Source organism: Nocardia sp. CA-135398, assembly GCF_050955845.1.
Taxonomy (GTDB): Bacteria; Actinomycetota; Actinomycetes; order Mycobacteriales; family Mycobacteriaceae; genus Nocardia.
This window is the reverse complement of record NZ_CP192084.1, coordinates 2,125,762-2,241,104: the sequence shown is the minus strand read 5'-3', so window position 1 is coordinate 2,241,104 and position 115,343 is coordinate 2,125,762. Positions and strand designations below refer to the sequence as shown.

At 66.9% G+C, this 115,343-nt stretch carries 98 protein-coding genes and 1 pseudogene (2 of these 99 only partly in view); 37 read left to right on the top strand and 62 right to left on the bottom strand.

Going from position 1 to position 115,343, the window contains the following annotated elements:
- On the bottom strand, positions 1 to 432 hold the 5' portion of the coding sequence (locus ACQP1T_RS10020) for a sigma-70 family RNA polymerase sigma factor (protein WP_433759669.1). Its footprint begins 144 nt before the window's first position; only the first 432 of its 576 coding nucleotides appear in the window; it begins with the start codon at positions 430 to 432; the stop codon falls past the left edge of the window.
- Positions 433 to 600: 168 nt separating this feature from the next.
- Here ACQP1T_RS10020 and ACQP1T_RS10015 point away from each other — a divergent pair, with 168 nt between their 5' ends.
- From ACQP1T_RS10015 to ACQP1T_RS10000, 4 genes are all read left to right on the top strand, one after another.
- Positions 601 to 966 carry a hypothetical protein gene (locus ACQP1T_RS10015; RefSeq protein WP_433759668.1) on the top strand — a complete coding sequence of 122 codons (366 nt, stop codon included), beginning with the start codon at positions 601 to 603 and terminating at the stop codon, positions 964 to 966.
- Between the two features lie 54 nt (positions 967 to 1,020).
- A complete protein-coding gene (locus ACQP1T_RS10010) occupies positions 1,021 to 1,770 on the top strand; it encodes an SDR family oxidoreductase (protein WP_433759667.1) in 750 nt (249 codons plus the stop codon).
- A gap of 61 nt (positions 1,771 to 1,831) precedes the next feature.
- The gene (locus ACQP1T_RS10005) at positions 1,832 to 3,034 is read left to right on the top strand and encodes an MFS transporter (protein ID WP_433759666.1); all 1,203 of its coding nucleotides are present in this window, start codon (positions 1,832 to 1,834) and stop codon (positions 3,032 to 3,034) included.
- Positions 3,035 to 3,038: 4 nt separating this feature from the next.
- A complete protein-coding gene (locus tag ACQP1T_RS10000) occupies positions 3,039 to 3,440 on the top strand; it encodes a PaaI family thioesterase (RefSeq protein ID WP_433759665.1) in 402 nt (133 codons plus the stop codon).
- Positions 3,441 to 3,450: 10 nt separating this feature from the next.
- Here the strand turns inward: ACQP1T_RS10000 and ACQP1T_RS09995 are convergent, their stop codons facing one another.
- On the bottom strand, positions 3,451 to 4,308 hold the full coding sequence (locus ACQP1T_RS09995) for a cyclopropane mycolic acid synthase family methyltransferase (RefSeq protein WP_433759664.1): 858 nt from the start codon (positions 4,306 to 4,308) through the stop codon (positions 3,451 to 3,453).
- A gap of 347 nt (positions 4,309 to 4,655) precedes the next feature.
- On the opposite strand from ACQP1T_RS09995, the gene ACQP1T_RS09990 reads away from it, so the two are divergent.
- A complete protein-coding gene (locus ACQP1T_RS09990; protein ID WP_433759663.1) occupies positions 4,656 to 5,828 on the top strand; it encodes a transcription termination factor Rho, short form in 1,173 nt (390 codons plus the stop codon).
- A gap of 137 nt (positions 5,829 to 5,965) precedes the next feature.
- Here ACQP1T_RS09990 and ACQP1T_RS09985 read toward each other — a convergent pair whose 3' ends face one another.
- Positions 5,966 to 6,724, bottom strand: a complete 759-nt coding sequence (locus ACQP1T_RS09985) for a dienelactone hydrolase family protein (RefSeq protein ID WP_433759662.1) — start codon at positions 6,722 to 6,724, stop codon at positions 5,966 to 5,968.
- Positions 6,725 to 6,845: 121 nt separating this feature from the next.
- Entirely contained in the window at positions 6,846 to 7,283 is a 438-nt protein-coding gene (locus ACQP1T_RS09980) for a DoxX family protein (RefSeq protein WP_433759661.1), read from the bottom strand.
- Between the two features lie 98 nt (positions 7,284 to 7,381).
- Between ACQP1T_RS09980 and ACQP1T_RS09975 the strand changes: the two genes are divergently transcribed.
- Complete coding sequence (locus ACQP1T_RS09975; RefSeq protein ID WP_433759660.1) at positions 7,382 to 7,945, top strand: TetR/AcrR family transcriptional regulator; 564 nt, start codon at positions 7,382 to 7,384, stop codon at positions 7,943 to 7,945.
- Positions 7,946 to 7,982: 37 nt separating this feature from the next.
- Entirely contained in the window at positions 7,983 to 8,348 is a 366-nt protein-coding gene (locus ACQP1T_RS09970; protein WP_433759659.1) for a hypothetical protein, read from the top strand.
- A 32-nt stretch (positions 8,349 to 8,380) separates the two neighbouring features.
- Here ACQP1T_RS09970 and idi read toward each other — a convergent pair whose 3' ends face one another.
- From idi to ACQP1T_RS09930, 8 genes are read right to left on the bottom strand one after another with little or no spacing between them, the layout of a single operon-like run.
- Positions 8,381 to 8,938 carry an isopentenyl-diphosphate Delta-isomerase gene (idi, locus tag ACQP1T_RS09965; RefSeq protein ID WP_433759658.1) on the bottom strand — a complete coding sequence of 186 codons (558 nt, stop codon included), beginning with the start codon at positions 8,936 to 8,938 and terminating at the stop codon, positions 8,381 to 8,383.
- Positions 8,935 to 9,954: a UbiA family prenyltransferase gene (locus ACQP1T_RS09960; RefSeq protein WP_433759657.1), complete on the bottom strand. Its 1,020-nt coding sequence runs from the start codon at positions 9,952 to 9,954 to the stop codon at positions 8,935 to 8,937. Before ACQP1T_RS09960 ends, idi begins: the two co-directional genes overlap by 4 nt.
- Complete coding sequence (locus ACQP1T_RS09955) at positions 9,954 to 10,766, bottom strand: SDR family oxidoreductase (protein ID WP_433759656.1); 813 nt, start codon at positions 10,764 to 10,766, stop codon at positions 9,954 to 9,956. The genes ACQP1T_RS09960 and ACQP1T_RS09955 overlap by 1 nt, the downstream gene beginning before the upstream one ends.
- Before the next feature lie 2 nt (positions 10,767 to 10,768).
- On the bottom strand, positions 10,769 to 11,734 hold the full coding sequence (locus ACQP1T_RS09950; RefSeq protein WP_433759655.1) for a DUF1702 family protein: 966 nt from the start codon (positions 11,732 to 11,734) through the stop codon (positions 10,769 to 10,771).
- A 40-nt stretch (positions 11,735 to 11,774) separates the two neighbouring features.
- Positions 11,775 to 12,902 (bottom strand): enediyne biosynthesis protein, encoded by a 1,128-nt coding sequence (locus ACQP1T_RS09945; RefSeq protein WP_433759654.1) that lies wholly within the window; start codon positions 12,900 to 12,902, stop codon positions 11,775 to 11,777.
- Positions 12,899 to 14,866: a CRTAC1 family protein gene (locus ACQP1T_RS09940; protein WP_433759653.1), complete on the bottom strand. Its 1,968-nt coding sequence runs from the start codon at positions 14,864 to 14,866 to the stop codon at positions 12,899 to 12,901. The genes ACQP1T_RS09945 and ACQP1T_RS09940 overlap by 4 nt, the downstream gene beginning before the upstream one ends.
- A gap of 38 nt (positions 14,867 to 14,904) precedes the next feature.
- Positions 14,905 to 16,284 carry an aminotransferase class I/II-fold pyridoxal phosphate-dependent enzyme gene (locus ACQP1T_RS09935; protein ID WP_433759652.1) on the bottom strand — a complete coding sequence of 460 codons (1,380 nt, stop codon included), beginning with the start codon at positions 16,282 to 16,284 and terminating at the stop codon, positions 14,905 to 14,907.
- The gene (locus ACQP1T_RS09930) at positions 16,281 to 22,616 is read right to left on the bottom strand and encodes a type I polyketide synthase (protein WP_433759651.1); all 6,336 of its coding nucleotides are present in this window, start codon (positions 22,614 to 22,616) and stop codon (positions 16,281 to 16,283) included. The genes ACQP1T_RS09935 and ACQP1T_RS09930 overlap by 4 nt, the downstream gene beginning before the upstream one ends.
- 271 nt (positions 22,617 to 22,887) lie before the next feature.
- On the opposite strand from ACQP1T_RS09930, the gene ACQP1T_RS09925 reads away from it, so the two are divergent.
- Positions 22,888 to 23,427 carry an ester cyclase gene (locus tag ACQP1T_RS09925; RefSeq protein WP_433759650.1) on the top strand — a complete coding sequence of 180 codons (540 nt, stop codon included), beginning with the start codon at positions 22,888 to 22,890 and terminating at the stop codon, positions 23,425 to 23,427.
- Here the strand turns inward: ACQP1T_RS09925 and ACQP1T_RS09920 are convergent.
- The 4 genes from ACQP1T_RS09920 to ACQP1T_RS09905 all read right to left on the bottom strand — a co-directional run bounded on the left by ACQP1T_RS09920 (position 23,411) and on the right by ACQP1T_RS09905 (position 27,761).
- The gene (locus tag ACQP1T_RS09920; RefSeq protein WP_433759649.1) at positions 23,411 to 24,133 is read right to left on the bottom strand and encodes a TetR/AcrR family transcriptional regulator; all 723 of its coding nucleotides are present in this window, start codon (positions 24,131 to 24,133) and stop codon (positions 23,411 to 23,413) included. The genes ACQP1T_RS09925 and ACQP1T_RS09920 overlap by 17 nt on opposite strands.
- A gap of 27 nt (positions 24,134 to 24,160) precedes the next feature.
- Entirely contained in the window at positions 24,161 to 25,795 is a 1,635-nt protein-coding gene (locus tag ACQP1T_RS09915; RefSeq protein WP_433762119.1) for an MFS transporter, read from the bottom strand.
- A 214-nt stretch (positions 25,796 to 26,009) separates the two neighbouring features.
- On the bottom strand, positions 26,010 to 26,360 hold the full coding sequence (locus tag ACQP1T_RS09910; protein WP_433759648.1) for an HPF/RaiA family ribosome-associated protein: 351 nt from the start codon (positions 26,358 to 26,360) through the stop codon (positions 26,010 to 26,012).
- 132 nt (positions 26,361 to 26,492) lie between these two features.
- Positions 26,493 to 27,761: an MFS transporter gene (locus tag ACQP1T_RS09905; protein ID WP_433762117.1), complete on the bottom strand. Its 1,269-nt coding sequence runs from the start codon at positions 27,759 to 27,761 to the stop codon at positions 26,493 to 26,495.
- A gap of 358 nt (positions 27,762 to 28,119) precedes the next feature.
- Between ACQP1T_RS09905 and ACQP1T_RS09900 the strand changes: the two genes are divergently transcribed.
- Positions 28,120 to 28,551 (top strand): nitroreductase family deazaflavin-dependent oxidoreductase, encoded by a 432-nt coding sequence (locus ACQP1T_RS09900; RefSeq protein WP_433759647.1) that lies wholly within the window; start codon positions 28,120 to 28,122, stop codon positions 28,549 to 28,551.
- A gap of 66 nt (positions 28,552 to 28,617) precedes the next feature.
- Here ACQP1T_RS09900 and ACQP1T_RS09895 read toward each other — a convergent pair whose 3' ends face one another.
- Together ACQP1T_RS09895 and ACQP1T_RS09890 are read right to left on the bottom strand one after the other, a co-directional pair.
- On the bottom strand, positions 28,618 to 28,995 hold the full coding sequence (locus ACQP1T_RS09895; protein WP_433759646.1) for a hypothetical protein: 378 nt from the start codon (positions 28,993 to 28,995) through the stop codon (positions 28,618 to 28,620).
- Between the two features lie 328 nt (positions 28,996 to 29,323).
- The gene (locus tag ACQP1T_RS09890; RefSeq protein ID WP_433759645.1) at positions 29,324 to 29,908 is read right to left on the bottom strand and encodes a TetR/AcrR family transcriptional regulator; all 585 of its coding nucleotides are present in this window, start codon (positions 29,906 to 29,908) and stop codon (positions 29,324 to 29,326) included.
- Between the two features lie 91 nt (positions 29,909 to 29,999).
- On the opposite strand from ACQP1T_RS09890, the gene ACQP1T_RS09885 reads away from it, so the two are divergent.
- Complete coding sequence (locus tag ACQP1T_RS09885) at positions 30,000 to 30,719, top strand: SDR family oxidoreductase (protein ID WP_433759644.1); 720 nt, start codon at positions 30,000 to 30,002, stop codon at positions 30,717 to 30,719.
- A 61-nt stretch (positions 30,720 to 30,780) separates the two neighbouring features.
- Here ACQP1T_RS09885 and ACQP1T_RS09880 read toward each other — a convergent pair whose 3' ends face one another.
- Positions 30,781 to 30,927 carry a DUF1059 domain-containing protein gene (locus tag ACQP1T_RS09880; RefSeq protein ID WP_063813334.1) on the bottom strand — a complete coding sequence of 49 codons (147 nt, stop codon included), beginning with the start codon at positions 30,925 to 30,927 and terminating at the stop codon, positions 30,781 to 30,783.
- Between the two features lie 198 nt (positions 30,928 to 31,125).
- Between ACQP1T_RS09880 and ACQP1T_RS09875 the strand changes: the two genes are divergently transcribed.
- Positions 31,126 to 31,332, top strand: coding sequence for a hypothetical protein (locus ACQP1T_RS09875; RefSeq protein WP_433762116.1), 207 nt, complete (start codon positions 31,126 to 31,128; stop codon positions 31,330 to 31,332).
- Between the two features lie 183 nt (positions 31,333 to 31,515).
- Here the strand turns inward: ACQP1T_RS09875 and ACQP1T_RS09870 are convergent, their stop codons facing one another.
- The 6 genes from ACQP1T_RS09870 to ACQP1T_RS09845 form a co-directional block, all read right to left on the bottom strand.
- Positions 31,516 to 32,172 carry a TMEM175 family protein gene (locus ACQP1T_RS09870; protein WP_433759643.1) on the bottom strand — a complete coding sequence of 219 codons (657 nt, stop codon included), beginning with the start codon at positions 32,170 to 32,172 and terminating at the stop codon, positions 31,516 to 31,518.
- An 86-nt stretch (positions 32,173 to 32,258) separates the two neighbouring features.
- On the bottom strand, positions 32,259 to 32,423 hold the full coding sequence (locus tag ACQP1T_RS09865) for a hypothetical protein (RefSeq protein WP_433759642.1): 165 nt from the start codon (positions 32,421 to 32,423) through the stop codon (positions 32,259 to 32,261).
- An 80-nt stretch (positions 32,424 to 32,503) separates the two neighbouring features.
- Complete coding sequence (locus tag ACQP1T_RS09860; protein ID WP_433759641.1) at positions 32,504 to 33,331, bottom strand: 3-oxoacyl-ACP reductase; 828 nt, start codon at positions 33,329 to 33,331, stop codon at positions 32,504 to 32,506.
- Positions 33,282 to 34,640, bottom strand: coding sequence for an aldehyde dehydrogenase family protein (locus tag ACQP1T_RS09855; RefSeq protein ID WP_433759640.1), 1,359 nt, complete (start codon positions 34,638 to 34,640; stop codon positions 33,282 to 33,284). The genes ACQP1T_RS09860 and ACQP1T_RS09855 overlap by 50 nt, the downstream gene beginning before the upstream one ends.
- Positions 34,637 to 35,377, bottom strand: coding sequence for a gamma-glutamyl-gamma-aminobutyrate hydrolase family protein (locus tag ACQP1T_RS09850; RefSeq protein ID WP_433759639.1), 741 nt, complete (start codon positions 35,375 to 35,377; stop codon positions 34,637 to 34,639). The genes ACQP1T_RS09855 and ACQP1T_RS09850 overlap by 4 nt, the downstream gene beginning before the upstream one ends.
- Positions 35,358 to 36,722 carry a glutamine synthetase family protein gene (locus tag ACQP1T_RS09845; RefSeq protein ID WP_433759638.1) on the bottom strand — a complete coding sequence of 455 codons (1,365 nt, stop codon included), beginning with the start codon at positions 36,720 to 36,722 and terminating at the stop codon, positions 35,358 to 35,360. The genes ACQP1T_RS09850 and ACQP1T_RS09845 overlap by 20 nt, the downstream gene beginning before the upstream one ends.
- Positions 36,723 to 37,098: 376 nt before the next feature.
- Here ACQP1T_RS09845 and ACQP1T_RS09840 point away from each other — a divergent pair, with 376 nt between their 5' ends.
- The 5 genes from ACQP1T_RS09840 (at position 37,099) to ACQP1T_RS09820 (ending at position 43,396) form a co-directional block, all read left to right on the top strand.
- The gene (locus ACQP1T_RS09840) at positions 37,099 to 37,935 is read left to right on the top strand and encodes an SDR family oxidoreductase (protein ID WP_433759637.1); all 837 of its coding nucleotides are present in this window, start codon (positions 37,099 to 37,101) and stop codon (positions 37,933 to 37,935) included.
- A 70-nt stretch (positions 37,936 to 38,005) separates the two neighbouring features.
- Entirely contained in the window at positions 38,006 to 39,055 is a 1,050-nt protein-coding gene (locus ACQP1T_RS09835) for a 3-oxoacyl-ACP synthase III family protein (RefSeq protein ID WP_433759636.1), read from the top strand.
- A gap of 3 nt (positions 39,056 to 39,058) precedes the next feature.
- Positions 39,059 to 39,970 (top strand): hypothetical protein, encoded by a 912-nt coding sequence (locus ACQP1T_RS09830; RefSeq protein ID WP_433759635.1) that lies wholly within the window; start codon positions 39,059 to 39,061, stop codon positions 39,968 to 39,970.
- A gap of 220 nt (positions 39,971 to 40,190) precedes the next feature.
- A complete protein-coding gene (locus ACQP1T_RS09825; protein ID WP_433759634.1) occupies positions 40,191 to 42,230 on the top strand; it encodes a LuxR C-terminal-related transcriptional regulator in 2,040 nt (679 codons plus the stop codon).
- 131 nt (positions 42,231 to 42,361) lie between these two features.
- Positions 42,362 to 43,396: a DUF4389 domain-containing protein gene (locus tag ACQP1T_RS09820; protein ID WP_433759633.1), complete on the top strand. Its 1,035-nt coding sequence runs from the start codon at positions 42,362 to 42,364 to the stop codon at positions 43,394 to 43,396.
- A 3-nt stretch (positions 43,397 to 43,399) separates the two neighbouring features.
- Here ACQP1T_RS09820 and ligD read toward each other — a convergent pair whose 3' ends face one another.
- Together ligD and ACQP1T_RS09810 are read right to left on the bottom strand one after the other, a co-directional pair.
- Positions 43,400 to 44,353: a non-homologous end-joining DNA ligase gene (gene ligD, locus ACQP1T_RS09815; RefSeq protein ID WP_433759632.1), complete on the bottom strand. Its 954-nt coding sequence runs from the start codon at positions 44,351 to 44,353 to the stop codon at positions 43,400 to 43,402.
- Between the two features lie 175 nt (positions 44,354 to 44,528).
- Positions 44,529 to 45,872: an MFS transporter gene (locus tag ACQP1T_RS09810; protein ID WP_433759631.1), complete on the bottom strand. Its 1,344-nt coding sequence runs from the start codon at positions 45,870 to 45,872 to the stop codon at positions 44,529 to 44,531.
- Positions 45,873 to 46,000: 128 nt separating this feature from the next.
- Here ACQP1T_RS09810 and ACQP1T_RS09805 point away from each other — a divergent pair, with 128 nt between their 5' ends.
- Together ACQP1T_RS09805 and ACQP1T_RS09800 are read left to right on the top strand one after the other, a co-directional pair.
- Positions 46,001 to 46,882, top strand: a complete 882-nt coding sequence (locus ACQP1T_RS09805; protein ID WP_433759630.1) for a LysR family transcriptional regulator — start codon at positions 46,001 to 46,003, stop codon at positions 46,880 to 46,882.
- Positions 46,883 to 46,985: 103 nt separating this feature from the next.
- Positions 46,986 to 47,516: a phenolic acid decarboxylase gene (locus ACQP1T_RS09800; protein WP_433759629.1), complete on the top strand. Its 531-nt coding sequence runs from the start codon at positions 46,986 to 46,988 to the stop codon at positions 47,514 to 47,516.
- Between the two features lie 5 nt (positions 47,517 to 47,521).
- Here ACQP1T_RS09800 and ACQP1T_RS09795 read toward each other — a convergent pair whose 3' ends face one another.
- A complete protein-coding gene (locus tag ACQP1T_RS09795; protein ID WP_433759628.1) occupies positions 47,522 to 48,754 on the bottom strand; it encodes a cytochrome P450 family protein in 1,233 nt (410 codons plus the stop codon).
- Positions 48,755 to 48,945: 191 nt separating this feature from the next.
- Between ACQP1T_RS09795 and ACQP1T_RS09790 the strand changes: the two genes are divergently transcribed.
- Positions 48,946 to 49,446 (top strand): hypothetical protein, encoded by a 501-nt coding sequence (locus ACQP1T_RS09790; RefSeq protein WP_433759627.1) that lies wholly within the window; start codon positions 48,946 to 48,948, stop codon positions 49,444 to 49,446.
- Positions 49,447 to 49,734: 288 nt separating this feature from the next.
- Here the strand turns inward: ACQP1T_RS09790 and ACQP1T_RS09785 are convergent, their stop codons facing one another.
- On the bottom strand, positions 49,735 to 50,343 hold the full coding sequence (locus tag ACQP1T_RS09785; RefSeq protein WP_433759626.1) for a SanA/YdcF family protein: 609 nt from the start codon (positions 50,341 to 50,343) through the stop codon (positions 49,735 to 49,737).
- Positions 50,344 to 50,367: 24 nt separating this feature from the next.
- Positions 50,368 to 51,387, bottom strand: coding sequence for an ArsR/SmtB family transcription factor (locus ACQP1T_RS09780; RefSeq protein WP_433759625.1), 1,020 nt, complete (start codon positions 51,385 to 51,387; stop codon positions 50,368 to 50,370).
- Between the two features lie 486 nt (positions 51,388 to 51,873).
- Here ACQP1T_RS09780 and ACQP1T_RS09775 point away from each other — a divergent pair, with 486 nt between their 5' ends.
- Positions 51,874 to 52,266, top strand: a complete 393-nt coding sequence (locus ACQP1T_RS09775) for a cupredoxin domain-containing protein (RefSeq protein ID WP_433759624.1) — start codon at positions 51,874 to 51,876, stop codon at positions 52,264 to 52,266.
- 3 nt (positions 52,267 to 52,269) lie between these two features.
- Here the strand turns inward: ACQP1T_RS09775 and ACQP1T_RS09770 are convergent, their stop codons facing one another.
- On the bottom strand, positions 52,270 to 52,857 hold the full coding sequence (locus tag ACQP1T_RS09770; RefSeq protein ID WP_433759623.1) for a hypothetical protein: 588 nt from the start codon (positions 52,855 to 52,857) through the stop codon (positions 52,270 to 52,272).
- Positions 52,858 to 52,973: 116 nt separating this feature from the next.
- Between ACQP1T_RS09770 and ACQP1T_RS09765 the strand changes: the two genes are divergently transcribed.
- The 3 genes from ACQP1T_RS09765 to ACQP1T_RS09755 are packed head-to-tail and all read left to right on the top strand — an operon-like array spanning position 52,974 to position 54,349.
- Complete coding sequence (locus ACQP1T_RS09765; protein WP_433759622.1) at positions 52,974 to 53,132, top strand: ribbon-helix-helix protein, CopG family; 159 nt, start codon at positions 52,974 to 52,976, stop codon at positions 53,130 to 53,132.
- 20 nt (positions 53,133 to 53,152) lie between these two features.
- Positions 53,153 to 53,497 (top strand): VOC family protein, encoded by a 345-nt coding sequence (locus tag ACQP1T_RS09760; RefSeq protein ID WP_433759621.1) that lies wholly within the window; start codon positions 53,153 to 53,155, stop codon positions 53,495 to 53,497.
- A gap of 3 nt (positions 53,498 to 53,500) precedes the next feature.
- Positions 53,501 to 54,349 carry a class I SAM-dependent methyltransferase gene (locus ACQP1T_RS09755; RefSeq protein WP_433759620.1) on the top strand — a complete coding sequence of 283 codons (849 nt, stop codon included), beginning with the start codon at positions 53,501 to 53,503 and terminating at the stop codon, positions 54,347 to 54,349.
- Between the two features lie 101 nt (positions 54,350 to 54,450).
- Here ACQP1T_RS09755 and ACQP1T_RS09750 read toward each other — a convergent pair whose 3' ends face one another.
- The 12 genes from ACQP1T_RS09750 to ACQP1T_RS09695 form a co-directional block, all read right to left on the bottom strand.
- A complete protein-coding gene (locus ACQP1T_RS09750) occupies positions 54,451 to 55,023 on the bottom strand; it encodes a hemerythrin domain-containing protein (protein ID WP_433759619.1) in 573 nt (190 codons plus the stop codon).
- Positions 55,024 to 55,185: 162 nt separating this feature from the next.
- Positions 55,186 to 55,518, bottom strand: a complete 333-nt coding sequence (locus ACQP1T_RS09745; RefSeq protein WP_433762115.1) for an Rv2640c family ArsR-like transcriptional regulator — start codon at positions 55,516 to 55,518, stop codon at positions 55,186 to 55,188.
- Positions 55,519 to 55,597: 79 nt separating this feature from the next.
- Complete coding sequence (locus ACQP1T_RS09740) at positions 55,598 to 56,320, bottom strand: cation transporter (RefSeq protein WP_433759618.1); 723 nt, start codon at positions 56,318 to 56,320, stop codon at positions 55,598 to 55,600.
- A complete protein-coding gene (locus ACQP1T_RS09735) occupies positions 56,320 to 56,649 on the bottom strand; it encodes an ArsR/SmtB family transcription factor (protein ID WP_433759617.1) in 330 nt (109 codons plus the stop codon). The genes ACQP1T_RS09740 and ACQP1T_RS09735 overlap by 1 nt, the downstream gene beginning before the upstream one ends.
- A gap of 43 nt (positions 56,650 to 56,692) precedes the next feature.
- On the bottom strand, positions 56,693 to 57,676 hold the full coding sequence (locus ACQP1T_RS09730) for a fused (3R)-hydroxyacyl-ACP dehydratase subunits HadA/HadB (protein WP_433759616.1): 984 nt from the start codon (positions 57,674 to 57,676) through the stop codon (positions 56,693 to 56,695).
- Entirely contained in the window at positions 57,673 to 60,147 is a 2,475-nt protein-coding gene (locus ACQP1T_RS09725; protein WP_433759615.1) for an FAD-binding protein, read from the bottom strand. The genes ACQP1T_RS09730 and ACQP1T_RS09725 overlap by 4 nt, the downstream gene beginning before the upstream one ends.
- A complete protein-coding gene (locus ACQP1T_RS09720) occupies positions 60,144 to 61,487 on the bottom strand; it encodes a class I SAM-dependent methyltransferase (protein WP_433759614.1) in 1,344 nt (447 codons plus the stop codon). The genes ACQP1T_RS09725 and ACQP1T_RS09720 overlap by 4 nt, the downstream gene beginning before the upstream one ends.
- Positions 61,484 to 62,878 carry a 3-hydroxy-9,10-secoandrosta-1,3,5(10)-triene-9,17-dione monooxygenase oxygenase subunit gene (gene hsaA / locus ACQP1T_RS09715; protein ID WP_433759613.1) on the bottom strand — a complete coding sequence of 465 codons (1,395 nt, stop codon included), beginning with the start codon at positions 62,876 to 62,878 and terminating at the stop codon, positions 61,484 to 61,486. The genes ACQP1T_RS09720 and hsaA overlap by 4 nt, the downstream gene beginning before the upstream one ends.
- A gap of 17 nt (positions 62,879 to 62,895) precedes the next feature.
- A complete protein-coding gene (locus tag ACQP1T_RS09710) occupies positions 62,896 to 63,624 on the bottom strand; it encodes a class I SAM-dependent methyltransferase (RefSeq protein ID WP_433759612.1) in 729 nt (242 codons plus the stop codon).
- On the bottom strand, positions 63,621 to 71,147 hold the full coding sequence (locus ACQP1T_RS09705; protein ID WP_433759611.1) for a condensation domain-containing protein: 7,527 nt from the start codon (positions 71,145 to 71,147) through the stop codon (positions 63,621 to 63,623). Before ACQP1T_RS09705 ends, ACQP1T_RS09710 begins: the two co-directional genes overlap by 4 nt.
- On the bottom strand, positions 71,144 to 71,641 hold the full coding sequence (locus ACQP1T_RS09700; protein WP_433759610.1) for an OsmC family protein: 498 nt from the start codon (positions 71,639 to 71,641) through the stop codon (positions 71,144 to 71,146). Before ACQP1T_RS09700 ends, ACQP1T_RS09705 begins: the two co-directional genes overlap by 4 nt.
- Positions 71,628 to 75,422, bottom strand: a complete 3,795-nt coding sequence (locus ACQP1T_RS09695; RefSeq protein WP_433759609.1) for an amino acid adenylation domain-containing protein — start codon at positions 75,420 to 75,422, stop codon at positions 71,628 to 71,630. The genes ACQP1T_RS09700 and ACQP1T_RS09695 overlap by 14 nt, the downstream gene beginning before the upstream one ends.
- Before the next feature lie 114 nt (positions 75,423 to 75,536).
- Between ACQP1T_RS09695 and ACQP1T_RS09690 the strand changes: the two genes are divergently transcribed.
- Both ACQP1T_RS09690 and ACQP1T_RS09685 read left to right on the top strand, forming a co-directional pair.
- A complete protein-coding gene (locus ACQP1T_RS09690; RefSeq protein WP_433759608.1) occupies positions 75,537 to 76,658 on the top strand; it encodes an aldo/keto reductase in 1,122 nt (373 codons plus the stop codon).
- A 43-nt stretch (positions 76,659 to 76,701) separates the two neighbouring features.
- Entirely contained in the window at positions 76,702 to 77,376 is a 675-nt protein-coding gene (locus ACQP1T_RS09685; RefSeq protein ID WP_433759607.1) for a class I SAM-dependent methyltransferase, read from the top strand.
- Positions 77,377 to 77,593: 217 nt separating this feature from the next.
- On the opposite strand, the gene ACQP1T_RS09680 is transcribed toward ACQP1T_RS09685, so the two are convergent.
- Together ACQP1T_RS09680 and ACQP1T_RS09675 are read right to left on the bottom strand one after the other, a co-directional pair.
- Positions 77,594 to 77,995: a hypothetical protein gene (locus tag ACQP1T_RS09680; RefSeq protein ID WP_433759606.1), complete on the bottom strand. Its 402-nt coding sequence runs from the start codon at positions 77,993 to 77,995 to the stop codon at positions 77,594 to 77,596.
- A gap of 265 nt (positions 77,996 to 78,260) precedes the next feature.
- A complete protein-coding gene (locus tag ACQP1T_RS09675) occupies positions 78,261 to 78,848 on the bottom strand; it encodes a helix-turn-helix domain-containing protein (protein ID WP_433759605.1) in 588 nt (195 codons plus the stop codon).
- A gap of 87 nt (positions 78,849 to 78,935) precedes the next feature.
- On the opposite strand from ACQP1T_RS09675, the gene ACQP1T_RS09670 reads away from it, so the two are divergent.
- The 3 genes from ACQP1T_RS09670 to ACQP1T_RS09660 all read left to right on the top strand — a co-directional run bounded on the left by ACQP1T_RS09670 (position 78,936) and on the right by ACQP1T_RS09660 (position 81,140).
- Positions 78,936 to 79,433 carry a DinB family protein gene (locus ACQP1T_RS09670; RefSeq protein ID WP_433759604.1) on the top strand — a complete coding sequence of 166 codons (498 nt, stop codon included), beginning with the start codon at positions 78,936 to 78,938 and terminating at the stop codon, positions 79,431 to 79,433.
- Positions 79,434 to 79,454: 21 nt separating this feature from the next.
- Positions 79,455 to 80,468, top strand: a complete 1,014-nt coding sequence (locus ACQP1T_RS09665; RefSeq protein ID WP_433759603.1) for an alpha/beta fold hydrolase — start codon at positions 79,455 to 79,457, stop codon at positions 80,466 to 80,468.
- 237 nt (positions 80,469 to 80,705) lie between these two features.
- Positions 80,706 to 81,140 carry a hypothetical protein gene (locus tag ACQP1T_RS09660; protein ID WP_433762585.1) on the top strand — a complete coding sequence of 145 codons (435 nt, stop codon included), beginning with the start codon at positions 80,706 to 80,708 and terminating at the stop codon, positions 81,138 to 81,140.
- Positions 81,141 to 81,441: 301 nt separating this feature from the next.
- On the opposite strand, the pseudogene ACQP1T_RS09655 reads toward ACQP1T_RS09660, so the two are convergent.
- The 3 genes and pseudogenes from ACQP1T_RS09655 to ACQP1T_RS09645 form a co-directional block, all read right to left on the bottom strand.
- Positions 81,442 to 81,699: pseudogene (locus tag ACQP1T_RS09655) on the bottom strand (IS3-like element ISMyma3 family transposase); the annotation flags it as partial.
- A 170-nt stretch (positions 81,700 to 81,869) separates the two neighbouring features.
- Positions 81,870 to 83,162 carry a hypothetical protein gene (locus ACQP1T_RS09650; protein ID WP_433759602.1) on the bottom strand — a complete coding sequence of 431 codons (1,293 nt, stop codon included), beginning with the start codon at positions 83,160 to 83,162 and terminating at the stop codon, positions 81,870 to 81,872.
- Between the two features lie 228 nt (positions 83,163 to 83,390).
- The gene (locus ACQP1T_RS09645; RefSeq protein ID WP_433759601.1) at positions 83,391 to 86,597 is read right to left on the bottom strand and encodes a LysM peptidoglycan-binding domain-containing protein; all 3,207 of its coding nucleotides are present in this window, start codon (positions 86,595 to 86,597) and stop codon (positions 83,391 to 83,393) included.
- Between the two features lie 129 nt (positions 86,598 to 86,726).
- On the opposite strand from ACQP1T_RS09645, the gene ACQP1T_RS09640 reads away from it, so the two are divergent.
- From ACQP1T_RS09640 to ACQP1T_RS09630, 3 genes are all read left to right on the top strand, one after another.
- Positions 86,727 to 87,158, top strand: a complete 432-nt coding sequence (locus tag ACQP1T_RS09640; protein ID WP_433759600.1) for a hypothetical protein — start codon at positions 86,727 to 86,729, stop codon at positions 87,156 to 87,158.
- Positions 87,159 to 88,808: 1,650 nt separating this feature from the next.
- Complete coding sequence (locus tag ACQP1T_RS09635; RefSeq protein ID WP_433759599.1) at positions 88,809 to 89,084, top strand: hypothetical protein; 276 nt, start codon at positions 88,809 to 88,811, stop codon at positions 89,082 to 89,084.
- Between the two features lie 284 nt (positions 89,085 to 89,368).
- Positions 89,369 to 89,701, top strand: coding sequence for a tyrosine-type recombinase/integrase (locus ACQP1T_RS09630; RefSeq protein WP_433759598.1), 333 nt, complete (start codon positions 89,369 to 89,371; stop codon positions 89,699 to 89,701).
- 261 nt (positions 89,702 to 89,962) lie between these two features.
- Here ACQP1T_RS09630 and ACQP1T_RS09625 read toward each other — a convergent pair whose 3' ends face one another.
- From ACQP1T_RS09625 to ACQP1T_RS09600, 6 genes are all read right to left on the bottom strand, one after another.
- The gene (locus ACQP1T_RS09625; RefSeq protein WP_433759597.1) at positions 89,963 to 91,222 is read right to left on the bottom strand and encodes a tyrosine-type recombinase/integrase; all 1,260 of its coding nucleotides are present in this window, start codon (positions 91,220 to 91,222) and stop codon (positions 89,963 to 89,965) included.
- A gap of 53 nt (positions 91,223 to 91,275) precedes the next feature.
- Positions 91,276 to 91,518 carry a helix-turn-helix domain-containing protein gene (locus ACQP1T_RS09620; protein WP_433762113.1) on the bottom strand — a complete coding sequence of 81 codons (243 nt, stop codon included), beginning with the start codon at positions 91,516 to 91,518 and terminating at the stop codon, positions 91,276 to 91,278.
- A 387-nt stretch (positions 91,519 to 91,905) separates the two neighbouring features.
- Complete coding sequence (locus ACQP1T_RS09615; RefSeq protein WP_433759596.1) at positions 91,906 to 94,896, bottom strand: PrgI family mobile element protein; 2,991 nt, start codon at positions 94,894 to 94,896, stop codon at positions 91,906 to 91,908.
- On the bottom strand, positions 94,893 to 96,773 hold the full coding sequence (locus ACQP1T_RS09610; RefSeq protein WP_433759595.1) for a hypothetical protein: 1,881 nt from the start codon (positions 96,771 to 96,773) through the stop codon (positions 94,893 to 94,895). The genes ACQP1T_RS09615 and ACQP1T_RS09610 overlap by 4 nt, the downstream gene beginning before the upstream one ends.
- 2 nt (positions 96,774 to 96,775) lie before the next feature.
- Entirely contained in the window at positions 96,776 to 97,180 is a 405-nt protein-coding gene (locus ACQP1T_RS09605) for a pilin (protein ID WP_433759594.1), read from the bottom strand.
- Positions 97,171 to 98,040, bottom strand: a complete 870-nt coding sequence (locus ACQP1T_RS09600; RefSeq protein WP_433759593.1) for a hypothetical protein — start codon at positions 98,038 to 98,040, stop codon at positions 97,171 to 97,173. Before ACQP1T_RS09600 ends, ACQP1T_RS09605 begins: the two co-directional genes overlap by 10 nt.
- A gap of 528 nt (positions 98,041 to 98,568) precedes the next feature.
- On the opposite strand from ACQP1T_RS09600, the gene ACQP1T_RS09595 reads away from it, so the two are divergent.
- Together ACQP1T_RS09595 and ACQP1T_RS09590 are read left to right on the top strand one after the other, a co-directional pair.
- The gene (locus ACQP1T_RS09595; protein ID WP_433759592.1) at positions 98,569 to 99,264 is read left to right on the top strand and encodes a hypothetical protein; all 696 of its coding nucleotides are present in this window, start codon (positions 98,569 to 98,571) and stop codon (positions 99,262 to 99,264) included.
- A gap of 101 nt (positions 99,265 to 99,365) precedes the next feature.
- Complete coding sequence (locus tag ACQP1T_RS09590; RefSeq protein ID WP_433759591.1) at positions 99,366 to 100,412, top strand: TRM11 family SAM-dependent methyltransferase; 1,047 nt, start codon at positions 99,366 to 99,368, stop codon at positions 100,410 to 100,412.
- On the opposite strand, the gene ACQP1T_RS09585 is transcribed toward ACQP1T_RS09590, so the two are convergent.
- The 3 genes from ACQP1T_RS09585 to ACQP1T_RS09575 are packed head-to-tail and all read right to left on the bottom strand — an operon-like array spanning position 100,328 to position 103,411.
- The gene (locus ACQP1T_RS09585) at positions 100,328 to 101,968 is read right to left on the bottom strand and encodes a tyrosine-type recombinase/integrase (protein ID WP_433754713.1); all 1,641 of its coding nucleotides are present in this window, start codon (positions 101,966 to 101,968) and stop codon (positions 100,328 to 100,330) included. The two genes, ACQP1T_RS09590 and ACQP1T_RS09585, sit on opposite strands and share 85 nt — an antisense overlap.
- Before the next feature lie 45 nt (positions 101,969 to 102,013).
- Positions 102,014 to 102,337, bottom strand: coding sequence for a helix-turn-helix domain-containing protein (locus ACQP1T_RS09580; RefSeq protein ID WP_433754712.1), 324 nt, complete (start codon positions 102,335 to 102,337; stop codon positions 102,014 to 102,016).
- On the bottom strand, positions 102,338 to 103,411 hold the full coding sequence (locus tag ACQP1T_RS09575) for a tyrosine-type recombinase/integrase (RefSeq protein ID WP_433754711.1): 1,074 nt from the start codon (positions 103,409 to 103,411) through the stop codon (positions 102,338 to 102,340). It lies immediately after the preceding gene.
- A gap of 275 nt (positions 103,412 to 103,686) precedes the next feature.
- Between ACQP1T_RS09575 and ACQP1T_RS09570 the strand changes: the two genes are divergently transcribed.
- From ACQP1T_RS09570 to ACQP1T_RS09555, 4 genes are all read left to right on the top strand, one after another.
- Positions 103,687 to 106,212, top strand: coding sequence for a type IV secretory system conjugative DNA transfer family protein (locus tag ACQP1T_RS09570; RefSeq protein ID WP_433759590.1), 2,526 nt, complete (start codon positions 103,687 to 103,689; stop codon positions 106,210 to 106,212).
- An 85-nt stretch (positions 106,213 to 106,297) separates the two neighbouring features.
- A complete protein-coding gene (locus tag ACQP1T_RS09565; protein ID WP_433759589.1) occupies positions 106,298 to 107,314 on the top strand; it encodes a replication-relaxation family protein in 1,017 nt (338 codons plus the stop codon).
- 7 nt (positions 107,315 to 107,321) lie between these two features.
- Positions 107,322 to 108,341, top strand: coding sequence for an NlpC/P60 family protein (locus tag ACQP1T_RS09560; protein WP_433759588.1), 1,020 nt, complete (start codon positions 107,322 to 107,324; stop codon positions 108,339 to 108,341).
- Positions 108,342 to 108,468: 127 nt separating this feature from the next.
- The gene (locus ACQP1T_RS09555; protein WP_433759587.1) at positions 108,469 to 109,983 is read left to right on the top strand and encodes a cutinase family protein; all 1,515 of its coding nucleotides are present in this window, start codon (positions 108,469 to 108,471) and stop codon (positions 109,981 to 109,983) included.
- A gap of 96 nt (positions 109,984 to 110,079) precedes the next feature.
- Here ACQP1T_RS09555 and ACQP1T_RS09550 read toward each other — a convergent pair whose 3' ends face one another.
- From ACQP1T_RS09550 to ACQP1T_RS09530, 5 genes are all read right to left on the bottom strand, one after another.
- The gene (locus ACQP1T_RS09550; RefSeq protein WP_433759586.1) at positions 110,080 to 110,490 is read right to left on the bottom strand and encodes a hypothetical protein; all 411 of its coding nucleotides are present in this window, start codon (positions 110,488 to 110,490) and stop codon (positions 110,080 to 110,082) included.
- A gap of 218 nt (positions 110,491 to 110,708) precedes the next feature.
- Positions 110,709 to 112,046, bottom strand: a complete 1,338-nt coding sequence (locus tag ACQP1T_RS09545; RefSeq protein ID WP_433759585.1) for a hypothetical protein — start codon at positions 112,044 to 112,046, stop codon at positions 110,709 to 110,711.
- Positions 112,047 to 112,160: 114 nt separating this feature from the next.
- On the bottom strand, positions 112,161 to 112,982 hold the full coding sequence (locus ACQP1T_RS09540) for a hypothetical protein (protein WP_433759584.1): 822 nt from the start codon (positions 112,980 to 112,982) through the stop codon (positions 112,161 to 112,163).
- 329 nt (positions 112,983 to 113,311) lie between these two features.
- On the bottom strand, positions 113,312 to 113,818 hold the full coding sequence (locus tag ACQP1T_RS09535; RefSeq protein ID WP_433759583.1) for a hypothetical protein: 507 nt from the start codon (positions 113,816 to 113,818) through the stop codon (positions 113,312 to 113,314).
- Between the two features lie 131 nt (positions 113,819 to 113,949).
- On the bottom strand, positions 113,950 to 115,343 hold the 3' portion of the coding sequence (locus ACQP1T_RS09530; RefSeq protein WP_433759582.1) for a VWA domain-containing protein. The gene runs 307 nt beyond the window's last position; 1,394 of the gene's 1,701 nt are visible here — the last part of the coding sequence; its start codon lies beyond the right edge, outside the window — the gene reads right to left on this strand; it ends in the stop codon at positions 113,950 to 113,952.

Genomic DNA, 115,343 nt, shown 5'->3' with positions numbered 1-115,343 from the left:
CGATTCGGGCAGCCGGGCCAGTAGATCGGCGACGAGCAGACCGTCGACGAGGCGCTCGGCGAAGTCCGGATTCGCGAAGCGGACGTCGCTGAGCTCGGTGATCTCATCCCATCCGGTATCCGCGGGGCGGGCCGCGCGGGCGCGAGCGATATCGATCACGACGTTGCGTTCGATGGCGAGCAGCCAGGTGCGCACTGTGCCCTTGCGCTCGTCGAACCCCGCGCACGAGCGCCAGGCTCGCAGCAACGTCTCCTGGACCGCGTGTTCGGCGAGGCCAGAGTCGCCGAGTCCGCGCATGGCGCGCCAATGCAATAGCGCCCGGTCCGCGGCCAGCACGGCGGCGAGCCCATCGTCGGTACAAAGCCCAGCACACGCCACCCCGCAAGTCGACCGCCTGCCCGCGACATCGACCACCGGACAAATACCACTCATATAACAGATATCGCGGGAATACCGGCGAGTGGAATCACGGCCGACCGGAATCTGGCGATTCCACCGAAATCGACCGCCGAGTCTGGTAGACCTTGGCCCCGGAGATTCGGGGATCTCCGCAGGTCAGCCGCCAGTGGCGGCCAGAGCACAATTCGAGGAGACAGCAGTATGCGTGCAAGCACGCTCGTGATCGCGGGGGCAATGGCGTCCACCGTGACACTGCTGGGCACCGGCACCGCGGCCGCCCAGCCCCGCAACACCATCACCGAGGATGGTGTCTATCTGGTCGGCGTCGATATCTTCCCCGGTGTCTGGGAGGGCCAGGGCACTCCCGACCCGGCTGTCGGCTGCGACTGGCGACGGCTGCGCAAGGTCGAGGGCGATAACACCGATCAGCACTACATCATCAATAACGACTTCACCAGGAACCGTCCGGTCCGCGCCGAGATCGCGCCGACCGACGTGGCCTTCAAGACGGTGAACTGCGGCGCTTGGCACATGCTGCCACCGAGCACAGGTTCATTCGGGGGCTGAGTCGACCCCACAGGGATATTGACTCGCGTTCAGTAACCGCTATGGTTCGCAACCATGACGCGGAGCAAGATCCTGATCACCGGCGCCAGCGCCGGACTCGGTGCGGCGATGGCGCGGGATTTCGCCGCGAAGGGCCGGAACTTGGCCCTGTGCGCCCGCCGTCTGGACGCGCTCGAGGCCCTGCGTGACGAACTCACCGCCGCGCACCCGGGCACAACCGTCGCGGTCCGCGCGCTCGATGTCGATGACCATGCGGCCGTCCCACGGGTTTTCGCGGAACTGCGCGATGAACTCGGCGGATTGGATCGGGTGATCGTCAATGCGGGCATCGGCAAGGGCGCGCGGATCGGCACCGGACGTGCGGATGCCAATATCGCCACGGCCACCACCAATTTCGTCAGTGCCCTCGCCCAGACCGAGGCGGCCCTGGAGATCTTCCGCGCCCAGGAGTCGGGGCACCTGGTGCTGGTGTCCTCGATGAGCGCGGTGCGCGGCTTGCCGGGGAAGAAGGCCGCGTATTCCGCGAGCAAGGCCGGACTGGCCGCGCTCGGTGAGGCGCTCACGGTCGAATTCGCCAACTCGCCGATCGCGGTAACCACATTGCTTCCCGGATTCATCGCCACCGATATGGCGGCGAAGGCCGGTGACGCACGCATGGTCACGCCATTGACGAAGGGCGTCGCGGCGATGGTGCGGGCGATCGAGCACGAGAAAATTCGCGCGTGCGTTCCCGGTTGGCCGTGGCGGCTCATCGATGTGGTGCTGCCACATCTGCCCGGCTCGGTCATTGCCCGGATGAGCTGAGCGCACTATGGCGGCCTGAACCCGCCAGAACTCGACGGGCGGGATTGTTGGACTGGAGCGCATGTCCACAGTTCTCGCGCCCTCCCCCAGCGCCGTCGCCCGGCCACCGCTGATCCGGTGGCTCGCCGTCGTCGCGGTGATGCTCGGCATCTTCTCGATCGTGACGACCGAGATTCTGCCGATCGGCCTGCTGACCGCGATCGGAGCCGATTTCACGATCTCCGACGGCATGGCGGGGCTGATGATGACCCTGCCCGGTCTGCTGGCCGCGATAGCCGCGCCCCTGGTGACCGTCGCTGCCGCGCGGATCGATCGCCGACTGTTGCTGTGCGCCTGCACGTTATTGCTGGTGATCGCCGATGCGGTGGCCGCGTTCGCACCGGAGTTCTGGGTGGTGCTGGCCTCCCGCGTGCTGATCGGGATCACCATCGGCGGCTACTGGTCGATCGCGGCCGGACTGGCCGGCCGATTGGTGCCGCCGGAGTCGGTGCACCGGGCGACCGCGGTGATCTTCTCCTCCGTTCCGCTCGGCTCGGTGCTTGGCGTGCCCATGGGCACATTCGTCGGCAACGTCGCGGGCTGGCGGGCCGCGTTCGTGGTCTTGGGCCTGCTGTCCGCCGTGGTGCTGGTGCTGCTCGCGGTCGCAGTGCCCGCGCTGCCCGCCGAGCAGGCCCTTCGCCTGACCACGCTGCGCATCGGTCTGCGCGGTGCGGGCATCCGAATCGCTTTGCTGGCAACGTTTTTCGTGGTGATCGCACAGTTCGGCAGCTACACCTACGTCACACCGTTCCTGGAGCAGGTCACCGAGGTGAGTGGGGGCACGATCACGGTGCTGCTGCTGATCTACGGTGTGGCGGGTATTGCCGGGAACTTTCTCGGCGGCACTCTGCTCGGCCGTCCCCGTCGCGCGCTCGGCTTCGCGGCGAGTGCGATGGCGGCCGCGATGCTGCTGCTGCCGTTGCTGGGGCGCTGGGACTTCGGTGCGATCGCGCTGCTCATCGTGTGGGGTATCGGATACGGCGGTGTGCCGGTGGTGCTGCAGACCTGGTTCGCCGATGCGCTGCCCGATGCGCCCGAGGTGGCGTCGGTGCTGTTCACCGCGTCGTTCCAGGCGACTTTCTGCGTCGGTGCGCTGGCCGGCGGGGTGATCGTGGATCGGACCTCGCCCGGGACGGTGCTGGTCTGCGGCGGTGCGACCGCGCTGCTCGTACTTCTCATTACCTCCGAGGTAATCGACGCGCGCCGGGTGCATCGGGCAGGCTGACTTCATGATCGATGAGGTGGGCACCAAGCTCTTTCACCAGTCCATGCCCTTCACCGAGCGCCTCGGAGTCGAGGTGCTCGAACACGGCACCGCATTGGTGCGCAGTCGGATCGCGTGGGACGAATCGCTGTGCACGCTGGGCGGGGTAATGCACGGTGGGGTGCTGATGTCGCTCGCTGATGGGACCGCGGCGGTGTGTGCATTCCTGAATCTGCCCGAGGGTAAGCAGGGCACCACGACGGTCGAGTCCAAGACGAACTTCCTGCGGGCCGTGCGTTCCGGCTATGCGACCGCGACGGCGCGACCACTGCACGCGGGACGGTCGTTCATCGTGGTGGAAACCGAAATCCGCGATGACGCGGACAAACTCGTCGCCAAGGTGACGCAGACCCAGGCCGTACTCTGAGGCCCCTGGCTCACTTCGCCATTGTGAACTGCATGACATCGATGTGCCCGCTGCGGAAGTACCCGGCACATCCGGTGAGATATTTCAGGTATCTGGCGTAGACCTCCTCCGAGGCGATCCGCACCGCCTCGTTGTGATGGTTCACCAGCGCATGGGCCCATTGGTCCAGCGTGCGTGCGTAATGCAGGCGCAGCGGCTGGATCTGCTCGGTGCCGAATCCGGCCTGCCCGGCCAGGCGGGTGATCTCGGCGGGCTGGGGCAGCTGTCCGCCGGGGAAGATCTCGCGCTTGATGAAAATGTGGAAAAGCGCCGCCTCCCTGGTTACCGGAATATTCATGCGACGCAGGTCGTTGAGCCTATGGCCGATGATCGTATGCAGCAGCATCCGGCCTTCAGGCGGGAGCATGTTGTAGCAGCGCTCGAAAAATGCCGGGTACCGCTCGCGGCGGAAATGTTCGAAGGCGCCGATACTGACGATCCGATCGGCACTCCCGTCGAACTCCTCCCACCCCTGCAGCCGAATCTCGACGCCCGCCACACCGCGACGATCGATCTCCGAGCGGACGTGCTCGTACTGATTGCGGCTCAAAGTGAGACCGACAACCTTCACGCCATAACGCTCGACCGCACGGAACATCGTTGCGCCCCAACCGCATCCGATATCGAGCAGGGTCATTCCGGGCCGCAGATCCAATTTGCCGAGCGAAAGATCGATCTTGGCGAGTTGGGCCTGTTCGAGGGTCATGTCGTCGCGCTCGAAATAGGCGCAACTGTAGGTCATCGAAGGGTCGAGGAATAGCCGGTAGAAGTCGTCGGAAACGTCGTAGTGCGATTGCACTTGCCGGTAGAACGGTGCCAGCTCGTCCATTGCAGCTCCTGCCTTCCGTCGGTCTTGGCCGGATATGGACTGATACGAGACAGACCGCCGATCCGTTCTGCCGGATCGGCCACCGATACGAAAAAGTGGCCTGCGCCGCTCGCCGTGGCCGGGCTGTGACCATTGCGCGACAGCCGTTCGACGAGGTATCCTCGCCCCTGTCCTTGTGGATGTTGGCATCCGGTCGATCAGAGCCGGACTCCCGCAAGATCTCTCAATTCCCGACCGCAATGGTGGTCCACCTCGTTCCCGGAGCCCACAGGGCCATTCACCGCAGCGAGCCTCAGTCGCCGCTGCCTCACACGGCCGTTCGCCGTACCCCACGCAAAGGAAAGACCATGAAAGACAACACATTTCCCGTACCACAAGACGGGGATGCGGCGGCCGATGCCGCTCAGCACCCCGTACGATCCGTCAGCGGCATCATCGATATCGCCGACAACCGCGCCGCCACCCTCCGTGCCGACGGCTACCTCCCTGGTCCGCATGACGTGCACGTGCCGCCTCGGCTAATCCGCGAATTCGGTTTGCGCCGTGGCGATTTCATCATCGGGTCCGCCGAACCGGGACGCAGCGGCAAGCTCGACCCGCTGATCCGCATCGAATCGATCAACGGACAGGATCCGAAACGCGCCGCGCCCCGGCCGACCTTCGAGGACCTCGTCCCCATCTACCCCAACCAGCGGTTGCGCCTGGAGACCGAACCGCATGCCATGACCACCCGGGTCACCGATCTGGTCATGCCCATCGGCAAGGGGCAGCGCGCACTCGTCGTCGCGCCGCCCAAGGCGGGCAAAACCTCTGTGCTGCAGGCGATTGCGCACGGCGTCGCGAAGAACCACCCGGAGTGCGAACTGATGCTCGTCCTGGTCGGCGAGCGTCCCGAGGAGGTTACCGATCTGGCCAGGTCGGTGCCCGCCGATGTCGCTGCCGCCACCTTCGACCAGACCCCGCGCGAGCAGATCGCATTGGCCGAACTCGCCATCGAACATGCCAAGCGCCTGGCCGAAATGGGCCGGGATGTCGTCGTACTGCTCGACTCGCTGACCCGCCTGGCCCGCGCCTACAACAACGCCGCCCCGTCCTCTGGACGCGTACTCTCCGGCGGCGTCGATGCCGCCGCGCTCGCGCCGCCGAAGAAATTCCTCGGCGCCGCACGCAATTTCGAGAACGGCGGCTCGCTCACCATAATCGCCACCGCACTGGTGGAGACCGGTTCGCTGGCCGACACCGTGATCTTCGAGGAGTACAAGGGCACCGGAAATGCCGAGCTGAAACTGGATCGCGCGACCGCGAGCCGCCGGATCTTCCCGGCCATCGATATCGCACAGTCCAGCACCCGCAAGGACGAATTGCTGCTCACCCCGGACGAATTGGCGGCGACGCACCTGTTGCGCCGCACCCTCGCCGCGGTGGACGGTCAACAGAGCATCGACCTCCTGCTGGAGGGACTGCGTCAGACTCCGACCAACGCCGAATTCCTGGCCCAACTCGGCCCCAATCGGCACTGATCCGCTTGACACGTCTCTATTAAGGCTCCTTTAAGGCCCTGTCAAGTCCTCCGAGGCATATTTATTACAGCCCGATCGGGCCTGTCTTCGGAGGGGGAGACAGGGCCGGTCGGGCTCTCGTCGTATTCGGTTCGGGGTCAACCCAATTCGGTGGCGAAAAGCGCCGATGTCCGCCGCCACGAATCCTCAGCGGCGGCTTCGTCGTACGGTTCCCGGCCGGGGAAGAAGAAGGCGTGTTTCGCGCCCTGGTAGACCACCGATTCGTGCCGCACACCCGCCTGATTCAAGGTCGCCTCGAGCTGTTCGCGCTGTTCGGCATCGATGACGTGATCGAGTTCGGCGAAGAACAGCAGCAGCCGCACATCACCCTTCGCGATGTTCTCGGTCGCGGCCAGCAGCGGCTCCGGCCTGCTCAGCGCGGTGCCCGCGGTGGTCAGCCAGCCAGGATAGAAGATGGCCGCCGCATCCAGGTCCAGTCGGGTGGCCGCGAAGTAGGCCAGGTGGCCGCCGAGGCTGAAGCCGAGTACGCCGGTCTTATCGGTGGCGCCGCCGTGCTCGCGGGCATAGGCGATGGCGGCCCGGAAGTCGGCCTCGACACCGTCGCGGGTGAGTTCGCCGAGCAGGCCGAAGGCACGCGTCCGGTTTTCATCGGTTTCGGTCAGGCCCGCAGCCGTTTCCGGACCGGAGCGGTGGTAGACGTTCACCACGAAGGCCACATAGCCGAGCTCGGCGACCCGATCGACGATCCGACGTGCGTCCTCGGTGAGTCCCCATAGCTCTGCGCCGACCAGGACGGCCGGAAATGTGCCCTCACCTTCGGGGCGGGCCAGATAGCCGTTCAGCGATGAGCCGTCCACATCGAGGTCGAACTGCCGAGAAACGATCCTGTAGGTCATGGCTACAGCCTATGGCCGTGGGCCGCTGATATCCGGCTGAGCCGAGCCCGCCAATCCCCCCGCGGACGCATACGACTATGTCGGCACACCGAATTCGGTATGCCGACATCGATTTCGGGGATCAGCCGAACAGGACGAGTCCTGCCGCACCGAGGAAGATCACCTGTATGACGGTGCGTAGCGGCAGGGGCATGGTCTTGATGCCGATACCCGCACGCGCCGCACGAATATTCGCGGGGAACATCACGATCAGCAGCAGGATCAGGCCCGCGGCGGCCAGTTTGGCGACGGGTGGGATCAAAAGCCCGATGGCGCCGCCGATTTCGAGCAAGCCGGTCAGGGTGACCCAGCCGGCGGCGTTCGGCAGCTGCGGCGGAACCATGCCGACCAGTGCGCCGCGCTTCGGTTCGATGAAGTGCGCGCTCGAGGTGAGGGCGAACATCGCGGCCAGCCCGAGTGCGGCGGCGTGCGGCCAGGAGTCGAGCCAACCGATGTCGCCGAGCCAGCCGATGAACCGAGCCAGTCCGGCGATGACGATGAGTACAACCAGCGGTGCCATCAGATTCTCCTGGGGTCGAACACCTAATCTTGACAGTGGCTAGATTAAGCCGAAGCAGGGAACTTGTCAATGACTAGATTTTGGGCGACCATCGAGACATGGCGAAGAGCGGCTATCACCACGGCGATCTGCGGGCCACCATCCTGGCCGCGGCCGCCGATCAGATCGCGACCGACGGCGTCGACGCGGTATCCCTGCGCGGGTTGGCCCGCCGGGCCGATGTTTCGCATGCGGCCCCCGCGCACCACTTCGGTGATCGTGCTGGGCTACTGACCGCACTTGCCATCGAAGGTTTCGACCTGCTCGCCGAGCAGTTGGCCGCGGCCGGTCCGGAATTTCGCGAGGTCGCGCTCGCCTATACCCGCTTCGCTCGCGACCATCCTGGCCATTTCGATGTGATGTTCCGGCGTGAACTCCTGCACGCCGACGACGAGCGCCTGGTCGCCGCCCGCACCGCCGCCGGAGCGGCGCTGCGTTCCGGAGTCTCGATCATGCAGCCCGACAACACCGCTGAGCAGCAACGAGCCACCCGCCTCGCCGCCTGGTCGCTGGTCCACGGCTTCGCGGCACTGTGGCGCGAAGGGGCACTGCAGGATTCGACGGACGGCTCCGATCCGGAAGCCCTGGCCCGCCGGATGATCGCCACCGTCCACTTCGAATGACCACGGCCCTTTGGGCTTTCGCCGTAAGTTCTCTGGCATGGATATCCACGCCTACCCCACCGAGGCGAGCACCCCGGTGGATCTACCCGAGGCACAACGCCTCGCCGACCACTACCTGTCCACCGATGACGGCATCAGCAACCTGCTCACCGAATTCGAGACCGGCTTCACCGTCGTCGCCATCTGCCCGCCGCCACCGGGCATCGACCCGCACAAACCCCCACTGCCCCCGACCATCGGCGGTTCGGTCTGCGTCATCGACAAACCCACCGGCGCAATCTCCTACTGGCCCACCTACCCCACCCCCGTGGTCGCCGAACAGTACACGCGGGCAATGCAATCCGGCCGCCTGATCATCGAAGACAGTTGGCCGGACGAGGACGACGCCGCCGCGGGCGACTGAGGTGTACGGACCACCCGCTCGGTTGGCGCGGGTCAGGTGAGGTAGGTGGCGTGCGTGGCAATTTCGAGGACACCGTGCAGCCACGGGGTGTAGGAGTCGGGTGCCGTCGAGATACGTCCGAGCAGCTCGGCGGGGTCGGCCCAGGCGCATTCGGAGACCTCGGCCGGATTGGGGCGGGGTAGATCGGCGGGGATGACGCCGACCAGCACGTGGTCCCATTCGTGCTCCACCTGAGCGCCGCGTGGGTCGGCGGCTCGATAGTGGTAGATGCCCGCCTCGGTCAATTCCGTGGCGGTCAGGTTCAGCTCCTCCATCAGTCGAATCGTTGCGGCGGTGATCACGTCCTGGCCGGGTGCGGGATGACCGCAGCAGGTATTCGAAAGGCGTTGTGGGAAGCGCGTTTTGACCGCTGCGCGACGTTGTAGCAGGATCCGCCCGGACGCGTCGTACAGCAGCACCGAGAAGGCGCGGTGCAGCTGCCCGGGCGGGCGGTGTGCCTCGGCCACCGAACGTGCTCCGATCGCGCGGCCGTGCTCATCGACCAGTTCGACGAGCAGGGACTCACGATCGGAGCGAATCTCGGTGGTCATGATGATTGTTGGCAGAACACGGCGGCCGCGGGCACGACGGCTGCCCAGGCAACGAGCGCGACCATGTATACGAACAGTTTCGCCTGCGATCGGACGAGCGGCATGGCGTCGTCCAGTGGCTTGCCCCAGGTGCCGAGCTGGGTCCGGCCAAGGTAACCGATAACGACCGACACGCCGACGGCGTACACGAGCAATGTCCAGGTAAATCCCACCATGGCGACGACGGAACCCGCCACGAGTGCGGCGCCGACGGTGACCCGCGTCATCGACTCGAACAGCGAGACGCGCAGACCGAGCGCCACCACCGAGGTCCGGAATCCGTGCTCGGTGTCTTCCGGAATGTCCTCGGCGGTGTTCGCGACGAAAACTCCGGTGGTCGTCAGCCCCAAGCCGAGAATGGCGATGAGCGCGGGTATTTCGATCGGCCGGTCGTAGAGCCGGAGTACGACCACGCCAGGAAAGACCATGGTCATGAGGTAGGTCCAGGGGATCTGCCAGAATCCGGCGGCCTTGAAATGCCATGGCGGCAGCGAATATTCGAGCAGCAACAGCGTTCCGACCGGAATGATCAGCAGCAGATCGAGATGCCCGGTCGCCACGGCGAGGTAGACGGCCGCCACACCGATGCCCGCGGTGGTGAGGTAGATCTGCCAGGCCACGAATCGCACACCGAGATCTCGAACCATGCGGGAGAACTTGGATTTGTATTCGACGTCCACCCAGCGATCGGCCAGGCAATTGGCGACGTGCAACAGTTGTATGGCGGCGGCCAGCATCACCGCCGCCACGATCATCGGCACCGACCAGATCTCGGCTCCGGTGTGCGCACTGAACAGCACATCGGCCACCATGACCGCACCGGACATCGGCGCGATTTCGGGCCGGGTCAGCCACAGCGCGTAGTTGACCTTCGTGCGCAGCGGCAGCGGACGACCCTGCTCACCCGGACCCGCGGTGAAAATGCGGCGCAACCGTGCCCGCAACGCGGCATCCCCGCCGCTGACTGTGGTGGACATCAGGTGTGCTCCTGGCGTGCTCGTTGCCGTGCGCGGGCAATACTGCGGCGGAAAAACGGCCGGGACAGATCCTCCGGAAGATTGGCCCACCGCATGAAGAAGGTGGTCAGCGGATCCACCGTGATGTGATGGCGGCCCCGCTCCAGCCCACGTACCGCCGCTTCGCCGACCTTGTCGGCGGGCATCGGCTTGATCGAACCGGTAATGGCCTTGGTCTCGGCCGGTTTGCGCAGGTTCTCCCTGGCGAGTCCGGGAGTGTCGGTATCGGCCGGGTAGAGCACCGATACCGTCACCCCGTCGGGCTCTACCTCGTAGCGCAGGCACAGCCCGAGCTGACGGACGCTCGCCTTGGTCGGCCCGTAGCTCGAATATCCGGGGATGCCGAGGAAAGCAGCCGTCGAACTGGTAAGCAGGACATGGCCTTCGCCACGTTCGACCATGCCGGTCAGCACACACCGAATGGCATTGACCGAGCCGAGATAGTTGGCATCGCTCTGGATACCGAACTCATCGCTGTCGATATCGAGGAAGAGACCGGGCAGGGTGAGGCCCGCGCAGCAGGCGATCACCGCGCAGGCTCCGTTGCGTTCCTCCAGTTCTTTCACGGCGATCGCCAGCCCGGCTCGGTCGGTGACATCGGCGGTGCGCCAGTCGGCCCCGATCCGCTCGGCGGTGGCACGCAGCGGCGCCTCCCGCCGGGCGATGACCGAGACGCGCGCGCCGCGCAGTGCGAACGCGGTGGCCACGGCGGCTCCGATACCGTCGGAGCCGCCGGTGACGATCACATGCTTATCCGTCCAGCGCACAGTCATCTTCAACTCCCGCCGGGTACCGCGAGTTCACCGAGACGGTCGCGCCAGGCGTGATAACTGGCGGCCGTGCCGTCCTCCGGAATGCCGACGAAGGCCTTATCGATCAAGGCCGCGGCCTCGTCGATGGTGCGACCGGTGTAGGTCCGCACGGCGACCTCGGTATGCGGGGTAACGCTATCGGCCTGCTGCCGGATCTTCGCGACCATGGTCGACCCGGCCGCCAACTGCTGGTGGAACTGCGGCACCAGGGACCGAATCGCTTCCAGGTCGGCGACTTCCACGCCACCGGCGAAGGTGGTCGCGATGCCGATGCCGTTCCACAGGTCGGCGTGCCTGCTCGGGTCGAATTCGGCGATTCGCGAGGCGACGCCGTCGACCGAGCCGCCGCTGACGAACCAGAGTGCGCGCCCGATGCCTTGATCGGCGGCCCGTTTCAGCGGTGCGGTATCCCCCATCCAAGCCGGGTACCGCTCGTCGACGTGCTGGCGGTCGATGTATTTCTCGGTGCGGAAAAAGGCGTTGTAGAAGCCGTATCCGTCGACCGCGAGCCAGCGGTACACCGGATGCTTCGGAAAGACCTTCTTCCAAATCGGTTTCGGAATCTTGCCCATCGCCAGGCCGACGCCGACATACATGGTGAGGTCGTGTTTGGCCGCGGGCCCGGTGAACAGGTCCGCGGCGCGGTGGCCGAACGGGGTGATCGAGTCGACGGCGGCCAGACCCGTCGCGGCGCCTTCGAATGCGAAGCCCTGGTACTGCTCGGGCAGCTGTTGAATCTGCTCGATCAACTCCGCGTTGTTCTTACTGCAGACCGCGAGATGGATGCTGGTGGACAGGTGGGTGGCGACCCGCTCCAGTTCGGCGGCTGTTGCGGGGCTCGGCGTCGCGAAGCCCGGCCGTTTCATCGGTTCCTGCTGGATGCGTGTGCCGAGCAGGGTGGAGCGAAGTGGTCCGATCAGTGATGGCATATGACCCTCGATTCTGTTGCGGCAGTGTCGGTTCCGGTTGTCAGGACCGTGCCGGTTCCTTCTCCGGTTCGACTTCCGCTGATTCGTCCGGCTCCGCTGCCGTCGCAGACTCGTCCGCTTCCGCTACCGCTGCGGGTTCGTCCGGCTCCGCTGCCGTCTCGTGCACGTCCACCACCGCGACGGTCGGGCGATCGGCCAGCCATTCCCGAATATTTCGGGACCACCAGAACAGTCCCCGACTCGCGCACACGATCACCAGCGCGAAGAACAAGCCGAACGAGACGTGCAGTGCCATCAGTACGCCGTACATCAGGCCGACCGAGCCGCCGAAGATGATCTGGTCGCGCTTGGCGAACGGTGTCGTCGCCGGGTCGGTGATCATGTAGTTGGTGTAGAGCACGAAGGCGATACCGGTCATCGGCAGCAGCGCCGCGATGATCGAGATGTTGCTATCCAGCAGACCGCGCACCACCGCCTGCAGCACATACGCACCCAGCCAGGCCATGATCAGCGGTGTCTTCTTGGTCAGCTTGGCGTTGAGCATGGTGCCCGCGCCGAGCAGCCCGAGCACGATCAGCGCGTCGGCCGGACCCGAGACGTTTTCGACGAAGTGATACGGACCGACCACGGCGATCGTCGGGAAGACCAGCAGCGCGACCACGATCCCGAAGTTCGACGGGTTCATGAAGTGCTTGACCTTGCCGTTGACCTTGGCCCGCAGCACCCATTTCGTGCCGACCGCGACCGTGATGCCGAACATGATCGGCAGGAACTGGTCCGCCGCGTACATCAGGAAGTTGAAGGCGACGCCGGTGATGTGCGCGGGCAGCAGGAAGACGATCAGCCCGCGGAGTCCGTTGCCCCGGTAACCGGCCGGGCGGCGATAGGCCCATGCCGCAAGCGTTTCCAGGATCATCTCGACCGCATACGCGGTGCCCGCGCTGAGGAACGGCCACAGCCACGGCTGCTCGAATCCGAGCCACAGGAAGCCCAGAATATTGAAGATCGTCAGCGAGGCCGCGAAGTTGCGCAGCGCGAGATAGCGCGGATCACGTCCTTCGATATTGACGCCCAACCACTTTCGCCGCCGAGCTTGCGCCGAGGTGGGTGCGGAGCCGTTGGTGTTTTCGACCACCGCTGTTCCGTTCGAATGTGCTTGAACACTCACTGGTGCACCTCCCGGGCATCGGAGTCGAGAACGAGGGTGTGTTGCCCCGGTCGCAGCTGCAGCTGCTGGGTGTGCACGGCGCCGTGGTTATCGCGCCACGCGAGTTGTACCGACAGCGCGGTAGTCGGATCGATACCGCCGAGTCCGACGTGGATATCGGTGGACCGCTTGCCCGCGTGCCCACTGCCGCCATCGACTTGGGCCACATGGGTTTTGCCGTCCGGCATGGTCACGGTGATTTCGGCGCCGAGAGCCGGAGAACCGAGCACGGGCTTGCCCGCGACCGTCGTCTCGCCGGCGGCAGCGGTGGTCGGCGGGGTCAGCAACCGCAAGCCCAAGTACTGCCCGGGATGCGGTGCGTCGTTGCGGTAATAGACCGGCGCTTCCCACTGCCTGGCGACCGCGAAGCTGAGGTTGCCGGTGCCGGTCGAGTCACCGACCGCGATGCCACGGGTGGGTGTCGCCGCGAAGGTGTCGAGGGCGGGCGAGATATTGGCGAACTTGCCGCTGTCGTCCTGGGCGAAGAAGCCGATGCGGTTATTGCCCGCCAGGTCCGATTCCTCGGTGAACTTCGGCCAGGCCCACGGGTACTTGGTGAAATCGTCGTTCATCGTGGCCATTTCCTGTACCTGCGGCCACCGAGTGCTCGAACCCTTGAACATCCCGTTGGTCTGCACGATCTGCGGTCGGCCGCTGTTGTCGAAGTCGGCGACCTTGGTATCCCAGCACCAGCCGTCCCAGGCGACGCCCTTTTCCACGGCCCGGTTCTCGAACGGTGCGACGCCCGACGCCAATTGCGCCGCGGCTTGTTTCGGATCGGTGGCGGTGTTGTAGAAGGCGAGGTTGGCCTCGACGATCCCCCACCGCTGCGCGATATTGCTGACGAACAGATCGGGCATACCGTCGCCGTCGAGATCGGCGAAGTCCGCGCCCATGCCCTTGAACGAATCATGGCCGAGCACAAAGGACTTCGGATCCGTCGGGCCGCGTTCACCTTCGGCGAGGCCGAAGCCGATGTGTCCCGGTGTCGACTTGTTCACGAACAGGCGATCCGGGCCCATGTCGTTGGCGACATACAGTTCGGGTAGTTGGTCGCCGGTGAGGTCCTGGGTGGCGGAAGCCAGTGTCCAGCCGTTCGCCTTCCCCTCCGGGAGCGCGTTGACGACCTCGCGGTACACCGCGGTCGGCTCGGCGCCGCCGGTGCTCTGCTGGAAGGTGAGGATGCGGTCGGTACCGGCATTGGTCGCGGTGGAGAACGATTCGTTCAGCGTCAGACTGTGCTGACCGTCCGGACCGATGAAATCACTATCCGGGAAGTAGTTTCCGAGGTAGACATCCGGGTTGCCGTCACCGTCGAAGTCGGCGACCGAAGCGGCCAGGGTGAACCAGCGCGCGCCCTGATAGCCGCCGTCCTCGGTGGCCGGTGGCTCCACCATTTCCACCGGCCGGAAGGCCTTGTTGTCCAGGTGCTTGGCACCCGCGCGCGGCAGGTACAGGATCGGGGTTCGCCCGCCGTAGTACACCATCAGACCGATGCGGCCCGAGTGGTCGAAATCGCCTGGAACACAGCCGGTCGGGGCCATTCGGTCGTCGGTCGGCAGCGGCGCAGGATCGAGTGCGAAGGGTGCGTAGCGGCTGGTGTCGCTATCCGGCGTCGGCGTGACGATCACCGTATCGGATCGGGAATCGACCAGGCATAGGTCATCGGCCCGGCCGTTGCCGTCGATATCGTTGATCGCCGTCGCGGCGTTGACCGAGGACATCCACGCCACGACATGCTCATACCGTGGCTCGATATGCCGGATCTTGTGCTCGGGCAAGCCGGGTGGCAGCGCGATCGGCATCTCGGTGAAATGGAACCGGCTCGCCAGCGGACTGCTCGGATCGGTCTCGACCGGGGCGATCATGGCCGAGTGGGCCGGTACGAACAGCACCGCCATCAGCGTTACCGATGCCAATGGCACCAACGCTTTTCGCAACAGAGAAGAACTGACCGGTAATTTCACGAGTGATGACTCTCTTCCATGGTGAGGCCGTCGAACACCGACCGCAGGGTGTTCAACGCATGATCGAGCTGCGCCTCGGTATGACGGCAGTTGATGAAGAACCGCAGGCGCGCCTCGCCCTCGGGCACCACCGGATGCCCGATGGCATTGGCCATCACATTGCGCTGCAGCAGTTCCATCGAGGCGCGCACCGCGGGTTCGTTCGCGCCGGTGATGATCGGGGTAATCGGTGTGGCCTGGCCGTTGCCGGTGTCGAAGCCGAGTTCGCGGGCCCGGCGGTGGAAGTATTCGGCGTTGTGTCGCAGTGTCGCGACGCGTTGCGGCTCGTCGTGCAGGACGGCTAGGCCCTCCAGTGCGGCCGCCGCCGCGGACGGTGCCGGTGAGGCGGTGTACATGCTGAGACCGGCGGCGGAGTACTTGAACCCTTCGACGAGTTCGCGGCTGGCCGCCAGATATCCGCCGACGCTGCCGAGCGCCTTCGACAGTGTGCCCATCCAGACATCGACGGCATCGCCGGGCAGGTCGAACAGTTCACGCGCGCCGAGCCCGCGCTCGCCGAGTACACCGAACGAATGCGCTTCGTCGATCATGATCGAGCAGTCGTATTTCCGTGCCACCTCGATGATTTCGGGCAGCCGGACCACATCGCCGTCCATGCTGTACACGCCCTCGATCAGCACCAGGGCCCGATCGAAGCTGCGCCGCGACATCGCCAGGATCGCGTCCAGCGATTCTGGATCGTTGTGCCGGAAGGTGACTCGTTTGCAGCCCGCCCATTCGGTGCCGGAGACGATGCTGTTGTGGATCAGTGAGTCGCAGACCGCGATATCGCGCTTGCCGAGCAGGAAGGCGACCGCGGCCGCATTGGTGAGGAAGCCGCTGGCCGTCACGATGGCGGCCTCGGTGTCATAGATCCGCGCGAGCTCGCGCTCCAACTCCCCGTAGAGCGGTAGCTCCCCCGCGACCATCCGAACCGCGGCCGCGGATGTCCCGTAGCGACCGATCGCGGCAATGGCGGCGGCGTGGACGCGTGGCTCGGCGGCCAGATCCAGGTAGCCGAAACTGCTGAAGTTCAGCATGTCCCGGTTGGCGAAGCTGGTCACCGCCCCGCTGACGCCGTCGTGCGGCAGGTAGTAGGGATTGAGCACACCCGCCTCGCGCGTCCAGGCGTCGAAGGCGGCGAACTTCGCGTTGGCCTCGAGCACACCCGGATGGTCGCGGAAGGAGGTCTGCGGGCTCGGGCGGCGGGCGGTCCGCACATCGGCCGAACCGTGGTCGGCTCCCGGCGCGGTCGCCGTGGCCGCACCATTGCCCGCATCGTGCTTGGCCATCAGGGCACGGGCGAGCGCACGGGGATCTATGCTCTCAGTTGTCATGCGGTAGTCCTCACGCTGCTGTCGGTGGCGGTACTTGCTTCTTCGTGCGCGATTTGAGCGGCGATCTTGACGCCGAGGCCCGCCAGCGAAAGTCCGGCCCCGATCGAGAGGACCGACATCTTGACGCCGAGGCTTTTCACCACGCGCGCACCGAATTCCATGGCCATCAGCGAATCCAGCCCCAACTCCATGGTCGGAGTGGCCAGATCTACGGTGTCCGGGTCGACGCCGAGGACCACCGCGAGTTGTTCGGCGAGCAGACAGGCGACCACCTCGCCGCGGAATTCCGGGTCGAGCGTGAGGATTTCGGCGCGCAGCGCGCTGGTGCCCGCCGCGCCACCGCCCGCGGCGGTGACCAGCTCGACGAACCGTGGCGCGCGAGCCGACGAGCGGTGCGCGAGGGCCCATTGCGCCCAGTCGATATCGAGCAGGGCGAGCTGGGTGATGTCGAAACGCAGACATTCCCGCAGCAGCACGGTCGCGAAATCCATATCCAGCGAGCCGTATCCGGTCATCTCGGCATAGCGGGATACCGCGCGGGAATCGGCCATTCCGCCGTCGCCGCGCATGAATCCCCAGTCCACCGACAGCGCTGGCTTCCCCTGTGCGTGCCGGGCCCATGCGAGTGCGTCGAGCGCGGAATTGGCTGACGCATAACCCAATTGGGGCGAAAGTCCGGCAATGCCGCTGGCCGAGGAGTACAGCACGAACAGGTCGAGCTCGACGCCCGCGGCGGTGGTGGCCCGATCGAGATTGGTCGCGCCGAGCACCTTCGGATCGAAGATCTCGCGCAGGGAGTCGGCGGTGACCTCCGGAATCTCGGTGTTGTTGACCACGCCCGCGGCATGGATCACACCGCGCAGCGGTGCACCGCTCGCCTGAATGCGCGCGACGAGCTCGGCGACCGCGTCGTAGTCGGCGACATCGACGCGTTCCTCGCGCACGTCGACACCGTCGTTCGCGAACCGCGCCAACTGTTCGCGCGCCGCCTCGGTGCTGGCGCCACCGCGGCCGACGAGCACCAGGTGACGCACTCCGGCGCGCACCAGCTGACGTGCGGTGGCCAGGCCGAAGGCACCGAAGCCGCCGGTCACCAGATAGCTTGCGGCGGGGTCGAATTCGAATTCGCCCGGAATGTGACGCACCGCCGGTCGCTCTTCGCGCAGATCGAGCACCACCCGGCCGATCTGGGCGGAGCGTGCCACCGTTTCGAAGGCCGCGGTCAGCTCGTCGAGTGCGAACGGTGTGTTCGGCAATGGGGTGTAGTGGCCATGGAACAGCGCGTCCACCACGCGCCGGGCCGCCCGCCGAACCTGCTCGGGTCGCCGGGCCAGGATGCGGTCGATGTCGACGGCGAAGAATGCCAGATTCCGGTCGAAGGGCCGCAGATCGATGGTGCCCGAGCCGTAGATGTCGGCCTTGCCGATATCAACGATGCGGCCGAATTCGCCCGCGACCCGGAAGTTCTGCTGCAGGATCTCGCCGGGCGCCGAACTGTAGACGACGTCGACGCCCGCACCGTCGGTCAAGCGCAGCACCTCGTCCACGAAGCCGATCGACCGCGAACCGAGCACCTCGTGCGCGCCGAGCGCCCGCACCTGGGCGCGGCGCTCCTCGGTACCGGCGGTGGCGATCACCCGTGCCCCCATCCGCAGCGCGACTTGGACGGCGGCCATACCCATCCCACCCGCCGCGCCGTGGATCAGCACCGTTTCGCCGGGCTGCACCCGAGCCAGCTCGCCGAGCCCGATTTCGGCGGTGAACAGCGGCATTACCGAGGTGCAATGCAGCGGGTCGAAGGTGCCGGGCGGGAAGATATCCATCCGGGTGGTCGCCCCGGTGTCCGGCCGAATCGTGACGTAGCGCTGGACGATTCCCGGCGCCACCACCGAAATCTCGTCTCCCGGTGCGATATCGGTGATATTGCCGCCGACCCGGGTCACGACGCCGTAGCCGTCCATGCCGATTTCGGTGCCGAAAAATGTTCCGTCCAGCTCCTTTTCGGTGAGCACGCCCAGCACCTTCAGGGTGTCCTTGTAGTTCAGGCCGACCGCTTGCATCCGGATCTCGACCTCGTCCGGTCCGGGAGCGACCCAGTCGCAGGTGCGCAGTGCGAGTTCCGGCAGCAGCCGCGAGCGTGGGATATCGAGTCGGAACGACTGTTCGGGATCGGTCAGCGGCCGGGGCACATCCCATCCCGCCAGCCGGTCGGTGAGGGTCTGTCGCCAGCGGATCGTCCAGCGCGCACCCGCGCGCAGCGCCACCTCGTCGAGCGCGGTGTCGGTGTAGATCTGCTCCAGGATGTCGGCCGCCGCGGAGCTGGGTTCGGTATCGACCAGCCGCCACTGCCCGGCCGGAAGTTCGTTGAGCAGTTCGCGGCGCGCGCCGGTCAGGGCGGAATGCTCGAGTCGGGCAAACCGGTCGATCGGCAGGCACAGCGCATGTTCGGTGACCACGACGGCGTGGACCACCAGGGGCAGCTCGTCGGAGAGCAGCCCCTTGAGCGCCTGCGCGACCTGCGCGAGTCCATACACGTTGCGCATTCCGTCGAGTTCGGATCCGGCGACGACAACGAGCCGCAGGCGCTCGACTTCGGGCCGGGCGTGCGCGGCGCGCAGTAGTTCGAGCAACTGTTCGCTGTCCGCCGCCGAGGCATGCTCGCCCACCGTCACCACCTCGGCCCGGATCCGCACATTGGCGATCTCCTTGGACCGCTGGGAGATTTCCGCACCGAGGTTGACCACGAGCAGGAACTCCTCGTCGCCGGGCAGGTCCTGCACCGCCGGTTCCGCGGTGTCGGTCACGATCTCCCACACCGGTTCGTAGAACAGGCGGTCGAGCTGCTCGGAGAGCGCCGACCGCGGTGTGAGTGCACGGAATCGCACCCCCGACATGGTCAGTGCGACATCGCCGCTCGCGGATGCGATGCGGATATCGGCGCGCAGCGGATCTCCCGGCAGGCGAGTGAGAACCACGACCGGATCGGGCGGAATCGGTCCGGTCCAACGAATCCCGTTGATCGCGGACGGCACAACCACCTCGGCGTCATCTCCGAAATTCGACTGTGTCGCAGCGGCTCTCGCGAACAAGGCGGCGAAGCACTGTAGTGCCGAATCGACTACGGCCGGATGGGCGAGATGCCGATGCCCGGCGGTTGCCGACGAATCGAGATGTGCGACAACGCTATCCGTGCCGACCCAGACCCGGCTCAGCAAGCGGAATGCCGGGCCGTAGCGGAGTCCGTGCTCGGCCATGCTCTCGTAGAGCTCGTCGACGGCGACTTCGACAGCGTCCGCCGCGGGCGCGACGGCGACGGTGCTGGCGTCGGTGTCCGCCTCGACGAGACGTCCGTGCGCATTGAGAGTCCATCCCCCGCCACCCGCGGGCCGAGACTGGATGGTGAACCGGCGAGTGCTTTCCTCCACGCCGATCCGCACTACCGGCACATCGTGCTCGTCGATGACCAGCGGGCTGACGAATTCGACGGATTCGAGTCCGAACGAATCCCGGCCGGTGCGCGACGCGATGGCGCTCATGGCGGCGTCCAGGTATGCCGCCCCCGGCAGCACGACGGCACCCGCCACGACGTGATCATGCAGCCACGGCAGGTTCGAAACCGACAGTTGGACTTCCCATTCCGTGGCCACAGCCCCGGTGCGATCACCGAGCAACGCGAATCCGTTCGGGGTGCCGATCCGATCCAGCTCCGTTTCCGGCTCCTGGGTCCACACGAACCGGCGCTGCCAGGGATAGTGCGGCAGGTCGACATGTCCGGCACCCGGATTGATCGCGCCCGGCAGGCGGTCGCCGTCCAGCGCACCCGCCCGGTACAACTCGCCGATCGCGGTCAGGATGTTCGCGCCGTCGTCGCCGCCGCGCGTCAGCGTGCTGATGGCCGCACCGGTAATGCCTTGCTGCACAAGGATTTCTCGAATGCTGCCGCTCAGCACGGGGTGCGGGCCGACTTCCAGGAAGACGCGGTGTCCGGCATCGACCAGCGCACCGATCGCGTCCGCGAACCGGACCTGGTCTCGGACATTGCGGGCCCAGTATTCCGGACCCCAATCCTGTTGCGTCGCTTGCGTACCGGTGACCGTCGAGTAGACGGGTACGGTGGTTTCGCCCGGTGCGAGCGTCGCCAGTGCGGTGCGCAGATCATCCAGGATCGGATCCATCAGATGGCTGTGGTACGGAACTTCGACCCGCAGCGCCTTAGCGAATACGCCGTCGGAGGTGAGACGTTCGCCGAGGGCCGCCAGCGCCCCGCTGTCCCCGGCCAAGGTGACCGCCGACGGGCTGTTCACGGCGGCGATGCACACGCCATCGACATCGGTCAGCAGTTCGCGTGCCTCGGCCTCGGCCAGACCGACCGCCAGCATGCCGCCGGTCCCCGCCGTGCTGGCCTGCAGTCGGGATCGGTGGTAGCTGACGGTGACCGCCTCGGTCAACGACAGCGCACCGGATACGTAGGCCGCGGTCACCTCGCCGACGCTGTGGCCCACCGTGACGGCGGGTCGAATGCCGAGCTCCGCGAGTTCGGCCGTCAGCACGGCCTGGAGCAGGAAGTTGGCCGGTTGCGCGATCTCGGTGCGCGAGATCCTGGACTCCGCTTCGTCGCGGCCCATCTCCTCGAGGATCGACCAGCCCGCGAGTTCGGTGAATTCTCGGTCGATTTCGCGCGCCAGCTCGGCTGCCGGACCTTCGCCCACGAGTAGGCCACGACCCATGGCCCACCATTGCGGTCCCATACCGCTGTAGACGAATACCGGGTCGGTGTGTCCTTCCGCGATGGCACGAGCGGGCGGTTGGCCGCCGCCAGCGGCGAATTCGGCCAGCAGGGAACGCAGTTCGCCGATGTCGCGGTAGCGGAAGGCGGTTCGCAACGGGTGGTGCGCGCGGCGTACCCAGGCTGCCTCGGTCAGTGTGTCGAGCGGTTCGGTGTCAGCCGCAGCCAACAGCCCCGCGGCGAGCGAGCGCAGCGCCGGTTCGCTGCGCGCCGATAACGGCAGGACCGGCAGGATGTTCTGCCGCATTGCCGTTGCACCGGACCGGGTTTCGATGGGCGCAGGGCCGATGAGCGCGTGCGCGTTGGTGCCGCCATAGCCGAAGCTGTTGACCGCGACCAATGGCCGGAGCAGCGGTTCGGCCACCATCGGCACCCGCAGCCGCAACTCGTCGAACGGGATCTCGGGATTGAGCTTATCCAGCCGGGCCTGCGGTGCGATCGTCCGATGGTGAACGGTCAACGCGGCCTTGATGACTCCGGCCACGCCCGCCGCCGCCTCGGTGTGGCCGATATTGTTCTTGACCGACCCGACCGGCAGCGGCTCGGTCCGGCCATCGATGGCGCCGTACACCTTGCCCAGGGCCGTCATCTCCGCCGGGTCGCCGACCGGCGTCCCGGTGCCGTGCGCCTCGACGTAGCCGATCTCGTGCGGCTCGATGCCCGCGCCGGTGTGCACGCGGCGGGCAAGTGCTTCCTGCGCATCGGGATTGGGGACCGGAATGGCCAAGGTGCGACCGTCCTGGTTCACGCCGCTGCCGCGGACCACCGCATAGATGCGGTCACCGTCGCGTTCCGCGGCCTCGAGCGGCTTGAGGATGACCACACCCGCACCCTCGCCGCGGCCGTAGCCGTCGGCCGCGGCGTCGAACGATTTGCAGCGACCGTCCACGGACAGGAATCGACCCTTGCACATGGAGATGAAGGTCTCCGGCTGCAGCATGGCATTGGCGCCGCCGACAATGGCGGCGCCGCATTCGCCGAGCGCCAGCGATTGGACGGCCTGATGCAGTGCCACCAGCGACGACGAGCAGGCGGTGTCGATGGTCATGGTCGGCCCGTGCAGGTCGAGCAGGAATGCGATACGGGCGGAGAGCAGGGTGTGCGACGAGCTGGTCGGGGTGTGGCTGTTGATCGCGGCGCGAACCACGTTGCGGCCCACCGCATTGTCGTTCATGAAGCCGCCGACGAAGACGCCGATATCGCGACCCGCGACCCGGCCCGCCATCCCGCTATCGTCGAGCGCCTCCCACGCGACCTCGAGCAGCAGCCGCTGCTGCGGGTCCATGATCGAGGCCTCGCGCTGGGAGATACCGAAGAAGTCGGCGTCGAACTCCCACAGCGACTGGGTCAGGAATCCGCCACCGCGGGTGTACATACGGCCGGGCGCGTCCGGATCCGGATCGTAGAACTTGTCGAGGCTCCAGCGATCCGGCGGCACCTCGACGATGCCGTCGCCCTTGCGGATCAGGAAATCCCAAAAAGCGCCCGGACCGTCGATTCCACCCGGAAATCGACAGCCGATACCGACGATTGCTGCATCGGACATTGCGCGGTCCTCGATTTCTACCCTGAGCATTGAACGGTAGGCAGCATACTTCGATATTCGATCGGCAGCGCGAATTGACCGAAACCTGTTGCAATAACCGCGGTTCGGGTCCACATAGTGAAATTACGCCGTTATCGCAACGGCCATGACATTGTTATTCCGAAGCTGACACTGTTATAAGTCGCGGCCGCCTCGGAAATAACAATGTCATGGGCTCGAATAACAATGTAATTCGAACCCATGACATTGTTATCCAGGTACGGTGGCCGCCATGAACTCTGGTGAATTCGCGCTCGACCCGGCCGCCGAGCCCATCGAGGACACCGACTGGCTGCGCGAGTTCGTCGAGCGCTATATCGCCGGTTGGAACACCGGCGACGGCGACGCGGTGGCGGCCTGCGTCACCGAGGACACCCGCTGGCTCGACCCGTCCGAGGGCGAGCTGATCATCGGCCGCGCCGGCGTCGCGAAGTTCGTCCACGACACCAAGCGCGCATTCCCAGATGTCAACTACACCACCGTCTTCGAGCCGGTCGTCACCGCGGACGGGCTGGCGGCGATCGTGCCGTGGCGGATGACGGGCACCCACCTCGGCATGATCGACCCGCCCGGATTCGCCGGAACCAGTAAGAAATTCGACCTGTTCGTGGTCGACATCTGGCAGTTCCGCTCCGGACTCATCTGGCGCAGCAAGGCCACCTGGGATCTGAACGAGCTACTGCTGCAACTCGAATTACTGCCCAAGCGCAACGGTTTCGCAGAACGCGCCGTGGCCCGCGCCCAGCGCCTCGCGGTCAAACTTCGTGGCTGATCACGTGTGGACCGGTCAGCGCGGCGACCTGTTCGAGGGCACGCGCAACCGACCGCTCGATCGTCGCGCGTTCGGCGCCCATGCCGATCAGGATGTTGACGATCGAGGGCAACAGCACCTCCGAGACCCCTTGGTCGCCATACAGGCCAGCCATATCCAACTGGATGAACCCGTACAGCCCGGTCCAGAACTGCGCTGCTGCCGAGCGCTCGTTGGTGCTGTGCACCAGATTCGCCTCCAGCGCCCGCCGGGTCGCGCGCACCACGAAATCGAAACTCTCCGCGAAGTTCTCGAAGTCGGAATCGCCCCCACCGGCCAGCACATTGCCGCGGTGCATCTTGACCTCCGCCTTCGGTGACTCGGTGGCGAACATCAGCCGGAACAGCTCGGGTTTGCGCAGCGCCTCATCCCGGAAGATGAAGCCGAGCACCAGGATTTCGGCGATCGGATCGTCGGTGATCTCGCATTCGGCCAGCCGTGCGACCAATTGCGCGAAACCTTCCGAGCCGACCGCCTGGATCAAGCCCGGCATTCCGCTGAAGTTGGAATAGATCGCCATGGTCGAGACCCCACATATCCGCGCCACGCGACGCACGGTCAACGAGGCGAGTCCTTCGGTCGAGATGAGTTGAACAGTGGCCGCTATCAGGCGATCGCGCATCGAGCCGGTTAGTGCGGGCTCCAACGCTGTTGCAGTGTCGATCATTACCTCACCTAGCAGTGCTCGGGCTTGCTATGCCGCCGCGACGCCCAACTCGTCGGCGGTGATCTCTTCCAGTGGCTTGCGCCGGGTCTCGACGATGAACCCGACGGCCACCACCGCCGCGATCGCGATCGGCGCCGCGCTGATCAGCGCGGTCACGGCGATCGATGGGGTGGCCACGGCGAGCACCACCAGCGCGATCACCAGTACGCCGCCCGCCTTGGTCATCGCCGCCGCGACGCCGCTGCCGCGGGACCTGATCCGGGTCGGGTAGACCTCCGCGCCGTAGGCCACGATGACCGCGACCACCGAGCTGGAACCCCAGATCGGCACCACCAGAAGGGCATACAGCAGCGCGGTGTTGTCGGCGACGTGATCGCCGAGGATTACGAAGCCGCCGAGCGCGACGGCGAGCAGTGTGCTGAGCGTGATCAGCGTCCATTTGGTGGAGCGGTGGTAGCAGTAGGCGACCAGGAAGTTCAGCGGAAAGCCGATCAGCGCGGAGTCACGCAGGATCTTGTCGGCGGTGACGCCGGTGAATCCGAGGCTACGCAGATTCGTCGGCAACCAGAGTTGGAAGCCGTAGGTGACCAGTCCGACGCCGAGTCCCAAAAGGGCCAGCACGATGGTCATTCCGGCGAACGGGCGGCGCAGCAACTGGCCGAACCCGCCTTGCAGATCATTCTCGGCGGCGGCTTCCGGCCGCTCGACCACGACGACCTCGGCATTGTATGTGCGCAGCACCTCTTCGGCCTCGCGGTGCCTGCCGATGGCCATCAGGAACCGCGGCGACTCCGGAATCCAGCGGACCAGCAGCACCACCAGCAGTCCGGTGGGCAAGCCGATCAGCCACAGGCTACGCCAGCCGTAGGTCTCACCGATCGTCGAGGACAACCAGCTGGTGATGACGTAGGCCCCCGCGATATCGCCGCCGATGAGCACGAGCAGCCAACCGCGGTGGCGGGCCGGGATGGTCTCCGAGAGCAGTGTGAAGGCGATCGGCAGCATCCCGCCGGCGCTCAGGCCCATGATGAAGCACATCGCGACATTCAGCTCGAAGCTGGGCATGGCGCCGCAGATCGCGGTTCCCACGAAGAAGATTCCGGCCAGCAGGATCGCCGCCTTGCGGCCGATGCGGTCGCCGAGCCAGCCCCACAGGAACGACCCGAGCACCGTGCCGGTGATACCGGACAGTGGCAGCAGCGCCACCGGAAGCGCGTCCAGATGCGGACTTGCCGGTGTGCGCAGGTGGTACTCCGCGCCGACACCAGGAACGACGAAGGCCAGGGTCGTCGGCTTCATCACGTCGATGGTGATCGCGGCGGCCATGATCAGCAGCAGCACCACGTGCACACGGTTGATCGGCGCATCGTCGAGTGCCCGCACCCGCAGCCCGGCCACCGTGTCGTGCACCGCGCGCTGCGGGAACAGCCCGTAAGTGGTGACGCCCAAACCGATCACGATCAGGATCATCCCGGTGATCATGGCGCCGTCCATGGGCATGCCCGCCATCCGATAGCCCATATCGCGGGCCATGACATACATCGGAAGGTGCAGGGCGGTGCCGAGCACCGTCAACACCAGACCGAACCAAAAAGCTCCCGTACGCCGACGGTTGATCGGACTCTCCGATCGATTCGCGATATCGACGGCGTTCACAAACATCACCGAACCTCATCAGCCCCCACACACCTGTTACCGATCGGTATTACACACCAGTTCCGTGCCCGTGTGGGCCTTTTAATCTGTTCGGCATCAACAATTTCGGAGCGCGGCGGATTTACCTATGAGAATGGTTGCGGCTGCGGTCGGCTGGGTAACCTGCTGCGCCGATATCGCACCCACTTCCCACCGATGGAAATAGGGTCGATGTCGACTATTATTCGCCGCCCAAGTGCCTGATGGATTCGCCACCTTTCGTGTGGTGCAGGCGACCGAAGCGACTGTCGAGAAGGTTGATCATGGCGTCGGCGGCACCGGTATAAGCCTCTTCGACCGTTGCCGCGCGATGGGTTACCGCGACCGGAGGCTGCCCGGATATCCGGGCCTCCAGTACGCATTGCTTATCGTCCGGACCGCCTTTTTGGGCGTTCAGATCGGTCAGATGCACTTCCAGCCGAGTGACCTGCTCGGCGAACCGGTCGAGTGTCGAGGAGAGCGTCGATTCCACGCGCTCGGCCAGCGATGCGCCGCCGTGGATATTGCTGCCGGTGTTGACCTGAATCTGCACGAGCCTCTCCAATCCGATAGGTGCGGACAGCATTGTCTGCCTACGGTTACCGACCCGCGGAGCGCGAACTCAGCAAGCCGTCGGCAATGCCGACACTACTCGCGCGGGTGTGCGCTCAGCAGATTCCCAGGCTCAGACCGGCTGCGCCGCGACCGGCGGCGCCAGGTTCTGAGCATCGGGAACCACGGTGCCGCGCAACGAGGTTCCCGCGGTCTCACGCAGGAACGACCAGGCGACGAGTCCGATCAGGCTGGCGCCCACCATGTACGCGGCCGGGAACAGCGACCAGCCGGTCGATTCGATCGCGGCCTCGTTGACCAGCGGCGCGGTACCACCGAATGCGGCGGTGGAGATGTTGTAGCCGAGGGCGAAACCCGCATAGCGCACATGCGTCGGGAAGATCGCCGGAAAGGTCGAGCTGATCGTCGCCAGCTGAGGCACGTACAACAGGCCGAGCACGATGAATCCGGTAATGGCCCAACCGGTTCCCTGCCCCATCAGCCAGTACATGGGCAGCGCGAGTATCGCGAGGCCGACCAGCGAGACCAGCCAGAGCGGGCGCCGGCCCACCCGGTCCGACAGCCTGCCGAAGAACGGCAGCACGATCATCATCACCAACTGCCCGATCAGCATCATGGCTGTGGTGGTCGATTCGCCGACGCCGATGGTCTTCTGCAGGTAGGTCGGTTGATAGGTGAGCAGGGTGTAGTTCACCACGTTCAGGGCGACCACCAGGCCGATCAGCGTCAGGGTTTCGCGGCGGTAGGTGGTCAGCACCTCCCACACGCCGCCCGGCGGGTGCGGTTTATCGGCCACCTCGGTGAATACCGGCGATTCGTCCAGATGCGAGCGCAGGTACCAGCCGATCAGGCCGAGCGGCACCGCGAACAGGAAGGGCAGGCGCCAACCCCAGTCGTGCATCGCATCCGACCCGAAGATCACCTGGCACAGCAGCACCACTGCCGAGCCGCCGACGAAGCCGCCAAGAGTGCCGAATTCCAGGAAGCTGCCGAGGAACCCGCGCCTGCGATCGTTCGCACATTCGGCCAGATATGTTGCGGCACCGCCATATTCACCGCCGGTCGAGAAGCCCTGCACGACGCGTAGGGCGATGAGCAGAACCGGTGCGAACCAACCGATCTGGGCATGTGTCGGAAGCAGACCGATGCACCCGGTCGCACCGGCCATCAGCAGAATCGTGGTGGCCAGCACCACTTTTCGGCCGAGGCGGTCGCCGAGCGGTCCCCAGACCATGCCGCCGAGCGGGCGCAGCAGGAAGGAGATGGCGAAGCCGAGCATGGTGCCGAGGGTGCCGAGCTCACCCGGGAAGAACGCGTCGGTGAGGTAGGTGGCGGTCGCGGCGTAGACGCCGTAGTCGAACCATTCGGTGGCATTGCCCATCGCGGAGGCGGCGACCGATCGGCGTAGCGTTTTCTTCTCCGATTCGCGATCCGTCACATGCGCCTCCTCACCAGCCCGGATAATGGGCCTCGATTCGTTCGACCGGCCCGACCCGGATTTCGGATGCAGGCACGGAATTAACCGGTACCCACGTTCCGAACCGGGCAAACAAGCGGCGGGGCCGCCGGGCCGGTGACGGGCCCGCCGCCACCTGCGGGATCGACGCGGAATGTGAGCATGGTCACACTTACGATTTTGTCCACTGCGGCGGTGCCACTCGTTGTGCCGGTGCCAATGGTTTTCCCGAGTCCCGCACCCTAGAGTCCAATGCTGTCGCGTCCGTCCCTAGGAGATTCTCATGCCACCCAACCTGGCTCTGAAGGCAATGAACCTCGCACACCGCAGCCTGCTGCGGGTCAGCGGCGGGAGATTGGGCAACTCCTTCAGCGGCATGCCGTCGCTCGAACTGACCACGATCGGACGGAAGTCCGGACGACCTCACACGGTGATGCTCACCGCCCCGCTGATCGATGGCGACACGATCGTCGTCGTGGCATCCCGCGGCGGCGACCCCATCCACCCTGCGTGGTATCTCAATCTGCGAGACCAGCCGGAGGTCGAAGTGTCGTTACGCAGTGGTCCCCGCCGACCGATGACCGCTCGGATCGCGACCGCGACCGAACGCGCCGAGCTGTGGCCGAAGGTGACCGCGAAGTATGACGGCTACGCCGACTATCAGCGCCGCACCGACCGGGAAATTCCGCTGGTCCTGCTCACCCCACGGGACTGAGCGGGCTCAGCGCGATTCGGCTCGGCGCTGGGGCACCGCCCGCTCATTCTCGCGACCGAGGCGCAATCACAGCGAGCGAGCGTCGATCATCCAGATCTGAATTCGGGACGGCCCGGCATTCGCGCCGATCCGATCGATCAACCGGAGCAGATCGGCGACCTCGTCATTCTTCGCCAGCAATTCGATGCGCAGCCCCGCCTCGACATCGCTGACGAACTCTTGGCCCCGATAGCGCTCGACTCGACTGTCTCGGTCGTCCACCCGGTAGACCTGGCAGACCACCATCCGTCGCACGCCGAACATGGCAAGCGCCTGCTTGATCTGGTCGAAGAGGGCCGCGGGGAGCACCAGCGTGATGAGCTTCGCGTCGACGCCGTCACCTGGGCTCATCGGGTCATCGATGCCGTACCCGACGCTGCCCTGGAGATGGATGGTGGCATTCACGTGGTCGCCTGATTCCCGGGCGCCTCACCCGATGGTTTGTCCAGCGCCCGCTTGGGCAAGGCAGGCGCAGCGGGGAGCATCCCCATCCAGTACATGGTCCGGCATGCACAGACTCATGAACAACCCGAGATCTTCAGGATCACGAAGGTGGCGAAGGCATCCCACACGATCACGGCCGCCGCGGCACCTTCCTGCCAGAGCGGCTGTTTCGGATGATCCAACCCGAAAATTCCACGCTGGCAACATCATTGCCATTGCCGAGCTACCCGATGATGTGCGGTCGGCGAGTACACAGACCAGCCGGGCCCGGCTCTGTTAATTCTGGATCTCATGGCGCGAGCATGGTCGCGATGCTGCTCGTGACATCCTTCGCGAGCGCGGCGTTCACCGGCGCGTGGTGGCTGAGCAGTCGGTACCACATCGCGCCGAAGACAAAATCGACGACGAGATCCAGCGGAACCGACGGGGTCAGTTTTCCGGCGTCGACACCGCGCTGGAGCAGTGCCCGCAATGTCGCTCGTCGCGGGCCGATCACGGTGTCCTGCAATCGTTCGGACAGTGCTGGATCACGCTGCGCGTCCGCCATCAGGCCGACCAGCGCCTGACCTGTCACCTTTTGCGCGAGTTCGAAAGTGGCCGTGAGCAGACCCTCGACCGCGCCGAGCACATCCACCGATTCATCGGAAATCCGCAGTGCCGCATGCTCTTCGGCCAATCCGATCAGCGCCTCGATCAGAATCGAGGCCTTATCCGGCCACCAGCGGTAGACAGTCTGCCGTCCGACGCCAGCCCCGTCCGCGATGGCCTTGATGGTCAGGTCTTGGTAGCCGTCCCGCTCGCACAGCTCCAGCGCCGTGTGCAGGATCGCGCGCCTGGCGTCCTCGCTGCGGGGTCGACCGCGGGTTCCCGTCATGCGAGCCACTTTACAAGACACTGTGCCTCGAATATATTAACGAGGCACGGTGGTTCGAAAATCGCCGTGATTCGAACTTCAGGAGGATTTTGTGAGCAACAAAGTGGTCATCGTTGGCGGAACCTCTGGAGTCGGCCTGGCGACCGCTCGCCGCCTCGCCGCGAACGGCGCGGAGGTCGTCATCGCCGGACGCGACAAAGAACGACTCGCCGCCGCATTGGCCGACTTGGGCCGCCAGGTGACCGGCAAGGTCGTCGATGCGCGTGCCGAAAACGAACTGGCACAACTGTTTTCGGAGGTTGGACCGGTCGACCATGTGGTGGCGACCGTGACCGGACCGTCCGGCACCACCCCGTTCCGCGAACTCGGCTTGGACCATCTGCAGGCCCATGTCTCCGGCAAACTGCTCCCGCATGTCGCCACCATTCAGGCGGCGCTGCCCCATCTCGCGCAGGACGGATCCATCACGCTGGTCTCCGCCGCGTCCGCGGGCGGCGCCATGCCGACAACCGCCGCACTGGCCGCGGTCAATGCCGGTGTCGAGGCCATCGTCCCCGTGCTCGCGGTAGAACTGGCACCCGTCCGGGTGAACGCCGTATCCCCGGGTGTGATCGACACCGAATGGTGGAGCTTCCTGCCCGAGGATGCCCGCGCCGAGGTGTTCGCCGGAATCGCGGCGCAGACCCCGGTCGGCCGGATCGGCAGCGCGGACGATATCGCCAAGGCCATCGAATTCCTGACCGACAACACCTTCACCACCGGCGTGGTAGTGCGAGTGGACGGCGGCGCTCGCCTCGGCTCCCCCAAATAACCCACCGCACCCGGCCTTTTCGTCACGAGCGGTTCACGTGACGAACAGCCGGGTGCGGGGATCAGTAAGCGATGAACAGAATTTCGTCCCGGGAATAGTCGTGCCCCGGGTGGTTCGCGGCCAGATGCGCCTTGGTCTTCTCGACCAGGTCGTCCTCATCCGTCCCGACGATCTGTTCGCCGCAGGGGCAGTTCAGATTTCGCTTCATCAGCGTCCTTCCTTCTCCCCCGTCAGTCTAGGCACGTGCCGCACGCACGAGCCGGTGCACACCCCATCCGGGCCACGCCGGACACCATCAGATTCTGCAAACCCATTTCGACACGGCGGCGGCGCCGGGATTTCAGGCGGGCAGATCCGCACTCGGCACGGCGCTCGAAAGAGCGCAGAATGAGTGCAGGAGGTCATGATGCAACTGCTAAAGGGCCTGCTCGGCGTGGTGTTGGGGATCGTGACAGCCGTGCTCGGCACGGTGGTCGGGATCCTCGCGGCCGTGGTCTGGCTCGTCGGCGCGGTGCTGTGCGTGACGCTGATCCTCATTCCGCTGGGGCTCCCTGTCATGCGGCTCGCCCGCCGCCTGTTCACGCTCGCCGGTCAGTTGATGCACCTTCCCTGAAGGGCCGTCCAGGGCTCTTCTGCATCGGAACGCGCCGCCGATTTTCCGCGTGCGGCGACGGGCATCGGCGTGCCTCGGCCGACCATCTACCCAGGGCCTCCTTGCCGGGGCCGCGGGTATCGAGACACTGTGGCCGCAGCGGCGCCGGCCACGACAGGCACCGCCCCGGTGCCACCCCAGTACCTATTCGGTATACCGCGCGGCTCGCCTCGCCCAACCTTGGCTGGTGATGGCGTAGAAGATGGCTGTCAGCAGGTAGAGGACGAGGGCGGCTACGGGCCGGAAGAGGCCGATGGCTATGCAGAGGGCGTAGATGAGGATGCCGGGATAGGCGCGGGTGGTTTCGCGGCGGGCGAAGGCGGCGTCATAGCCGGGTTCGAAGAGTTGGGGGTGGTGGACCAGGCGCCACCACAAGGGGGCCCAGGGGATGGTCATCATGACGCCCGCGATGCCGTAGACGGCGGCGGCCGCGGCGGCGTCACGTTGTTCGCCGTGTACAACGTATTCGGCGAGAAGGCCGGTGGGGAACGGCAATACGGATACGCCGAGTAGCAGCATCAGGTTCCACCAGCGGATCACGTGGTCGAGGTGGCGCAGGCGTCCGAAGAAGCTGTGGTGGTTCATCCAGATGATGCCGATGGTCAGGAACGAAGCCAGATAGGCCACATATGACGGCCAGATGTGGCCGAGTGCTTCGAGCAGGTGCCCCGGTTCGTGCTCGGGTACCCGAATCTCCAGGATCAGCAGGGTGATTGCGATGGCCATCACGCCATCGCTGAATGCCTCCACCCGGGCGGTACCCGATAATTGCCCGCTCGGGGGCTGCCCGTCGTCGACCATACGTGCAGGGTAACGCCGCGGCGTTACCCCATGGCCCTGCTATCGCTGTGAGCGTAGCGCCGCACTGAGTCCGGCGCTACGCATGCTCAATTCCCTTGATCCGGTGGGGGATACGATCCGGGCGCGCTGCCGTCGCTGCGGCTGAAGACGGGGCGGAAATCCGCACCGCCGGTGTCGGTTTGGACGGACTGCTCCGTCGGCAAGGCGTCGTGGCTGAACAGCCCGGGCGATCGCCCATCTTCCGTACTCATCTCACGAGCCTCCCTCTGATCGGCGATGTATGGCGAATCCTGGCTTGCTGCTCAGCGGTCCGCCCGAATCAACCGTACCTTTACAACGGTGTGACGTATGCGCCGGAGATGCCACCGTCCACCAGGAACTGCGATGCGGTGATGAACGAGGAGTCGTCGCTGGCCAGAAATGCGACGGCCGCGGCGATCTCCTCCGGCTCGGCGAACCGTCCGACCGGGATGTGCACCAGACGCCGCGCGGCACGTTCGGGGTCCTTCGCGAACAGCTCCTGAAGCAGCGGCGTATTCACCGGTCCGGGACACAGTGCGTTGACCCGAATGCCGTTGCGCGCGAACTGCACTCCGAGTTCACGACTCATCGCCAGCACGCCGCCCTTGGATGCGGTGTAGGAGATCTGCGAGGTCGCCGCACCGAGCACGGCGACGAACGACGCGGTATTGATCACCGAGCCCTTACCCCGCTCCAGCATGTGATTGATGGCGTACTTGCTGCACAGATACACCGAGGTCAGATTGACCTCCTGCACCCGACGCCAGGCCTCGATGCCGGTGGTCAGAATCGAATCGTCCTCCGGCGGTGAGATTCCGGCATTGTTGAAGGCGATATCGAGTCCGCCATAGGTGTCGACGGCGGTCTGGAACATGGCCTCGACCTGGGCCTCGTCGGTGACGTCCACCTTCACGAACAGGCCGCCCACTTCGCTGGCCGCGGCCTCTCCGGCGGCGGCATCGATGTCGGCGACGACGACCTTGGCACCTTCGGCCGCGAACCGGCGAACGGTGGCGAGGCCGATACCGCTCCCGCCACCGGTGACGACGGCGACTCGATCCTGTAAGCGCTGCAACACATCTCCTTGACTAGGTGGCGATGAAGACGTTCTTGGTCTCGGTAAAGGCAAGTGCCGCATCGGGTCCGAGTTCGCGCCCGAGCCCGGACTGTTTGTATCCGCCGAACGGCGTCCAATACCGCACCGAGGAATGCGAATTCACCGACAGATTCCCGGCTTCCACACCGCGCGACACCCGCAGCGCCCGGCCGACGTCATTGGTCCAGATGGAGCCGGACAGACCGTATTCGGTGTCATTGGCAATGCGCAGGGCATCGGCCTCGTCCTCGAACGGCACCACCGCGACCACCGGCCCGAACACTTCCTCGGTGAGCACCCGATCCGATGGCGCGTCGGGCAGCACAACCGTTGGCGGATACCAGAATCCGGGCCCGTCGGGCTGCGCGCCGGTGAAAGCGACCTTGGTCGACGGCTCGACGAACGAGGCCACCCGGTCACGATGCGCGGCCGAAATCAGCGGCCCCATTTCGGTGGACTCGTCCGAAGGATCGCCGACCCGCACCCCGTGTACCGCTGGTTCCAGCAATTCGAGGAATCGGTCGAAAACACTGCGCTGCACCAGAATCCGCGACCGCGCACAGCAATCCTGTCCGGCATTGTCGAAAACTCCGTAGGGCGCGGTCGCCGCCGCACGCGCCAGATCGGCGTCGGCGAAAACGATATTCGCGCTCTTACCGCCCAATTCGAGCGTCACCCGCTTCACCTGGCGCGCGCATCCGGCCATGATCTCCTTGCCCACCTCGGTGGACCCGGTGAAGACCACCTTCCGCACGGCGGGATGGGTGACGAACCGCTGCCCCACCACCGAACCCTTGCCGGGCAGCACCTGGAAAACACCTTCCGGCACACCGGCTTCGAGCGCGAGCTCACCCAACCGGATCGCGGTGAGCGGCGTCAGCTCGGCAGGCTTGAGCACCACGGTGTTCCCGGCGGCCAGTGCGGGCCCGAACCCCCATGCCGCGATCGGCATCGGGAAGTTCCACGGCACGATCACCCCGACGACGCCGAGCGGTTCATGGAAGGTGATGTCGACCCCGCCCGCGACCGGAATCTGGTTGCCGAGCAGGCGCTCCGGAATCCCGGCCGCGAAATGCAGCACATCGCGGACATTGCCGGCCTCCCAGCGCGCATTGCCGATGGTGTGTCCGGCATTGGCGACCTCGAGCTGGGCCAGCTGCTCGAGATTCGCATCGACGGCCTCGGCGAAGCGACGCAGCAGCCGAGCCCGGTCCCCCGGTGCGACCGCGCGCCAATCGGCACCGGCCCGCTGCGCCCGCTCGATGGCCGCATCGGTCTCGGCAGCGCCTACCAGCTCGACTGTGCTGACGACCTGCTCGGTCGCCGGGTTGACCACCTGCGTTGTCGTCACGAATTCCGTTCCTTTCGATAGCTCGCCGCCGCCTCGACCAGTGCTCGCATCAGCCGCGTATCGGTCGCGTCCGCCTCCGGATGCCACTGCACACCCACCAGGAACGGACCGTCCGCCGCCTCCGCCGCCTCGATCGTGCCGTCCGAGGCATGTGCGGTCGCGACCAGCCCATCGGCCAGGATGGCGACGGCTTGGTGATGGTGGCAATGCACCTTCAGCTCCGGTCCGGCGATCGTGGCGACCACGCTGTCCGGCACCGTGGTGACCCGGTTCGGGTGAAAGCCACCCGGCGTACCGGAATGGTCGTCGTGGCCGAGCAGATCCGGCAGATGCTGGATCAGGGTGCCGCCGAACGCGACATTGACCAGTTGCAGGCCGCGACAGATCGCGAGGACCGGTAGCCCGGCCGTGCGTGCCAGCGCGAACAGCTCGAATTCGGAATCGTCGCGGTCGGCTCTGAGCGGTCCGAGGGCCGCATCCGGTGGCGCACCGTAGCGCGCCGGATCGACATCGGCGCCGCCGGTCAGCACCAGCCCGTCGAGCCGATCCACCAGCTCCGCGCGCGCCACGCCGATGGGCGGCAGCAGCACCGGTATCCCGCCCGCGCGCTCCACCAGCTGCAAGTAGTTGTGCGGAAGTACCGCACTCGGTACATCCCAGGCGCCGAACCGGGTCTGTTCCAGGTAGGTCGGCAGGCCGATGACCGGACGGATCTGCTCAGAGCCGCTCGAAACCACGGATTCGCTCCCAATCGGTGACCGCGGCGTCGAAGGCGTCCAGCTCGACCTGTGCCGCATTCCGATAATGGTCCACCACGTCGTCGCCGAACGCTGTTCGTGCCACCTTGCTCTCGCCGAACAATTGCGCCGCTTCCCGCAGCGTACGCGGCACCCGCGGGCGCTGGGAGCGGTAGGCATTGCCGTGGAACTCCGGCTCGAGCGGGAGCGCGTGCTCGATACCGTGCAATCCGGCGGCAATGGTCGCGGCGACGGCCAGATACGGATTCACATCGCCGCCCGGGATCCGGTTCTCCATCCGCAGGGACAGATCCTCGCCAACCACGCGCAGCGCACAGGTCCGGTTGTCGCGTCCCCAGGCCAGTGCGGTCGGCGCGAAACTGCCTGGGACGAATCGCTTATAGGAGTTGATATTCGGCGCGAGCAGATAGGTGAACTCGCGCAGGCAATCCAGCTGCCCTGCGAGGAAATGCCGCATGAGTGCCGAAGTCCCGTGCGGGCCGTCACCCGCGAATACCGCCGCCCCCGAATCGGCACGCAGACTTATGTGAATATGACACGAATTACCTTCGCGCTCATTGTATTTCGCCATGAAACTGAGACTGCGCCCCTCCTGGGCGGCGATCTCCTTGGCGCCGTTCTTGTAGATGCTGTGGTTGTCGCAGGTCGCCAGCGCTTCGTCATAGCGGAACGCGATTTCGTGCTGACCCGGATTGCATTCCCCCTTGGCCGATTCGACATACAGTCCAGCACCGGCCATTTCATTGCGAATGCGACGCAGCAGCGGCTCGATGCGCGCGGTGCCGAGCATCGAATAGTCCACGTTGTACTGGTTCGCGGGCCGCAGATCGCGATAGCCGGAGTTCCACGCGTCCTCGTAGCTGTCGTCGAAGACCAGGAACTCGAGTTCGGTCCCGACATAGGCCCGCAGCCCACGCTCGGCCAGCCGCGCCAATTGCGCCCGCAAGATCTGCCGCGGCGAAACCGTGACCGGCTGACGTGCCGGTTCCACGTGCTCGACATCACACAGCACCAGCGCGGTTCCCGGCTGCCACGGCACCAGCCGCAGGGTGTTCAGATCCGGCCGCAGTACGAAGTCGCCGTAGCCGGTTTCCCAGGACGAGATCGCATACCCGTCGACCGTGGCCATATCGACATCCACCGCGAGCAGATAGTTACACGCCTCGGTCGCGTGCCCGATCACCTCGTCCAGGAAAAACCTGGCCGCACAACGCTTTCCCTGCAAACGGCCCTGCATATCGGTCATTGCCACCAGCACCGTGTCGATCTCCCCCGCCTCGACGAGCGCGCGCAACTGCACCAGCTCCAGCATCCCCGTACGCATCGATAACCCCTCTCGGCAGCAACCGTGCCAACGCTAGAGCAAAAGGGTCGAGCGCGTGCCCCGACACACAAAACCCAATGGTCGGTTGGTGTTGAACGGCCTGGTGGACGACTCGCGGCAGCTGATGTGTCGGTACGCGACCGACCCGAAACGGCTCAAATGGAACGACCAACCCCTATCGCCCCCTATCCACAGTCATGCATGACGGCTACAACTACGGCGCAGCATCATTGGACCGAATCAGGCACGCGGGTGCTGATCTGCTCGATCGGTCGATCGCCTGCGGCCACTTGGTCGTTCGCACACATCGGGCAACTCGCCGAAGCCACCCCGAGAGCGGATTTCGGACATGTCATCGATGGCAAGGTAGTCGGGCATGAAGACGATCCTGATTACGGGGGCGACCTCGGGCATCGGTCTCGAAGCCGCGCAACAGCTCGCCGCAGGGGGCGATCGGCTGGTGTTGGTCGGCCGGAATCCGCAGAAGCTCGCCGAGAGCGCGGAATTGGTACGGGCCGCGGGAGCGGGGGCGGTCGATACGCTGGAATGCGATATGGCATCGCAGTCGTCGGTGCGCCAACTCGCCAAGGCGGTCGAAACCGCCTACGACCGCATCGATGTACTGGCCAATAATGCGGGCGGCTATCACCAGACGCGCACCGAAACCGAGGACGGTATCGAGGCCACCTTCGCCACCAACCACCTCGGCGGATTCCTGCTCACCGAACTGCTCGTCGATCTGCTGGTTCGCAGCGCCCCCGCGCGCATTCTGTTCACCTCCTCGGTGATGCACTACGGCGCGACCCTCGATTTCGACGATCTCGGGTTCCGCACCGGCTATTCCGGCGAAAAGGCATACAGCCGATCGAAATTGGCCAACGTGCTCTACGCCCGCGCGCTGGCCGATCGGCTGGCGGGCACCGGCGTGACGGTCAACGCGTTCCATCCCGGCGCGGTCGCGACCGGTATCTGGAATTCGCTGCCTTGGTTCGGGCAACCGATAATCGCGCTCGGCAAACGCCTGTTCTTCATCACCGCGGCCGAGGGCGCCGCCGCACTCACCTTCCTCGCGACGGATCCGAGCGTCGCCGAGGTGACCGGCGCCTATTTCCGCAAGACCCGCGAGCGCGAACCGTCGCGGCTGGCCCGCGACGATGCGCTGGCCCGCCGATTGTGCGAGGTAAGCGCGAGTCTGGTCGGCCTGCCCGAATAAGGCCACCTACGACAGCGCCGTCGAACTCCTGGCAAGACAGGGAAATCACGCGAGACAGAAAGCAGGGGTAATGCTGCGCACACGTTTCGAGTCCATCGGCTCGTACACACCATCCACCGTCCGTTCCACCGAGGAGATCATCGCCGGACTGACGGTGCCGAGATCCCTTGACCTGGAACGGATTACCGGTATCAAGAATCGGCGGGTCTACGACTCCAGTGCCGAGGACTACGAATCCTCCTTCGATCTGGCGCTGCGCGCCATCGAGGACTGCCTGGCCCACTCCGATTACGCCCCCGATGAGATCGATGTGGTCATCTCGGCCTCCATCACCCGCACCCGCGGTAAAGAAATCTTCTGCTACGCACCGTCATTCGCGGTCATGCTCGGCAAGGAGATCGGCGCGACGAAGGCCCGCCATTTCGATGTCTCGAATGCCTGCGCGGGCATGATGACCGGCGTGCTGGTGCTGGATCGGATGATCAAGGCCGGAGTGGTTCGCAATGGACTCGTGGTCAGCGGCGAACAGATCACCCCGATCGCCGAGACTGCCGCGCGGGAGATCAACAAGCCGTACGACCCGCAGTTCGCCGCGTTGACCGTCGGCGATGCGGCGGTCGCGGTGATGCTGGACGATCGCGGCGACGATGACGACGAAATCCACTACGTCGAACTCATGACCTCCGCCGACGGCGCCGAACACTGCATCGGCATGCCGAGCGATCAGACCTCGGGAATCGCGCTCTACACCGATAACCGCGCGATGCAGAACGAGAGCCGCTATATGCAGGCCATCAACCGCATATCCACCTTCCTCGAGGAGACCGGGCGCACCTGGGAGAGCGAGAAGTTCGACTACTGGATCCACCATCAGTTCAGCGCACCCGCCATCGAGTACATCTCGCACCTGACCGAGCGGCACTTCGGTACTCCGATGCCCCAGGCCCTGAATGTGCTGCACGATTTCGGCAATACCGCGTCCACCTCGCATTTCGTGGTCCTGCACGAATATCTCGCGCAGCAGAAGATCCCCAAAGGTTCCAAGGTGCTGATGATTCCGGCGGCCTCCGGCACCGTTTCCGGACACCTCGCCGCCACCATCTCCCGTCTGGAGGCCTGAGCCATGCCGACCACCATCCTCGCGGCCACCATCAATGCCGATCTCGATACCGGGAGCTATTTCGAACTGGCGTCCCGCGCCGCCACCACCTGCCTCGAGCAGGCCGGTGTCGCGCGGGAGCAGGTCGGCATGCTCATCAATGCCGGTGTCTTCCGCGATCAGAACATCTCCGAACCCGCGGTATCGGCGCTCATCCAGAAGCGTGTCGGCATCGGCCTCGAATACGCGCCCGGCCGGGTACCCGCATTCTCCTTCGATCTGATGAACGGCGGGACCGGACTACTGCACGCGATCGCGACCGCCGAATGCTTCCTGGTCAGCGGCGAAGTGTCGTATGCGCTGCTGGTCGCCGGTGATACGCACCCGTCGACCGAACGCCATGTCGACGGCTTCCCGTACAGCACCAGCGCGGCCGCGATCCTGCTCGGAACATCCGGCACCGCAGGTGGATTCGGCGCGCTGCACAGCACCGATATCGCCGGACCCGCCGATCCGACCGCCTGGGTCGACCTGGGCGAGGTGGGTGCGAACGGCCGCTCGGCCATGAGCACCCGGGCCGGTGCCGACGATCCGGTCGAATTGGCCGCGGTGGCCGTGCGTGACTGCCTGACCGCCGAAGGGTTGGACGCCGCCGATTTCGGCGAGGGCCGCGCGGTGCTACTCGCACCAACCTGGACCCTCGCCTTCCGTACCCGTCTGGCGTCGGCGCTCGGCTTCGCACCGGAATCGATCGTCGGGGTCGATCCCTCGGTGGACAATCCGTACTCCGCGGCGCCGGTGCACGCGTATGTGAGCGCGCGCGACAGCGGCGCCCTCACCGCGGCACGCACGGTGCTGTTCCTGGCCGCCGACGACACCTCGGCCGCCTGTCTAGCCTACCACCAGCACGTACTCGCGCACGCCGGGAGTCGATGACACGAAAGTCATTGAAACACCTCATATTACGTAGGTGTCATCAGTTGTCGTGACAGGATCGGGCGGGCGAATTAACCTGGGTTCACCGGCTGGATCATCGGGCGCGTGGACGCGTCCTTCCCGCTGCGACGATGCCGCATCCTCAGTGCACCCGAGCTGCTCGTATTCGATGGTGCTCTCCCACAGTCGGGCACACCACCTCGACGAAGGGGCTCCGAGAATGTGTCAGCCTGTCTCACCGCACAGCGACAACCCAGCGCACCGCGACCACTGGGCCGACTTCGCCAAATCCCGGGTCGGTCAGGCCATGGCCGTGCTCGGCGACGCGAGCACGGTCGGCCTGGTCGCCGAGCTGCTGGAGGTGGACGAGCCCGGGGTGCGGACCGTCGTCCGGCAGCTCGCCGAAACCGCGCGTTTCGAACATGCGGAGATCGGCGAGCGGATCCTGCGCAGCACCCCCGACGAGGTCCGTCGGAAATTACACGGCCGGGCCGCGGAACTGCTGCACCAGCGGGGTTTTCCGGCGAGCACCGTCGCCGACCACCTGGTCGACGCCGGTGCCGCCGGTTACCCGTGGGCGGCCGAGGTACTGCGCACCGCCGCCGAGGATGCGATAACCGATGACCAGATCGAGCCTGCGGTCGACCGGCTGGAGTTGGCCTATCGCGCCACCCGGGACGCGGGCGAGCGGGCCACCATCGCGATCCAGCTGGTCTGCCTCGAGTGGCGGATCAACCCGTCGACCCGTTCGCGCCAGTTCACCCGGTTGAAGGCGGCGTTGCGCGTGGGTCGGGTGCCGCGCCACGAATTGCCCGCCGCCGTCATGTATCTGCTGTGGCACGGGCAGGTGCAGCAGGCCGACCACGCACTCGCCCAGCTCAACCGTGGCAAGTCGGATGAGGCGGCGCCCGAGATCGACTTCCTGCGCGCCTGGCTGCGGTACTCATATCCCCCACATGTGCAGCGTCATCCGCGACTCTTCGCGGCGCCGACCCGGCCGCCCGAGGTGCGCGCCGACCAACATTCACCGCATCGACACGGCGCGGATCTGCTCACCGGCCTGTTCACCCATCCGCTCGACGAGATCGCCACGCTCGCACAGCGACTGCTCACCAGCCACCGCCTCACCTCGACCACCATCGAACCCCTGGTCGCTGCGGTGCACTGCCTCATCTACAGCAATCGGCTCGATACCGCGGCGGCCTGGTGCGAATCGCTGCTCGCCGAGGCCGATGCCCGCCGAGCCCCGACCTGGCAGTCGATCTTCGCCGGGCTGCGCGCGGAAACCATGCTGCGCAAGGGCAATATTCGCGATGCGATCAGCGACGCGACGCTGGCGCTGAATTATGTGCCCGCCGAACACCTCGGACTCTGGATCGGCACGCCGATCGCCGCGATGGTGCATGCGCTGACAATCTCCGGTCGGCATGCCGAGGCCGCGACCCACCTCGAAAGACCAGTGCCCCGAACGATTTTCGAATCCCGCTTCGGACTGTCGTATCTGGCGGCGCGGGGCCACCATCATCTCGCGGTCGGCCGCGCCGACGAGGCATTGCGCAATTTCCGCCGCTGCGGCTATCTCATGGACCGGTGGAATATGGATTTCCCCTGGCTGGTGCCGTGGCGCAATGACATCGCCGCCGCCCATCTCGCACTCGGCGAGCACCGGCAGGCACAGGAATTCGCGACCCGACATCTGGAGCTGCTCGGGGCCGCCGACCGGCACCGCTCCGGTGGCGTCGCACTCCGACTGCTCGCCACAACCGGCGATCGCTATCAGGCCTTCCGCCTGCTGCGCGAGTCCGCCGCGATCGCCCGCACCGGCGGTGACGATGTCGAATTGGCCACGGCCCTCGGCGAACTCGGCAAGGCACACCGCGCGGTCGGCGATCACGAACGATCCCGCACACTGATCCGCGATGCGGCGCGTATCGCCGAAACCTGCGGTGCAGAGGTGCTGCTGCGCGATCTGCTCGACGGCAAATCCCCACCCCCGACGCAGCCGACCCAACCCTTGCCCACACTGCGCCAGATTCCGGGCGGGCTCGCGACGCTGAGCCCCGCCGAGCGCCGGGTGGCGGAGCTCGCGGCCCGCGGCAAGACCAATCGGGAGATCGCCGCCGAACTCGCCATCACCACCAGCACCGTCGAACAACATCTCACCCGCGTCTACCGCAAACTCGGGGTGGCCCGGCGCAGCGAGCTGTATTTCGTCCTACCGATCGGTCCGGCTGATACCGCGGTCTCGGCCGCCGGGTAGCCCAGTGCTCGGCGCGCTGCGGCTCCGCCGAGGTCGGCGCGGTTACCGATCCATCGGCAACCCACGGGCTACATTCGATCTCACTCATCCGAGTTCCGCTGGACGAAGGAAGTGAGTGGGTCGCCGTGGTAATGAACGAGGGATCACCGACCAGTCGCGAAGCATTGGTCGAACTGGATGTCTTCCCGCCGGAGCAACACCGCCGCTGGACCGTTCTGCTGCGGCTGCTGTTGGCCATACCTCAGCTGATCGTGCTCTGGTTTCTGAGCATCGCCGCTTTCGTGGTGATCGTCTGCGGTTGGTTCGGCGCGCTGGTATTCGGTCGGTTGCCGGATTGGTGTGGTGAGTTCCTGCGCGGATATTACGGCTACACCGTGCGGGTGCGCGGCTACCTCATGTTGCTGGTCGACGACTACCCGCCGTTCGCCTGGACCGCACCGGATTACCCGATCCGCCTACTGTTCCCCGCGCCAACGCCGTTGAATCGGCTCGCCGTGCTGTTCCGGCTCATCCTGGCCTTCCCGATCCTGGTGCTGTCGGGCTGGTTCACCACCGGATGGGGGATCATCTCGTTCATTCTGTGGCTGATCGTCCTGATCACCGGGCGGATGCCGAAGGCGATCTTCGAGGCCGGTTCGGCGGTGCTGCGCATCGAAATGCGGGTGTCCGCCTACGCGTACCTGCTGACACCGACATACCTGACAGGCGTTTTCGGCGACAAGCAGGCGCCACCATCCGGTCCGGTATACACCGGATCGCCGAGCGGTCCGATGGGGGATATCGGTCGGGTGATGGGTGGGCCCGAATCGGCCCCGCGGTCCCCGACCCGCCCGCTTGTGCTCTCCAGCGGCGGCCGGACCCTACTGATCGTCATGCTCATCGTCGGCATTCTCGGCAGCCTCTCCGAAACCAGCGTCGGCTGGCGCGATGACGATGACACCGACGCGATCTCCGGTGCACAGCTCGCCCGGCAGGTCGCCGTCGACTTCACCGACCAGACCGGGCGCACCCCCCAGCACGTGCGCTGCCCCGACTCCCTCGACGCCGATATCGGCGCGACGGAGGTCTGCACGGTCACCTATGACTGGATGGAGTTCCGTGCCCTGGTCACCGTCGACGCGATCACCGACGGGGCGGCGCACTTCAGCACTGTCATCGAGCCCTGAAAGCTAACTCTGCCTACGGGCTCGGGCCCGGCGCTTGCCCTCGTGCATCGCTTGGACCCGGGCCACCGGAATGGTGTGGCCCTCCTCGATGAGATCGGCGGGCAACGCCTGCGGCTCGGGCATCTCCCGTGCCCACGGATCCCGATCGCCCAATTGCTTCGGTGCGGTGCGCACGGTGAAGTCGCCCGGACTGATATCCGCGAGCTGAGCCCATTCGATCGGGAAGGACACCGGCACACCCGGACGCACCCGCGGGCTGTAGGCCGCGACCACTGTCGCACCGCCCGCGCGCGTCGAATCGAGAAAGACCTTGCCCGCACGGTCCTCCCGGATGAATGCGGTAGTGGCCAGATCCGGATCGATGCGTTCGGCCCTGGCCGCGATCGCCCGGGTAGCGGCGGCGACATCCTCGATCGGAATACGCGGATGGATCGGCACGAAGACGTGCACACCCTTTGCGCCGCTGGTTTTCACCGCGCCAGCGAGTCCGTCGTCGGCCAGCGCCTGCTTGATCAACTCGGCGGCCGATACGACCTGCTGGAAGGCTCCGCCCTCGGGTGGATCGAGATCCAGGATGAGGTGGGTCGGGCCCTCGGCGTGATCGGTGAGCAGCAGTGTCGGGTGATATTCGACCGCGCGCTGATTACCGAACCACACCAGCGTGCGCACGTCATCGCAGAGGGCATAGGTCACTTCACGTTTGGACGTCTCGGCCCACACCGTCACCCGACGCACCCACTCCGGTGTGTACTTCGGCAGATTCTTCTGCATGAACGGTTCCTGCCCCGGCCGGATGCGCACCACCGAAAGCGGACGGTCACGCAATTGCCCCACCAACCGATCACCGACGAATTCGAGATAGTCGATCAGATCGCGCTTCGTCGCGTCGGCGCCGTCGAACAGCGGTGCGTCGAGATTGGTCAGCTCGACACCCGCACGAACCTCTGCCCCGCTCATCGGCCAACCATGCCCCGCCGCTCGGGGCACCGTCAACCTTCGGCACCCGCGCGTGGCGGATCGGTCGGCTCGCGAGCCTCGCCCACTCAGGACGTCTCCGTGTCGCGAACGCCGCGTCACCGAAATCGTGCCCCCTTGTGTCATAGCGTCGCTGAACCGATCCGCTTCGGCGACATCAGGATTCGGCGGCGCGAGCGTAGCCGAAGACGATGAAGGCGAGGGCGCAGGCGGCCGCGGAGGCCAGCAGGGACCAGCCGATGCCGGGGGTGACGAGTGCGCCCATGATCGCGACGCCGAGGGTCGCGCCGACTTGGCGGACGGCGTTGAGCAGGCCGCCCACCGCACCCGCGGTCCCCGGTGGCGCCACGTTGACGATGGCGGTGACCAGCGCTGGCAGGGCGAAGGCGACACCGAATCCCGATAGCAGCAGGCCGACCGCCAGTACCGGATAGGCGAGGCTCGCGAATACCGCCGCGGCCAGCACCACACCGCCCGCTGCCAGCAGGGCGAGGCCGGTCAGGATCGGGCGACGCGATCCGACGCGGGCCACGAGTTGGCCAGCGAGCGGTGGGATGACGGCGAAAGGCACAGTGAGCGGCAGGAAGGCGAGCCCGGTCTGCAGTGGATTCAGCTGCCGCTGCAACAGCAATGGCAGGACGAACAACGCTCCGGTGAGCGCGAAATTCACCGCGGCACCCACCAGCAGCCCGGCCCGCACTCGGCCCGCTCGCAATAGTTCCCGATCCAATACCGGTGCGGCACTGCGTCGTTCGAGATATGCGAAGACAATTGCCGCGAGCACCGCGCCGCCGAGCGAGCACGCCGTGTGTTGCCACGACCGCGCACCCGCCGCGATCACCGCATCGGTGCACAGCGCCAGCGCTACGGCCGCGGTCAACTGCGCGGCCCAGTCGATGCGGCGATCACCGCGCGCGCAGGTCACCGCGGACCCCATGCTCAGCCCCAACACGATCACCGCGATGGGAACATTGACCACGAATATCGACCGCCAACCGGCCAGCCCGACCAGTGCGCCACCGACAATCGGCCCCGCCGCGACCGCCGCGCCGCTGATCGCCGCCCACATCGAAATCGCCCGAGCCCGTCGACCGGGATCCGGGTAGAGCCGAGTGATCATCGCCATCGATGCGGGCACGCACGCCGCCGCCGCGACGCCCAACAGCACCCGCAGTACGACCAACACCCACAGATTCGGCGCGAAGGCGCTCAGCAGCGAGACCGTACCGAAAGCCGCTGTGCCGAAACGGAATACCCGATGCGCACCATGACGATCGGCGACCGCGCCCGAGGACAGCAGCAGTGCGGCGAAGGCGACGGTATAGCCGGTAGTCGCCCATTGCAGTCCGGCGACCGAGGTGTGCAGGGACGCCGCCAGATCCGGCTCGGCGACCGATAGCACCGTCATATCCAACAGGACCATGAAGTACCCGAGGGATATCCCCAGCAGGGCTCTGGTCGACGCGGCGGACGTACTCGCCCGCGATTGCAGCATGCTCATCCGATGCAACAGCTCCTCGGCTCGGTGATGACGCGATCGACTCTCGTCGGACGGGCACAGCGGCTCCACCGGCTGCGGCGCATACCGCATTCGGAATATCCGAATGCTCGGCGGTTGTTGGCCAGGCCATGGAGTTACGTCAGCTGCGGACCTTCGAGGCGGTAGTGCGTTATCGCACGGTCACCGATGCCGCGGTCGCGCTCGAGCTCGCGCCGTCATCGGTGTCCCAGCAGATCCGCACGCTCGAAACCGCGCTCGGGGTGGCACTTTTCGTGCGCGATCCCAAGGGCATGCGGCTGACATCCGCGGGTCAGCGGCTCACTGGCTGGGCGCGGCGGTTGCTCGAACAGGCCGATCAGGCGGTGCGCGATGTGCGGGAGGAACGGCCGGTCCTGCGCCTCGGCGCGTTGGAGACTCTGGCGGGAGCGTATGTGCCGCAGGTGCTGGCCCGGCTGGCCGAGCGACGGCCCGATATCGAGGTCGAGGTGCGCTCGGATCGCGCCCGCGACGGCCTGCTCGCCGATGTGATCGGTGGCGATCTCGATGCGGCGCTGCTGCTGGATTCCGGTGGCGCCGTTGGTGATCTGGGGTTCCCGGCCCCCGCCGAACCGCTGGCCTTCCTCGACCTGGATCCGGTGCCGCTGGCCCTGGTCGCCGCGCCGACGCATCCACTGACGGCGCGGTCCGGCTTGACGCCCGCCGATCTCGTCGATGAACGGCTGCTGGTCAATGTGCCCGAATGCTCGTTCTGGATGGCCGGTGAAAAGGTGCTCGGCTCGGGGCCGCGGCGCGTCAAGGCCGGGGCGGTCCCGGTCATGCGAGCCTGGACCGAACACGGACTGGGCATTTCGCTGCTACCGGAATTCGCGGTCGCCGACGGGATCGCGCACGGCACCCTGGTCCGCTTGGACTTACCGGTGCCCGAGCTGAGTCTGCGGTTGGTGTGGCGAGCGGATCAGGAAGCACTGCCCGAGATGCGCGAGGTGCTCTACGCGGCCGCGCGACCATGATTGCACCGTTCCCGGCAAACCGGCCGCAATGGTCGCTCCAGTGATTAGGCTGACGACAAAGACGCAGGTCCCGACCGCGTTGGTCGACCGAGAGGAGTTACCGATGAGCGCGCAGCAGTCGGCGATCACGGCCTCGGCACTAACCGGCGATCTCTCCGGAATTGTCGGCAAGCACCTCATCTACGCCTATGAGAACGGCTGGATATACGAGCTGTACGTGCGAGGTCCGCAGACGATCGAATCACGATGTCTCATGGGACCGATGTTCGGGCGCTGGTCCAAGAATCAGGCGGCGAAGCTGGTCCAGCTCGATGACGATCTGTACAAAATCGCCTGGGTGGAGTCGACCGGAACCACCGTCGTGCTCATCGTCTGGCTCGGCGACCGTCGGGTGCACACCACGATCTCCTACCCGCAATGGATGCTCGACTATCCCGAGAGCACCCTCACCTGCTGCGAGGACAATCTCGATGCCATCATCGCCGCCCGCGACAAGGGACCGACCTACCCGCTGACCCTGGTCGCCTCATCCGGACGCATCACCTTCCTGGAATCCCGGGAACTCGACGACGACACGGTGATCGACTGTCCGCCGCAAAAGCTGCCGCTCGGATACGCCGCGCGAACCAACTGAGCGCGTCAGGCGAGATACACGGGGAAGGCTGCCAGGTCGTTCTGGGTGAGCACCGGCAGATTGCGAATCTCCTCGACCGGCACCGCGAATCGGAGCTTCGGAAAGCGCTCGAACAGCGCGGGCAGACCGATCCCGGCCTCCACCTTGGACAGCGCCGCCCCCGGGCAGATGTGCGGTCCGTAGCCGAAGGCCAGATGCCGGTTGGCCGTTGGGCGGGTGATGTCGAAATCGTCGGCATCGCTGCCATGCACCGCGGTATCGCGACCGATGGCGCGATAGGACATGACCACTCCCTCGCCTCGCTCGATCACGGTGTCACCGACGGTGATGTCCGCGGTGGCGAAGCGCATGAGCAGATGGGTCACCGGTGTGTCCCAGCGCAGCGTTTCCTCGATCGCCTGCTGCCACTCGAAGTCGCCGTCGCGGATGGCGCGCAATTGCTCCGGGCGGCAGAGCAGGGCGCGCACCGCGTTGAGCAGGAGGCCGACGGTGGTCTCGTGTCCCGCCGCGACGAGCGCCTTCAGATTGCCGACGACCTCCCTCTCGGTCAGCGGCGCACCACCGTCGGCGGCGAAGATGAGCGCGGTGGTGAGGTCGTCGGTCGGTTCGACGGTCTTGTTGCGCACCAGATCGGTGAAATAGGCATCCAATTCATCGATCACCCGCAATCGCTGTTCCTGCGGGGTGAGGATCGAGAAGAACGCCTTGTACCAGGTCAGCAGCATCGCGTGATCGGCACGGTCGACGCCCATCAGCTCACCGATGACCCGCATCGGCAGCGGATAGGCGAAGTCGGTCTTCAGGTCGACCACGCCGTCGCGGCCGGTCCGCTCCAGCTCATCCAATAGTTCGGTGGTGAGCCGCGCGATCGCCGGACGCAGTGCGTCCAGTCGACGCGGCGTCAGCGCCTGCATGGTCTTGTTCCGCAGCCGCCGATGTTCGGCGCCGTCCACGGTGAACATCGACCGTCCGGTATCGATCATGCCGATGAGCGGCCATTCCCGCGTCACCGTCCCTAAGGTCCACAGCGCCCAGGAATTGATGTCCTTGACCAGCCGAGAGTCGGTGAGCAACTGCCTGGCGGTTGCGTATTCGGTGACGGTCCAGGCGGGCACGCCGAGTAGATCGATTCGGGCGAGCGGACCGGCCGCGCGCAGCCGACCGGTCTCGCCCGCCAGATCACCGACCATCGGGTCGATAACGATCGGCTGCGCGCTGTGCGGACAAACCTGCTGCACGAGATACCCCCTCCAGCCCGTTGGGCTGGTGACTCGAACCCGCAGCCCATCAAGCGGTTTCAATCTTCCTGACGAGCGTAGTCGCCCGCTCCGGGGAAGGGAACATCTCGAGGTGCGGGCTCGGATATCGAAGGCCGTCGGCTGATTCACCCGCAATCGACTGGGTACCGCTGTGCTGAGGAGGTAAGCGCATGACTCGCCCCGTGCCACCGAATCCGAGCCCCATCCCGCCGGCACCGATTCCGGACCCGGTGCCGCCGATGCCGATCCCCGATCCGGTACCGCCGAAACCCGGACCCGAACCGGTTCCCGGGCCCGAACCGCATCCCGAGCCGGAACCGTATCCGCAGCCGGAGCCGATACCCGGTCCGGCGCCGCAGCCGATTCCGCCGAGGCCCGGTCCCGAACCCGATCCGGTACCGCCGATACCCGCGCCCGACCCGCTGCCGGGTCCCGATCCGGATCCGGTACCGCCCGGGCCGGGCCCCGATCCGGTGCCCGGACCCGACCCGGATCCGGTGCCGCCGGTCCCCGGTCCAGTTCCACACCCCGATCCGCCACGGCCCAGCCCGACACCGGAGCCACCGATCCCCGATCCTCGCCCCAGCCCGGATCCGATGCGACCGCCACCGATCCCGAATCCCGGCGGTCCGGTCGATCCGATGGATCCGGCGCTGCCGGACCCTCGGTAGGGGTCGAATCTTTGCGGCGACCACCTTGGGCGTAGCCAACCCTGCCGCGAATAGTGTTGCGCACCAAGGTTGTTTGCTAAAGATATGCGACGACGCCGTTGCGATGTATCCCGCGCTGCGGCGCTTTTCGGCAACGCGAGATCAGCGGCAGATCAGCGCGGCAACCGCTTGGGCGCGGCCAACCATTCACGAATAGGTTGCGCACGAGGGCTTTCTGCTTGCGGTCACAGTATGCGACGACGCCATAGCCATGAATCCCGCGCTGCCGGGCTTTTCGGCAACGCGAGATCAGCGCCAGATCAGCGCGGCGACCGCTTTGGGCGCGGCCAACCATTCACGAATAGTGTTGCGCACGAGAGTTTTTCGCCTGCACTCACAGTATGCCGCTACGCCGTAGCCATCGATGCCCGCGCCACGGCACAGCGCGACCGCACGTGGCAGATGCTGGTCTTGGGTGACGATGATGGCGCGGTCGACACCGAACGCATTCTTGGCTCGCTCGCAGGTCGCCCGGGTCGACAACCCCGCGCCATCGCAGCGCACAACCGCCGGATCGATGCCGTGGTTCGCGAGATACTTTGTCATCGAGGCGATTTCGTCTCCGGATTTGCCCGCCGCATCACCGGACAGCAGGATCTCGCGCACCTTTCCGGCCCGCAGCAGCTCGATCGCGACATCGAGTCGTCCGCGCAGGTAGGCCATCGGCGCACCATCGGGCCCGACCTTCGCGCCCGGCACGATCACCACCGGAACGGTCGGCGCGGCCGCGGGTCCGGACCGATATCCGGCCGACACCAACCGCAATCGTAGATTGGCACCCGCGACGACCAGCGCCGCTGCGGCGACCAGTCCGACACCCACCCGGAGCACTCCCTGCCGGTCGGTTATGAGCTGCACCCGCCCGACGATACTGGCGCGGCACTATGCGATGCGCACGCCGCTGTCGAGATCACCGTCGAGCAGTGCGATGCCCAACGTCGTCGCCTGATGCCGCATCGCATTGCGGTGCCGCCAGCTCTCGATGAGCCCTGCCTCGCGCAGTATCGATGCGTGTTCACTGGCCGTCGCGGGTGAAATACCCAGTCGGCGTGCGAGTTCGGTCGTCGTGCAACCCTCGGCGATCTCCTGGAGCGCGGCGGCGCGTGTCCGGCCGAGCAGTGCGGTCAGCGCCTCGTTGGTCGCGCGCGGACCCCATGCCGTGGCGAAATCGGCGATTTCGCGCAGCACCGGAACTACCAGCGTCATCGGCGCGTCCGTATCGATGGTGGACTTCAGCAACTTCGGTCCGGGCCAGACGAACAGCGAGGGAATGATGACCAGGCCGCGCCCGCCGAGATGTTCGTCATGGCATTCCATCGGGCTGAGCACCTCGAGTGCGGGCGCCCGCCACCGTGCGAAGGGCGCCAGCCCCGCGAAGAACCGTTCGACGCCCTCGGTGGCAATGGTGCGCGCCATCCGCTCCGCCGCCACCTCCAGATACGACTGCACATGCGCCCACCGACCAGCGAATGCCACCGTATGAAATGCCTCGACGGCGCGCGCGACATCGCGTCGGGCGGCGCTGTCGCGGTCGGACAGATTCCGCGTCCACGCGGGGAGTGGGTGGTCGGTCAGCGCCCGCTGGCGATCGGCGTGCTGCACCTCGTGGCGGAGTTCGTCACGGGAGGCCAGATGCAATGCCTCGATCCCCGCCGACATAGACCGCGCGGCACGGGTCGGCGTGATCAAATCGACGAAGTGGTGTACGCCGGGGAAGATATCCGCGAGCACACCGAAGTTGTCCGGCATCGCGCGCCGCACCTGCGCGCGCCAGCCGTCGTACAGCGGCGCGTCGGTGCGTTGCACCACCCGGGTGGCCAGCATTGTTTCGCCCATCGCGCCGAGCGGCGCCCCGATCCGGATACGCGTCAGATCCTCGGGTGTGCAGTAGATCCGCTTCATACGCTGCCCCGCATCGTCGCACTCAGGCACCTCACAGTACCCGCGATCACCTCGGTCCTCGCAGCATCACCGCGAGGACTGGATCCATGCTCAGGATCTGATCTGCGGCCGACGGCGTGGTCGTCCAACGAAACCAGTTCGGCCGCCACCGTTTCCGCCACCCGGCTACGATCGGCCATCCCAGCACCAGACCTATCGGCCGCGCCGATACTTCGTTCACCATCATCGACTCCTGAATCCGCACTGTTCAGCAGCCTAGAAATCAACGGGCGGTACCCCCACCATGTTTCGGCCGTGGCCTAAACACCGTCGAGCAGGATCGCATTTCCCGCTGCGAGATTCGGCCCCGACGGGCGGACGAGGACGGCTGTGCGCGGATACCACCTCGTCCCGCGACGGTCGCGGCACCGTCTCGACCACATCACCAGTCGTCAACTCGTTATAGCCGGTGGGCATGGTCGCTCGAATTGTGGGCAGCCGGTCTAGGTGAACAGCACTCGAACCTCGCCTCGGCGACATCGAATCGCGATCGGTTTGCTCACCCTCGCGTGGGCGGCAGGGTGCGGCTCCTCGGAGGAGAGCGTCCCGCCCACCTGGTCCGGCCCCGCGCCGAAACCCGCAGTCACCATCACCATCGAACACCAGAACTACACCGGCACGCCGCCGATCACGCCGGGCGCGACACTCACGGTGGTCAACCACGATTCGTTCAAACACAGCATCACCAGCAAACGCCCTGGCCTGTTCGATCGCGAGATCGGCCCGGGCCAGACCATCACCTTCACCGCGCCCGATGAAGTCGGCTCGCACCCCTTCTACTGCCGGTATCACGCGAACATGGAGGGCGCATTGAGCGTCCGAAAGTCGATTTCGCCGTGACGGCTACACGCAGTACTGACAGGTGCCACTCGCGGGCAGCTGGATGAAGCACTCAGCACACACCGCCGCGCGGGCAGGCTCCGGCGTGGGCTCAGGCGTGGCGGCGCTCGCGGAGCGGCGGCCAGCGACCTTGGGCGTGAGCGGCGGGGCGGTCAGCTCGGCGGGCATGGTGGCGCCGTGGTGCTCGTAGCACTGCCACCTGGCGTAGGAGGCGTGCAACTCGAGGTCCTTCGGAATCGGCAGCGCGGCCAGTTCCAGCACGTACTTGTAGGTATCGCCGACGGTGTGGTTCTGCTGCACACATAGTGCGGTCAGCGGCGGCTCGCCCGCATTGTGGCAACGCCGCGCGACCTTGCGCAGAATCGCCTCCATCCACGTCCGCGTCGGCGCACCGGTATGCACCCCGGACGCTTCCTGCACCCGCTGGGCCAACTCGTCCACCGTGATGAAGTCCCCGTACCCCGTGGCGATCTCGGACAACTCGGCGTGTGCCGCGAAGGCCCATGCCACCGTCGCCTCCCGCAGCGTCACCGGGACGCCGTCACCTGCCCGCCATGCCCCCGCCGTCGTGGATACCGAACTCTTGATCACCCGCTCAAGTTATCGCGCCACCCCCCAAGCCACCGAATGCCCCCACATCCGCTCGACGTTTGCCACCGGCGCATGATGATCTTGATACTAGCTTTCTAGGATGCTAGCATCGGAGGGTGGGTGACGAGGACGTGAAGCAGTTCAACGTGTATTTGCCGGTGGAGTTGATCAAGCAGGTCAAGTTCCGGGCGATCGAGTCCGGTATGTCGCTGTCGGCATTGGTCGCGGAGGCGCTGCGCGGGTACCTCGACGACACCCACGATCAGCAACCGTGAGCGCGAGAAGGAGAGACGAGATGACGACGCAGGGCATCGAAGGCGTATTCGTCGAGACGCACAACTGGGGCAAGTCGGCGCGGTTCTTTCAGGCGCTCGGCTTCGAACCCGAATTCACCACCGACCACAACTCCGGACTCTTCCGCAACGGCAATGGTCCGTATGTATTCATCGCCGAGGTCCCGCGCAGCCAGACCCCACAGACACAGCTCGTGCTGACCGTGACCGAACCGGATGCGTTCCGGCCGAGCGGCGACGTCGAGGTGGTCACGTCGTTCGAGGAAACCCATTACGGGACAAAGGAAATGACGGTACGCGACCCGGACGGCCGGGTGTGGAGTCTGCAGGTCGGAAAGGTCGGCTGAATCATGCAACAGGTCATCGGCCCCGAGAGCACGGCAGAGCGCGTGGCGCTGTGGCGGGCCCTGCACGTCGAGATCGATCCGGCACCACATGTGCTCGAAGACGAGATCGGGCTGCGACTGATCGACCCCGACGACCGATGGCACGCCCGCGGGGATATGGATCCCGAGACGACCAGCCTCTCGCGCGCATGCGTCGTCGCCCGCGCTCGTTTCGTCGAGGATCTGGTGGTCGAACAGGCGGCGCTCGGTGTCGATCAGTACGTCATCCTCGGCGCCGGTCTCGACACCTTCGCTCAGCGCCGACCCGAAATTGCCTCCGGCCTAACAGTATTCGAGGTCGACCAGCCCGGCCCGCAGGCATGGAAGCGGCAGCGGCTGGTCGAACTCGGCTTCGGAATTCCGCCGTGGTTGCGGCTGGTTCCGGTCGATTTCGAGGCCGAATCCTGGTGGGACCGGCTGATTTCGGCTGGCTTCGACCCGTCGCGTCCCGCCGTGGTCGCCGAAACGGGTGTCTCGATGTACCTGACCCGCGAAGCGAATATCCAGACGCTGCAGCGGATCTCGACCCTCGCACCCGGCTCGACCTTGGCCATGACCTTCCAACTCCCACTGGACCTGCTGGATGCCGAGGAACGCGCGATACGCCAGGCCGTCGAGAATGCCGCACGAGCCAGTGGAGTTCCATTCCTCAGCCTGTTCAGCCCCGATGAACTGATCGAGCTGGCCGAGGCAGCGGGTTTCGCATCGGCGCAACACATTTCGACATCCACGCTGACCCAGCGCTACTTCGCCGACCGAACGGACGGCCTGCGTCCCCCGAGTGCGGAACAGTTCCTGGTCGCGACGACCTGACGAACCACATGGACGGCCACGCCGACGTGGCGCGGCCGCCGACCCCGACACATCTACAGCGGCGACCGCTGAGTCGTGATTGCCGCGACGGGCTTCTACGTCTAGCCGCGCGGCTTGCTGATCATGTCTTTCGCTCGGTCCATCATCGCGGCGAACGGACCGACCAGGGCGTTTGCCATCGCGGACTCGACCCTGGGATGCGGCCGGGTCGGTGCCATGGCCTCGGCGAGCTCGACTGTTTTGCGCATCCGCTGCAGAGCGTCGGGATCCAGTTCCTGACGCAGGCGATTGAACTCCTCATGCTCCTCGTGGTCGGCATGCGCGAGCACGGCCCGACGCAACCGGTCCAGTTTGTCCTGGAACTCGGGCGAGCCGATGTCGACCGATTCGAGATCCGCCAACTGTTTCTTGGCCTTGTTCTCCTCCTCCAGACGGGCATCGACGATGGCGGCGCCGTCACCGTCACCGATCTCGCGACGGGCCCGCGGATGGATGATCTCCTCCTCCGCGGTTTCATGCACCGCCAGCAGTCTTCGCAGCTCGAAGAACTTGGCCTTCCTCTGCTCGGCGTCGACGGTTTCAGCGGTTTCGGTGAATAGTCGCTTGATCCGTTCATGCTGTTCGACCAGGAAGTCCACGGCGTCCGAGGTCGAGTTGATCGTTGCAGGCGACATGTTTTGTGCTCCTTCCACCATTGCGGGCCAGCCGGGTGACGGTACGGAGGTAGAAACCGGCTGAGGCGACATGTTCGATACGCACCTCCGCAACCCGCATTCCCCCACCCGAGGGGACGAAACACAGCCATCTCGCAACTCTCGGCGCCATGCGGTACCGGGTCAGGTGCAGCAGTTCGGGTCGAGGACGACGCACAGGGCGGAAAGGGCGTCGCGGCGGGCGCGGTGGAAGGTGTTCATCCCGCGGCGCTCGGATTCGACCAGTCCGGCGGTGCGGAGTTGGGCGAGGTGGTGGCTGACGGTCGATTCCGACAGCCCTACCGCCGTCGCGAGGTCGCCGCCGTTTTCCGCACCGTGCGGGCTGGTGAGCAGCAGCGACATCAGCCGGATGCGGGCCGGATCGGCGATTGCCTCGAGTCGCAAGGCGACCTCTAGGGCAGCGTTCTCGTCCACCGGGGCGGCGGCGACGGGGGCGCAGCAGACCGGGGCGGACATGTCGATCAAGTCCTGACCATCTTTCAACTCGGCATCGACGAATGGTCGATGCCGTCACCGACGGGTGGGCATCGGTCTGTCAGTCCCGGCAGTCGCAATCCCCCGCAGCGCAATCGTCCACTACGGCACCGGTATTCGTGCGTGCGGCTACTGGAGACGGGCAGCACGTCGCACCACGCCGGGCGTCGAAGCCTTCCTTGACCGCGACGGCGGCGATGACCAGAGCCGCGATCGGGTCCGCCCACGCCCATCCGAGCGTGAGGTTGAGCAGCAGTCCGGCCAGGAGCACCGCTGAGAGGTAGGTGCACAGCAGCGTCTGTTTGGAGTCGGCGACCGCGGACACCGAACCGAGCTCTCGACCGGCACGCCGCTGCGCCCCGGAGAGCACCGGCATGATCACCAAACTGGTTGCGGCGAGGCCGATTCCGATCCAGGAGTGCTCGGCCTCGCCGCCTGCGGCCAGCGCGCGGATCGCGTCGATGACGACGTACGCGGCGAGGGCGAAGAACGAGAACGCGATGACCCGCAGGGCGGCCCGCTCACGTTGATGCGGGTCGGGTCCGGCGAACTGCCACGCGACGGCCAGAGCGGAGGACACCTCGATGACCGAGTCCAGACCGAACCCGATCAGCGCCGTCGAGGACGCGTACGCGCCTGCGGCGAGCGCGATGCTCGCCTCGATCACGTTGTAGGAGATGGTCGCAGCGACCAGCCATCGGATGCGGCGTGTCAGCACGGTCCGCCGCACCGACGTTCTGCGCTCTTGCGAGGGCAGAGCCGGCATTCCGAGTGGGTGCCCCATCAGCAGCATCCTTCGGTACCGGCATCCGCGCAGCACGCCGGGTCCACCGCGAGGACCAGTCCGAGCAGGTCGTCGAGCGCATGGGCGATGCGTCGATCGGCCAGCTCGTAGCGCGATCTGCGCCCCTCCGCAACGGCCACCACCAGTCCGCAACCGCGCAGGCAGGCAAGGTGATTCGACAGGATCTGCCGCGAGACGCCGATCCGGTCGGCCAGTTCGGAGGGGTAACTCGGGGCAGTGCGCAGACTCAGCAGGATCTGCGTGCGCGTCGGATCGGACAGCGCATGTCCGAACCGAGCCAGCGCGTCACGGTGCAGCACGGTTTCCACACCGCAGATAGTACATCAGAATCTGTATTCAGAACATGATGTACTAATTGGCCAGAACAACTGTGGCTGTGGCCCGGCCCAAAATCGATGCACCGTCGCAGTACGCGGCGAGTGCTACAGTCGCGCGGGATGCGTCGGGATCCACTGCCGCGACCGTGCCGGTGAATTCGATCGCGGCGGCTCGGCGTGTGGTGACGTGGACGGGGTGGGCGAAAACCGCGGAGTAGTCGAGTATCGCTGTCGGATGACCGATCCAGGCGGTCAGCGCGGCGGCACCCAGGCCCATGGTGAGCATGCCCTGGGCCAGGACGCCGGGAGTGTCTGTGGCGCGGGCGATATCGTCGCTCCAGTGGATCGGGTTGAGGTCGCCGCAGACGCCCGCGTAGTTGACGAGTTCGCCGCGTGTCAGGTGGAAGGTCCGCGACGGGAAGCGGTGTTCCGCAGGGGTATTGCGTGACAGAGCACCCGCCGGGCGGGAGGGGAAGGACGGATCGGCCGCCGGGGTTCCGGGCGACTGCGGTTTTGGTACCGGAATATCTTGCAGGGCAATATTTTTCGCGATCTCACTGATGCGTTCTCCTTCGTTCCCGCTGCGTCCGGCGAGGGTGGTGTGCACGGTCTGGACCGGCCCGGTGTCGCGATCGCTGATCACGGTGGTCAGTGCGATGATGTCGCCGCCGATGATCGTGCGCCACGAGTCCACGGTGATCTCGTGGGTGAGCCGGTCACCGGCGAGGACCGGGCGGTGGCAGTGGATCTCCTGCTCCACCTGCAGTAGCCGTGCCGGATCGTAGCCGTCCAATGCGATCCGCAGCAGTTCCCGCTGCGCGGCCGTCACGGTCGCGGAGGCGAAGGTGATGGGCGCGAGGATCACGGGGTAGCCGACGGTGTGTGCGGCCGTGTCGTCCCAGTGTGCCGGGTGGAAATCCTGGACCGCGCGGGCGAATTCGCGGATTTTCTCGCGCCCGACCTCGTAGTGGTCGTGGATGCGGTACACCTGCCCGACCGTCGGGTGTCCCCGCGTCACGACGGTTTGCGCGCGGCGAAGATGCGCTGGCCGTGCATGGCGAGTGCCTCTTGTGGAGCGGGGAGCACCGTCTGGGGTGGCAGTCCGGCGGCGCTGAGTAGTTCACGCCATTCGGATTCGGTGAGGAAGATCCGGTTGGTTCCCGCGCGGAGATCGTGCTCGCCTGCCCGGGTGCGGCCGGGGCGGGCGGACATGAGGAAATGCATGGAGGTGAGCAGTTGGCAATGTTCGCGGCAGGATTCGATGAAGATCAGCTCGCCCCCGGGCTTCAGCAGATCGTGTAATTGCCGCAGCATCCGGGCGCAGTCGTGGGCATTGTGGAGGACATTCGCGGCCACGATGATGTCGTACGGTGTCTGGTCGGGCAGGTCGGTGTTGAGGTCGACTTCGCCGTAGCGCACCCACGGGTAGCTGCCGAAGCGGTCGCGGGCCGCCGTCAGGAAGAACGACGACACATCGGTGAAGTAGTAGTCGACGCCCCGGCCGTCCAGGGTCGGGATCAGGTTGGCGGTCGTACCGCCCACCCCTGCGCCGAGTTCCATGATCCGCACCGGCCGCCGGTCTCGGGCCAGCTCGTCCACCGCCTGCGCAACCAGCTCGGCCGCCGCGGTGTTCAGGTAGCGGTTGATCGGGTTGTCCCGGTAAGCGGCATCGGCGGTGAGCAGGTCGGCGTCGGGGAACAGCAGTTCCTGGGCGAGGATCCGGTCCTGTAGCAGTTCGGGCAGCCGCCGGTTCGCCTCGTCGAAGAACCGTGCCAGCCGCGCGGGGAAGCCGAAGTCCGCGCATACCTGGGTGATGCTCGCTCGTACGGGGGTGTCGGCGGCACGCAACGCGGTGTATCCGCGCGTGGGATCGTGGTGCACCCACCCGCGATCGGTGAGTTCGGTCAGCCAGCGCCGCAGCAGCCAGCGGTGGCGCGGGTGGACGCCGAGCGTGGTCGCGATCTGTTCCTCCGTGCGGGCCGCGCCCTCCGGCAGTGCCGGGCGCAGTGCCGCGGTCATGGCGCGCAGGCCGAACCGATCCAGATCCTCGCGCGCGGAAAGCACCCGCCGCGCCTCGCGATCCGTATCCTTCCGGGTCGCACTGCGGTCCCGGTCGGCGGGCGGGATGTTGTGGTTGCAGCGGAAGGTGTTGTCCGGATCGTATTCGGCTTTGATCCGGCGCAGCTTGTCGTACGTGGCGGGCGGATAGGCGCTGCGCACCCGCTCCGGGGACGCGGCGTCGTCGAGAATTCCGATGTAGGGACCGCCCGCCGAGCACCCTTGCACGGCCGCGGTGACCTCGGCGATCCACTGCCGCGAGGCCCGCAGGTCGGTACCCGGCGGTCCGCCGGAGAACAGCACCATGTGATAGGCGGCGTCGTGGAATCCGAATGCCGTTGCCTCCGAAGGCATTCGCCGCACCGCAGCCCCGAGTTGGTGCACCGAGATCAGCGAGTACGGCGTCGGCATGCGCGCGGCGAGCTCGACCAGTGCATCGACGGCGGTGTCGTCGAAGGCGCGCAGCCATTCCGATCCGGTCGCGGTGCCGTGGCCGTCGTGGAAAGCCTGTTCGGTATTGCGTTGCAGGTCGGGATATTCCAGCGGGCGGATCAGATCCAGTTCGGCTTCGCCGATGCGGCGCAGCCGCCCCAGCACGTCGCGGGCCTGCTGTTCGGGTCCGAGATAGGCCGCGGTGATGGCAGCCATCGGCGGACCTTCCGGCGCGGTGGGCGGCCAGTGCAGCAGGGTGGCGCGCAGCGCCAGCTCATCGGGAGCCTGCGCGCACAGTTCACGGAAGCGCCGGAAGACGGTGCGCGCCTGGTCGAGCCGGAACAGCAGCGTTCCGGCTTGCAGGGTGCGGATGGGGTGCAGCTCGAGCTCGAGGGCGACCACGATCCCGAAATTGCCGCTGCCGCCGCGCAGCGCCCACAGCAGTTCGGGATGATGGTCGGGCGTGGCGTGCACCAGGCGACCGTCGGCCAGCACCACGTGCGCGGAACGAACGTTGTCGCAGGTGAATCCGAACGATCGTTGCAGCCAGCCGGTGCCGCCGCAGACCGCGGTGCCGATCACGCCGACGGTGGACACGTCGGCCCCGGTGACCGCGAAACCATGCCGATGACACTCTTTGTCGAGCTCTGCCCAGGTCACTCCCGCCGAGACGACGGCCCGGCGGGTGACGGGGTCGACGGTCACGGTGCGCAGCGCCGACAGATCCACCAGCAGTGCGCCGTCAGCGGTGGCGTGGTTGGCGACCTCGTGCCCGCCCCCGCGCACGGATACCGCCAGCCCGTGCCGGTGCGCGAGCGCTACGGCCGCACGGATGTCGGGGACTCCGGTGCAGCCGACGACGGCCGCGGGGTGCTGGTCCACCGCGGTGTTCCAGCGTCGGCGCGCGAGGTCGTAGCCCGGATCGCCCGGTGAGTGGACCGGCCCTCGGCAGGCGGTGCGCAGTGCGGACAGCACGGCGATATCGGATGTGATGGTCATAGGACGACGGACTCCTCGGCGACGACAATGGCGGGCACCGACGCGACGAGCGACTGCTCTTCGAGATGGTCGGCCAGGACTTCGGGTAGACGCAGGCGCACGAACCGATCGAGCGGGTCGGTGCACAGCCGCGCGACCGCGCTGTCGTCGACGGCTTCGACACCGACGTGCTGTTCCGGCCGACCGGCGGCCAGCACGCATCCGTCCGCGGAGTCGAGGAGCACGGCCGCGTCGGGCGGTATAGCGGCGGCCAGTTGCGCGGGCGTGGCCGCCGCCCGATTCTCCCTGTCCAGCAAGGCGTTCGGGATGCCCGTGACAAGGACCGACGGCTCGCGCAGGGCGGTAGCCAGCGCGGCGGGCCAGGAGCCGCTCGCGCTGCCGGGCAGTTCGTGCCACGCGACAGTGCGCGTTGTTGCCGGTTCGGGCGCGTCGACGGTCAGCACGATGTCATAGCGATACCGGGTGAGTTCGGTGTCGGCAGCGAACGGCTTCGCATGGCAGGCGACGCGGACCACCCGTTCGTGTTTACCGGCCAGACACGCGAAGAACCTTGGGTCACAAAGTAATTCCTCTTCAGCTGACAGTCGCGCCGCAGCCCGCCGCGCCAGATCTTGCGCGGTGGCGTCGGGATGCCGGGCGGCTTCGACCCAGTGCGCGAACGCGGCAGCGCTCGCCAGATTGCGGATATCCCCGACCACGACCGCACCGCCGGGCGCCACCAGATCGAGTGCGTCCTCGAGCACCGCCGTGAGATACGCGGCGTCCGGGAAACACTGGGTGACACTGTTGAACACGATGCGCTCCGGCGCGACCGCACCGACCGAGCGCAGCGCGTCCACGACCGGTGTCGCGGTGAGCTGGTGCGCGCCGGCATGCACTACCCGCACCCCGGGCAGCGCCTGAGCGCGCAGCCGCTCCACGGCGGGTTCGGCCGGATCGAGTCCGACGTAGCCACGGGTATGCGGATGAATACGGTGCGCGAGCAGGCCACTGCCACAACCGACTTCGAGCACCGTCTCGGGGTCGCCGCGTAGCACGAGACGCACGGCATGGTCGATCCAGTCGAGCATGTGCGCGCGATCGAACGGCGCTCCGGTGTCGGAGGCACGCCACCCCGACAGGTCAAGGTCGTCACCGTGGCGCTGGTCGGCGGCGGCGTAGACATAGGAGTAGACGTGGCGCCAGTGCTCGAGGTGCTCGGTCAGCAGCGCGCCGGGCGCGGGCCGCACCGCCAGCGCACTGGCGGCCGGGTGCACAACGATCGCCTCGCGATTCGCGTCCCAGTACGCGGACCGCACCCACGGGTGCGCGGCGACGAGAGAAACCAGGCGAGCTGTCACGGCTGTCGCGCCTCCGCCCCGGAAACCGCCTCGGCCTGCGGAGGATTCGGCTGCGCAAGCCCCGGAATCGCGGCCGCTGTGCCTGAATCCGGTCCCGGCACAGCCGCGGCGGACTCCGGCGTACCCGCATCGTGCGGATTCTGTTGTGCGGCAGCGAGTTCCGCCGAGCCGAACATCCGGTACACCCGCTCCGGATCATTGGCGGCGTGTGCCCGTCCGGCGTGGGCGTCGCGCCAGCAGCGCTGGATCACGCTGTCCGGGCGCAAGGCTCGGCCACCGGAGTTCTCGAAAAGCCGGTCCACGGCGTAAATGGCGCGTTCGGTGCCGCGCACCTGGTCGCGGCGCAGCCGCAGTCGTTCCGATGGCGTGATCGGGGCGCCCGCCGCGGCGAGGTCGTGGAGGTGGCCGATGTTGTGGGTGAGCAGCAGCCAGGCGGCGTCGAGTTCACCGGAGGCTTCGGCGATGCGGGTGAGCGTGGCCGGGTCCTCGCGGAACGCGTTGCCAGTGAAGCCGCTGTCCTTGGTGGCGTCGCCGGGCAGCGCCACCCGTATCCGGTCGCGCTGCTGGTCGAGGTGGGCGTGGTAGCCGCCGCGCGCCATGCCGATGATGGCGGCGGTGATGGCGCTGGTATGGACGCAGCCGAACGGGATGCGATACAGCGGGCCGTCGTTGACAGCGTTCCCGGGGGTTTCACACCTGGTAACCGAGGTAGAGTCCAGCATCCGGTGGGCCGGGACGAACACGTCCTCGACCACGATGTCGTTGCTGCCGGTGCCGCGCAGGCCGACGGCCTGCCACACATCGTCGACGGTGTAGTCCGTGGCCGGGACCAAGAAGGTGCAGGAGTCGACCGCGGCGTCGCCGTCCATCACGCGCGCACCCAGCAGCGCCCACGTTGCGTGGTCACAGCCGGAGACGAATCCCCAACGGCCGCTGAGCCGGTACCCGCCCTCGACCGCAGTGGCGGTACCGGTCAGCGCGTAGGACGAGCAGATGCGAGCATCGGGATCGCTGCCCCACACTTCGTCCTGGGCGGCGCTGTCGAACAGGGCCAGGTTCCACGGTGAGATGCCGAGCACGGCGGCCACCCAGCCAGTGGATCCGCACGCCGCAGCCAATTCCGCTACGGCGGTGTAGAACTCGGCCGGGTGCGCCTCGTACCCGCCGTGGCGGCGTGGCTGCAACAGCCGGAAGACACCGGTCTCGGCCAGTTCGTCGATCGATTCCACCGGAATTCGGCGGGCCTGCTCGGTCTTGGCCGCGCGTTCGCGCAGTGCGGGCAGCAGCTCGCCGATGGCGGCACGCACGGCCGCGCTAGCGTCGGCCGACAGGGTCGATTGGTCGGGCACGGCCGTAGCTCGGTCGAACACCGCGGCAATGGGGTCGGACATGGCGAAAGTCCTTCGTCTCATGGGTGCTTGGTGAACCGCAGCAGTCCGGTTGCGGTGTCGGTGGACGCCAGACTCAGCCCCGCGGCGTGGGCTTCGCGGGCGAGCCGTTCGGCGGCGGCGGGCCACACGCGGTGGCTCGCGACGACTTCCCGCAGCAGGCGCTCGTCGTGATAGGTGCGGTAGGTCATGTGCCAGACCAAGGATTCGGCGTCCACCGGCTCGGCTCTGCTCCAGCCCTCGTAGCGCAGCAGGCCGGCGCGGGCCTGGGTGTAGCGGCGTTCGGGTGAGACCTCGACGCACCCGGGCCGCTGCACCTCCACGACCGCCGTACCGTCCGGGGCCAACGCGGCGGCGATGGCGCGCCACACCCGAGGGCGGGTGGCGGCGTCGAAATGCCCGATCACGCCGAGCGCCACCACCGCCGAACAATGCGCGGGCAGCTCGGCGTCGAGGAATCCATAGGGCAGCACGGTGATTCGCTCGCGCAGATCCTTGCGGGCGGCCAGTCGCGACAGCAGCACCGCGCGCATGGCCGGGGCCGGTTCCACCGCGACGATCCGCGCGTCGGGCACGGCGTCGGCCACCAGCATGGTCGACAGGCCGGTGCCCGCGCCGATGTCGAGCACGGGCCCGGCGACGGTGTCCACCTCGGCGAGCAGCGCGGTGAGCGTTGGCTCCACACTCGCCACATACGGTGTGGCCATCAGGTCGTAGAACTCGGTGGCGGCCGCGTACTCTTCGCTCACCGCACCGTCCTGTTCACCCGAGCCAGCAGCTCCGTAAGCTGGTGCGCGACAAGGCCAACCGCTGGTGGCCGCAGCAGCGCGTAATGGTGTGCCGCGATCGGCCGCGAGTCGATGGCGGCAGCGGTGTATGCCGCCCATCCCAGATCCGCCAGGTCGGCGCAGTCGTCGACACCCATTCCGACACCGGAATTGCGCGGCGACGGCAGTTCGGCACGGATCAGCAGTACCTCGAGCCCGTCCCCGTCGAGCGGGCCGGTGGCATGCTCCCCCAGCGCCCGCAGGTGTCGGCGGAAGATGCTCTCCCGCAATCGCTTCTCATCCGGTGCGCCGCGTTCGGCGAGTCCGGCGGCGGCCATCCGGCGCTCTGCTTGCGCCCGCTGTTCCGGTTCGGATAGCGCTTCGAAATCCTTTCCGAGCGGACCGGTGTCGAGATCGATATCCAGGAATGCTTCCAGCGAGCCGAGATACCGTGACCAGAACGCGGCGCCCTCGACGTGGTGGATGCGGTCGGCGATATTCGCGTCCAGCAGCACAAGCATCTCCACTGTCTGCCCGGCCGCACGCAACCGTCGAGCCAGTTCGTGCGCGATGATGCCGCCCATGGACCAGCCGCCGAGCCGATACGGCCCCTCGGGCTGACGCTCTCGCACGACCCGTTCGTAGACCTCGGCCAGCCCGGCGATGGTCTGCGGCCCCGCGGCCCCGGCCAATTCGGGATCCTGGATGCCGATCACGGGCCCGTCGGTGCTGATGGCGCGAGCCAGGTCGAGGTAGCACAGCACATCACCGCCGGTGGGGTGCACCAGGAACAGCGGTCGTCCCGTGCCCTCGCGCAGCGGCACCAGGCAGTCCCGCGGACTCGGCGCGTCCGTGCGCCCGGCGGCCGTCGCGACGGCCGCGAGGGTGGGATCGGCGAGGAACTCCCGCGGGGTGAGCGTCAGCCCTAGTTCGGCCCGCATGCGGGCGAGCATGCGGATCGCCATCACCGAATCGCCTCCGGCGCTGAAGAAGTCGGTGCCACGGTCGATGTCGGCGACGGGTTCCAGCAGCCGAGCCCACAGCTCGCCGATCGCCTTCTCGGTGTCGGTGGCGGGCGGCCCGCCGGGTGCGATCCGGATCGGTGCGTCGATGCGCACGGCGGGCCGTTCCGCGGTCGGCAACGCGAGGGCCTGGGTCCACACCTCGGGACGGCGCACCAGATCGATGACCCGATCACAGACCGCGATGAACAGCTCATCGAGGACACCCGGCGGGAACAGTTCGGCCACCGCGTCGAGGTTGACCACCACCGAGTCGTCCCAATCCCATTGGAACACCTGCATATCCAGCGCCACCTGAGGTGTGCGCACGCGCTGGTAGAACTCGCGCACATCCACAGTCTCGGGGGTGCCGCCCGGCGGGTGCAGGCCGAGTGTGCTGTGGAAGACGACCGGCGCCTGTGGTGCGGTGTCGCGTCGGCGGCGGCTCAGCTCGCGCACCACCTCCACGCCGGTCACCTGCCCGTGGTCGAGCATGGTGGCCATGGCCTCCTGGATGTGCTGGGCCGCGGCGGCGAAGGTTGCCGCCTGGGGCAGGGCCACATCCAGTAGGACGGTGCCCGCGTAGGGGCCGATGGCGTGGTCGAGATCGCGGGGCAGGTGCAGGCGGTTGAGGTAGAGCACGTTCAGCAGGAACCGCCGATGTCCGGCCATCGCGGCCAGCGCCAGGGCGTAGCAGGTGGCGAAGGCGGTCGTGGGGGTGATGTGGTGTGCCGCGCAGTGCGTGCGCAGCACCGCCATCTGTTCGCCGGTGACCCGGAATTCCCTGCGCTCGAGGGTGTCCGGGCGCACTTGGTCGAACGGGACCGCCAATGGCAGTGCCGGTGCGGTGGGCAGCTCGTCCATGCGGTCCCACCACCAGTCGCGCTGTGCCTGCCATTCGGGTTCGCCGCGCTGGCGGTTGATGGTTTCCACGTAATCGCCGAAGTGGGCGGTCAGCGGTGGCAGCACGGTATTGGGGTCGTCGAGGTAGGTGAACAGTTCGGTGAACATCAGCTGCACCGACCAGCCGTCGGCGACCAGCAGGCTGCACACGATGTGCAGGCTGAGTTCGTCACTGGGCAGCCGCACCGCGGTGATGCGGAAGGGCCACGGGTCCATACCCGGTCCGGTGTGCTGCATCTCGGCACGCGTGTCGGCGAGCGCTCGCGCGACCTCGGCCGGTGTGGAGCGCAGGTCGACGGTGGTTATGGGCAGGGCCGTCAGACGTGGATCGGTGGCCGCGAGCACCTGTTGGGCGCCGTCGGGCAGGAAGATCGCGCGCAGCATGGGCTGGCGTTCCACCTGCCGACGTACCGCCTGCTCGACCGCGCCGGGATCGATGCCGTGCAGCCGGAAGTCGACGTAGTTGTGTGCGGAGTCGTAGCTGAGCGCGTACCCGTGCTGCTGGCCGACCCAGTACGCCTGCTGCAGCGGGGTGAGCGGGAACGGGGCGTCCGGATCGGTCTGTCGCGCCAATTCGATGGCGGGCAGCGCGGATTCGGAGCGGCGCTCGGTGATGAGCGCGATCAGGTCGGTGACGGTGATATCACCGACCAGGTCGACCACGGGCACGGCCACACCGAGTCGGCCGCGCACCATGGTCGCCATCCGCACCGCCAGCACGGAGTCTCCGCCCAGGCCGATGAAGGTCGAATCGGGGCGCACGACACCGGATTCGAGCGACAGGACCCGCTCCCAGATCTCCGTGACGACCCTGGCGATGTCGTCGGCGGCTCCCAATCGCGGCCCGTCCTCGGGTGCGGTCCAGGCGCCGGGCTCACCGGCCAGTCGGCGCAGCCAGCTCACGTAGGCGGTGAAGGCGGTGTCGGCGGCCTGCGGGTCGAGGACGGTTTCGAGGACGTCCCATTGCACCCGCAGCGCTCCGGCCTGGACGAAGGCTTGATGGTCGAGCCACACCTGCGGGGTCTGGCTGACACCGTGGGTGATCCGGCCCGCCCATTCCAGATCCGGGTCACCGCCGACCAGCTCGGCGACATCCAGGGCGCTGGTGAACACCACGGGCAGCAGGTGCCGCTGCCCGGTGCGGCTGGACAGGTCGGCGAGCACGTCCAGGGCGGAATAGTCGCGGTGGTCGATATCGTCGAAAAGCCGCCGCTGAGTGCGCGCCACCCGCTCGGCGAACGACCCGCCGACGGTGCGGTCCACTTCGTGGGCAAGCAGGGTGGTGAAGTCGCCCACCACATCTTCTATTCCGGGTAGCGCGGCCGGACGGTCCACCAGGGTCAGCGACAGCGTGAACCGGTCGTCCCCGGACCAGGCCGCCAGCACGTCGGCGTAGGCCGTGAGCAGCACCGCCGAAGGGGTGACGCCATGGGCGGCGGCCAGCTGCCGCAGGGCCTGCCAGTCACCGGGCGCGAGCCGGTCGGCGCGGCGCGCGAACCAGGGCTGTGCCTGGGTGCGGGTCCGGGTCGGCAGCTGCGGCGGCGCGGGCAACTCCGGTAGGCGCTTCTGCCAATAGCCCAGCGCCCGTGCGGCTTCCGGACGATCGGCACGGTCGCCGATGCGTGCCACGTAGTCGGCGAAGCGGGTACGCACCGGTGCCTTCACCGCGGCCGGGTCGAGATAGTGGTCGCGCAGATCGCGGTCGAGGATCAAGAAGCTGCCCGCGTCGCAGATCAGTGCATCGATGCCGACGAACAGCCGTGTTGTGTGGTCGTCGAGCACCGCGGCCCGCACATCGAACAGCGGCCAGCGATCCGGGCGGTGCACCCGGTGCGAAAGCCTGCGCCGCAAATCGGCGAGCGTCTCCTCGCGCTGCTCGACCGGCATCGCCGCGAGATCATGCCGTCGAACCCGATAGTCGGGCACGTGCTCGAGCACCTGGTTGCGTCCGTCTTCGGTGATCACCGCCCGCAGCATGTCGTGCCGCCCGATCAACGCGTTCCAGGCCCGCTCATAACGATCGAGATCCAGGTCGGTGCAGTCGTATTCGAGGTAGATGTGGCAGGCGACGTCGCTGAGTCCGAAGGCCCCCGACCGCCCGACCCAGTAAGCGTGCTGCACCCTGGTCAGCGGAAACGGCGCGCTGTCGGCCTCCGGTTCCGCGCTTGCCGAGGCGGCTGGTGTCGGGGTGACCGCCGCCGACGTCGAGACAGTCGGGGCCACCGAAACCCCCATGGCCGCGCCGCCGCGGGACGCGACCCGCCGACGGTCCAACAATGCCGCAAACGCGGAAACCGTGGAATGCGAGAGCAGTTCGCGCATCCGCAGATCGGTACCTTGCTGGTCGTTGACCCGTTCGAGCATCCGTGTCGCGGTCAGCGAGGTGCCGCCGAGCGCGAAGAAGTCGGCATCCGCGCCGGTCACGCTCTCGCCCAGCAGTTCTCCCCACAGCACGGCGACGATGCGCTCCGAATCCGTAGCCGGAGCTGACTTGCCCGCCGTAGCGGTGCGACCATTGGTGGGCAGTCCTGACTGGGTCCGAATCGAATCCTGTTGCACCGCAGTGTCATGCGGGTCATCCAGAACCGGTGTCAGTGGTGGCCGAGTCGACGCGGCAATCCGCGATTCCGCTACCGGATGGAAAGCTTCGGCCGAATCCGGCGCCGAATCCGCAGACGACTCCACCGACTCGACATCCGAAGTCGGGCTTGCTTCCGACGCAGCGGTCAGGATCGAATCTTCTTGAACTACAGCGGTATACGTGTGCCCCGGCGACTGTTCTCCCGGTAGCGCCGGAATCGTGGCGGCTAGCCGGTCCGGTGCGGCTGCCGCCCGCAAGGTTTCGGCCGTCTCCAGTGCCTGCACGGCGGCAGCGGCACCGTTCGTGGCCGGGTCGATCGGGTTCGAGTTACCTATCGGCGCCGCGAGGAGCCCGCTGCCGAGTTCGGCGGGTGGGTCGATCCAGGTCCGGCGACGGTCGAAGGGGTAGGCGGGCAGTCGTACCCGCCGACGCGGCTGGTGCGGGGCGGTGACATCGATATCGATACCGCCGCACCAGAGTTCGCCGAGAGCGGCCAGAAACGCGGAGCGCTCTTCGTCCACTTCCCGGCCTCTGGTCGCGCCGGATTCGGCGGCGTCCGGAAGCGTGGTGAGAGCGGTAGTCGTCGAGGTGCACCGAATACGGCGCGCGAGAGCCGCCAGTGTGCTGCCTGGCCCGGCCTGCACGATCGTGGCCGGTTCGGCGGTGGCGGCCGAGAGCGCGGCGCTGAAGCGGACGGGCTCGACCATGTGCCGCGCCCAGTGGTCGGTGTCGAGGGACCGCATGGTCCGGCCGGTGAGCGTGCTGTAGAGCGGCAGAGTGCCTGGTGTGGCGGATATTCCGGCCGCGGCAGCTCGCAGGGGTTCGGTCACGGCGGCCACGCTCGGCGAATGCAGCGCGGCCGCCACCCGTAGTCGGCTGGTTCGAATTCCCGAGCCGGTCAAGCTTGCCGCCAAGGCGTCGAGCGCGGGTTCCGGCCCGGACACCACGCAGGCGTCGGCGGCGTTCACCGCGGCGAGGGCCAGGTCCGGGTAGCTGGCGAGTTCGCGCAGGGTTTGCGATTCGCCGAGCGCGACGGCGAGCATGCCGCCGGGCGCGGTGGCGGCCAGGGCCCGCGAGCGTACTGCGACCAATCGGGCGGCATCGGGCACGGTCAGCATGCCCGCGACGACTGCGGCGGCGTATTCGCCCAGGCTGTGGCCGAGTACGCCGTCCGGTTCGACGCCATAGGCGCGCAGGGTGGTCGCGGTCGCAAGGGATACGGCGAACAGCGCGGGCTGGCCGAGGCGGATGTCGTCCACATCGTCCGAGGCCGCGCGGCCGGTCACGATACCGCGAATGTCGTAGTCCAGCAGAGGTTTCAGCGCGTCCGCGCATTCGTCGACCACGCCGGTGAACACCGGTTCGTCGCGGTACAGACCGGCCCCCATCCCCGGGTATTGTGCGCCCGCGCCGGGGAAGGCGAACACGATCCGAGAGCGTTCGGACGGCACTTCCCGCATGGTGATGGCACGCGGTGTGCTGTCCCCGCCGCTCAGCAGAGCCACGGCGCGCCAACCGCTTTCGGTGTGCGGGCCGCTGGATGCAGTGCGGGCGTAGTCGGCGTGGGTGCCGTCGGGGACGGAGATGTCCAGCTGCGCATCGCAACTGGACTTCGAGGCGGCCGACACCAGCAGCAGCTGCGCACCGAGGTCGGTCACCTCGCCGGGCACGACAGTGGGCGCTTGTTCCAGTACCGCATGGCAATTGGTGCCGCCGATGCCGAATGAGCTCACTCCCGCGATGCGGGTCCCATTACGTTCCCGCCACTCTCGTGCGTGTTCGGGTAGCTCGAACAGTCCGTGCTGCCTGCCCAGTTCGGGATGGGCCGGGTGCGCGTGCAGGGTGGCCGGAATACATCGGTGGTGCAGGGCCAGTGCGGTCTTGATGAGCGAGGCGATACCGGCGGCACTGTTGGTGTGGCCGATATTGCTCTTGACCGAGCCGAGCAGGATCGGATCCGGCACCGTCCGTTCACCGAAAACGGCTGCCAGAGCGGTCAATTCGATCTGGTCGCCGAGCACGGTCGCGGTGCCGTGGGCTTCGATCAGGTCGACGGCGTTCGCGTCGATATCGGCGACGGCGAGGGCTTCGGCGATCACCCGCGCCTGTCCGGCCGCCGAAGGCGCGGTGAATCCGGCTTTCCCGGCTCCGTCGTGGTTGACGGCCGTGCCGCGGATCACCGCGTAGAGGGGGTCGCCGTCGGCGACCGCGTCGGCGAGCCGCCGCAACACCACGACGCCCGCGCCTTGGCTGTGCACCATCCCGGTACCGTCGGCGGCGAACGAGCGGGTGTGTCCGTCGGCGGAGAAGATGGCTTCGGGCACATGCAGATAGCCGCGGCCCTGCGGCACGATCAGTGAAGCACCACCGGCGAGGGCGGCGTCGCATTCATCGTGCAGCAGCGACTGGACCGCCATGTGCACTGCCACCAGTGACGTCGCGCAGGTGGCCTGCACGGCGACCGCGGGCCCGGTCAGGTTGAGCCGGTAGGAGATCTGCTGCGGGAAGTAGTCGGTGAGCGTTCCCATGTCGGCCTGCAGCAGGCCGAGCGGATCCTGTCGCGCGCGCTGCCGATAGGCGGCGAGAGCGGATTCTCGGTAGTCGCTGTGCGAGGCACCGGTGAACACGCCGATCTCGCCGAGGCCGCCACCGGCGCGGTGGCCCGCGTCGCCCAGCGCGTCCCAGGCGCATTCGAGCAGCAGGCGCAACTGCGGATCGAGCAGGGCGGCGTCGTGGGCGGTCAGGCCGAAATGGGCCGGATCGAACTGCTCCTGCCCGGCGATGACCGCGCCGACGGGCACGTAATTCCGGTGGCGGCGAACGTCTTCCGGAACGCCGCGGGCCGCAAGTTCGGCGTCGTCGAAGCGGGTCAGGCCCTCACGCCCGGAGTCGAGCAGCTCCCAGAACGATGCCAGGTCCGGTGCGCCCGGAAAGCGGCAGGCCATTCCGATGATGGCAATGGCATTGTCGTCGAGACCATCGCCGTTGTCGTCGAGGATATGTGCGTTGTCGTCGGTCACGCCGCGATCTCCATTTCCGACTCGACGGGCACCTGCCCGCGCAGCATGGCCAGCACCGGGCACGATTGCTCGACCAGACGTCGCAGCTCCTCGTAGCGGGCGGGTTCGGCGGGGCCGCTCAGGTTCGCGCGCACCAGGATCCGGCCCGGCTGTGTGGGGTCGGTGACGCCGAAGACCGGTCCCAGGTCCAGATCCGCGGTCACGTCCACGGTGAGCGTGTCGATGTCGATGCCCAGTCGGGCGGCATGGAATCGGTAGGTGACCGCCTGGCAGGTGCCAAGCGCGGCCAGCGCCAGCCCGATCGGATCGGGACCGGCGTCACCGCCTCCGGCGGGGACCGGTTCGTCGACGGTGAACCGGTGGCTGCCGATGCGCACGCTCATTTCGGTGGGTGTTCCGGGCCGGTGCTCGGTGTGAGCGGTGAACCGCTGTCGGCGTTCGGTGCCGCGCAGTAGTGCGGCGCGCAGCCGGTGCACGGTGTCAGTGAGCGCCATGCGCTGTGAGCCTCGCTTTCGATCGGTGGGCGCGCCGGCGCTGTCCGCGGGCGACGGCCGCTGTGAGGTCGATGCGCACGCCGGGCGTTCGGTGCGCGGGTGCGGCATCGGCGGGATGGGTGTGCGCGGCGATCCAGGCCGCCAGGCGACGGACGGTGCCGTGCCGGAAGATGTCGGGGACCGTCAGCGCCGGGGTCAGGTGCCGAAGGCGGCGGTGGGCCCGTACCAGGGTGAGGGATGTCGCGCCGAGGTCGTAGAAGGGGATGGTCGGGGTGACGGAAGGGCCGAGCAGTTCGGTGAAGACCCGCGCCACAATGGATTCGATGTGCTGCCGCCCGGCGGCCGGGGCGGGCGGGGCGATGGTCAGTTCCGGCGCGTGCGCGGGCCGAATCGCGGTCACCCCGTGTGCTTGGGCATGGTCGCGCAGCAGGGTCAGCCATTCCGCACCGATGGCGGGATCTGCTGCTTCGGCGTCGGCCGGTTCGAGCCGTACCGTGAGTGTCAGCCCGCGCTCGGCGGCATGGCGTGCCGCTTCCACGAGCCAGCGCGCGGATGTGTCGTCCACCGTGGGCTGGGCTGTTTGCCCGTGGTCCGGCTCGGAGACGTCGATGTCGCTGCGGCGGAATGGATTCGGCAGGCGGATTTGATCGACCTTGCCGTTGGCCGTCAACGGGATCGAGTCGAGGCTGACCCATCTGGTCGGCACCATGTAGGGCGGTAGATGGCGGGCCGCATGGGCGGCGAGTTCGGTGGTGTCGACGGGGGCGTCGCCGGTGACGAGGTAGGCCACCAACCGGGGCCGCTCGTCCGTACCGGGCACTGCGGCCGCGACACCGCGCCGCACGCCGGGGAAGCGCCCGATCACGGCCTCGATCTCACCCAGTTCGATGCGGTGGCCGCGGATCTTGACCTGCCGGTCGGCGCGGCCGAGGAATTCGATGTCGCCGTCGGGACGCCAGCGCCCGAGATCCCCGGTCCGGTACAGCCTGCGGCCCAAGCGAGCGTTCCAGGCGAAGCGCTGCGCGGTCTGCTCCTCGTCGCCGACGTATCCGCGCGCCAACCCGGCCCCGCCGATGTACAGCTCCCCCGCCGCTCCGACCGGGCAGGGTCGGCCGTTCTCGTCGTGCACCAGGAACTGCTGCTCGCGCAGCGCCCGACCGTAGGGGATGCTGGTCCACTGCGGGTCGATGCCGTCGATGGGATGGGCGATGGACCAGATCGCGGCCTCGGTCGCGCCGCCGAGGCTGATCACGCGGACATCGCCGATCACCGCACGCAGCCGATCGGGCAGGGACAACGGAATCCAGTCGCCCGACAGCAGCATCAGCCGAAGTGAGCGCAGTTTCGCCGCCGCCTCGGGATCGGCTTCGGCGTACTCGACCAGCATCTCCGCCAACGCCGGTGCGGTGTTCCACACCGTGATCCGGTGCGCGGCAACCAGATCGCACCAGTGCCCGGGATCGCGCAGCCGGTCGGCGTCGGGCACGACAAGACCGCCGCCGACGCCGAGCACGCCGAACAGGTCGTAGATCGACAGGTCGAAACTCAACGCCGACAAGGCCAGGACTCGATCCTGCGGCCCGACCGCGAAACGGTCGTTGATGTCGTCGAGAGTGGTTCGTGCGGCCCGATGTTCGATGGCGACACCCTTCGGCTCACCGGTCGACCCCGAAGTGAAGATCACATACGCGAGATCGTCTGGGGCATTGTCGGGCCCGTCGCCCTCGGCGGGCGCGCGTTCGGCTGCCACGTCGGTGCCGAGTTGATGCACGGTGACCGTCGCGGGCAGGCGCGCGGCGGCCGCCCTGGAGGTCACCGCGTGGGCGATCTCGGCGCGTCGGCACACCGACGCGATCCGCGACTGCGGCCAGTCCGGCTCGATGGGAACGAAAGCCGCTCCGGCCCACAGAATTCCGTAGGCCGCGACGACCTGATCGGCCGATTTGGGCAGCACGACGGCCACGTGGTGCTTCGGGCCGACGCCCGCTGCGGTGAGCCGGGCTGCCAACGCCCGCGCCCGCCGCTGCAGCGCACCGTGGGTCAGCACCTCCGAGGCGGCGAATACGGCTGGTGCGTCGGGATCGGAGCGGGCTTGCAGGCGCGGTGGGTCGATGAGCAGCTCGCCGGGGCCGCGGCGATCGGCGGGCAGTTCTCCGATCGTCGCGAAATGCGGATTCCAACCCAATTCCGCACTGTCCCAGGCATTGTCGTCGTCGGCGAGGGTGCGGAGCAGCCGCATATGCGCGCCGAGCATGTGCGCCACGAATTCGGCAGGGAACGCCTGCTCGACGGCATCCCACGCCAGCCGCAGGCCGCCGTCTTCATCCCAGACGATATGGTCCAGTGCCACCTGGGGTGTCTGGGAGACACCGAATACCTCCGTGCCCAGCCATGCCGCCGCGCCCGACCCGGCTTGGCCGAGCCCGACACCGCTGGTGAAGACGATCGGATAGCGCGGACTCAGCTCACCCGCCTGGGCACGCTGCACTTCCACCCCGCTGTAGGACCGATGTTCGAGATCGGCCCAGAAGCGGGTGTTGACCCGTGTCGCGAATTCGGTGAATCCGTGCCACGCCAGCAGGTCGAGGGCGGGCAGTTCGACCAATGCCGTGGTGCTGAAATCGCCGAGGACACTGTCGGCTTCGGTGTCGGGGCGGTCGAAAAGCGTGGCATTGAGGCAGAACGGGTCGGTCGCACCCCAGCGCGACAGCGTCACCGCGAAGGCCGCCAGCAGGACAGCAGTCGGGCTGAGGCCGCGCGCCGCGGCCTTCGCGGTCAGCGACGACCACTGGTTAGGGGAGAGCCGGTCCTGGTGGCGGCGGAATCGTGCCGCCGGAATCTGTTCCGCGGCAAGGGCATACGGAAGTCGCGGACCCGGCGGCAGGTTCGCCGCGCGGGATTGCCAGTATGCCCGGTCGGCCTCGCGCCGCTCGCTGTCGGCGGTGCGACGCTCGCGCAGGATGCGCAGGAACGACGACGACGGTGCGGGCAGTTCGGCGGCGGGATCGGTGACGAACCGGCCCCATTCCCGCATGAGCTGGATCCAGCTCGCCATGTCCAGCACGATGATGTCGAAGCCCACGAACAGTCGCAGTCCACCGTCGGGCAGCAGTGCGGCGTGAATGTCGAACAGCGGCCAGGTCGCGGCGTCGCGTACCTGATGTGACTTCCGTTCGCGCAGCTGGGCCAGCACACCTTCGGGCTCGGGACGGTCGCGCAGATCGGTGACACCGATCGAATACCACTGCCCGGGTGGATGTACCCGCTGGCGTCCCTCATCGGTAATCGTGGCGCGCAGCATGTCGTGCCGATCGACCACCCGATTCCACGCCGCCTCCAGCGCCCGCACTTCCGCGTCCACATCGGTGCGCGTGAACAGTGTTGCGGCACGGTCGAATTCGAAGTAGTAGAAGGTCGATACGCCACCCAGCGGCATGCCGGGTTCTCGTCCGACCCAATACGACGCCTGAATCGGCGTCAACTCCTCCTCCAGCACCGACGCCTCGGCCGGTGCTGCGACAGCCACGCCCGTCTCGCGTTCGGATTCCGTTGTCCCGCTGCGCTTGTCGACCTCGGTCAGCAGCGTCTCCAGGGTCGCGCCGAGGAAGGACTCCATGGGCACGCGTATTCCGGTGCGCTCGACCAGCCGCAGATGCAGGCGCACGGCAAGGAAGGAATCCAGGCCCAGTTCCTGCAATCGCCGGTCTGCTACCAGTTCGCCCGGCGCGATGCCGAGAACCGTTCCGACACAACGTCGGACTTCTTCACCTGTTGTCGCCATCCCTAGCCCTTGCTCGGCAGTTCCAATACGCCTACAGTAAACGATATTGACAACGGTTTTCAATAAGTGTGCTCGGCGGTAGCCTCGGGTGCCGAGCACGAGAGGAGTTTGCCGATGAGCGACCAGGCGCGGACCGCCAACCGATCCGCGGTCCCGTCCAGCCGCGCGCTCGACCTCGACAGCTACCGGCTGCTGGGCCGCTCCGGCCTGCGCGTGTCACCAATGGCGTTGGGCACCATGACCTTCGGCAACGACTGGGGTTGGGGAACCGATAAACCAGAGGCGCGGCGCATCTTCGACGCCTATGTCTCCCGCGGCGGGAACTTCATCGACACCGCCAACCAGTACGCGAGCGGCACCGCCGAGGAATGGCTCGGCGAGTTCGCCGCCCCCGACCGCGAATCACTGGTGCTGGCAACGAAATACACCATGCTGCGGCGTCCGGCCGACCCGAACTCCGGCGGCAATCACCGCAAGAGCATGGTGGCTTCGGTCGAGTCGAGCCTGCGCCGGTTGCGCACCGACTACCTGGATCTGCTGTATCTGCACATGTGGGACGGCCTGACGCCGACCGACGAAATCCTGCGCGCCATGGACGATCTCGTGCGCGCGGGCAAGGTGCTGTACCTGGGGGTCTCCAATACCCCGGCCTGGCAGGTCGCCCGCATGCAGACCACCGCCGACCTGCGCGGCTGGTCCCTGTTCATCGCGCTGCAGCTGGAATACCATCTCGCCGAACGCACTGCCGAACACGACATGCTCCCGATGGCCGACGCGCTGGGTCTCGGCGTCGTCGGATGGTCGCCGCTCGCGGGCGGCGTGCTCACCGGCAAATACACCCGCGCCGATCTCCCCGGCAACGGCCACACCCCGGCCGTCGGCAGTTCCCGCACGCATCTGATCCACGCCAACGGCTCGCTGACCGAGCGGTCCTTGACCATCGCCGACACCGTGCGCGAGATCGCCGCACAACTCGGGCGATCTCCCGCCCAGGTCGCCCTGGCGTGGATCCTGCACAATCCCGACGTCACCGCGCCCACCCTCGGTGCCCGCACGCACGCGCAGCTCGCCGACAACCTCGCGGCACTGAGCCTGACCCTCGACGACGATCACCTGCGTCGCCTCGACGCGGTCTCCGCCACCGCGGCGGGCTATCCGCACAACGTCCTGGCCCGGCCGATGGCTCGCCACAGCATGTTCGGCGACATGCGGATCCAGGCCAGCACGCGCGCTTGACCGCACCCACCGAAAATCCACCGCCGACTGGAAGCGAATTCCGATGTCCCTCGTCGATACCTTCACCGACCGCATGCTGCGCCGCCCACGCGGACGCCTCGCACGGATCATGTGGCAGGACATGAAGGCCCACCACGGCATCTTCGCCGACACACTTGCCGCACTGAATCTCTCCCCCAACGACCGACTGCTCGAAATCGGTTGTGGCGGAGGCACCTTCGCCGCCATGGCGCTTGCCTCCGGCTGCCGGTTGACCGCCGTGGACCACAGCGCCGACATGGTGGCACTCACCGAGGCCGCCAATGCCGACGCCCTGCGCGAGGGCAGCCTCCAGGTCCTCGAGGCCGACGCGGAGGAATTGCCGCTGCCCGACCGGCAGTTCAGCTGCGCCGCGACAATGAACACACTCTTCTTTGTGGACGCCGCGAAGGCACTCGGTGAGCTACGACGGGTCCTGGAACCGGGCGGGCGACTCGTGATCCACACCGTCGCACCGCAATCCCCGCGCAAGATCCTTCCCGGCCCGGTCGCGCGTCGCATGCGATTCCACACCGACGACGAACTCCGCACGCTACTCGAGTCCGCCGGATTCGGGGAGATTCACCTCACTCGCATCGACGGTGCCTTCCAGCTCGCCAGCGCAGTCCGTCCCGCGGATACCTCCGACAGCACCGGCCCCGAACCCGCGGAACAACTTCGAGACGGCTCGCACGCGTAGGACCACAGCCGACTACCGTCGGTCGGCCGGTTTCTCGCAGTCGGCGATGACGATGCCGGAGCAGTGACCGCCGCCCAGACCTCGAGTACTCACGAACGCACTGAAATGCCGGCTGTCGCATGTTTCCCAACGGCTACGTCGCCGCACCCGGAGGTTCTTCGCCGAGTCGCGGGATCCGGACAGGACCCCGCGACCAGCTGCACCGAACCGGGACCCGTCAGGCGTCGAGGGCCGCGGTGATCTTGCGGGCCATCGCAGCCACAACAGGGCCGGGCTCGCCCTTGCCGAACCCGGCCGCGGCTTCCACAGCCACCAAGACGGTGTCACGGAAGTTGTCGACCTCCTCCGGATGCTGCGTACCCAGCAGCCTCATAGCGGCAGTCAGACTCGGCAGCACCTGATCGGCCAGCTCGGCGACCGACTTGCCGTGCAAATGGATGTCTTTGGACTTGGCGGCCAGCACATGCCCGACCAGCCCGGTCGCCGAAGTCAGCGCGATGGAACCGTGCGTGATGCCCTTGTGCGGCGCACCCGCGGCGGCCATCAGCGCCACAGCGCCATAGCCGGCGGTGCGCAGAGTGCTCTTGTCCTGGTCGGTCAGGGTGATGGTGATGGACATGTCGTGTACTCCTCGAAATCAGTGGTGGCACTGAACCATCGGTGCCGATCGTTTTGTTCGATGAACACACTGTCCCCGCGCCGCCTGACACCGGCCTGACACACACCTGACACCCGCACTGACACCGCAATCGACCCATCAACGCGCTAGCGGCCTGGCTATGACCGTGCCGAACACACCCCTGCCGACCGGGCCGATGTCGCCAGCTGAAAGCCAAGCGCCGCAGGCTTTTTGGTCCGAATCAACCGCACCAGGTGAGTCATCCCTAGCTCACCGATGCGGGGTCGGCGCGTACGTGTGCACGCATCCCTTGCGGGCCGAACAGGATGAGTAGTTCGACCACACCGCCGTCGGCGCTGCCCAGCCAGTGCGGCAGGGAGGTGTCGAATTCGGCTGCCTCACCGGGCGGCAAGGTCATGGCGCGCTCACCGAGCACAAGGCGCAGGCGTCCGTTGAGCACGTACAGCCATTCGAAACCGTCGTGCGTCTGCGGAGTCGGTTCGAGCGGTTCCGGCCGCGCGGGGATGATCATTTTGAACGCCTGTATCCCACCAGGCCGCCTGGACAGCGGCACGAAGATCATCCCGGACCGTCGGATCGGTTTCAGGTGGATTCGCGGATCGCCGGTGCGCGGGGCGCCGACGAGATCGTCCAAGGGAACGTCGTAGGTGCGGGCCAGCGGCAGCAGTAACTCGAGGGTCGCTCGGCGCTGCCCGCTTTCCAGCCGGGACAGGGTGCTCTCCGATATCCCGGTGCTCGCCGCGAGGTCGGCGAGGGTGATGCCGCGGTCGCGCCGCAGCGCACGCAGCCGTGGCCCCACCGCGTCGAGTACATCGTCGGTTTCGCGATCCACGAGGCCATCTTGCCGGAACAGCAAGATGGGGTGCCAGATCGTGGTGTGGGTGGCAAGACTGAGCGAATGCCGACGGAAGAAGCCTCGATGAACACCACGCGTCGTCAACGCCGCCGCGATACGGCGCCGCCGCGGACCGGCAGCAGCGAGACCGAAATCCTGCGCGGCTTCCTCGACTACCTGCGTGCCGCGATCGCCGCGAAGGTCGACGGCGCGCCCGAACCGCAGGTACGAACAGCCGCGGTGCCGTCGGGCACCAACCTGCTCGGCCTGCTCCACCACCTGACCTTCGTCGAACGCTCGATGTTCCTCGGCGACAACGTCACCGACTGGCAGGCGACATTCCAGGCCGCACCGGCCGATAGCGTGGCCGATGTCGTCGCCCGCTACCGAGACGCCGTCGAGTGCGCCAACGAAATACTCGACGGCTGCACCGATCTCGGCGCACCGGTCCCTCGACCGCGGTCGGACCGTCCCGCTCCCAGCATCCGCTGGGCACTGACCCACATGATCGAGGAGACCGGCCGCCACGCAGGCCACGCGGACATCCTCCGCGAACTGATCGACGGCGCCACCGGCCGCTGACTTCATCCAGAACAGGACCACATGATCACCGCAACCCGGCCGCACGGCTGGCTCCGCTCCACGCGCACGGTCGCCACCATCGCACTCGCGCTCCTGCTCACGACGGGGACCGCGGCCTGCTCAACGACACCCGCCATCCCCTCCTATGCCGCCGCCACGCACGGGGATACCGAGTTCGAGAACACTTTTCAGCACAAGTTCGCCGACATCGACGGCATCCGCATGCACTATGTGACCGGCGGCCACGGCACGCCGGTGGTGCTGATCCACGGCTGGCCCCAGACCTGGTACGGCTGGTGGCCGATCATGCCCGCACTCGCCGAACGCCACACCGTCTACGCGGTCGACCTCCCCGGACTGGGTGACAGTACCGGCGCACCGACCGGCTACGACAAGGCCACCCTCGCCCGGTACGTGCACACCCTGATCGCCGACCGGCTCGGAGTGCGCGACGCCCGAGTCGTCGGACACGACTGGGGTGCCGCCATCGCGTTCGAGTACGCCGACCACTTCCCCGCCGACACCGCCCGCCTCGGCTACTTCGACCTGCCGCTCCCTGGCCCCGCGATCGATGCACGCACCTACCGCACGCTGAGCTGGCACATCGCCTTCCACTGCCAGCCCCGGGTCCCCGAGGCGATCGTCGGCGACCACGTCCGCGAGTACCTCGCCATGTTCTACCCGCAGGTCTCCTTCGGCGGCACGGCATTCGGCGGCACCTCGGAGCGGTCCCCGTTCACCGACGCCGAGATCGACGAATTCGCCCGCACCTACAGCAGACCTGCGGCACTGTCGGGCGGCTTCGAGCTCTACCGTGCTATCGACGAGGACGTCCGCGACACCGTGGCGGCCCCACCGACATCCGTCCCGACTCTGCTCCTGACCGCCCAGGGCCAACTCGACGCGATCCGAGCCACCGTCTCGCCGCGCCTGACCAACATCGTGCGAGCCGTGGACGTCCCGCACGCGGGACACTGGCTCGCCGAGGAGAATCCCCAGTTCGTCGCCGCGGAACTCGAACACTTCCTCGACTGACGACGCCCAGATCCATCCGCGCGTACATCCGTGGCTTCGCCCGATCCCAGCCGCGAGCCTGCGGGCAAGGTCATGCTCGCATTCATCGCGAGGCGCAGCACAATCCCGGCACGGTTGAGAGCTTCCGAACAAACAGGTCAGGCCCGGTTAAAAACCGGGCCTGACCTGTGATTTTCTGTGGACGTTGGGGGACCTTACTACAACACGAACACGCAGGTAGAAGCACTGGAAAAGTTGTTGGCCAAGCTGCCGAACCCCACCGTCACCGCTCCTCCGGCGACCAACCGGCCCGCACCGACCCGCCCACACCAACTCGACCGGCGACTCACCGACACTGAACGAGCAGCGATCATCGCCGGGTACAAAGCCGGTCGCTCCGCCAAACAGCTCGCCACCGAATGGCAACTCGCCAAAGCCAGCATCCTCACGATCCTCCGAACCGGAAACGCCAACATCCGCCAACAACGCCGACTCTCCGACGACGAGATCGATCATGTCGTCCTCAGCTACAACCACAGCGAATCGCTATACCGCATCGGGCAGCGCCTCGGCGTCGCCCACACCACCGTATGCACAGCACTCCAGCGCCGCGGCGTCGCCAGACGAGACACCCACGGCAGGCCGCGGTATTGCCCGACGGAAGGGTTTCGGGTCGCGCCTGTTCTGTTCTAAATGACTGGCAACGAACGTGGCTCGTACCGGACGGAAGCACGGATGGTTCTCAACGCCCTGCAATCGGCACTACGGGATAGTCTGCGCCGCAGTCGATCTCGCCGACCCGAGCGCTCGCCGCGCGCATTACAGGGCATTCGGCAAGAGACCGTGGACCACTCACGGTCGGATTGTCGGCCCCTGCGGCCCGCGCATATATGGTGTTCGAAACACGTTGTGGACCTTCGACGAGCCGAAGTTCTCGGCATGCACACGCCCGATTTCCGCGGTCAGTTCCTTGTCCCGCTTCTCCTGCGTGGTCGGGTCCGGTCGCGGTGTTCGTAATGATCGAGGCCGATTTCAGAATTGCGTTGGCACGCTCAAGTTCCGCGTTCTCCCGCCGCAGCCGCTCGAGCTCAGCGGACTCCTCACTGGTGACACCCGGCCGGGCACCGAGATCGATCTGGCCTTGACGGATCCACTTGCGGACCGTCTCCGGTGTTCCCACGCCGAGCAGGTCGGCGACCGCTTTCATCGCGGCCCACTCCGACTCGTGCTCACCCTTGATCTCGGCGAACATCCGCACCGCCCGCTCACGCAACTCGACCGGGTATGTCTTCCTCGACGACACGACTCCATCCTTCACAGAAGATGAGGTCCCCGGACTCACCGGGGGACTCACGAAGCGGCGACACGGCCAGCACGAACCCGCAGTGGCGGCGTGCGGCAAGGCATCGTCGCTCGTGAGTCTCAGGGTGTTGGCGCCGACGGCGGGAACTGTCCGTAGCCGCGACCGAAAGGCTTTGTATCGTCGGCGAGGTCGAGCGCATAGGTGTAGCCAAGACTCTTGTAGAAGGTGAGGACTTTATCGAATTCCCCTGGCACGACACGCATCAGAGCGTTGATGCCCGTGTCACGTTTCGACGGGTTCACCCAGGTGCTGACACCGACTGGGGCCGCCAGTACGCGGCGATGCGGGTACGTGGTGCCTGCCGCGAGAGCTACCCGTAGTTGCCCGGCGTATGCGTTGTCGTTGAGGGAAATGAGCTTCGCTTTCAGCCAGCTCAATGGTCTGACCTCCGCGGTGGCTCTTGGTCTGGGGGGCGGCAAGGCGAAGAACGCTGCCCAGTCCTTCACGTCCGCCCCGGCGAGGCTGCCACTTGCGTCCGGGCGGAAAGTGATCTCAGGATCCGCCGGCGTCGCGCCCGAACGCTGGGCCGCGTAACGAGCGAGTTGCGCGGCGGCCTGTTCAATGATCGCCTTGACAAAGTCGTCGTGGAGGCAGCCCCACACGACAGCAGTCGCGTCTTCCGTCCAGGCGGCGAGGAACCCCGAGCGGGTTCGTGGGTGGTCTGCGATGAACCTCTCGCGGTCGACGTCGTCGGCGAATTTCGTCGGTACGCCAACCCCCGGGATGTTGGCCGCGGTGAAGTCCTGATGTGCGCGCGCGTCGATGTCCAGTGGTCCGCGATCGTCGGCATCCGGTGCCGGCGACCACGTGTCGAGCAGGATGGGGCCGCCCTCGTCGGCATGCGCGAATATGTGCAGACCACGGAGGGTCGCCGGCCGGGTTATTCCCAGCCGGCAGATGTAGTTATAGACGTCCTGCATGCCAAGACGCGGTCCGCCGACAGGTCGATAGGAGTCATCGAGGGTGGTCCGCGGCGGGACCGCCGACCCAGGAAGATACGCCAGATGGGTGGTTTCGATGTCCTTGTTGGTGAAGGGGTTGGCGGGCCGCGTGTATCGGCGAGAACCGGGTCTGTTGGCGACAATGCGCCAATATTCGTCGTTGGTCGGTGGTGGCAGCGTCCGCACCCTTTTCCAGGTCCGACCGTCTGTCGTCGTCTCTTGGGTTCCACGTGCAATGTCGAACACCGTGACGGTTGTATCGGCGATCCGAAGTTCGTTGGCGGCCCAATTGCGGACCTTGGCGATGAAGATGCTCGGGGTGAATGGGCGCAGGACCCACTTGTCGCCGGCCCCTGGCTCGTACTTGGCGTATTCCGCCCCGCTGACAATCACCACCTCGCTGGCAGGCACCTTCTCGACCTTTCCGCGACGTTTCTGGACAACGGTGCTCTCTGCTCCTCGGCGATGTCCGATGAGTGCGAGCGCTGACGACGATTCATTCAGGTCTCCAACGGTCGGTCGGTTTGCAGTTGACCGTTCGCTGTCTGGTCGGTCGACAGAACCGAAATCCATTGGCTGAAAACGTTGTTGGCTGCCAGACCTACGTCGGAAGCCTTGCCGAGCGGGTCGAATCCGGGCCTAGTGCATCGGGTTCGGGACGGGGGGAATCGGGATCTGTTGGCCGGTTTTCGGGTCGTAGCGCACTTCGACGGCGACGATCTGGTCGGTTGGCATGACCTCGATCCACTCGTCGAACACCGCGTATGGTGTTGTGCCGGTGGCTACGAAACCGCCTTTCAGATGGTCGAATCCGGTCTCGTACACTTTGTCGGTCGGCAGGTAGCTCAAGGTCGGATCCTGTGGGTCGGTGACTTTCTGCAGCGAGGTCTGGTACTTCGAGTTGATGCGGATCGCCAGGTAGGTGATCGCGTCGCGAATGGTCAACGCGGACGGTTGGATGGTGTCGTACCGCTGTCGCTGGAGGCTGCCCGCGGGCCAGGGATATGCCTTCAGGGTGCTCAGCACTTGTTGGGCTGCGGCTGGTGTGCCGGCCTGGTAGAGCGCGGCGAGACCGTCGGTGCCCTCGACGGCGTTGCGCTGCAGCCAGTTGACGGCGTCGAGTTCCTTGCCTGCTCGCACTGGGATCACTGCTTTGACCCACGGTGCATTGAGGAAGGCGTTGCGGGAGTTGTCGCCATCGAGTTGCAGCACCCACCCGAGGGAACTGCCGAGCCGAGCGGGGGTGGAATCGCCGGTGATGTAGTAGTTGTCGGGCCGGTTGGAATTGGCCCCTCCCCAGGACACTGTTTGCTTCTTGTCGAAGTCGGGATAGGTGCCGTCCAAACCGATGTTCTGCGGGGTCTGTTCGGTGACCGTCCAGTTGAAGACCTTGAGTTGCCGGACGCGCGGCACCCACCACTCTGGCGCAACGAAGTACAGCATCGAGTCGGTGTCGAACATCGCCTGGATGAGCTCGGCCACTACGTGCCGCACCTGGGGCTGCTCGCCGTCCAGGCCCACTTCTTTGGTCAGCTGCCGAATCAGGTTGCGGAACACTATGATGCGTTCCTCTTCGCGCAAGTCCGAATAGGGCCGTGGTGCGACGTTGCTGGCGGCCTTCACCCGGTCCTGTGCGGCGGTGATGTAGGCCTCTTGCGCAAGGCGGGTCTTCTCAGCGTCCACGCTCGCCAGCTTGGTGGTGTTCTGCGTGTTCACGTCGAACAGCAGCTTCTTGGACGGCCGCCAAATCGGGGTGACCTGGATGGTGAACTTTGGATGCTCGTCGGTTTCCAAGCCGCCGGGTGCGGTGGTCACGCCGACCACGATCGAGGAGACGCTGTCTTCCTTGCCGCCCTGGCCGTCGTCGATCTGCCGGGACTCCCCGACGTGGTAGCCCCACGCCCAGTGATCGCCGGAGGTCACCACTACCTCTGCTCGATCGAAAATGTAGCCGGCTTGCGGCGGAACCAACTGCAGCACACCGCCGATCGGGACGAACCCGAACTTGCGATCCTCGAAGAACCACTCGATGTTCAGTGAGACCGGGGTGGCCTTCACCTCCGGGTCCGGGATCGGAATCAGTTGCGGCGGTTGCACGTGGCTGAGGTCGGGTGGCTCGGCGATGTGCACAAGTTTCGCCACGCCGAGCTCCCGACCCGGATCGTCGACGTAGGTCTGCCAGCACAGCTGGGTCCCCAGATCCTGTAGTTGCACGCCGATTTGGCGCATCTTCCGGCGTAGTTCGTAGTTGACCAGCTTGTCGGTCGTGTTCTGCAGCACATACCGCTTGCTGCTGGTGTCGGTAGTCTCGGTGACCACCCGCAGCGTGGATTTGTAGTTGCTCTTGATCTGGCTGGATGTGGACTGCGTCTGCTGCCGGGTCTGCTTGTGGGTCTGTTCTTTCGCCTGTTTGAGTGACGTGTCCAGATCGAAGTTGAGGCTGGTGCTGCCCTGCGCGGTAAACACCGGGCCCACGCCGCCGCTGACCGAACCCGTCGCCCCGACGCCCAGCTTGGAGTTCTGTTGGTTCTCCTCGCGCACCGCGTCCGACAGTTCGTCCTGGGTGGTGGTCGAGGTGTCCGTCTTCTGCGTTTGCTCCAATGCGGTCTCTGTGAACTTCTCGACCGTGGTCTTGCGGGTCGACACCTCGAGCAGTTCCACAGTCCCGCCCGGGCTCAGCCAAACGTGCTGCACCGGGGTACCGAGGAAGGAGGCAAACTCGAAGAAGTACTGCCGGAACAAATGCACGATGCCGATGGGCGACAGCGACACCTGGCTGATGCCGCCGTGCCCCGGATCGAGCGTCTCCAACGGATCGAACAGGCCACTGACATCGGTTGGCGCCACCGTCAGGTTCTGATCGGCGAAGAAGAGCTGGGTCAGCGCGGCGGTGTTGTTCTGTTGATTGAGTCGGTGCACCGAACCGGCGACCACCGACTCGCGATTGAGCCTGGTCTGCAGCAGCGCATCGCTCGCGCCCGGCACGTCGAGCGCGAGATGATCCAGCGCTCGTATCGCGGCGGCATGGGCGGAGGAGAGCTGGGAGGTGGCCTGATCCAGCACCTGTTGCAGCTTGTCCGGGGCGAACAACGGCCGCCACTGAGCGACGTCCGCGCGGGCGAAGGGCTTCAGCTTGTCCCGCATGAGCGACGCGAACACGCTGTCCAACGAACCTGGCGCGTTGGCGATGGTGGCCGGGGCGACCGAGCCCAGTTTCACCGAAGGTGTCGGCGCTGTGTCCGCCACGACATCCTCGCCCGCAACGGTCAGATGCGGAACGGGCGCAGGCGGATTCATGTCGACCACGGGCACTATCCCGAGTGCTGTTTGCACCAACGCGCCTTCGCCGACCGAGCTCAACGCGGGTTGGAATCGACGCTGCAACCGAATTGACTTCCAGCCCAGCAACGGCTGGTAGACGCCGTAGAGCTGGGAGTCGTACGGCAGCGTTCCCGCGAACTGACTCAAATCGATTTTCCCGGTGACCGGCGGCTGCCCGCCCGGTCCCGATCCACCACCCGGTTGCGGCGCAAGCTCGGGAATCGACAACAGTTGTCCGACTTGGATGATGTCGGGATTTGCAATGTTGTTTGCGGCGGCGATCACCGGGAACAGAGCGGCGTCGCCATAGAACTGCTGCGCGATGCCAGAGAGAGTGTCCCCGTCGACAACCACATGAGTCCGGGTGACGTCAGGAATCGACAACACCTGACCAATTTCGACGATGTCGGGATTTGCAATCTTGTTTGCCGCGGCGATCACCGGGAACAGAGCGGCGTCGCCATAGAACTGCTGCGCGATGCCAGAGAGAGTGTCCCCGTCGACAACCACATGAGTCCTGGCCATGGCTAATCCTTCTTACAGTGGAGGAACGTGGTGGGTGGCTCTCGGAAGTGGCCCACATGCACCATCCCACCCTGGGCAATTGCGGTCACGAGTAGTCCGCTACTCGTCCCCTCGTGCAGTGCCTACGCAATGATCCGCGTCGCATTCGATCCGGTCATGCACGCCCCGGCGACCAGCCAAACGGCCTCACCCTGGGCAATTGCCGTGACAAGTAGTTCGCTACTCGTCCTCTATCCGATGTGCCGCTCGTCGTTCTACGTGCACGGCTGGCAACTCGGGGGCACACTCGAGTTCGAGTTCGACACCCTGGTTGGCGTCCCAGCCATGCACGACAGGTTCGTTGAGCAGCTGATCGACCCGACCTGGGGACTGCCTCTGACGATCCGCGAGAAATACTGCTACTGCAGCGATCCGACAACCCAGAACTACCAATGCTGGTTCGAACTAGGACACTTCAACGGAGGAGAAAACGTTCTCCAGCTCCGATTCAGCTGGACCAAAACCCGGCATCTCGGGGACTGGCGTTGCTGGCTAAAAACCGTAGGCGCACAACAATCCTAGCTCGATGCCGTCCTGCCCGAGACCCTGTGCCTCGGAGGCAGCGCCGAGCAGTGATACGCGCTCTTGAATCAGGAGGAGCGCGTCGTCCTCAGCTGCCCAGATGCCGCTCCGTGTTACACATGACACTGACACGTCGACCAGCTCGGACAGCCCGATCAGCTCCTTCCGGCGATCCCCCCACCGCCCAACGGCAACTCAGATCAATACTGCCGCAACAGAAACGGAACATATCGTCCGCATCCCGCAAACGCATCTGGCAGACGTACCAGCGCCCCCAAAGAGTGAGCCCTGCGGCAGCCCATCTCTTTGCTCAGCGTAATGATCTTCGTACCGATACTCCGAGGTGGAGAGGTCGAGCGCATGGCCGACCTATCATGTTGATCATGCGCCGCCGAGGAGACGACAGCATCGGGCCACGCCTTCCGCATCTGTGTCGCACAAGTCTGCGCTATAGATCGCCCTCCAATAGTTGCTGCGCAAATCATCGGAGCAGCAATAGGACTGAAACACAGGCCAATTGCGACTGGCGCATTCTCGTCGAATCGGGTTCTATTGTCATAAGGGATGATTCACGGATCGGCCTGTGATTCGAGGCCGTCCATTGAACCGGAAACACATTCTCACTACTGGTGACATACTGCAGCGTCTGCTGAGTGAGCCGACCGTATCGGTCCCCGATGTAGCCCGGCTCCTCGGTGTCGGCAGATCCCTGTCTACGCTGCGGTGAAATCAGGTGAGGTGCCAGCTGTTCGACTCGGCAACCGAGTGCGAATCCCGTCGCAATGGGTACGCGAAGTACTTCAATTGCAAGCCGATCCTGGGGGCGACGACACCCTGCAGGCACCTGGCATTGTCTGCCGTACTCACAGCCAGTCGCGATCCCCGTAGTCGATCACCACATGCGAGTAGGCGAAAACACCTCCGGTACCGGCTACTCGTATCCGTCGACCTATGCCCGACAGACTTCACGCACTCGAAGAACGAAAGCAGCTCGACCGCAACAACGTTGACGACATGCCCTCGTGATGCGGGACCGGATACGGTCTGGAACGACCGCTCCTCGAAGCAGACAAAGGCAGCTCCGTGGACGGCGTCCTTATCCGGCAGGGCGCCAACCTGGCAAACGATGTGGTGAAGATCGGCGATCCCGCACGGCTGCCCGTCGCCATGCCCATGACCGCCAAATCTCGGAACGCTGGACCGATGGATTCGCACCGCCAAGTGCCGTTCGGAACTTCGCCACACAGGCAGCTGTGTGTCCCGCCCAGATCAACGCACATCCCAGACAACAGGAGGACCGAGATGACGAACGAATCCAACGCCGCCACGACCAGGAAGTCGCGCCGCGCCGAACCGATCAACACCTACACCCAAAGAACGGCAAGACATCCTATTCGTTTCAGATCGATGTCGGAGTGCGCCCGGACGGCAAACGCGATCGGCAGCAGTTCACCTACGACACCCTGAAACAGGCACGCAGCGCATACCGCCGGATCAGTGCCGCGGTGGCCGCCGGAACCTTCGTCGGCCGCACGAACATCACCGTGTCGCAGGTGTGCGACGACTGGCTGAAGTCCCGCCGGGATATCCGCGCGAACACGCTGCGGAACTACCGGGATTCGCTGAAGTACGCCAAGCGATCTCGGCGCGATGAAGCTCCAAGCATTGCGCCAAGCCCATGTGGACAAATGGGTCTCGACGATGCTGGAGGCCGGGTCGATGAAGGGCAAGCCGCTGGCACCGGCCACGGTCCGGCTGGTGCTCGTGATGCTCCAGCAGGTGACCCAGTACGCGGCCCGGCAAGGTCTGATCGCACGCGATCCGGCCGAATACGTTGAGGCACCCCGGCAGCGCCCGACCAAAGTCGCCGCCGCGGACGTGTGGACGAAGGAACAGGTGCAGTCCTTCGCCGCAAAGTCACAGTGACGAGCGGTTGCACGCCGTGTTCTTGATGTCTTGCTACGGGCTGCGCCGCTCGGAGGTGTGCGGGTTGCGCTGGACCGATATCGACCTGACGCGGGGCACGCTCAGCGTCGAGCAGAGCCATGTGGAAGTGGAGGGCAAGACCACGCGGTGGACGAACTCGAGACCGAGCGCTCGCGCCGGACTCTGCCGCTGCCCGATGACGTGGCATCGGCGTTGCAGGAGTTGAAGGTGCGGCCGAGCGCGAACGGCTCGCGCTCGGCCGGTCCTGGGATGAGACCACGCACGTGTGCTCGGACGCGACCGGCAAAGCCGTCTTGCCCCGGACTTACACCGGGTGGTTCCACCGCATTCGGATCGCGGCCGAACTCCCCCGGATCACCTTGCGGAACCTGCGGCACACCTCGGTGTCCGTCATGCTGCACGCCGGTATTCCCGCATCCACCGTCGCCGCCTGGCACGGGCACGATGTTCGGATGACCACGGGCGTCTACAACAGGGTCTATGACGAAGGTCTGACCGCCGCTGCGTCGGCCATGTTCGGCACCGTCGAGAAAGCTGTCGAAGACGATCCAGGAAGGGCAGTTCTCCCACCCGTTGGCAAGAACTTGGCAAGATGACCCTGGAATACACGAAAGACCCAGTACGGATACCGGGTCTGACCTGCAAAAATAAGTGGAGCTAAGGGGACTCGAACCCCTGACCCCCACTCAGGTGTTCAAGATGTCTCGTGGTTCCCGCTACGTCCCGATATGTCCCGTCACCTGGGACAATGGAACCATTCCGCTTCCCGTTGACACCGGTCGAATCCCAATCTTTCCCGTTCAAACCGTGGGGTATGTGTGGGGACGGGTCAAGTTCGTGCCGTCCCGGCCCGCTGGTCATCGCTGGCCGCGTGCCGCATTGGAGAACCTTGGTGCCAGATGGTTCAGCGCTGCCGTCGAGTCGGGTGCCTTTGCAGGTTTGTCGATGTAGTGCTCCTGGGTGGTCGAGCTGTGCCGGTGTCCGGCCTGTTGCTTGGCTTGTTCGGGGCCGAACTCCTCCGCCACAACCGTCAGGTTGGTTTTGCGGTAGGTCTTCGGCGTGATCCATGCGTAGGTGATACCCCGCGCTGCGCGCCACGTCCGGCCGAAGTTGTGGGGATCCCGCCAGCCACCCCGTCGAGACGGAAACATGGGAGATTCATCCTCGGGGTCCCATTTGTCGGCACCCATTTCTTTCAGGGTGTCGACAGTGAATTGCGGCAGTACAACGATGCGGTACCCAGCCGCCGTTTTGGGCCATTCCTGGCGGTACAAACCTTTGCCGGTCACCCGAACGATAGTTCCGCAGATGGTCAGCTCCCATGGCGTTGCCCGTCTGTTGAGGTCACAGCGGCGGAAGGCCAGTGCCTCACCAGGTCTGGCTCCTGTCCCCAACAACACGTCGGCGATGTTCAATACATCGCGGTCGCGTGCTGGCCCGTGGGTGTAGGCGGGTGTCCCAGGTATCTCTTTTCCTGCAAGCCAGGTTTCGAGCTGCGCCCTGAGCCCGTGGCGGGTCTCTTCGTTCATTGCCGTCGGCTTCGCCTTCTTCCGTTTGATCCTCCCGACTTCCCTCACCGGGTTTTCACGGATTGCTCCGTGGCGCACGGCAAGGCTCATCATGCCAGTGAGTATTATCTTGTGGCTCTGAGCTTTGCGTCTGTGTCCGTTTTCCTGAATTCGCTTGAGATAGGCGTCCAGAAACGAAGTATCCGCCTCGAACACACGCACACCACTCATTGCTGACTTGATCTTGATCGTCTCCTTTTTGGCGCGCGGATCGTTCGACGGTTCGATCTCTTCCCGATACCACTGGAGGGTTTGTGGAGTAATTGTCTCGTCCAGTTCCATCTCCGCCAGCCAGCGGTCGGCGAGCTCAGGCATCAGCGTATCTCGCGTTATTGCGCCAGCTCGTCGACCTCCTTCCTTTTCCATTCGATCCTGCACGACTTGCTTGAGGCGGGCTTCGGCACCACTTTTGCTGGTGCCCCACCCCTCGACGGGGACCGTTTCACCGTTGTATGCGCGATATCGCGCTCTTGCGCGGTACTGGCGCGGGCCCACCTTTTTGCAGTTGATCGCGCCATACGTGCCGATCGCCAACGACTGTCGCGGCATGAGTGTGTCGCCTTTCTTACGTAATCTGCATTTGAGCCGGAATTGAGTAAGGTTCAAGAGCCTCCCCCACGTTCGAGCTGAGCTTCTTCCCAGATGATCAAATCGCTAAGCCGGTATCGGCGGTACCTACCCATTCGAGCGAAGCGAGGACCTTTGCCGAGAGAGGCCCAGTTAGCAAGGGTTTTCTCGGGAATCTTGAGTCGTCTCGATACCTCCTCCGTGCTCAACCAGCAGTCCGTTACCGGAATATGAATTTCACCGTTGTCGACGGGTTTCGACGACACACCTACATCCATGCTCCGTACGGCCTGTTGGTCAAGCGCGGTGATCGTTGAAGCATTCGACGTGCGGCCACGGTCCGTGTTATCGGACCGGCGATAGGCGTCCGGATTACGCTTACGACATGACGAACACGAATAATTTCCCGCGCTCAATTTCCCGTCCGATTTTTGTCCAGACTGCGTCGAAACGGTCGCAGCGGGAGATGCATTTCTTCTTGCCACAACTATGATGCCTTTCATACGGAAGAGAAGAATCAAAAATGCTGCGGATCGAGGCGGTTGACGCGGCGCGCGGAGTGTCGACAGCGTGCCGGAGCAGCATCACCAGGGTTAGAAGCCATCCGGTTCCTCGTCTGCGACGAGATCCGCAGTAATCAACTGGAGCTGCAGGCGGATCCGGGCTCATGCCGCCCCCCGCCCGTCGAGGAACACGTCCTCCCCGGCACGTGTGTCACTGTCGATATCGACGTCTGCGGCATCGGTGTCGCCGGTATCGTCACTGGGGCCGGTGAGCGGAGGCAAGGACGGCGGAGCGGCGATATCGACATCGCCGTCGACGCCGGCATCGTCGGTGATCGCGAGTTCGCTCGGGTCGGTCGTGATGAGGACGTGTTCCTCCGGTGACGCGATGGACGCGAACACTGCGCGGTCGGTGCCGCCGACAGCAAGCAGCCCGCTGCCCCGCGCGGCCGACAACAGGAACTGCTGTTCGCCGTCGGACAATCTGAACGCGGCGGCGACCTCATCGATGGCCTGGGATGCCTGGCGCAGCAGGATCTGGGTCGAAGCGTTGGAAACGATCGCGCGCCCCAGCTCCGTAGACAGCACATCGGCGCAGTCCTGGGTGGCGACGGTGAGTCCGGCCCAGTGTTTGCGGAAACTCTTGGCGGCTTTGAACAGGAATTCTGCTCCGGCTGGTTGCCGCATGATCAGCCAGGCTTCGTCGACCGTGACCATCCGAGGTCGCCGGTTCGCGGGGTCGGACACCCGCCGCCACGTCGCATCCAATACCAGCAGGGTGCCGATTGTCTTCAACTCGTCGGGAAGCTCCCGCAATGAGAACACCACCAGCCCGCCATGGAGGTCGGTCGTGGTGGGCCCATCGAGTAGTCCGGAGTATCCGCCGCCGCCGATGAACGGATGCAACCCTGCGGCCAGCTCGCCGGCGGCGGGCGTGCCGAGCCCGGCCAGCTGGTCACGCAACCCACTCAGGGTCGGTGCGGGGCGGCTCCAGGTCGCCGGGTCGTCGCTGAGACCGGCGGCGGTGTAGGTGGCCGAGAGGGCGGTGTCCAGGGCCGCTCGCTGTGTGGATGTCTGCCCGCCGAGCAGGACCTGGATGAGGGTGTGCAGGAACAGTTTTCGTCGTGTGAGGGCGTCGGCGGGGGCGCTGCGGCGGCCGTCGGGGCGGGTGTGGATTTCCAGGTCGAACGGGTTGAGTCGTTGTCCGGTGGTGCCGAGTCGGATGTGGGTGCCGCCGACCGCCTCGGCCAGGCGGCGGTATTCGTCTTCGGGGTCGATGACCACCTGCTCGATGCCGCGATACAACGAACGCAGGATCTCGGTCTTGACGAGATACGACTTGCCCGCGCCGCTGCGGCCCAGGATCACCATGTTGTGGTTGTGGGCCTCGGGGGCGAACCGGTCCACGAACAACAAGCCCGAGGCGGCGTCGCGGCCGTAGAGCACACCCTCGGGGCGGGCGGCCTGGACCGGGTCCGCAGCGGGTAACTGCGGGGAATCGAACGGAAACGCGGCGGCGAGGGCGGCGGTGTCGAAGGTGCGTCGCACCCGGATCAAATCGAGGCCGAGAGGCAGGGTGGTGGCCCAGGCTTGGGCGGCGCGGTAGGCGAGGGTGCAGGTATCGATGAGCAGGCTCGCCGCCAGCGCCCGCACGGCGGCGACCTCGTCGGCCAGCTCGGCCTCGGTATCGGCGTGCACCGTGAGATACACCCCCACCCGGAACAACCGCGCCTCCGCCCGCGCGACGCGCGCCGACAACTCGGCGGCGTCCTCGACCGCGACGTCGATCTGCGGGTCGGAGGGTCGACCCAGGCCCGCGTCGTGCATCCGGGAGGACTCCAACCGCGCCAGCTGGTGGCGGAGTCGGGTGGCGGCGGTGACCGGGTCGACGGGGTCGATGTGCACGGTGACCTCGACCCGCCCGGGATGGGTCAACAGCGGCGCGAGCCAGCCCGCTGTCACTTCCCGCGGATATCCGATGACCGCGAGGGTGGTCACCCAATCGGAGCCGATCTCGAGATGCCGGGTGCCGATCGTCAGCGATTCCGGCGCGAACCCTACCGCGGCCTCGGGCGCGAACGGGTCGTCGGGTAACGAGTCTGGATCGGTGTCGGTGAATCCGGCGGCGGTGATGATGGCGTCGCGGCCCGCGACGTCGGCGGCGGCCGACACGAGCCGGTCGGAATTGCAGCAAGCGGTCAGGACAGCGGTGGCCTGCACGTCATCGAGGGCGGTGATCGTCACCCCCAACGGGGCGAGTGTGTCGGCGGCCTCGTTCATGCGGCGTAATAGCCGCGACTCGGCGCCACGGCGTGCGGCGGCAGACACGCTGCGCCGAGCCCGGCCACCTCCGAGCAGTCTCATACCCGGCGAGGTTGCAGCGACGGGATTGTCGAGGGGTTCGCGCCACACCAGCAGCACTTGGCGGCGGGTCAGATTCTCCCCTGCGGCCAGCTCAGACAGGTGTGCGGCGTGGTCGTGGGCGGCGGCGGCCAGGGCCGGGGACATGTCTTGGACTGCGGTGTGCAGGCTGGTGAGGTGTGCGGTGAGGTCCAGGCGTGCAGAACGTATGAGGATTTGGACGGGTTGGCGCAGGGTGTGTAGCCAGCCCGCGAGTTGCCCGACGAGGCTGTCTTGTTCGGCCGGGGTGCGTAAGGCGAGGTTGAGGGTGCCCGCGACCGCGACGACGGCCAGCCCGTCGGCCCCGAGGTCGATCACCCCGACACCGCCACTGCTGCTAGTGATCGCCTGGGGTAACCGCAACGACTCCGCCGACAATGCCGCCGGAACCGGCGGGCGTGGACGGGCTCGTACGGCACGGTCGGTGATCCAGCGCGGCGGCGCCGCGATCGCGGCGCCCTCGGGTGCGGTCACCAGATGACGCGACCGCCACCGATGGCGGATCGCGGCTAACAGCAGCAGGTCGGCGGGGAGCCCGTCGCGGCGGGTGAGGATCGCGACGGTGACCACGGCGGCGATCGGTGCGGTGGCGGCCAGGAACACCCAGGCCGCGACCATGGCTCGGGTCGCGATCCACACCGAGTACAGCAGTAGTGCCGTGGCGGCGAGGATGGCGAGTTGTCGGGCGGTGAATGGGCCGATCAACCGGTCGCTGCGTTCGACATCGGCGGGGATACGAATGATCGTCGTCATCGAAGCTGTCCTCCTCGGGGAGCTCGGCGCGCGCGGCGGCGTACCGGGAGATCGGGCAACGGCAGATGCAGTTGCCGCCCGGCCGTGCGGACCGGTGGGGGTGGTTGCGGTGGTGTAGGCGGTGGCGGTGGAGGCTTGACCCGGGTCACCGGGAACGGCAGCGGGTACTGGCCACCGCGCCCGGGCCGGATCCCGCGGTAGGGGTCGGTCGCTGCTGCGGGTGTCTCGAAATCGAACGCGAGCTGTTCGGGTCGGCGGCCTCGCGGCGGGGTCACACGCGCTGGTGGTCGTGAAGGTTCAGGTGGTTGTGTGGGCCGTACTCTGCTCACCGGGATCGGCAGCGGGTATTGCCCGCCGCGTCCGGAACGGATCCCCCGGTAGGGGTCCGGTGGGGTGAAGTCGAACGCGAGTTGCCTTCCACGCGGCGCGCGGCCCGATGTGGTCTTCGGCGTAGCAGTGGACTGCGCGGGGGCCGGGCTCGGTTGCCGCCGGACTCGACGCACGCCTTCCAGGGGCAGCATCAGTTGCCCGTCGCGGGTGGCGCGTACCCGCGCGTAGGGGTCCGGTGGCCCGGACGTGGCGGTACGCCGCCCGCCCTGCCGTAGCTGGGTGGGTGTGGCCGACCCGCCGCGCCCGCGTGCGGTGTTGGCGCCTTTGAGCAGGCCGAGGGTTTTGTAGACGACGTAGCTGCGCACGATCGAGCCGACGAGGGTGCGGCCGTGGCCGATTCGCAGTACCGATAGCAGCCAGAACGGGGTCTTGATCAGCACACCCATCAAGGCGAGCGCGATGATCAGGTCGACGATCCCGTTCGCGGTGGGGCCGAAGAAGTTCCATCCACCCGGGGTCAGGAACACCCGCAGCACCGTCACCAGAGTCAGCGACTGCACCACCTGGATCGCCAGGCACGCCGCGAACGAACGCCACCACCAGCGCGCCACCGCCTCGAGGCCGGGCAGGGCGTGACACATCAACGCCAGCGGCGCGGCCACGATCAGGATGACGGTGACCGCGACACGCACCACGTAGGCAACGAGCAGCACGACCAACATCACCACCAGTGCGAGCAGCAGCAGGACCGTGAAGGTCCCGCCCGCGGTGCCACCGCCCGCGGCGAGCTGGGTCAACGCGGCAGCAGCGGAGTCGGAGTCGACACCGTCACCGGCGAGTGCTCGGGCGAGGGCGTTGGCGAACCCGATCGCCGCGGTCGCGATCACCATGCTCATCGCCGCGGCGAGGAACCCGACCACCAGCCGTGCCGTCAGCTCCCGCCACGACCACCGCGTCTGCAGGGTTTCGCGCACCATCAGCAGCACCCCGGCCGCCATCACGATCAGCCCATAGATCGCGAGCACCAGCTGCCACGACTGGGTCCACAACGCGCCGACCTGCGGCAGGTCGCCCGGTTCGGGGGTGGTGAGCAGGGTGTGCGACACCAATTCGAGCAGCGGGTTGAGCGCGGAGTCGACCAACCGCTGAAAGAACCCGTCGATCGCTTTCGCCACGCAGCCGGAGATGTTGCTCACCCCGCACTCGCCAGCCCCCGACCCCGGCGAGGCCGGGGTGGGGACGGTCGAGTCGGGAACACCGGGGGTGGGCGAGGCCGGGCTGGTGGTGGGTGGGGGCGTGATCCAGCGCGATGGAGGCACCGCCGAGGTCGGTGCCGGTGTCGTGGTGGGTGCGGGTGTCGCCGGAGCCGAGGGCACCGGCGTGGGCGGCGTGGGTGGTGGTGGTTGCGCGGCGGCACTCATCACCTCGGTGAGGGTGATCAGCACCGCGGCGAGCACCACCGCCACCGTGGCCGCAGCGGCCCGGCCCGTACGCAATGCCCCTCGCCCGCAGGCAAGCGTGGGGCGGGCGGGAATCGGGGCGCTCACCGTCAGGCCCCCACGATCGATTGCAGGACCGCGACGATCAGCGGTGCCAGCATCGCCAGGGCGTACCCCAGGCACGCCGCACGGAAGGCGCTCTTGGCCTTCTCCATCTCGGCCGGGTCACCCGCCCCGATCACATAGCGTGCGCCCGCGACCGTCAGGCACACCGTCGCCAGGGCGGCGAGGATTCCGATCAGCCAGTTACGCAGGTTGGTGAGCACCTGATCCAGCGACGACGCGATCGCCAGCACGTCCCCCGGCGGCGTGGCCGCCGCCGAACCGGCCGCCAGCACCAGGACAACCGCCACCGCGCAGACCGCCACGGGGATCGTCCACCATCGCCGGACACTCCCGCGCCACACCCGGCCCGTCAGTGCTGCAACTGTGTCGCAAAGTCGCGTCACGCGCATGACCGCACCTCCTGGCCTCCGATGCACGGATCCACGGGAGCGAGCGAGTTCTGCCCGCCCTCGCCTCGGCCGGATTCCGCGGGCCGCCCCCTGTGTGAGGGGGGCGGCCCGTTGAGTGCGTGGGTTTCGGTGGTGCTTGTGTCTGCCGCGTCCAGGACGCGCTCGGCCAGCCAGGCGAGGAGTCGGGCTTCGGCGCGTTCGCGTTGTTTGTGCAGCTTCCAGTGGGAGTGCCCGCGCTCGGCTGCGAGTGAGGCCAGCGAGCGGCGCTCCCACCGCGACACCACGATCAGCTCCGCCGCCCCTGCGGTGATCACCCCGGCGGCGACGGCCTCAGCGAGCACTGTCTCGGGGTGGCCGGGCTGGGGCAGGATCACTCGCGCACGGGCACCGAGCAGGTCGAGGGCGAGGGCGAGGTCGGCGACCGGCTCGGTTTCGGTGTCCTGCTGCTGGGCTGCCCTGATCGCGGCGCGGTAGACCGCCCACCGCAGCCGATACCACAGCACCGGCCGATCCAGCTCGACACACTCCAGGTGGGTGAGGAACCCCGTCAACACCTCGGACTCGACATCGTGGCGGTGCCTGGTGCCCGGCGCGGCGAACAGCCTCGCCATTCCCGCGAGCATCGGCACCGCCAGACTCGCGCACACCAGCGTCGCGTCGCCACTGTGTACGCGAGCCCGCTCGATCAGCCACACCCAGATCGCGTCGACCTGCTCGATCGGCAGCGCGGGATCCCACAGCAACTCACGTAACCCGTCCCACGACTCGACCGGACTTCCCGCAGGGCTCGGTACCGGTCGCGGGTCGGCGGGCAACGGCTGCACGGCGAACCGGTCGAACGCCGCCCACACCACCGCCAAAGGCGAGCGCCTCGACCCGCTCCGTCCTGAATTCCGGTATTTCGAATTAGTCACCATCAACTCCCTGCTCGGTGGAAAACATCAAAAATTTCCGACCTCACAAGGACACCGGAGACCCACACCCAAAACACACCCAAACCACCCCCAAAACACACCCGCGATACACCCAAAACACACCCGCGACACTCCCACCCGGATGCGCAATCAACCGGCACACCACCGAAACCGGCCGGTCACCGCCCGGATGCAGCCCCACTGCCAGCATCGGTGTATTGGCGGGTGTTTTGGGTGTGTTTTGGGTGTGGCCCGAAACCGGCGGCGGCAATCATTCAGAAATCTGCGAAAAATATTGGAGCCGATCGGATAACCGGAGCGCCCCGCGCTTCCTGAGAGGCGATCGTGCGGGCTGACTCCGGACCACGCGAAATTCGCTCGAAAATTTTTGTTCGCGGGTGTCCAAAAATGGCGTTTTCGGCGGAAGTGAATTAGTAGAGACAGTTTTTCTTCCCACCGTCAGGAGCGCCCCGCATGACCACGAAATCCCGCCAGCATCGATCCCGGTCCGCCACCACGTCGGCCCCGGTGGTGGTCCCGTCGACCCTGTGGGCCACCGGGAGCGACCCCTCCGATCCCGCCGACAGATGGCCCACCCCGATCCTGTCTCGCGCGGTGCGCGAGTTCTCCGCGCCCGGCGACCGGGTGGGGTTGATCGGCTGGCCCACCCCCACCACTCGCGGCCCTCTGCGCGTGGCAGAGCCGGACACGGCGGCGGCGCTGGCGACGGTGCAGGCCCTGGGCCGCCACCCCAACCCCGACCCGAACCCTGGCACCGGCACCGGCACCGGCACCGGCACCGATGATCCGGTGGATCTCATGGTGGTCAGTCTGCTGGCCGATCACCGCGATCCGGTGGCCGCCGCCGACCACATTGCCGGGCTCGCGATGCAGCGGATGGCGACGGGCGGACTGTTGGTCGTGCTCGGTCGCTGCCGCCACAGCGACGAGGGGGTGCTGATCGATCCGGCCGGTGCGGTGGTAGCCGCCGCCCAAGCCGCCGATCTGCTCTACCTCCAGCACATCATCGCCGTCCCCGTCACCGGCCAGACCATCACCGCCACCGCAGCGGCCGACGCCAACGGAGGAGGTCACCCTCGGCACGTGGTCGCGCACACCGACGTGTTCGCGTTCCTGTTGCCGTTCTTCGAGGAGTCCCTCCCGCAGTGACACCTCCGGCCATGAATCTTCCCGCGATCCCCGTGCCCCCGCCACCGGCGTCGGGGCCACCCCGAGCCGCCACCGACCGACCGATCTCGCGAAGGACCCCGATGACTCTCGACCCCACCACCCCCGACACCACCAACCCCGCGACCCTCGACCCCGGCACTGTCGACTCCAGCGCTGCGACCGGGACCGGTCCCGCCGTGGTGCCGGTGTCGGTGTGGGCGACGGCCCAGAACGCGCCCACGGTGCAGCGGCGGGGCCGCTATCACCCCGACAGTGTCAAGCATCCCGCGAAGATGTTCCCGGCGATCGTGCAACACGCCGTCGCGACCTACACCCGCCCCGGTGACCTCGTGCTGGACCCGATGTGCGGGATCGGCACCACCCTCGTCGAAGCGCTGCACCTCGGCCGCCGCGCGGTCGGTGTCGAATACGAGACACGGTGGGCCGAGCTGGCACGCGCCAACATCGGGCTCGCCGGTGAGGCGGGGATCGATCTCGATGCCGCCGTCTACACCGGCGACGCCCGCAAACTCCCCACCCTGCTACCGAAAGAGTTGCGGGGCCGGGTGGATATGGTGATCACTTCTCCGCCCTACGGCGACTCCGTCCACGGCCATGTCCGCGTTCGGGCCGGACAGGGTGTGCGCAAGTCCAACCACCGCTACGGTGCGGTCCTGGATCGCGGCAACCTCGCCAACGTCGGGCTCGGCCGATTGCTGTCCGGCTTCACCCGCATCCTGACCGGTGCCGCCGAATACCTCGCCCCGGGCGGGCACGTCGTCATCACCGCCCGGCCGTGGCGTCAGCACGCGGAGTTGGTGAACCTGCCCGCGCACCTGATCACCTGCGGCACCCTGGCCGGGCTGGTCCCGGTCGAGCGCTGCGTCGCGCTGCTGGGGCGACTGTCCGAGGGAGACCTGGTGGCGCGCAGCAGTTTCTTCCAACGCGACTTCATCGTCAAACAGCGCGCCGCCGGGCTACCCATGCACCTGATCGCGCACGAGGACGTCGTCATCCTGCGCAAGCCCGCGAGGTGCCGAAGTTCGTTGGAACTCAAGGGTTTTCAGGATGAACCCAAGTGTGGATCGCCACTATTATCGGGGGTCGACCCTTGGGTTGGCAAGGACTCCGGGGGTAAGGCGGCGTGAGGGTCGTCGAGGAGTTTTCGGGCGTTGGTGGCGTAGCGGATCGCGGTCGAGGGGTCGATTCCGAACACGGCGGCCAGGTGCAGTGGGTCGCCGCCGCAGGCGAGGGCTTCTTCGAGTTGGCGGTCGATGCGCAGCCGCTCCAGGTTCGCGGGCAGCCCGCGCAGGTTCTGCAGGAAGGCGGCGCTGACCGGTCCGGTCCGCAGGGCGCTTTCCTTGCTGATCAGCAGGTGCGGGTTCGCGGTGTGCGGCCAGCGCTGACGGCGGTGGTCGAGCCAGTCGATGAGCAGTTGGTGGGTGAGCGGGTCGAGCGGGTGAGCTCCCCCGCTGATGGTGATGCGCCGGTTGCCGAGGTCGACATCGTCGAGATGCAGAGCCCGGATCTGGCCGGGCCGTGCGGCGTGGATGGCCGCCAGCGCGACAAACAGTCTGGCGGGAGGAGTGTCTGCCGCTTTGACAGCTGCGGCAATCTCGTTGTCGGACAACGATTGCCAGATCCGTGGCGGCGCCTTGGAGAGCCGGATTCGCGCGCAGGGGTTGCGGAAGATCAGGGCTTCTCGTTTGGCCCAGCCGAACAGCGACCGCAACCCGGCCATGGCGTTGCTCCGGGCCTCGCCGCGCAGCGTGTCGAGGTGGGCGAGCACGTCGGCGCGAGTGACTTCGCGCAGATGGCTGTATCGGCTCGACCAGTTCAGCAGCGCGGGCCGGATGAAATTGATGTAGCCGGTTGCGGTGGAGGGGTGACGTGGAAGTCGGCGTGGCCCGCCCTCGCGCAGCATGTGGGCCCAGCGCGCGACACTGTCGGCAATGGCGGGGGCGAGGTCGTCGGTTTTGGCTTCCAGCCAGGTATCGAACACTTTCGGTCGGTCGTCGACAAGCACGCCCATGGCCGAGAGCACGTCGATCACGTGGATCAGCGAGTTGCCGCGGCGGCAGATCAGCCGGTGGAAATCCGAGACGCGCACGGTGTCGACGTCGGCGTGGGTGGCCAGCAGCATGATCAGGTTCCGGTTGAGCGCTCGGCGCAGCCCGGGGGCGAAGCCGTGGGTTTCGGCCATAGTCCATGCCAGGTGCAGCGCCCAGGCGAGCCATGGATTATCCGGTGCAGCAACGGATCTGAGATCGATGCTGCTGGGCCGGTAGGTCCGGGCAAGATCGTCGAACAACACCAACTGCACCCCATCGAGGAGGGGGCGGCCCGCGATGGGCGGGGCCTGCTTGGGCGGGCGCCCTTTCGTCCCGTAGCGCCGCTCGACTATGCGGGGCTGCGCTTGTGGCCGGTAGGTATCGGCGAGGAACAGTTGGTGATAGCTGACCTTCGAAAGATGCGGTGCAAGAACAACTTTCGCTCGCGGGCCGTCGGCGGTGACCGCGCGATCGGCTCGGGCTTGGCACCAGCACAACCGGCAGTAACCGTTCCTCAGCCGGACTCGACGCCGACAGGCCCGGCAGTCACCCACCACTTGCCGGAAGCGGGCGGCCGCGAAGTTGTAGCAGGCCAGACAGACGCCTTGGGCGTAGGTGAGCCCCCAGGCCAGGCATTCATTGCAGCTGGTCACCGACCGGGCAATCTTTGCGCCGGTGCCGTCTCGGGTGACCACCGATCACCGGGGCGGGATCGAGCGCCCGTCCCGGCGGCGCGGGACGATGCGCGGTGGCGCGTTCACCGCCGCCGCGTCGGTGTCGGTGTCGGTCAGTGGTGCTGCGACGGCATCGGGCTCGGGCAGCAGCAGCTCACCCACCTCGCACCCCAGAACAGCGCAGATGACATCGAGATCGGCGAGTTTGATCGAGGCCGGCTGCCCGGACCACAGGTGCGACATCTTGCCGCCGGAGATCACCAGGCCGCGTTCGGCGAGCAGCCGTTGCAGCTGCGAGGCCTGCCAGATTCCTCGGTTGGCTGCCGCCAGGCGCAGGTTCCATTGCATTCAGATCAACCCTTCCAGCCGTGTCGCAGCGCGTCGCTGGCCCGCGATCCAGGCCTCCTCGATCCGGGACCGGTGGACATGGACGTACTTCATCGTGGTGGCGACCCAGGCATGGCCATACATTTCCTGGATCGAGATCAAATCCATGCCGTTCAAATACAGCTGCGACGCGCAAAAGTGCCGCAGCACATGGGGAGTCAGCCTCCCGGCCCACGACGGCAGGTGCGTCGCGGTCGCCGCGGCAAGCCCTGCTCGCAGCACGTCGTAGCCGACCCGGGACCGGCTCCCGTCGGCGGCGGCGCGTTCGGAGAGAAACAACGCTGCACCGTGGCGGTCGGGCTCGTCGCCGAACTGGCCCCACACGTCCTGCACATACCAGCGCAAGGCGCGGTCGGCGCCGTTGATCAACGGCACCATCCGTTCCCGCGGCCCCGACCCTCGTGCACCTTTGCCGATCCGGACATGGAGTTTGCCGAATCTTCCCAACTCCCAACGGATATCGGCCAGATCCAGCTGCCGGGCCTCGTTGACCCGGATACCGACATCGGCCATCAGCCGCGCCGCCGCGTAGTTGCGTGCGGTCGGGGTGAACTTCCGGCACGTCGAAAGCTCCCGCGCCCATCCGGTGAACAGCGTGTCGATCTCGGTGGCAGAGGGTGGGATCCGCAACTTGGCGTCCTTGCGTCCCCGCGGCCGGTTCATTTCGTCGATCGGGCACTCGACCACCCGCCCGGTCATCGCATGCAACTCGACTTTGTGCCGCAACTCCAGAAACTCGAAATACAACGAAAGAGCTTGCGCCCGAGCATGTCTGGTGCCTTGAGCGGCCTTGCGGAGCTCCCGCCCGAAATAGGCGTCCGCGTCCGGCGGCTCCATCTCCCACAGTGGGCGGCCGAACCAGTCCCGGATCTGTTCCAAGTTGCTCAAGTCACCGCGAATCGTGGCGTCGGTCAACCCCGACGCCGACCGCGCAAGCACCAACCCGGCCAGCACATCGGTCTCGAACGCCTCGAGTTCCTCCGGCGACGCCACAGGTCGAAGCGACCGCAGATCCCGAACCGCAGCAACAGCCAACCCAGGCACCCTGCCTTCAGCGCAACCGAAAGATGTTCAGGCCCAATGAAATCACTTCAGAAATCTCGAAGCAACCTCAACTTCGACAGGAGGCCAACGGAATACATCAACCACCTGGTCAGCAGCACACGGGCCCAGGGAACTCGATCGAACTCAAGTGATGTCGAACTCTCGGTGACCACCGAGCACCGGGGCACACGCGGAGGGCTCCAGTACGGGGCCGCCCCGTTCTGGGGCACGGGCGGCACCGCTGGCGAGTCCGGGGCGGTGGCCGCGTGAACACCATCGTTGCGAGCCCTGAGCAGGGGTGGCTGGGCCGGTTCATTCTCACACCTGGCGCGGTACTGCGTGATCTCGCCGACACCATCGAGCACGCCGTCTTGTCCCCGGCCGCGATCGTCGTCGTGCTCGCAGTGGCCGGGGTGCTCGCCGCGGTGCGGGCGGTGGCGAGGCTGCGGCGGCGCCGGCTGAATGCGCGTGCCCGACAGGTCACCGTGCTCACCCCGCCCGAGGTCGATCCGAAGGGCGCACTCGCGTTCTGGTCGCACCTGATCGGGCAACTACGCCCCGCCTGGGCACGAGTCCTGCTCGGGCAACCACACCTCGGATTCGAATACACCGTCACCCCCGAAGAAGGGGCCGCGATCCGGCTCTGGGTCCCCGGCGCCATTCCGCCCGGGTTGATCGAACGCGCGGTCGCCTCTGCCTGGCCCGGCGCGCACACCGACACCAACAAGACCACCCGACCACCGCTGCCCGACCCGGCCAAGGACACTCGGCGGATCATGGCGGGCGGTGAGTTGCGGTTGGGCCGCCGCGAGGGGTTACCGCTGCGCACCGACTACAGCGGTGATCTCGTGCGGAACCTGATCACCGCCGCCGACGACCTCGCACCAGGGCAGGCCGCGTGCGTGCAGATCCTGGCCCGTCCAGTGACCGGCCGCCACGTAGCCCGCGCCACCCGCACCACCGAGGTCGCTGGGGCAAGCACCGGGTTCGTGGGAGCGCTATTGCGCGATGTGTTGAACCTGATCACCCCAGGCCCCCTCACCCGGTCCACACGCCCGAACGGCGCGACAGGCGGGACGGCGGGTGACCGGCAAACCACGATGGAATACACCGCCGCCGCACGCGCGGCAGCGGGGAAAGCGCGCGGCCCGCACTGGGAAACCGTTGTCCGCTACGCGGTCTCGATCCCGGTCCCCGACGATCCCGACCGGGCTGCGGTCTCGCAGGCGCGGTCGGTGGCACGCGGACGGGCGGACGCTTTGGCGACGGTGTTCGGGGCCTGCACCGACCACAACTACTACCGGCGACGCCGCAGCATCCGGCTCGCCCGGCTGATGGGCGAGCGGCGGCTCGGGCGCGGGGACGTGCTGTCGGTGCCGGAGCTGGCCACGATCGCGCACCTGCCCACCGACGACGGGTTACCCGGCCTGCAACGCGCCGGAGCCCGCGCTCTCACCCCGGCACCGCAGATCCCCACCGCCGGACCACATACGAAGCCTCTCGGCGTGGCTGATACCGGTGGTCGGCGCCCGGTCGCGGTCAAGGTCTCCGATGCCCGCCATCACCTGCACATCCTCGGCCCCACCGGTGTCGGCAAATCGACGCTGCTGGCGCGGTTGATCCTCGATGACGCCGAGGCCGGGCGCGGGACGATCGTGGTCGATCCGAAAGGTGATCTCGTCACCGATGTGCTCTCGCGGTTGCCGCGCCGTTTCGGGGATCGGGTGGTGTTGTTCGACGCCGATTCCACGGCCCCGCCACCGTGTGTGAACCCCCTCGACATCGGCCGGATCGGGCGGGCGGGTCTGGATTTGGCGGTGGACAACCTCGTCACCGTGTTCCACCGGATCTTCTCCCAGTGGTGGGGGCCGCGCACCGACGACATCATGCGCGCGAGCCTGCTCACCCTGTGCGCCCAACCCGGCACCGCCACTCTCGCCGATCTGCCTCGCCTGCTCACCGAACCCGCCTTCCGCCATCGGGTCACCCGCACCACACCCGACCCGGTCCTGCGGGGATTCTGGGACAGCTACGAACAACTCACCGACACCGGCCGCGCCCAACTCATCGGCCCACTGTTGAACAAGTTGCGGGCGTTTCTGCTGCGGCCGTTCGTACGCTCGGCGATCGCGGGCGGCCCGTCCACGGTCGAGTTCGCCGACATCCTCGACCAGGGCGGGATCTGCCTGGCGCGATTGCCGAAGGGCTCGCTCGGGGAGGAGACCAGCCGCCTGGTCGGCTCGCTGCTCGTCGCGCGCACCTGGCAGGCCGTCACCGCACGCGCTCGCATCCCCGCCGCCGACCGCCCCGACGCAAGTTTGGTGCTGGACGAGGCGCAGAACTTCCTGAACCTGTCCACCCCGGTCGAGGACATGCTCGCCGAAGCCCGCGGACTACGCCTGTCACTGCTGCTCGCCCACCAGAACCTCGGCCAGCTCACCCGCGAGTTACGCGACGGCATCTCCGCCAACGCCCGCAACAAGATCATCTTCGCGGTGTCGCCCGACGACGCGCGTGATCTGGCCCGCCACACCGACCCGTGGCTGTCCGAGCACGACCTGACCCACCTCGACGCATTCCACGCCGCCGCGCGACTGCTGGTCGACGGACAGAACGCACGCCCGTTCACCCTCACCACCCGGCCCCTACCTCCGCCGACCCCCGGTCGTGCCCGCGAGATCGCCGCCGCCGCCCGCGCCCGCCTGTCCACACCACCCGACGCCGCGCCCGGCGGCAAACCCGCCGTCGCCAGCGGCTCGGCACCCGGCATCGGCGACCCCCGGCTGATCTAGACCCCCACCGACCGCGTGGTGGCGGCGCGCGCCCCGGCGACGCCGCTGCCCGTGTCCTCGTCTCCTCGAAAGGCTCCCCTCGCTGATGATCGCCCGCCCCGATCGGCAAGCCGACCTGCGCGCGCCGCAGCCCGCCCGATCCCGGCCCTCAGGGCCGGAGAAGGCCCCGCTGGTAGTGCCGTTGACCGGCCGTGACCACTGGATCCTGCGGATGCTGCACGAGCACCGCGTCCTGACCACCAATCAACTCGCCGACCTGGCCTTCCCGACTCCCAAGATCGCCCGCCGCCGCCTGGCGATACTCCACGACTACCGAGTCCTGGACCGGTTCCGGCCTCTGCGCACCCGAGGCAGCGCCCCCTCCCACTGGACACTCGCACCCGCCGGAGCCACCGTCCTCGCCGCCGAAGCCGGGACCAGCGTGCGCGAACTCGGATACAACCACCAACAAACCCTCGCCATCGCCCACAGCCTGCACCTGACCCACACCCTCGGCGTCAACGAATGGTTCACCGCCCTCACCACCGGCCACGACGGCGATCGCGGCGATCGCGGGCGGGTGGTGGCGTGGTGGTCGCAGACCCGGTGTCAGCGGCTGTGGGGCGACCTCACCCGCCCCGACGCCTTCGGCCGCTACACCCACACCGGCACCACGCTCGATTTCTTCCTCGAATACGACCTCGCCACCACCGCCCTGCCCCGCGTCGCCGCCAAGCTCCACGGCTACAGCGAGCTGGCCCGCACCACCGGCGCGATCACCCCCGTCCTGTTCTGGGTACCGACCACGATCAGGGAGACCAACACCCGCCACGCCGTGCGCCAGAGCTGGGAGCGGCTACCCGACCCCGACGCGGTGCCGGTCGCCACCGCCGCCGCCGAACTCCTCGCCCCCATCACCGATCCGAGCCCCGCCGACCGGGTGTGGCTGCCCCTCGACACAACCGGCACGAGCCGTCTGCGCCTGCACGAGCTGGCCGCCGTTTGGCCGCGCCGCACCACACCCGGCACCGGGATCGACGCCGAGCACAGCGCGGTCACCCTCGGCGGGCAGGTCATGCTCGCGCCACCGCCACCACGTCCGCCGACCCTCGAAGGCCGGTGAGAAGGCGATGCTGGTCAAGGTCCTCGGCGCAAGTTGTGCTGCGGTCGTGTGCTGCGTTGTCGTGATCGCCGCCGTGGTCACCACCGTCGTCGTCTACGACCAGCTGCCCCCCGCCCCCGGCCCTGCCTCGTCGCCGGGTGCGGGCAGTGCACCGAGCCCGCTTGCGCGAGAAGACATCCCGCCGCAGCTGCTCGTGCTCTACCAGCAGGCCGCGAGTGATTGCCCCGGCCTGGACTGGTCGGTGCTCGCCGCGATCGGCAAGATCGAAACCGACCACGGCCGCTCACCCCTGCCCGGCGTGCAATCCGGACAGAACTCGGCCGGGGCCGGGGGCCTCATGCAGTTCCTCGAACCGACCTTCCAAGCTGTGGTGACCCGACACCCCTTGCCAGCGGGTGGGGCGAGCCCGCCCTCGCGCTACAACCCCAGTGACGCCATCCACGCCGCCGCCCACTACCTGTGCGACTCCGGCGCACCCGCTGATCTGCGTGCGGCGATCTTCGCCTACAACCACGCCGACTCCTACGTCGACCAAGTCCTCGACCAAGCCGCCCGCTACCGCGCCACCACCCCGCCCGGAAGCGGTGACTGCCACGCCATCACTGCCGCGAGTCCAGCTGCCGCGCAGGCGATCTCCTTCGCCTGCGGCCAGCTCGGACAACCCTACGTGTGGGGCGGCAACGGCCCCGAGATCAACGGTGGCTGGGACTGCTCCGGGCTCACCCAGGCCGCCTACGCCGCCGCCGGAATCACCCTGCCCCGCACCACCTACGACCAAATCCACACCGGCCCCCGCATCCCCGAAAACCAGCTCGCCCCCGGTGATCTCGTGTTCTACGGCGCCACCGACAACAACGTGCACCACGTCGGGCTCTACCTGGGGGCCGGAAAGATGCTGCACGCACCAACATTCAACGAGCCAGTACAAATCTCGGATTATCGCTGGCGCGGCGACGACTACTACACCGCTACTCGCCCCGCCGCCATTCCCCCTGCGGCACAGAGCGATTCCCGCGCGTCACCGTAGCGCGACGACGGGGGCTCGCTGTTTCACGACTACCGAACCTTACCCCCGGCTCTGCGAAAACGTCTCGGCGACCGCGAATCTCGGCACCTGGACACCCGATTCGAACCGGACAGGAGATCGCATCACCATGCGCACCCGCCACCACAGCCTCTCTCGGACCGCCCGCACTCGCCGCTTCGCTCGTGCGCTGCTGTGTGCCGCTATCGCCACCGCTACCGTCGTCGGGGCCGGTGTCGGCGCCGCAGACCCGACACCTGCCCCGACCGCCACGAACTGCCCACGCTGGACCGCGCGGCTGGTACCGGGCACGTGGGAGACCATCGAGAGCGCCGACCCGGCGCGGCCGGTGGGGTTGCTGGCCCCGGTCGCTCAGGGCCTCACCGCCCGCTACGGCAGCGATATCGACGTCCGAACCCTGGCCTACACCGCCGACGCCGCCCCCTACACCACCTCGCAAACCGCAGGCGCACAAGCACTCACAGCCACCTTGGCGGGATTGTGCTCGGGCACACGGGTGGTGCTGGCCGGGTACTCCCAAGGCGCCGACATCGTCGGTGACCTCGCCACGGCGATCGGCAACAACCGCGGCCCGATACCCGCCTCCCGGATCGTGGCGGTCGGACTCGTCTCCGACCCACGCCGCGACCCCACCACCGCCCAACTCGGGGATCCCGTGTCCGGCCAGGGCATCGCCGGTCCCCGCTCGCAGGGCTTCGGCGTTCTCATCGACCGTGTCCGCAGCTTATGTGCCGAGGGTGACCTCTACTGCTCGACCTCACCCCAAACATCACCCGTCCTCGCCGCGGTGGGCCGTGCCGTGACCTCCATCCCGGCTCCGGCCGAAGGCGACCCCGCACCGGCGGCGGACCGGCCCCCTGCCAGCACTGTGGCACCCACCACCTCCACCTCGTTCCCGGGCTCAACTGCCGCACCGGTGCCCAGCACAGTCACGGCCGGGACGCTCCCGGCCTCGACCGGTCAACTGGACCCCTCCGAGGTCATCGCGCAGGTCGTCACCGTGCTGGGTGGTCTGTCCGGGTTCGCCGCGAACGTGCCCGCCATCGCGAACGACCTCGCCCAGCTACCCGCGCTCGTCGGCACCGGCGATATCCCCGGCCTGCATCGGGTTGCCGGGGACCTGAACCTCCAGTTCAACCCCCTGGTTCGCATGGTCGCCGGTATCGATCTGCATCTGGTGGCTCGCGCGCTGATGTTGGCTGCGCCGTTGGACCCCTCGGGCTGGGTCGGGGTGGCCGCTCAGATCGTCGGGGTCCTGGCGAACCTCGACATCGGACGGATCGCCGCCGACATCGGCCAAGCACAGGAAATCGCCTGGAACGCCCTGCAGAAACTCGCCGCCGGTGACCCCCTCGCCGCGCTGCTCACGCTGTCAGGAGTCGTCCCCGTCGCCACCGACATCCTCGCGGCCACCGCCTCCGCGTTCACCGGACCCCAGTTCGGCTCGCTCGCCCACACCTACACCGCCACCACCAGTCCGGCTACCAGCACCGCGTTGGGCGATCTGGCCCGCCAGGGCAGCGACGCGGCCCGTTTCGCCGCCACCGGGGTCCACGCCAACGGCTACCCAACCGCCACCGCCGCGCTGCTGGACTGGCTCGAATACGCCATTGATCACACATAGCCCCCGCACAACGTGACAGCAGACGAGGAAACGGCCGGTGGGGCCGAGCTTCTGCTCGGCCCACCGGCCGTTTTAGGGTGCGGGCGGGCTAGTAGTTCATCGGGTCGCGGCGGGGGTGTGCGTGGGGTCCGGGGCGTGGTCGATGCGCAGCCGCCATGTCGGCACCAGCGCGACCGGGTCGTCGGGGGCGGGGTCGGGATAGGTGGTGGTGACCGCGCGGGCAGCGCTGGCGGGGTCGGTGTAGGTGATACCGGCAAGCGGTCCCGTGGTGATCCGCACGGCGGCGATGCCAGGGTGGTAGTCGGCGTCGGTGCGCTGGTTGCGGTACACGGTAAACACCGGAACCCACGGTGCCGGTACACCGGGTTCGGCGGGGGTGGTGAATTGGCGGGTGGCCTCGGCGGTGACCGCCAGCCACATCTCGAGACTGTCGACGGCATGGCGCGATGACGCGAACACCTGATGCAGCGCCGCCGCGACGACGGCCGGGGTGGGAGCGTTGATCATGACCGGTCGAGCCCTTTCCATGAAAATGACAAACGATTCCGACGAGATGACCGGGTGCCCGGGACCCAGGGGCGAGCCCACGGGTCCCGGGCCGCACAGTGCGGCGGTCGGGCGGCGGCGAGAACGGTTGCCGGAGTGACTGTGTGAGAGTTTTGCGATGCCGCGCGGTTGTAGCCGGAGTTGCTGGCTGTCGTTCACGGTTTCGCCTGGTGTGGAATTCATCGTTGATCCGTTTTGGGGGCCAGGGCTACTGTCCAGCGGTGCGGGCCTATGTGATCGATGGCTTTGGCCGTGATGTGGTCGATGTGGGCGCTGAGCGGGTTGCTGGGGTGCCGGGCCCATTCGAGGGTTCGCCGCTGGGCTTGTTCGGCGTTGCTGGCGTCGATGGCCACGACGACGACTCGGTCGCGGTCGGGGCAGCCGGGGTCGTGGCTGAGCCGTTCGACCTTCCAGCTCTGCGACGGAGTCTCGGGCAGAGCGAGCGGCGACCGACCGGGCGGTGTGCCGGTTGCCGGTTCGTCGGGTGTTGTCAACTCTGCCAGGGGGATTCGAGGCGGCGTTGGCGATGGATTCATGATCGCGTTGGCGGCGGCCGAGGGGTTGTCGAAGACACGGCCGTCGGGCAGCATCAGTCCTTCGGCGGTGATGACAGCCGAGAGGCTGGAATCGGGCATTGTCAGGGTCTGGCCGGGCTTGAGTGCTCCGGTGTCGAGCAGTTCGCGGATGGTTACCTTGCGGGTGCGCGGGAACGGGAACGGGTCGTCGAAGTCGTGGTCGAGCTGCCATGACGGTGCGCACGTCGCGCAGATCGTGCCGTTGTCATGGCCACACACAGCGGGTGCCACGATCCGCAGGCGGACATCGCGGGTGGCCTGCACTCGTTCTCCGGTGTCGAAGTAGGTGAACGACTCGTCCAGGTGAGCGATCAACACTTGGCCGTCGTGTTCGTTTTTTCCCGCGTCTGCGGCACCGACGGCATCGGGGGTTGCGGTCGGGGTGTCCGGGATGTGGTGCTCGATCACGTTATCGCCTGCGGTGAACCGGTATACGACTCCGCTGGTGATGCCGTTGTCGTAGCTGTCGAGCTCATCGATCTCGACCGCGACGCGGTGACCGTCGGTGGTTGTCAGCTCGGGCGATAGTGTCGCGTCCGGCCCGGTGACTGCTTGCCCGCGTTGCCACGCGAGGGCGTATTCGGCGAGGGTGCCGCACACCACCTCGCCGTTGTCCGTGTATGTGTAGCGCGGACCCAAGGTTCGGATGGCGGCGGCCACGACCTCGCCGGTCTTTTCCGCGCTCGCGGCGTCTTGCTTCCACGCCTGGTATGCCGCAGCGATTTCCGGGTGGCGCTGGCAGAGCGTGTCGAGGATAACCTCACGAGTCAATCGCTCGCTGGCCCCCAGCCCGCCCGCCTCTTGGAGGAACACACGTTTGAAATCTTCGAGCTGATCCAAGAATTCGAGTGTGTATCCGAGTTCGGAAGTGCTCTTACTGTCGGCGTACTCGGTCAACTCGGTGCGCGCCTGCCCATCGGGCGAGTCGCTGGAATTCGTCATTGAAAGTCTCCTGTCATCGGTGGATCGGTCGAGGGATTTGGAGGTGGGGGAATGTGCGCGAAACACGTGGCATCGGGGTGTTTCAGCTCCCCCGATGCCACGCGTGTCGCTCGGTTACGTTGCGGCGAAACGGAATTTCTTCGGCGCGGCCGATGTTTGTGTGGCGACACCGGTTGCGGTGAGCTTGACCAATGCGTTGTGCACCGCCCCGCTCGATCGGGTGATCGCTTTCCCGATCTGGTGGGGGCTGAATTCCTTCTCCGGGTGATCACGCAGGTAGTCCTCCACCTGTCCCCGCAGCGCACCCGGAGCCAGCCGCACCGGTGACTCGGGTTGCGCCGCTGCCGCATTGGGATCGGGGGCCGGGGCATCGGGGGCGGAGGCGGGGGGTTCGTCGCCTGCGGGGGCGGCTAGGGCCGGTTCCGGCTGCCCCGTGTCCGGCCCAGGGTCGGCGGGTGTGGTGCCTGTGTCGGGCTGTGCCGTCGCGCCGGATTCCGAAGACACCGAACCGATCACGGGTTCGCTCGCCTCAATGGCAACGGGTTCTGCCTCCTCAACGGCGGCGGGTTCTGTCGGCTCGACGGCAACCGGTTCCGTCCTGGCGGGTTCGGCGGGTTCGGCGGGTGCGGTGGCCTGTTCGGCGGTGGTCCAGGTTTTGGCCGAGCGGGGAGAGTCGGGGTCGCGGTGGGCGCGGGCGGTCCCGGCCGCTTCCCAGCCCGACAGGATGCGGCGCGTGGTGGAACCGCCGATCCCGGCCGCACCCGCCAACTCGTCGGCGGTGAATCCGGGATAGTTGCCCAACGCCACCCACAACGCTTTCTCGGTGTCGGTGCGCAGCACGGGCACACCCGCATCCGGTTCCCCGCCCGGGGCGGCTGCGGTGGTGTCCGGTGCCGGGCGGGTGGTGGTGTTTTTGTTTTTCCTTCGTGCGGACATGACGGGTCCCTCCATGAATTAGGGGATTTCGGTGGATGTTTCGGTCATGTCCCGGCCGGGACGGAAACCACGCCGTATCGGGGAAATCCCCGGGGTTCGGCGTCGTTCCCATCACTATGGACGCTCGATACTGGTGCCGATGTCAAGCGGAACGTGAAAACAATGATCCACGCCCGAATTCCTCTCTTCCGTTGCCGGAATTCGAATACTGCGAGAGGAATTCGACTCTTCCGCATTTCCTAGTGAGGCAATGGGCGATCGAGGGCTCGTCGAGATGAGGCCGCCACTGCGCGCAGCGCAGTGGCGGGGTAGAGGTGAAGCGGTCGTGGTCAGTCCACGCCGGTTATCAGGTCGGCGGTGGTGAAGTCGGTGTGCAGGTCGCGCAGTTCGTCAAGGTCGTCGTCGAGTCCGCGGGCGTCGAATTCGGCCGGGTCCTCGCCGATGTCGGGCAGGTGCCCGTGGCGCAGGGTGGTGGCCAGGGCCGCGAGCCGCTGGGCGAGTGCCTCGGCCCGGTCGGCCAGTTGGTGATGCCGCCGCTCGAGGAGGTCGGCCGCGTGGGCGCGTTGGGCTGCGAGTAGCTCGCGCATCTGCTGGTGCCATTGCTCGCTCGGGCCGTCGGCGGGCAGCAGATGCCACGGACGAGTCAGAACACGCGCACCTTCCGGTGTTCGCACGCAGCACCGGAAGGCACCGCGGTAGAGGTACACATCGGTGACCGTGCCCCGGAGGTCGGGCCGATCAGCGGGTGTGACCTCATCACCCACCCGGATCGGGCAGTCGGCACCGTGGGCGGTGACGGTGGTTGCGGGGGCGGGTGTCGTCTCGTCGTCGGTCATCGCGGGGTTCCTTCCAGGTTTGCGCGGGTTGTCGAAAATGATTGCGGGGACCCGAGATTCAGCGGGGACCTGAAACGGCCGGGACCGCTGCCGTGGCGCGGGGTTCGGCGTCCCGCGCCACGTTCGCGGGGTTATGCGGTGCGTACGGCTGCCACGGCGGCGCGGGCGATGGCGGCGGCGGTGTCGGCGGGGTTGGTGAGTTCGTACACCGTCGCGCCGCTCAACGGTTTGGACCATGCCTCGTCCGGTGCCAGCCACAGCACCGCGCACCCGCTGGAGCGCAACCGATCCAGTCGCTTCTGCGCAGCGGCGCGGGGCTCGTCACGAAAGCAGCCGTCGGAGATGATCACCAGAAGGCGGGTGTTCTCCGGCCGGGACAGTCCGAGCGCACCGTCGAGGGCATCGATGGCGGTATCGATCGCCTCGTACAGGTCCTCAGCGGCGAAGTCGGTCACCTTCGCCGGGGCGGTGCCCGGGTAGGTGACCGGCAGCACCTCCTTACCGAAGGTCAGGGTGGCTGTTTCGGCGGGCATGACGGCGAGTTTCGCGGCGGTGGCGATGATCCAGGCGGCCGAGGCCACATCGGCGGTGTAGTCGTCCATCGACCCGGACACGTCACACGCGATCCCGATCCGCAGGGGTGGCACGGGAACGGGTTTGGCGGTGGTGCGGGTGAACGGTTGCGCGGTCGGGACCGCCCCGGCCGCGCGTTGGGCTTCCCGCGCCAGCACGCCACGCATCCGCAACCGGCCCGGAGGCAGCGCCGAGGCGGCCTTGGTGACCGCACGCTCACGCTGGCTGGCGGTATTCAGGGCGCGCGCCAGCACCCGCGCGGCTGAGCGTTCGGTGTCGCGAGGCACACGTGTGGTGCGCCCGGTTCCCCGGCCGGTGCGGGGCCGTTTGCCGAACACGTCCGCCGCTGTCGTGTCGGCGCGGTCAGTGTGGCGGGCCTCCTCCCGCGCGGCCCGATCGGCTACGTCGGCAGGATCAGGCGGGAGCCGATGCGCGGCAACGTTTTTCGCGATATTGCCGAGCGCGCCGGTGACAGCTTCACCCAGCGGGGAGCCTGGTTGCGGGGTGGTGTGGGGTTCGGGGCCGACAATCTCGGCCCAGCGCCGCCCGAGCTCGAGCATGCCGGTGGTGTTGGTGTCCGAGAGCCGGTGCGCGATGCGCCACAGCGTCCGCAACTGCCGTAGCGTGTCGCGGCCGAGGACGGTCTCGATGGCGGTGGCGGCGGGTGCGCATTCGGTGGTGTCGAGTACGCCTGCATCGATGCGGGCCAGCATGAGCGCGGCGGCGTGGGCGGCGGCATAGCGGGTGGGCGCGAGGGTGGCAGTGGCCAGCTCACCGCCGGTGTCGGCGAAGACCAGCTCGCGGGTGCTCGCGCGCAGCCAGTGCCGGTCGCTCGGGCGACGGCGCACCTGCGCGGCCTCGATACGGGATTCCTCCAAAAGCAGTGCCGCACCGACGATCTCAGGGTCGGCCGTCTCGGGTCGGCTCCAGCGGGTGTGGGTGGCGTGGGCGC

Excerpts from the sequence above, each read along its gene's own strand:
- ACQP1T_RS10015 (WP_433759668.1), top strand. The coding sequence starts at position 601 with ATGCGTGCAAGCACGCTCGTGATCGCGGGGGCAATGGCGTCCACCGTG.
- ACQP1T_RS10010 (WP_433759667.1), top strand. The coding sequence starts at position 1,021 with ATGACGCGGAGCAAGATCCTGATCACCGGCGCCAGCGCCGGACTCGGT.
- ACQP1T_RS10005 (WP_433759666.1), top strand. The coding sequence starts at position 1,832 with ATGTCCACAGTTCTCGCGCCCTCCCCCAGCGCCGTCGCCCGGCCACCG.
- ACQP1T_RS10000 (WP_433759665.1), top strand. The coding sequence starts at position 3,039 with ATGATCGATGAGGTGGGCACCAAGCTCTTTCACCAGTCCATGCCCTTC.
- ACQP1T_RS09995 (WP_433759664.1), bottom strand. The coding sequence starts at position 4,308 with ATGGACGAGCTGGCACCGTTCTACCGGCAAGTGCAATCGCACTACGAC.
- ACQP1T_RS09990 (WP_433759663.1), top strand. The coding sequence starts at position 4,656 with ATGAAAGACAACACATTTCCCGTACCACAAGACGGGGATGCGGCGGCC.
- ACQP1T_RS09985 (WP_433759662.1), bottom strand. The coding sequence starts at position 6,724 with ATGACCTACAGGATCGTTTCTCGGCAGTTCGACCTCGATGTGGACGGC.
- ACQP1T_RS09980 (WP_433759661.1), bottom strand. The coding sequence starts at position 7,283 with ATGGCACCGCTGGTTGTACTCATCGTCATCGCCGGACTGGCTCGGTTC.
- ACQP1T_RS09975 (WP_433759660.1), top strand. The coding sequence starts at position 7,382 with ATGGCGAAGAGCGGCTATCACCACGGCGATCTGCGGGCCACCATCCTG.
- ACQP1T_RS09970 (WP_433759659.1), top strand. The coding sequence starts at position 7,983 with ATGGATATCCACGCCTACCCCACCGAGGCGAGCACCCCGGTGGATCTA.
- idi (WP_433759658.1), bottom strand. The coding sequence starts at position 8,938 with ATGACCACCGAGATTCGCTCCGATCGTGAGTCCCTGCTCGTCGAACTG.
- ACQP1T_RS09960 (WP_433759657.1), bottom strand. The coding sequence starts at position 9,954 with ATGTCCACCACAGTCAGCGGCGGGGATGCCGCGTTGCGGGCACGGTTG.
- ACQP1T_RS09955 (WP_433759656.1), bottom strand. The coding sequence starts at position 10,766 with ATGACTGTGCGCTGGACGGATAAGCATGTGATCGTCACCGGCGGCTCC.
- ACQP1T_RS09950 (WP_433759655.1), bottom strand. The coding sequence starts at position 11,734 with ATGCCATCACTGATCGGACCACTTCGCTCCACCCTGCTCGGCACACGC.
- ACQP1T_RS09935 (WP_433759652.1), bottom strand. The coding sequence starts at position 16,284 with ATGACAACTGAGAGCATAGATCCCCGTGCGCTCGCCCGTGCCCTGATG.
- ACQP1T_RS09930 (WP_433759651.1), bottom strand. The coding sequence starts at position 22,616 with ATGTCCGATGCAGCAATCGTCGGTATCGGCTGTCGATTTCCGGGTGGA.
- ACQP1T_RS09925 (WP_433759650.1), top strand. The coding sequence starts at position 22,888 with ATGAACTCTGGTGAATTCGCGCTCGACCCGGCCGCCGAGCCCATCGAG.
- ACQP1T_RS09920 (WP_433759649.1), bottom strand. The coding sequence starts at position 24,133 with ATGATCGACACTGCAACAGCGTTGGAGCCCGCACTAACCGGCTCGATG.
- ACQP1T_RS09915 (WP_433762119.1), bottom strand. The coding sequence starts at position 25,795 with ATGTTTGTGAACGCCGTCGATATCGCGAATCGATCGGAGAGTCCGATC.
- ACQP1T_RS09905 (WP_433762117.1), bottom strand. The coding sequence starts at position 27,761 with ATGGGCAATGCCACCGAATGGTTCGACTACGGCGTCTACGCCGCGACC.
- ACQP1T_RS09900 (WP_433759647.1), top strand. The coding sequence starts at position 28,120 with ATGCCACCCAACCTGGCTCTGAAGGCAATGAACCTCGCACACCGCAGC.
- ACQP1T_RS09890 (WP_433759645.1), bottom strand. The coding sequence starts at position 29,908 with ATGACGGGAACCCGCGGTCGACCCCGCAGCGAGGACGCCAGGCGCGCG.
- ACQP1T_RS09880 (WP_063813334.1), bottom strand. The coding sequence starts at position 30,927 with ATGAAGCGAAATCTGAACTGCCCCTGCGGCGAACAGATCGTCGGGACG.
- ACQP1T_RS09875 (WP_433762116.1), top strand. The coding sequence starts at position 31,126 with ATGCAACTGCTAAAGGGCCTGCTCGGCGTGGTGTTGGGGATCGTGACA.
- ACQP1T_RS09870 (WP_433759643.1), bottom strand. The coding sequence starts at position 32,172 with ATGGTCGACGACGGGCAGCCCCCGAGCGGGCAATTATCGGGTACCGCC.
- ACQP1T_RS09865 (WP_433759642.1), bottom strand. The coding sequence starts at position 32,423 with ATGAGTACGGAAGATGGGCGATCGCCCGGGCTGTTCAGCCACGACGCC.
- ACQP1T_RS09860 (WP_433759641.1), bottom strand. The coding sequence starts at position 33,331 with ATGCGGCACTTGCCTTTACCGAGACCAAGAACGTCTTCATCGCCACCT.
- ACQP1T_RS09845 (WP_433759638.1), bottom strand. The coding sequence starts at position 36,722 with ATGCGTACGGGGATGCTGGAGCTGGTGCAGTTGCGCGCGCTCGTCGAG.
- ACQP1T_RS09840 (WP_433759637.1), top strand. The coding sequence starts at position 37,099 with ATGAAGACGATCCTGATTACGGGGGCGACCTCGGGCATCGGTCTCGAA.
- ACQP1T_RS09835 (WP_433759636.1), top strand. The coding sequence starts at position 38,006 with ATGCTGCGCACACGTTTCGAGTCCATCGGCTCGTACACACCATCCACC.
- ACQP1T_RS09830 (WP_433759635.1), top strand. The coding sequence starts at position 39,059 with ATGCCGACCACCATCCTCGCGGCCACCATCAATGCCGATCTCGATACC.
- ACQP1T_RS09825 (WP_433759634.1), top strand. The coding sequence starts at position 40,191 with ATGTGTCAGCCTGTCTCACCGCACAGCGACAACCCAGCGCACCGCGAC.
- ACQP1T_RS09820 (WP_433759633.1), top strand. The coding sequence starts at position 42,362 with ATGAACGAGGGATCACCGACCAGTCGCGAAGCATTGGTCGAACTGGAT.
- ligD (WP_433759632.1), bottom strand. The coding sequence starts at position 44,353 with ATGAGCGGGGCAGAGGTTCGTGCGGGTGTCGAGCTGACCAATCTCGAC.
- ACQP1T_RS09810 (WP_433759631.1), bottom strand. The coding sequence starts at position 45,872 with ATGAGCATGCTGCAATCGCGGGCGAGTACGTCCGCCGCGTCGACCAGA.
- ACQP1T_RS09805 (WP_433759630.1), top strand. The coding sequence starts at position 46,001 with ATGGAGTTACGTCAGCTGCGGACCTTCGAGGCGGTAGTGCGTTATCGC.
- ACQP1T_RS09800 (WP_433759629.1), top strand. The coding sequence starts at position 46,986 with ATGAGCGCGCAGCAGTCGGCGATCACGGCCTCGGCACTAACCGGCGAT.
- ACQP1T_RS09790 (WP_433759627.1), top strand. The coding sequence starts at position 48,946 with ATGACTCGCCCCGTGCCACCGAATCCGAGCCCCATCCCGCCGGCACCG.
- ACQP1T_RS09780 (WP_433759625.1), bottom strand. The coding sequence starts at position 51,387 with ATGAAGCGGATCTACTGCACACCCGAGGATCTGACGCGTATCCGGATC.
- ACQP1T_RS09760 (WP_433759621.1), top strand. The coding sequence starts at position 53,153 with ATGACGACGCAGGGCATCGAAGGCGTATTCGTCGAGACGCACAACTGG.
- ACQP1T_RS09755 (WP_433759620.1), top strand. The coding sequence starts at position 53,501 with ATGCAACAGGTCATCGGCCCCGAGAGCACGGCAGAGCGCGTGGCGCTG.
- ACQP1T_RS09750 (WP_433759619.1), bottom strand. The coding sequence starts at position 55,023 with ATGTCGCCTGCAACGATCAACTCGACCTCGGACGCCGTGGACTTCCTG.
- ACQP1T_RS09745 (WP_433762115.1), bottom strand. The coding sequence starts at position 55,518 with ATGTCCGCCCCGGTCTGCTGCGCCCCCGTCGCCGCCGCCCCGGTGGAC.
- ACQP1T_RS09740 (WP_433759618.1), bottom strand. The coding sequence starts at position 56,320 with ATGGGGCACCCACTCGGAATGCCGGCTCTGCCCTCGCAAGAGCGCAGA.
- ACQP1T_RS09725 (WP_433759615.1), bottom strand. The coding sequence starts at position 60,147 with ATGACCATCACATCCGATATCGCCGTGCTGTCCGCACTGCGCACCGCC.
- hsaA (WP_433759613.1), bottom strand. The coding sequence starts at position 62,878 with ATGTCCGACCCCATTGCCGCGGTGTTCGACCGAGCTACGGCCGTGCCC.
- ACQP1T_RS09700 (WP_433759610.1), bottom strand. The coding sequence starts at position 71,641 with ATGGCGCTCACTGACACCGTGCACCGGCTGCGCGCCGCACTACTGCGC.
- ACQP1T_RS09695 (WP_433759609.1), bottom strand. The coding sequence starts at position 75,422 with ATGGCGACAACAGGTGAAGAAGTCCGACGTTGTGTCGGAACGGTTCTC.
- ACQP1T_RS09690 (WP_433759608.1), top strand. The coding sequence starts at position 75,537 with ATGAGCGACCAGGCGCGGACCGCCAACCGATCCGCGGTCCCGTCCAGC.
- ACQP1T_RS09685 (WP_433759607.1), top strand. The coding sequence starts at position 76,702 with ATGTCCCTCGTCGATACCTTCACCGACCGCATGCTGCGCCGCCCACGC.
- ACQP1T_RS09680 (WP_433759606.1), bottom strand. The coding sequence starts at position 77,995 with ATGTCCATCACCATCACCCTGACCGACCAGGACAAGAGCACTCTGCGC.
- ACQP1T_RS09670 (WP_433759604.1), top strand. The coding sequence starts at position 78,936 with ATGAACACCACGCGTCGTCAACGCCGCCGCGATACGGCGCCGCCGCGG.
- ACQP1T_RS09665 (WP_433759603.1), top strand. The coding sequence starts at position 79,455 with ATGATCACCGCAACCCGGCCGCACGGCTGGCTCCGCTCCACGCGCACG.
- ACQP1T_RS09645 (WP_433759601.1), bottom strand. The coding sequence starts at position 86,597 with ATGGCCAGGACTCATGTGGTTGTCGACGGGGACACTCTCTCTGGCATC.
- ACQP1T_RS09640 (WP_433759600.1), top strand. The coding sequence starts at position 86,727 with ATGATCCGCGTCGCATTCGATCCGGTCATGCACGCCCCGGCGACCAGC.
- ACQP1T_RS09635 (WP_433759599.1), top strand. The coding sequence starts at position 88,809 with ATGAAGCTCCAAGCATTGCGCCAAGCCCATGTGGACAAATGGGTCTCG.
- ACQP1T_RS09625 (WP_433759597.1), bottom strand. The coding sequence starts at position 91,222 with ATGCCGCGACAGTCGTTGGCGATCGGCACGTATGGCGCGATCAACTGC.
- ACQP1T_RS09620 (WP_433762113.1), bottom strand. The coding sequence starts at position 91,518 with ATGGATGTAGGTGTGTCGTCGAAACCCGTCGACAACGGTGAAATTCAT.
- ACQP1T_RS09615 (WP_433759596.1), bottom strand. The coding sequence starts at position 94,896 with ATGACGACGATCATTCGTATCCCCGCCGATGTCGAACGCAGCGACCGG.
- ACQP1T_RS09605 (WP_433759594.1), bottom strand. The coding sequence starts at position 97,180 with ATGCGCGTGACGCGACTTTGCGACACAGTTGCAGCACTGACGGGCCGG.
- ACQP1T_RS09595 (WP_433759592.1), top strand. The coding sequence starts at position 98,569 with ATGACCACGAAATCCCGCCAGCATCGATCCCGGTCCGCCACCACGTCG.
- ACQP1T_RS09590 (WP_433759591.1), top strand. The coding sequence starts at position 99,366 with ATGACTCTCGACCCCACCACCCCCGACACCACCAACCCCGCGACCCTC.
- ACQP1T_RS09580 (WP_433754712.1), bottom strand. The coding sequence starts at position 102,337 with ATGCAATGGAACCTGCGCCTGGCGGCAGCCAACCGAGGAATCTGGCAG.
- ACQP1T_RS09565 (WP_433759589.1), top strand. The coding sequence starts at position 106,298 with ATGATCGCCCGCCCCGATCGGCAAGCCGACCTGCGCGCGCCGCAGCCC.
- ACQP1T_RS09560 (WP_433759588.1), top strand. The coding sequence starts at position 107,322 with ATGCTGGTCAAGGTCCTCGGCGCAAGTTGTGCTGCGGTCGTGTGCTGC.
- ACQP1T_RS09555 (WP_433759587.1), top strand. The coding sequence starts at position 108,469 with ATGCGCACCCGCCACCACAGCCTCTCTCGGACCGCCCGCACTCGCCGC.
- ACQP1T_RS09550 (WP_433759586.1), bottom strand. The coding sequence starts at position 110,490 with ATGATCAACGCTCCCACCCCGGCCGTCGTCGCGGCGGCGCTGCATCAG.
- ACQP1T_RS09545 (WP_433759585.1), bottom strand. The coding sequence starts at position 112,046 with ATGACGAATTCCAGCGACTCGCCCGATGGGCAGGCGCGCACCGAGTTG.
- ACQP1T_RS09540 (WP_433759584.1), bottom strand. The coding sequence starts at position 112,982 with ATGTCCGCACGAAGGAAAAACAAAAACACCACCACCCGCCCGGCACCG.
- ACQP1T_RS09535 (WP_433759583.1), bottom strand. The coding sequence starts at position 113,818 with ATGACCGACGACGAGACGACACCCGCCCCCGCAACCACCGTCACCGCC.